Here is a 115,343-nt window from a genome sequence, read left to right as displayed (position 1 = left end):
CGATCGAGCGGGATTCCGTCATTGGAAGCATATCCCCGATCGATAAATTCGACTTATCGATTTTGATTAGAAAGGACGATTAGACATTATATCACGCTTGGTGTTGGTTTGTCCTTGTCGAGATTATGGGCAGGAGGCTCCCATGACTGTTTTTGCGGCAGTGCAGCGATCTCAGGGTGAACCGGTGCCGGCAAGCGTCGAGGCGCGGCGCGCCTGCCGTGACGGTGTGGCCTCGGCCACGACAGCCGGTCTCGCCAACGGGTTCGTCCAGGGCAATCTCGCGATCCTGCCGGAAAAGCTCGCCGGCGCCTTCCACCGGTTCTGCCAGCTCAATCCGAAACCGTGCCCGATCATCGGCATGTCCGATGTCGGCGATCCCCGTATCCCCGCGCTCGGCCTCGACCTCGACATCCGCACCGACGTGCCGCGCTACCGGGTCTGGCGCGACGGCGAGGTGGCCGACGAGCCCACCGACATCACGAAATACTGGCGCGACGATCTCGTCACCTTCGTGCTCGGCTGCTCGTACTCGTTCGAAGAGGCGCTGCTCGATGAGGGACTGCCGATCCGTCATATCGAACGCAATCTGCGTGTGCCAATGTACCGCACCAACATCGCCTGCAGCCCGTCGGGGCCGTTCGCGGGACCCATGGTGGTGTCGATGCGCCCGTTCAAGCCGGCAGATGCGATCCGCGCGGTGCAGATCACCTCGCGCTTCCCGTCGGTGCATGGCGCGCCGGTCCATCTCGGCCATCCGCATGCGATCGGCATCAAGGATATCGCCAAGCCCGACTATGGCGATGCGGTGCCGGTGGCCGACGACGAGATCCCTGTGTTCTGGGCCTGCGGCGTGACCCCGCAATCGGTGATCGCAAGTGCGAAGCTGCCGTTCGCGATCACGCATTCGCCCGGCCTGATGCTGGTGACCGATCTCAGGAACAAGCAGCTCGCTGTGCTCTGAATAGGCAATTCGTGCAATTCATTGAGGCTTTACTGCGCGCTACAAGCATCACATCGATTAAGAACAAAGCTGATCAAGGGGAATTTCGAATGATGATCTCTCGCCGTAACGTATTGCTTGGCGCCTCCGCCGCCGCGCTGGCACCGATCGTGGCCCGCGCGCAAACCTCCGAAGTCGTCATTGGCATCATCTATCCGTTCTCCGGCGGCAGCGCGCAGCAGGGCGTCGATGCGCAGAAGGCCTATGAGACCGCGCTCGACGTCATCAACAAGGACCATGATTTCGACCTGCCGCTCGCGAAGGGCGAGGGCCTGCCGGGCCTCGGCGGCGCCAAGATCCGTCTCGTGTTTGCCGACCACCAGGCCGATCCGCAGAAGGGCCGTGCCGAAGCCGAGCGCCTGATCACGCAGGAGAAGGTCTGCGCCGTGATCGGCACCTATCAGAGCGCGGTCGCGGTCACCGTCAGCCAGATCTGCGAACGCTACGGCGTCCCGTTCCTCTCGGCCGACAATTCCTCGCCGAGCCTGCATCGCCGCGGTTTGAAGTTCTATTTCCGTGCGGCGCCGCATGACGAGATGTACTCGGCCGCGATGTTCGATTTCTACGATGCGATGAAGAAGAAGGGCACCAAGATCGAGACGCTGTCGCTGTTCCACGAGGATACCATCTTCGGCACCGACTCCGGCAACGCCCAGACCAAGATCGCCGGCGAACGCGGCTACAAGATCGTCGCCGATATCAAGTACCGCGCCAATTCGCCGTCGCTGTCGGCCGAGGTGCAGCAGCTGAAAACCGCGAATGCCGACGTGCTGATGCCGTCGAGCTATACGACGGACGGCATCCTGCTGGTCAAGACCATGGCCGAACTCGGCTACAAGCCGAATGCGATCGTCGCCCAGGATGCGGGCTTTTCCGAGAAGGCGCTGTATGACGCGGTCGGCGACAAGCTGGAAGGCGTGATCTCGCGCGGCACCTTCTCGCTCGACCTCGCCACCAAGCGTCCGATGGTCGGCAAGCTCAACGCCATGTTCAAGGAACGTTCGGGCAAGGACTTCAACGATCTCACCTCGCGCCAGTTCATGGGCCTGATCGTGATGGCCGACGCCATCAACCGCGCCAAGTCGACCGATGGCGAGAAGATCCGCGAGGCGCTGGTCGCGACCGACATTCCGGGCGAGCAGACCATCATGCCCTGGAAGCGGGTCAAGTTCGACGACATGGGCCAGAACAACGACGCCGATCCGGTGCTGCTGCAATATGTCGGCGGCAAGTTTGTCACCATCTTCCCGCCGCAGGCCGCGATCGCCGACGCGGTCTGGCCGATGAAATAGGCCGGGATGGCGCAAGGGGCGGGGGGAGCGAGCACTGTGACAGCGAACGAGATCATTCAGCGCACTACGCATTTCGTCATTGCGAGGAGCGAAGCGGCGGCGCAACGCAGTCTTGCTTGCGGGACGATGGCTTGCTCCGCTTCGCCGGCAACGACACGCGATGGCATGGCAGGCGTCGCGAGGCGCCAGCCGTGACCGCCCAAGCCATTATCCAGAGTCTGGCGAGCGGCCTTCTGATGGGGCTGCTCTACGGACTGATCGCCGCCGGCCTCGCCTTGATCTTCGGGCTGATGGACGTCGTGAATTTCGCGCACGGCGAATTCCTGATGATCGCGATGTACGCGACCTTCTTCCTGTTCGCGTTCTTTGCGATCGACCCGTTGCTGTCGGCGCCGCTGGTCGCCGCCGCCTTGTTCGTGTTCGGTGCGGTGGTCTATCTCCTGATCGCCCGCTTCGCCGTGCGGGCGAAGGCCAATGCCGGCATGGTGCAGATCTTCTCGACCTTCGGCCTTGCCATCGTGATGCGGGGTCTGGCGCAGTTCTTCTTCACACCTGATTATCGCAGCGTCACCCACTCCTGGCTCGGCGGCAAGACGATCTCGGTTGCCGGCATCTACCTGCCCGTGCCGCAATTGGTCGGCGCGCTGGTCTCGATCGCGGCCTTCGTTGCGCTCTATTTCTTCATCAACCGCACCGATTTCGGCCGTGCGCTGGAAGCGACGCGCGAGGATGCCGGGGCGGTGGCCCTGGTCGGCATCGACAAGAACCGCGTGTTCGCGCTGGGCTGGGGCCTTGGTGCGGCGCTGGTCGGGCTTGCGGGCGCGATCATGGCGACCTTCTTCTACATCTATCCCGACGTCGGCGCCTCCTTTGCCCTGATCGCCTATGTCACCGTGGCGCTCGGCGGCTTCGGCAGCGTGTTCGGCGCCTTTGCCGGCGGCATCATCGTCGGCCTGGTGGAGGCGAGCACCGCGCTGATCCTGCCGCCGTCGCTGAAATCGGTTGGCATCTACGCCGTCTATCTCCTGGTCGTCTTCATCCGCCCGCGTGGCCTGTTCGGATCGATGTGATGGACACCCACTTCGCCCAACGCCGCAGGCGTGACCTGATCGTGGCGCTTTGCCTGGCGGTGATCGCCGCGATCGTGCCGCTGTTCGTCAAGGACGTCTACGTCCAGAACATCATGGTGCTGACCCTGATGTATGCCGCGCTGTCGCAGAGCTGGAACATATTGTCCGGCTATTGCGGGCAGATCTCGCTCGGGCATGCGCTGTATTTCGGGCTCGGCGCCTACACCACCGCGCTGCTGTTCACCAAGTTCGGCGTGCTGCCGTGGTTCGGCATGCTGGCGGGCGGCGTGATCTCCGCCTTGATCGCGATGGCGCTCGGCTATCCCTGCTTCCGGCTGCGCGGGCATTATTTCGTGATCGCGACCATCGTGATCGCCGAGATCGCGCTGTTGTTGATCCAGAACTGGGATTGGGCGGGTGCCGCGCTCGGCATCACGATTCCGATGCGCGGCGACAGCTGGCTGAAATTCCAGTTCGCCCGATCCAAGCTGCCATATTTCTACTTCGCGCTGGCGCTCGCCTGCGTCGCCTGGTTCGTCACCTGGTGGCTGGAGGACTCCAAATGGGGCTATTGGTGGCGCGCGGTAAAGGACAATCCCGATGCCGCCGAAAGCCTCGGCGTGGTCGTGTTCAATTCCAAGATGGGCGCCGCGGCGGTCTCGGCATTCCTGGTCGCGGTCGGCGGCGGCTTCTACGCCCAGTTCGTCTCCTATATCGATCCTGAAAGCGTGATGGGCTTCCAGTTCTCGCTGCTGATGGCACTGCCCGCGGTGCTCGGCGGCATCGGCACGCTGTGGGGGCCGGTGCTCGGCGCTGTCATCCTGATCCCGCTCACCGAGCTGACGCGCTCGTTCGTCGGCGGTTCGGGGCGAGGCGTCGACCTGATCGTCTACGGCACGCTGATCGTCTTGATCTCGCTGGCGCTGCCGCGCGGCCTGGTCAGCGTGTTCGGCAAGGTCCCTTGGCGCAAGGAAGCCGCACGATGACGGCACTGTTGGAAACCCGCGGCGTCTGGCAACGCTTCGGAGGCCTCGTCGCCAACAGCGATGTCTCGATCTCGGTCGGGCGCGGCGAGATCGTCGGCCTGATCGGCCCGAACGGCGCCGGCAAGTCGACGCTGTTCAATCTGATCGCGGGGGTGCTGCCGCCGACCCAAGGTTCGATCATCTTCGACGGCGAGGACGTCACCCGGCTGCCGGCAGCGGAACGCTGCCAGCGCGGCGTCGGACGCACCTTCCAGGTGGTCAAGAGCTTCGAGACCATGACCGTGATCGACAACGTCATCGTCGGCGCGCTGATCCGCAACACGAAGATGCGTGTTGCGCGGCAGAAAGCCTACGAGGTGCTGGAATTCTGCGGCCTTGCGGCGCGCGCCGAAAAGCTTGCCGCCGACCTCGTCCCGTCGGAGAAGCGCCGGCTCGAGGTCGCGCGTGCGCTGGCGACCGAACCGAAGCTGCTGTTGCTCGACGAGGTCCTCACCGGTCTGACGCCGGTCGAGGCGCAGACCGGCGTCGAACTGGTGCGCAAGGTCCGCGCCACCGGCGTCACTGTGCTGATGGTCGAGCATGTGATGGAGATCGTGATGCCGCTGGTCGACCGCGCCATCGTGCTCAATCTCGGCAAGGTGCTCGTCGAGGGCAAGCCCGCCGAGGTCGTCCGCAATCCAGAGGTCATTTCTGCCTATCTCGGGGATCGTCATGCTGTCGGTGCGTGAAGTCACCACCGCCTATCAGGGCCTGGTCGCGATCTCCTCGGTGTCGATCGACGTCACCAAGGGTGAGATCGTCTGCGTCGCCGGCGCCAACGGTGCGGGCAAGTCGACGCTGCTCAAATCGATCGCTGGCGCCGAGCGGCCGCGCGCAGGGACCGTCACCTTCGACGGCAAGCGCATCGACGGTCAGCCGCAGCACGTCATCACGTCGAGCGGCATCGCCTTCGTGCCGGAAAACCGCCGGCTGTTTCCGCGGCTCTCGGTGCACGACAATCTGCGGCTCGGCAGCTACCTCTATCGCAGCGAGGCCAATCGCGACGCGCCGCTCGATCTGGTGTTCCAGCTGTTCCCGCGGCTCGCCGAGCGGCTCGACCAGCGCGCCGAGACGCTGTCCGGCGGCGAGCAGCAGATGCTCGCGATCGGCCGCGCGCTGATGACGCGGCCGCGGCTTCTGATGCTTGATGAACCGTCGCAGGGCATCATGCCGAAGCTGGTCGACGAGATCTTCCAGGCCGTGAAGCGCATCCGCGACGCCGGCATGACGGTTCTGATCGTCGAGCAGCGCATGGCCGAGTGTTTGGAGATCGCCGACCGCGCCTACATCCTGCAGACCGGCCGCGTGCTGATGCAGGGCACCGCCGCCGAGATCAGCGGCAATCCCGACGTGCGCAAGGCGTATCTGGGATTGTAGCGGAAAAATATCTCCGCGCACTCCGACGTCATCCCCGCGCAAAGGCGAAGCCTTTGTCGCTGGAGGTGCGAGCCTTGCGGCGCAATTGCGCCGCTGGGCGAGCCTCGAAGGATGGCCACAAGTGCGTCCGCGGCTATCCTTCGAGGCGCGCCGAAGAGGCGCGCACCTCAGGATGACGCCGGAATTTGTGGCGCGGTGTTCGGCTCGTAGCCCGGATGAGCGACTTGTCCGCCGTAGCTCGAAGAGCGAAGGCGGAAGCGACATCCGGGGCGTCCCGCATATTGCGGAGCCTGTCATCGGGCGCGCGTTCGCGCGACCCGTTGGCTCATGCGGGCTACGAATCCAGCCCACGCATCCTACTTGCCCTGTTCGACCTTTTCGACTTTGGCCGCGAGGTCGGGCACGCGGCTGACGCGGTAGGTCGCGTTGCTGCAGGTCAGGGTCCAGGCCTCGTTGTCGGGCTTGGAGAGCTTGTCGTCCCGTTCGGCCTTGAGCGGCTTGTCGCAGGCATAGCCCTGCGCGCGCAGCTGGACCGCAAGCAGGTCCTGCAAGGTCTCCTCGGCCTGCGCAGTGGATCCCGCCAGGCCGCCGACGAACAGAGCCGCGAATGCCAAGCCTGTGAACTTCGTCATGACTGTCCTCCGCATGTCTCACCTCTGCTATGTCTAGTCGGTAGATTCCTACACCTGTTGCAGTGACGCGCCTCTTTCCATGAGGGTGAGGGGCGTTCCGTTGTATTCGATCCGTTCGAAGGTCTTCCAGCCCAGCCGCGCATACATCGCTTCGCTGTGCGGGGTGAACAAGTACAGCCGGTCGAATCCCAGTTTGGCGCTTTCATCGATGGCGCGCAGACTCAATGCGGAGGCGATTCCCTGTCCGCGATGTTCCCGGGGCACGTATACCGAGGACAGCCACGGCGTCAGATGCTTGTGGATGATGCTCGCCGCAAGGATGCCGGCCGATCCCAACGGCGTCCCGTCCTCGCTCAATGCAACAATCGCCATCGGCCGCGCGTCTTTCTGGAGCGATCGACGGAGCCTCTCGGTTCGATCTTCGAGCGGGGCCGCCGGCGTGAGGTAGCCGAATTGCGCGTGCTGCCATGCCGCGATCGTTGGCACGAGTGCTGGATGGTCAGCCAGATATTCGATCGTTGCTTTCGGTTGTCCGATCAAATGTTCAATCATGCCCGTGTTCCGGCAACGTCAACCCGAACACCTTGGTCAACTCCTTGACCTGTTCCGGCGACAGATACCGCGGGTTCAGCCCGCGCAGCAGCAGATAAAGCTTTGCGGTTTCTTCCAGCTCCTCGGTTGCGAACACCGCGGCCTCCAGCGTGTCGCCCGACACGACGGGGCCGTGATTGGCGAGCAGCACCGATGAATATTTCCCGGCCAGCCCCCTGATCGCGTCGGCAACGGCGGGATCGCCGGGGCGATAATAGGGCACCAGCGCGGTCTGGCCGCATTTCATCACGTAATAGGCCGTCATCGCCGGCAGTGCGGCGCGCGGGTCGATCTCGGGCAGCATCGAGAGCGCGACCGAATGGGTCGAGTGCAGGTGCACCACGGCGCCGGCGCTCGTGCGGGTCTGGTAGAGCGCGGTGTGCAGCGGCACTTCCTTGTCGGGGCATCGCCGGAGACCAGCCGGCCGTTGCCGTCGAGCCGCGACATTTTCGCCGGATCGAGGAAGCCGAGCGAGGCGTTGGTCGGTGTCACCAGCCAGCCGCCGTCGTCGAGCCGGACGCTGATATTGCCCGAGGAGCCCGGCGTCAGCCCGCGCTCGAACAGCGAGCGGCCGAAGCGGCAAATGTCCTCACGAAGCTTTGTCTCGCTCATCCGGTTTCGCCTGTTCCGGCTCGCTCATGGCGCCATCCGTTTTCCGCTTTGTCTCATGCTTTGGCAGCGCGGCCAAGCCGTGTTAGGCAAGCAGTAACGAGCATGATCCGGAAAACGGCAATCATGCTCTAACAAGTAAAAATTTGAGGATCGCCGCATGTCCAGTTCCGCAACACCACGCGTCGCCGTCATCGGGCTGGGGTCGATGGGATATGGCATGGCGACCTCGCTCAGGCGGGCCGGTCTCGCCGTGACCGGCTGCGACGTCTCGGCCGACGCCGTCGCACGCTTCGTGGTCGATGGCGGCACGGGCGCCGGCTCGCCGGCCGAGGCGGCCAAGGATGCCGATATCGTCGTCAGCGTCGTCGTCAACGCGGCGCAGACCGAGGCCATCCTGTTCGGCAAGGGCGGCGCCGCCGAGACCATGGCCAGGGATGCGGTCTTCATCTCCTCGGCGACCATGGACCCCGATATCGCGCGGCGGCTGGCAAAACAGCTCGAGGCGACCGGCCGGCACTATCTCGATGCCCCGATCTCCGGCGGCGCGCAGCGCGCCGTGCAGGGCGAACTGACCATTCTCGCTTCCGGCAGCGCGGCGGCGTTCGCCAAGGCGCGGCCGGCGCTGGATGCGATGGCGGCCAAGCTCTACGAGCTCGGCGATGCGGCTGGCCAGGGCGCCGCGTTCAAGATGATCAACCAGCTGCTGGCCGGCGTGCACATCGCGGCGGCCTCGGAGGCGATCGCGTTTGCCGCCAAGCAGGGCCTCGACATCCGCAAGGTCTATGAGGTGATCACCGCCTCCGCCGGCAATTCCTGGATGTTCGAGAACCGCATCCCGCACGTGCTCGACGGCGATTATGCGCCGCGCAGCGCGGTGGAGATTTTCGTCAAAGACCTTGGCATCATCCAGGACATGGCGCGCACTGCGCGCTTCCCGGTGCCGGTCTCGGCCGCGGCCTTGCAGATGTTTTTGATGACATCGGCCGCTGGCATGGGCCGTGACGACGATGCGTCGGTGGCGCGGATGTATGCGCAAGTCACCGGCACCAAGCTTCCCGGCGCGAAATAAGAGGAGTTTGCAATGCCCCGTTTTGCCGCCAACCTCACCATGATGTTCAACGAGGTCCCGTTCCTCGACCGCTTCGAGGCGGCGGCGAAAGCGGGCTTCACCGCGGTCGAGTTCCTGTTTCCCTATGACCATCCGGCCGAGGAGGTCGGCAAACGGCTGAAGGCCGCCGGGCTGACGCAGGCGCTGTTCAACCTGCCGCCGGGCGACTGGGCCGCCGGCGAAAAGGGATTTGCGGCGCTGCCGGATCGCTTCGCCGATCTGCAGCAGAGCCTGAAGACCGCGCTGCCCTATGCAGCGGCGACCGGCGTCAAGCGGGTGCATCTGATGGCCGGCATCGCCAGTCGCAGCGATGCCACGGCGGTCGCGGCGTTTCGCAAATCGGTCGCATACGCGGCCGAGTTCTTCGCGCCGCATGGCCTCGACGTCGTGATCGAGCCGATCAATCCGCGCAACGTGCCCGGCTACTTCCTCAACGATTTCATTTTCGCGCGCGACCTGATCAACGAGCTTGGTCTCGCGAACCTGAAGCTGCAGTTCGACATCTATCACTGCCAGATCATCCATGGCGACGTCACGATGCGGCTGCGCGAGATGGTGCCTGTCATCGGCCACATCCAGATCGCCTCGATCCCCTCGCGCAACGAGCCCGACGGCGAGGAGCTGAACTATCCGTTCCTGTTCAATGAGCTCGACCGGCTCGGCTATGGCGGCTTCGTCGGCTGCGAATACAATCCGCGGGCCAAGACCACCGACGGCCTCGCCTGGTTCAAGCCCTACGCCGGAGTGAAGCCGTGACACCAGCAACAAAACTGTCGCTTGGCTGCATCGCCGACGACTACACCGGCGCCTCCGACCTCGCCAACACGCTGACCCGTGCGGGTCTCCGCACGGTGCAGACCATCGGCGTGCCCGCCGACGATCTGGCGCTGCCCGAGGTCGACGCCGTCGTGGTGTCGCTGAAGAGCCGCTCGATCGAGGCCGGCCTCGCCGTGACGCGCTCGCGCGCGGCGGAGAGCTGGCTGCGCGGCCGCGGCGCTTCCCACATCCTGTTCAAGATCTGCTCGACCTTCGATGATGCCGGCAATATCGGCCCGGTGATGGACGCGCTGCGCGCCGATTCCTCTGACAGCATCGTGCTGGTGACTCCGGCGTTCCCGGAGACCGGCCGCACCGTCTACCAGGGCAATCTGTTCGTAGGCTCCGTGCCGCTGAACGAGAGCCCGCTGAAGGATCACCCGCTCAACCCGATGCATGATTCCAATCTGGTGCGTGTGTTGGCGCGCCAGAGCAAGACCAAGGTCGGCCTGGTCGATCTGGCGACGCTGAGCCGCGGCGCTGAGGCGGTGCGCGCCAGGCTGGCCGAGCTCGCGCGCGGCGGCATCGGCGCTGCCATCGTCGACGCGGTGTTCGATCGCGACCTCGAGACCATCGGGCAGGTGGCGCTGGATCATCGCCTGTCGGTCGGCGCCTCCGGCATCGGGCTTGGTCTGGCGCGGGCGCTGGTCGCTGCGGGCAAGGCCAAATCGGACGCCGCGACTGCGATGTCCGAGGCCGCGATCGGCGGCCCGGCCGCCTGCCTCGCCGGCAGTTGCTCGCAGGCGACCCTGCGCCAGATCGCCAACGCCGGGAAGGTGATGCCGGTGCTGCACCTCGACCCCGAGCGGGTGATCGCCGGACGGGAGGAGGCGCAGCGCGCGCTCGCCTGGGCCCGAGACCGGTTCGGCGCCGGGCCGATCCTGATCGCCAGCAGCTCGACCCCCGAGGAGGTGGCAGCTCTGCAATCTCGTCATGGCCGCGATGCAGCCGGACATGCCATCGAGCAGGCGATGGCCGATATCGCGGAGGGGTTGGTGCAGTCGGGAGTGCGCAGGCTGGTGGTCGCCGGTGGTGAAACTTCAGGCGCCGTGGTCGACCGCCTGCGCATCCCGGGATTCCTGGTCGGTGCGGAAATCGCTGCAGGCGTGCCGGTTCTGCGCGCCGTCGGCGCCGGAAATGGCGAGATGGTACTTGCCCTGAAGTCGGGCAATTTCGGCGGGCCTGAGTTCTTCTCGGATGCGCTGGCATTGATGCCCTGATGCGCGCAACGCGCCGCGTGTGGCGGCGGCGAGGGACGTCTCCGTAGTTGAACGGGGAACCAAATTAACCCTGCCGAAGGAGGGGGGCTGGCTTTGATATCCGCGGCGTCCCGCAGCGCCCCCAGCCATTCGATCGGGCCTCGCGAGCCCGATATCCAAGAGACCTCACGATGTTCGCCAAATTCTCGATCCGCGCCAAGATCATTGCCGTGGTTGCGTTCCTGCTTGTCGCGATAACGGGAATGGGCTTGCTCGCGGTCAAGAACATGCGGGCGATCAATGCCAACACCGTCGACATCATGACGAGCTGGCTGCCGAGCGTACGAGCGCTTGGCGACCTGCGCGCCGGCGTCATCACTTACCGCAACGTGATCCGCGAGCACATGCTGGCCGAGACGCTGGAGGAGAAGCTGGCTGCGGAAAAGACCCTGGCAACCGTGGTCGAAGCCAACACGAAGGTCCGCGCGGTCTATGAACCGCTGATCACGTCCCCCGAGGAGCGGGCGCTTTACAATCAGTGGGTCGATAGCTGGACGCGCTACAAGAAGGGTACCGAGCAGGTGATGGAATTGTCGCGCAAGGAAGCCGGCAAGATCCCGCACGAGGCGCATGAGCTGAATGCCAAGACGGTCAACAAGATCGGGCTCGAGGCAGACGAGATCCTGCGCAAGGACATCGACCTTAACAACGCCGGTGCCGACAAGGCGGCGCAGGATGCGGCCAGCAGCTACGATTGGGGCTTCATGCTGCTTGCGATCATCCTGGGTGCCGCCATCGTCGTCGGCGTCGGCGTCAGCTTCCTGATGATCCGCGACGTCTCGGCCGGCATCGCCTCGACCGTGAGCCCGATGCAGGCGCTGGGCCGAGGCGACCTCACCGCCGTCGTGCCGCATCAGGGCGAGAAGACCGAGATCGGGGCCATGGCCGATACGCTGCAGGTGTTCAAGGAAGCCCTGGTCGCCAAGAAGGCGGCCGATGAAGCCGCTTCTGCCGATGCCGAAGCCAAGATCGAGCGCGGCCGCCGGGTCGACACCATCACCCGCAATTTCGAACAGATGATCGGCGAGATCGTGCAGACGGTGTCGTCGGCCTCGACGGAGCTCGAAGCCTCGGCGGGCACGCTGTCGTCGACCGCGCGGCGTTCGCAGGAATTGACCACCTCGGTTGCCGCGGCATCCGAGGAGGCCTCGACCAATGTACAGTCGGTGGCATCCGCGACCGAAGAGCTGTCGTCGTCGGTGACCGAGATCAGCCGTCAGGTGCAGGAATCGGCGCGGATGGCCGGCGACGCCGTCGGTCAGGCGCGCACCACCAACGATCGCGTCAGCGAGCTGTCGAAGGCCGCCGCGCGCATCGGCGACGTCGTCGAATTGATCAACACCATCGCCGGCCAGACCAACCTCCTTGCGCTGAACGCCACCATCGAGGCGGCGCGCGCCGGCGAGGCCGGCCGCGGCTTCGCGGTGGTGGCTTCCGAAGTGAAGGCCCTGGCCGAGCAAACCGCAAAGGCGACCGGCGAGATCGGCCAGCAGATCGCCGGCATCCAGGCTGCGACCCAGGAGTCGGTCGGCGCGATCAAGGAAATTTCGTCGACCATCGAGCGGCTGTCGGAGATCTCGTCCACCATTGCCGCCGCAGTCGAACAGCAGGGCGCGGCGACGCAGGAGATTTCCCGCAACGTGCAGCAGGCGGCGCAGGGCACCCAGCAGGTCTCGGCCAACATCACCGACGTGCAGCACGGCGCCAGCGAAACCGGCTCGGCCTCAAGTCAGGTGCTGTCGGCGGCGCAATCGCTGTCCGGCGACAGCAGCCGTCTCAAGCTCGAGGTCGGCAAGTTCCTCGACGCCGTCCGCGCCGCCTGAACACTGCTTTGGCGCGTCGATCAAAAGCCCGGCCGTGATGGCCGGGCTTTTTTTATCTCCGATTGAAGCTTGCTCCGTCTTTAGCGCATGGATCGACTGCACAGCGACGAAAAGTTGTGTCGGGGCGAACGCTGCAATTATTCAGAGGTGTCCGAGGATTGCGTCGTCCGTAGTCATACTGAAATTCGCGTTAACCTTGTTCTAGCAGGGTGCGTGTAGCGTTTTCAAAAAGCTGCCGGCAGTTCGGTTGAGAACATGCCGTTGTCGCGTTTCCTCCGCCCTTATGCCGCCTTGAGTGGGCCTGCGATCAGGCCCTGCGTCATGTCGATTCGCTTTTTGAAGGCGGAGCGATCGCGAAGCACGTCCGGAATTCCTTAAGTCATTAACAGCATCGGAAGATGAGAGATGTCCTGGCTGGATAATTTCAAGATCGTCGTGAAGGTCGGTCTGATCGTTGGCATTCTCGGCGTCGTCATGATCGGAGAAACCCTGTTTGCGGCGCGCCGCATGAGGGCGATGGACGATGCCAACACCGATGTCGTGACACGCGTTGACAAGTACACGACGCTGGCCACGCGCATGACGCGTCATGCCGAAGCCTATCTTTCCGCGGCGTTTCAGCTCGCCGTGGAAACCACCGACGAAGGCAACGTCAAATATCTCGCCAAGACCAAGTCAAGCGAAAAGGCCTATAAAGCAGGCATGTCGGACGTGCTCAACCACATGCCAGAGAAGGGGACGGCCATCAAACCCATCCTTGCCGGTTTCGAGAAGGCCTTCGTGGTCTGCGATCCCGGGATCGAATACGCGGCGACGACCACCTCTCCCGAAGAGAACATGAAGGCCGCCGCGCGTCTCAAGGCGGAGTGCGTTCCGCTGATGGAAGCCGCGATTACCGACCAGGTCAAACTCGTCGACGATCTGCTGGCGGATGCGCACAGGATATCCGATGCGATGACGGCGGAGGCCGATTCTTCGATCAGTACTGTGCAGATAACGGCTGCAGCCGGTCTCTTGCTGGGCCTCGCGGTCGCGATGTGGATTGGGATCGCGGGAATGTCGCGGCCCATCGCCCGCCTGAAGGCGGCGATGGAGGCGCTCGCTCGCAACGATCTCACCGCCGCTGTCCCGGGCAAGCAGCGTCGCGACGAGATCGGCGAGATGGCCCGCAGCGTCGAGGTGTTCAAGGCGAACGGGCTCGATGTCGAGCGTCTGAAGCGTGAGCAGCAGGAAGCCGACCAGCAGGCCGCCGTGCGGCGCAAGGCCGACATGACGCAACTTGCCGATGGCTTCGAAAGCGCGATCGGCCATATCGTCGAGACGGTGTCGTCCGCTTCGACCGAGCTTGAGGCCTCCGCCAACACCCTGACCGCCACGGCCGAACGCTCGCAACAGCTGGCGACCGTGGTGGCGGCGGCTTCCGGACAAGCGTCCGCCAATGTCCAGTCGGTATCTTCGGCCACCGAAGAGTTGTCGTCATCCGTCAACGAGATCAGCCGGCAGGTCCAGGAATCGGCCCGGATGGCCAACGACGCGGTCGACCAGGCCCGCACCACCAACGATCGGGTCAGCGAGCTGTCGAAGGCCGCCGCCCGCATCGGCGACGTCGTCGAGCTGATCAACACCATCGCCGGCCAGACCAACCTGTTGGCGCTGAACGCCACCATCGAGGCGGCGCGGGCCGGCGATGCCGGCCGCGGCTTCGCAGTCGTGGCGTCCGAGGTGAAGGCGCTGGCCGAGCAGACCGCGAAGGCGACCGGCGAGATCGGGCAGCAGATTTCCGGCATCCAGGCCGCGACGCAGGAGTCGGTCGGTGCGATCAAGGAGATCTCGTCGACCATCGAGCGGCTGTCGGAGATATCCTCGACGATCGCTGCCGCCGTGGAAGAGCAGGGCGCCGCGACCCAAGAGATTTCCCGCAACGTTCTGCAGGCCGCGCAGGGTACCCAGCACGTCTCGGCCAACATCACGGACGTGCAGCGTGGCGCCACCGAGACCGGCTCGGCCTCCTCGCAGGTTCTTTCGGCAGCGCAGTCACTTTCAAGTGACAGCGCGCGCCTCAAGATCGAGGTCGGCAGGTTCCTGGGCACGATACGCGCGGCCTAGCGCACAGGGGGCGATCAGGCGCGCCCATTTCTGGAGCTATGCCAAGGAAGTGAAGGCCAACTGCGTTTCCCGCGTTGGCCTTTTTGCCATGCTTCGGGTAAATCGGCCTTTGCGGAACGGCATTTGGAACGCCGATTCCTCTGCCTGGGCGGGCTCTATTTCGGGAATATCTCTTTTATGATCGCACTGGTCCGTATCGCGCTGAGCCGGCCGTATACTTTCGTCGTGCTCGCGATCCTGCTGCTGATTATCGGACCGCTGGCGGCGCTGCGCACGCCGACCGACATCTTTCCAGATATCCGCATCCCCGTGATCGGCGTGGTGTGGCAGTACACCGGTCTGCCGCCCGACCAGATGTCGGGGCGCATCACGACGCCGTTTCAGCGCGCGCTGACCACGACCGTCAACGACATCGAGCACATCACCGCCAACTCGTATAACGGGTTCGGTATCATCAAGATCTTCTTCCAGCCCAGTGTCGACATCCGCACCGCCAACGCGCAGGTCACCGCGATCTCGCAAACCCTGCTCAAGCAGATGCCGCCGGGCGCGACGCCGCCGCTGATCCTGAACTACAGCGCCTCGACGGTCCCGATCATCCAGGTCGCGCTGTCGGGCGAAGGCCTCACCGAGCAGAACCTCGCCGATATCGGCATCAACCAGCTGCGCACGCCGCTGGTCACGGTGCCCGGCGCCGCGATCCCTTATCCGTTCGGCGGCAAGCAGCGCCAGGTTCAGATCGATCTCAATTCGACGGCGCTGCAGGCCCGCGGCCTGTCGGGCCAGGACGTTGCCAACGCGCTCGCCGCGCAGAACCTGATCACGCCGGTCGGCACCCAGAAGATCGGCAATTTCGAATACACCATCAACCTCAACAACTCGCCGCTCCGGATGGAGGAGCTCGGCGACCTGCCGGTCAAGCAGGTCAACGGCGCAATGGTCTATGTGCGCGACGTCGCCACCGTCCGCGACGGCAACCCGCCGCAGACCAACATCGTTCATGTCGACGGCAACCGTTCGGTGTTGATGATGGTGCTGAAGGCCGGCGCCACCTCGACGCTCGATATCATCTCCGGCATCAAGCAGAAGGTGATCGACGTCAAGGACCAGATGCCCGACGCGCTCAAGATCGGCTTCATCGGCGACCAGTCGGTGTTCGTCCGCGGTGCGATTACCGGCGTCGCCTTCGAGGGCGTGATCGCAGCGCTCCTGACCAGCGTGATGATCCTGCTGTTCCTCGGCAGCTGGCGCTCGACCGTCATCATCGCGGTGTCGATCCCGCTGTCGGTGCTGGGCGCCATCATCATGCTGTCCCTGATCGGCGAGACGCTGAACATCATGACGCTCGGCGGCCTCGCGCTCGCGGTCGGCATCCTGGTCGACGACGCCACGGTGACGATCGAGAACATCAACTACCACCTCGAGCAGGGCAAGCCGGTCGAGCAGTCGATCCTCGACGGCGCCAACCAGATCGTGACGCCGGCCTTCGTCTCGCTGCTCTGTATCTGCATCGTGTTCGTGCCGATGTTCTTTCTGTCAGGCGTGGCGCGCTTCCTGTTCGTACCGATGGCTGAAGCGGTGATGTTCGCGATGATCTGGTCGTTCATCCTGTCGCGCACTCTGGTGCCGACGATGGCGAACTATCTCTTGCAGCCGCATGTGCATCACGAGGGCGCGCCGCCGAAATCGCGCAATCCCCTGGTCTGGTTCCAGCGCGGCTTCGAGGCGCGGTTCGAGCGCATCCGCAGCGGCTATCGCGGCCTGCTCGCAATGGCGCTCGGTCATCGCACGGTGTTCGTGACCGGCTTCCTTGCGGTCGTCGCCGCATCGTTCCTGCTGGTGCCGTTCCTCGGGCGCAATTTCTTCCCGTCGGTCGACGCCGGCAACATCCTGATGCATGTCCGCACCCAGGTCGGCACCCGCGTCGAGGAGACCGCCAACCAGCTCGCCGACATCCAGAAGGCGATCCGCAAGCTGGTCCCCGGCGAGATCGAGACCATGACCGACAACATCGGCATGCCGATCTCCGGCATCAACATGACCTACAACAACACCGGCGTGATCGGTCCGCAGGACGGCGACATCCAGATCCGCCTGAAGGAAGGCCACAAGCCGACCGAGGAGCATGTCCGCACGCTGCGTGAGCAATTGCCGCGGCTGTTCCCGGGCACCAGCTTCGCGTTCCTGCCGGCCGACATCGTCAGCCAGATCCTGAACTTCGGCGCGCCGGCGCCGATCGATTTGCAGATCCGCGGTGCCAATCTCGACGCCAATTTCGCCTATGCCAACAAGCTGCTCGCCAGGATCAAGCGCATCCCCGGCATCGCCGATGCGCGGATCCAGCAGTCGCCGAACAACCCGACCTTCAACATCGATGTCGACCGCACCCGCGCACAATATGTCGGCCTGACCGAACGCGACGTCACCAACTCGCTGGTGGTGAACCTCGCCGGCTCCTCGCAGATCGCGCCGACCTATTACCTCAACCCGGACAACGGCGTGTCGTATTCGATCGTGATGCAGACGCCGCAATACCAGATCGACTCGCTGAGCGCGCTGCAGACGCTGCCGATCACCGCGAGCGGCAACACCCAGGCGCCGATCCTCGGCGGCATCGCCGACATCAAGCGCGCCACCTCGAGCGCGGTGGTCTCGCAATATGACATCCAGTCGCTGGTGCAGATCTACGCGACGACGCAGGGCCGCGATCTCGGCGGCGTCGCCACCGACGTGCGCCAGCTGATATCAGACACCGCCAAGGAAGTGCCGAAGGGCTCCTCGGTGGTGCTGCTCGGCCAGGTGCAGACCATGAACTCGGCCTTCACCGGTCTGCTGTTCGGCCTGCTCGGCGCGGTCGTGCTGATCTACTTCCTGATCGTGGTGAACTTCCAGTCCTGGTCGGACCCGTTCGTGATCATCACGGCGCTGCCCGCAGCACTTGCCGGCATCGTCTGGATGCTGTTCACGACCGAGACCACGCTGTCGGTTCCGGCGCTCACCGGGGCCATCATGTGCATGGGCGTGGCGACCGCCAACAGTGTGCTGGTGATCAGCTTCGCGCGCGAGCGCTATGAGGAGCTCGGCGATCCCGTCGCGGCGGCGCTGGAGGCCGGGTTCGTCCGGTTCCGCCCGGTGCTGATGACCGCGCTCGGCATGGCGCCGATGGCGCTGGGGCTGGGCGAGGGCGGCGAGCAGAATGCGCCGCTGGGCCGGGCCGTGATCGGCGGCCTGATCTTTGCAACCTTCGCGACGCTGATGTTTGTTCCCGTGGTATTCAGTATGGTACACAAGAAGCAAGGCGCCAAAGCCGCCGCCTCATCGGAGATTCCGCATGCCGCCCACTGAACAGCGCCCGCCGGTTTCGCGCCGGAAACTGGGCATCTTCGGCGTGGTGGCGCTGGTCGGCGCCGGCCTGATCGTCGGCACCGGGATCCGTGCCCGCGAGGAGCAGGACTCACGCTTAAAGGAATGGACCGACGACCAGGCCGTTCCGACCGTCGCGGTGGCACTGCCGATCGCCAAGGCGCTCACCCCCACCATCGACCTGCCGGGCCGGCTTGAGGCCTATTCCCGCGCCCCGATCTTCGCCCGGGTTTCCGGCTACCTGAAGACCTGGGACGTCGACATCGGAGCCCGCGTCAAGGCCGGCCAGGTGATTGCCGAAATCGAGGCGCCCGACCTCGACCAGCAATTGCTGCAGGCGCGCGCCGATCTTGCCAGCGCCCAGGCCTCAGCCAAGCTCTCCGAAGCGACGCTGAACCGGCGCAAGACGCTGGTCGCCTCGAACTTCGTCTCCGCCCAGGAGATCGACGAGCGCACCGCCGACCTCTCCAACAAGAACGGTGCGGTCAAGGCCGGTCAGGCCAATGTCGAGCGGCTCGAAGCGCTCGCCGGTTACAAGAAGATCACGGCGCCGTTCGACGGCGTGGTGACCTCGCGCGACACCGACGTCGGCGCGCTGATCAATGCCGGCGGCAACTCGGGCCCGGCGATGTTCACGGTCTCCGACATCACCAAGCTGCGCGTCTACGTCAACGTGCCGCAGAATTACGTCCCGGCGATCAAGATGGGCGCCAAGGCCGCGCTGGTGTTGCCGGATTACCCGAACCGCACCTTCCAGGCGACGGTGGAAGCTTCCTCGCAGGCGGTCGATGTCGCCTCGGGCACGACGCGGATGCAGCTCGGGCTCGACAACTCCTCCGGCGAACTGATGCCGGGCAGCTACGCCAGCGTGAAGCTCAATCTGCAGCGCGACTCCACGCCGCTCAGCATTCCCGCCAGCGCGCTGATCTTCAACAGCAACGGCCTGCGGGTCGCGACCGTCGGCCCTGACGACAAGGTGCTGTTCAAGACCGTGAAGATCGGCCGCGACCTCGGCAAGGAGATCGAGATCGCCTCGAGCCTCGCCCCCGACGACCGCATCATCACCGCCCCGCCGGACGGCCTCGCCGACGGCGACCACGTGCGCGTGACCGGCGCCGGCGCCAAGGGCAAGCCGACCACGGCGTCCGAGAAGCAGGACGCGAAGGGGTAGGGCGTTCGTCGCCCTTACTTCGTCATGCCCGGGCTTGTCCCGGGCATTTTCGTTTTTGGCTGATGCGTAGGCAGCCCTGACCTCGCCCCGCTTGCGGGGAGAGGCGTAGGCCGCCTCCGGCGGCCGTCTCTTAAGAACGCTGAAGCGAAGCTTCAGCTACGTTGCAAGTGAGATGCAATCCCGGTGAGGGGGTACAGGTCTAACTGCGCTCACGTCTCGCGGAGAGAGCCCCTCACCCCAACCCTCTCCCCGCAAGAGCGCAGGGCTGTCCGGGGAAATTCAACCATAGCAGAGTTCCATCTGGTTGAGGGGCGTTCTGCATTTGCGGCGGCTAGGGTTGATTGGCGGAGGCTTGTCGATGCTGGCGAAGGCTCGCCGGGTGAACAGGAACTGGCTGACGAGTTCGGCGAGCCTGAGCGGCAGCATTTTGATGCAGTTGGTCCGCGCGGCAATGCGCAACAGTAGGTAGGCAATCATCGCAGCAAGCACTTGCAGGCGGATTGCATTGTCGTTGGTCCGAGGAACTTGCGGATGTCGAGGTGCTGCTTGATCCAGCGGAACAGCAGTTCGATCTGCCACCGGCTCTTGTAGAGGGCGGCGATCTCGACGGCCGTTCGGGTCGTATCGTTGGTGAGAAGCGTGATCACGCCGCCGTTCTCCCGCCTGACCTTGATGCGCCGCAGCGGTATCGGCAAACGCGAGTCGCCCTTACTGGTGAGCTTCACCTCGTCGTCGACGATGATCCTGAAGCCGCCCCCCTTGCTGTTGCGGATGGTGCGATGCCTGACCGCGCGTAGCCGGATGCTCGTCTTCGGCCGGGTCACGAAGAAAGCCTTGCTATCATTGATCTTCTGCCACCAGTCGAAACGGCAATATCCCTTGTCGAACACGTAGGTTGTGCCGGCCTGGATCGGAGTCTGGCGACCGATCTCGATATCGTTGACGTTGGCAGCCGTCACCTCGACGCACTTCGGGATATCGCCCTTGGGATCGTAGACCACGTGCAGCTTCATGCCGCGGATGCGGCCGTTCCACACCGCCCAGGTGCAAACTTTGCCAAGCGGGATCGGACTGGCGTCGATCAGGCGCACCATCTCCTTGCCTTCGCCCCGCAACTGCCGGCTTGCCATCGCCGACAATCGTGCAAAGGTTTGCGCAAAAATGCTGGACGGGCGGCGGGTATTGGCATCCGACCGCGTCGAGCGGGACAACCTGCCGGTGCCCAGATGATAGTGATGCTGAGGATTGGCGTTGAAGCCGGTCACCACGGCGCGCAGGCTGTTGTTCCCGCTCAACTGCGCATAGATCAGCGCTACCAGGTGATCCCAGCTCTTGAACGACTTGTCGTAGGCATCCCCGTCCAGACGATCCACAGCCGTCTGAAACTGCCGCCGATTGATCGGTTCAAGCAGCCTACTAAAAATGCTATCGCGAAATCGCATGCTCGGCCTTCTGTGTCTCGACAACCAGAAAAGACCGATTTGCCTCGGTTTTGCCGAGCATGCACCGCGACACAGTGAATCATTCCCCGGACAGCCCTGCGCAAGAGCGGGGCGAGGGAGCCTTACACCGCGCCTGCGGCGAGAGTTCCTACCTCACCCGCCATTCCAGCACGCCGTCAGCCGCCGTGACGATGTCGCCGAGCGTGCCGACCGGCGTGCGATCCATATCCTGCAGATACGCCAGGGTCGCGGTATCGCTTGCCGGGATGCGGCCGAGCGTGCGGCGGCCGTCCTCGGTGCGCAGCATGGTGACGCCGTGCTCGACCTCGCCATTGGCGCGATAGATCACGGTGAAGGCCTCGACCTTGCCCTTGCCCGCGGCCTCCGCGGCGAAGTCGGGCACGTCGCGCCTGTTGCGGTCGGCCTCCGCCTGCACGGAGGTGTCCTGCTTGAGTGCGGCCGTCGGCGTCGCGCGCGACAGCACGAAGCCATGATGCTTGGTGACGAAGCCGCCCTGGCCGTAGAGCAGGCCGAGCGTGCCGCCGCTGCGGAGCTTGCGCACCATCGCGCAGGCCGAATGCGTCATGTAGGTGTTGAGCGGCGCGCCGAAGAACGTCAGCCCGCCGGTCACGGTCGGCTGCACGTCGGCTCCGAGGCCCAGCGTGCGGCGCGCCATCTTCGGCACGCAGGGGAAACAGCTATAGAGCTCGATCGCGTCGAACTTCCTGCCGTCGCCGCCGACGAGGTCCATCACCGCCTTCAGCACCGCATTCTGGGCGTGGCTCTCGACGAACTGGTCGCGGATCAGATAGTCGCGCGGCTCTTCCGCCGAGGCGCCGCCGAGCGGATAGATCAGCTTCTCTTCCGGCACGCCTGCGGCGCGCGCTTTCGCAAGGCTGGTCAGGATCAGCGCGCCGCCCATGTTCACCGTCGGGTTCGCCACCATCAGTTTTGTATACGGCCACGCGATCATCCGATTATCAGGCGTTGCGGTGGTAATCTCGTCGCCGGTGAAGCGCTTCTTCAGCCAGGAGTTCGGATTGTCGGCCGCAACCCGCGCATAGGTCGACCACAGGTCGCCGGATTCCTTCAGCGCCTCGCGCGGCGTCTGGCCCCAATGCGCCGAGGTTGCGGACTCATAGAGCGGATAGACCGTGATCGGCCTGAAGACGCCAAGCGCCACGGCCAGCGGCTTCTGGAACGCGGCGCCGCGCTTCGGCTCCTCGACGTCGTGCGCGAACGGCGTCCACGGCAATTCGACGCCGGCGCGCTGCGCCTTGGTCGCGGTCGACTGCGCCTCCGCACCGCACACCGCGGCAACGCTGCATTCGCCGCGCGCGATGCGCTGGGCTGCCTCGTGCAGATAGCGGATCGGGCTCTCGCCGCCGACCGGCCCGTAATAGAGATGCGCCGGCGCAACGCCGAGCCGCTGCGCGAGCTGCTTCTCGGGATCGCGATAGCGCCAGCTCAGGAAGTTGACGACGTCGAGCGACTGCAACTCGGAGAGCAGCTTGGCCCCGCTGTCGGCTTCGGCGCGCTTCAGCGCCTGTTCCAGCAGCGTGAGCGGCTCGAGGCCGGCGGCGATGTCCTTCGGACGATCGACGATCTCGCCGACGCCGACGATGACGGGAATGCGGTCTTCGGGGATAGAGGATGTGGTCATTTCTTCTTGCTTTACTTTCTAGGTCTTCGCCACGCCGTCGCCCTTCGAGGCGCGCAAGGGCGCGCACCTCCAGCGACAACGGCTTCGCCGTTGCGCGGGGGTGACGGCTACGGGGTACGCGTCATCCTGAGGTGCGAGCGTAGCGAGCCTCGAAGTATGGGCCACGTACTCTACTCCGCCACCAGCGCGTTCATGTGCTCGACGGCTTCAACAAAGTCTTCCTTGAACTCCTGCACCACGGCGCCGGCCGACTTAACGCTGTCGATCAGGCCAACGCCCTGGCCGACGAAGTAGGTGACGAGATCGCGCGCCTTCTCGTTGCCGGCCGCGGCGGCGCGGTCGATGGCGTTGAAGGCGTCGCGGCTGATGATGCTTTGCAGCGGCATCGGCAGTGCGCCGGGGCTGTCCGGCGAGCGGTCCCAGGCGTCGGTCCACACCGAGCGGAGCTGCCGCGCCGGCTTGCCGGTGCGGCCCTTGGAGCGGATCGCGTCGCGCGACGACGCCGCGATCATCTTCTCGCGGAAAATCTCCGAGGTCTCCGACTCCACCGTGGCAAGCCACACCGAGCCGGTCCAGGCGCCAGCCGCGCCCATCGCCATGCAGGCCGCCATCTGGCTGCCGGTCATGATGCCGCCGGCGGCGAGCACCGGCACGTCACGGATCTTCCTGACCGCCTTGATCACCTCGGGCACCAGCACCATGGTCGAGACCTCGCCGCAATGGCCGCCGGCCTCGGTGCCCTGTGCGACCAGGATGTCGACGCCGGCCGCGACCTGGCGCAGCGCGTGCTCCTTGGAGCCGACCAGGGCTGCGACCGGCACGCCCTGCTTGCGGCCCATCTCGATCATCGCCTTCGGCGGCACGCCGAGCGCGTTCGCAATCAGCCTGATCGGATGCCGGAACGAGACCTCGAGCAGTTGCAGCGCGGTCTCGGCATCGAACGGCTGCGGCTGGTTGTCGGCGACATTCCGGCTCGTCAGCTCGATGTCGTACTTCTTCAGCAGATTGCGGGTGAAGTCGCGGTGCTCCTGCGAGACGCGCGCCTCCAGGCTCTTCCAGGTGACGTTCTTCTCACCCGCGGTCGAGATGTTTTCCGGGATCAGCACGTCGATGCCATAGGGCTTGCCGTCGACATGCGCATCGATCCACTTCAGCTCCTGCTCCAGCGTGTCCGGCGTATGCGCGGTCGCGCCGAACACGCCGAAGCCGCCGGCGCGGCTGACCGCCGCCACCACGTCGCGGCAATGGCTGAAAGCGAGCAGGGGGAAATCGATTCCCAGCATGTCGCAGATCGGTGATTTCATGGAGCGGTTCTCCCGGCAGCCGTTTTTGTGCTTGTTGGCATCAGGCTTCCGCGACGCTAGCGCATCATGGACGGCTAAGCCAAGCCGGTTTCGGCTACGGCGATCTTGCGTGCAAGCGCTGCTCTGGCCGCATCCCTCGCGGCGCATTCCGCAAGGTAGAAAATGCGAGAGAACGGGGTGGGCAAAGCCAGCTGTGCCCACCATCTAGTGCGGGCATGCACGGCGGTGGCCGCGCCACCTTGGAAAAACGTAAATCGGGAGCCAATGACGTGACTGACACCCCTGCCTACGAGCCGCCGAAAGTCTGGACCTGGAACAAGGAGAGCGGCGGGCGTTTCGCCAGCATCAACCGGCCAATCGCCGGCCCGACCCATGACAAGGAACTGCCGGTCGGCCGCCATCCGCTGCAACTCTACTCGCTGGCGACACCGAACGGCGTGAAGGTCACGGTGATGCTGGAGGAGTTGCTCGCCGCGGGCCACAAGGGCGCGGAATACGACGCCTGGCTGATCAAGATCGACGGCAACCAGTTCGGCAGCGGCTTTGTCGCGGTCAATCCGAACTCGAAGATCCCGGCGCTGATGGACCGCAGCTCTCCGGAGCCGATCAGGGTGTTCGAGTCGGGCTCGATCCTGGTTTATCTGGCGGAAAAGTTCGGCGCGTTCCTGCCGACCGACGCCAAGGCCCGTGCCGAAACCTTCTCCTGGCTGTTCTGGCAGATGGGTGCCGCGCCCTATCTCGGTGGCGGCTTCGGGCATTTCTATGCCTACGCCCCGACCAAGATCGAATACGCCATCGATCGCTTTGCGATGGAGGTGAAGCGCCAGCTCGACGTGCTCGACCGCCGTCTCGCCGACAACGAATATCTCGCGGGCGATGTCTATACTATCGCCGACATGGCGGTTTGGCCGTGGTACGGCGGCCTTGCAAAAGGCCTGCTCTACGGTGGCGGTGAATTCCTCTCGGTGCAGGACTACAAGAACGTGCAGCGCTGGACCGATGCGATCGCGGCGAGGCCTGCGGTGAAGCGCGGCCGCATGGTCAATCGCACCTGGGGTGAGCCGTCGAGCCAGCTGCACGAGCGGCATGAGGCCAGCGATTTCGAGACCAGGACGCAGGACAAGATCGGCGAGCTGGCGGCGTCGTGACATGCCGCATAAATCTGCCCGTCATCATGAGTGTCTGAATCAGATCTGTGGCCGATGAGAACTCGTCATGCCCGGCCTTGTGCCCGCCTTCGCTAAAGCTTCGGCGGGGCTCGCACCAAGCTCGGCGAAGCCTTGGCGTAGCCGGCTGCCGGGCATCCACGTCTTTGCTTCACTGCGGCCTGAAAGACGTGGATGGCCGGGACAAGCCCGGCCATGACGAAGATGGTGGGTAACGCCTTGCTAGCCCACCCGATGCTTCACCCCAGCAAATCGTCGTACTCCGGGTGCTTCTTCATGAAGCCCTGGATGAACTCGCACTTCACGACGAGCTTAATGCCCTGCGCGCGCACCGCGTCCAGCGTGGCGCGAGCGAGCTTTGAGCCGATGCCGCGACCGCCGAGCTCCGGCGGCACCTCGGTATGCACCAGCGTGATCGTATCCGGCGTCTTGCGATAGACCACGAAGGCAGTGGCGCCGTCGACTTTGAGCTCGAACCGGCTCTGCGCCTCGTTGTCGTGGAATGCTTCGCTCATTTATCTTCCTCGGTTATTTTGTCTGCGCGCCCTCGGCCGCGGGAAACACTACGCGGTCGTCGGTGCGGCAATAGCGGTCGGCGAACATGCGGCCGATCGGGTGGTAGCGCTCCATATGCACGCGCATCGCCTCGCGATCCCACAATTCGTCGCGGATGTGGAAGTGGATGCCTTCGCCCATGATCAGCTGGCGGTCGCCGTTGACGTCGATCAGCTTCCAGGTCTTGCACTCCATCGCGAAAGGGGCGTCGGCAAGCCGGGGTACCGCGATCCTGCGCGAGGGCGCGAGCTTGAGGCCGAGATAATCGGGCTCGCCGATCTCGGGCGGGAAGTCGCCGCTCGTCTCGTGCATCGCGCGCGCTAGCGGCTCGTCGGTGAGGTTGACCACGAATTCGGACGTCGCCTGGATGTTGACCAGCGTATCCTTCTCGCGGCCGTCGGGCCGGCGGTTGACCGCGAACATGCAGAGCGGTGGGTCCTCGCAGAACACGTTGAAGAAGGAAAACGGCGCCGCATTGACCACGCCATCCGGCCCGATGCTGGTGACCCAGGCGATCGGCCGCGGCAGCACGAAGGAGGTCAGCACCTTGTAGCGTTCGCGCTGGGTGAGGTCGCTTGGGGAATATTCCATGGGGTGATCCGACAATGTGTAGGGGTTAGCGACCTGTCCGCCGTAGCTCGAAGAGCGAAGGCGGAAGCGTAACCCGCCGCCAGCCGGCAAGAAAGCAAAAGGCGGGTTACGCTTGCGCGCACCCGCCTTGCAAACTTGCTCTCTTGCTTACCTCGCCCCGCTTGCGGGGAGAGGTCGGATTGCGCAGCAATCCGGGTGAGGGGGTACAGGTCTCAACGTTCGGCTCGCTCGCGGAGGCAGCCCCTCACCCCAGCCCTCTCCCCGCGAAGAGCGGGGAGAGGGAGAGGATAGACTACGGCATGCTCAGCTCGTGGCGGCCGACCACCATCCAGTGCACCTCGTCCGGACCGTCGGCGAAGCGCAGATGGCGGACGTCCTGGTACATTTCGCCGAGCGGTGACCACTGCGAGATGCCGGTGGCGCCGTGCATCTGGATCGCCTGGTCGATGATCTTGCAGGTGCGCTCCGGCACCATGGCCTTGACCATGCTGACCCAGATCCGCGCTTCCTTGTTGCCGAGTACGTCCATCGCCTTGGCAGCCTTGAGCACCATCAGCCGCATCGCTTCGATCTCGCAGCGCGCCTGCGCGATGATCTGCAAATTGCCGCCAAGATGAGCGATCTTCTTGCCGAAGGCTTCGCGGGTCAGGCCACGCGACACCATCAGGTCGAGCGCCTTTTCGGCCTTGCCGATCGTGCGCATGCAGTGATGGATGCGGCCCGGGCCGAGGCGAACCTGCGAGATCTCGAAGCCGCGGCCTTCGCCGAGCAGCATGTTCTCCTTCGGCACCCGGCAATTGTTGAAGCGCAGATGCATGTGGCCGCGCGGCGCATGGTCATGTCCGAACACGTGCATCGGGCCCAGGATCTCGACGCCGGGGGTGTCGATCGGGACCAGGATCTGCGACTGCTGCTTGCTTGGCGCGGCGTCCGGATTGGTCTTCACCATCACGATCATGATTTTGCGCGCGGATCGCCGGCACCGGAGATGTAGTACTTCTCGCCGTTGATCACCCACTCGTCGCCGACCAGCTTTGCGGTGGTCGAGATGTTCTTGGCATCGGAGGAGGCGACGTTCGGCTCGGTCATCGCATAGGCCGAGCGGATCTCACCGTTGAGCAGCGGCTTCAGCCACTTCTCCTTCTGCTCCTTGGTGCCGACGCGCTCCAGCACTTCCATGTTGCCGGTGTCGGGCGCGGAGCAGTTCATGGTCTCCGACGCCAGCGGATTCTTCGCAAGCTCGACGGCGATATAGGCATAGTCGAGGTTTTTCAGGCCCTGGCCGGTCTCGTCATCGGGCAGGAAGAAGTTCCACAGCCCTTCCTCCTTGGCCTTGTCCTTGGCCTTCTGCAGTACCGCGAGCTGCTCCGGCGTGAAGCTCCAACGGTCCTTCTTGCCCTCGGCGAGTCGCATGAACTCGACCGACATCGGATCGACGGTCTCACGGATGAACTTCTTGACGTGCTCGTAAAGCGGACGAACCTCGTCCGACATCCTGAGATCGTTGAGTTCTTCGCCAGGGTTGAGATTGTAGGTCGTGGTTCGCGGGATATAGGCGTGTTTCATTATTGGTCCTCCCATCAGCGAGATTTCGCGTTGCGGCCGACAATAGACTTAGGATTTGCGAAGCGCGAGCATGCTTTTCGGCGTGATCCCTGCCGCATCGCGGAATATCGCGACAGCGTTTAAAACGTTGTTTAAACGCCGTCGGTCTCAAGATCGAATTTGGCGGCAGGCGCTCAGACCATCCGGTGCATCGCGCAGATCTTGTTGCCGTCGAGATCGCGCAGATAGGCGAGGTAGAGCTTGACGCCAGAACCCTCCCGCACGCCGGGCGGGTTCTCACAGGGCTTGCCGCCGTTGGCGACGCCGGCCGCATGCCAGGCCTCGACCTGCTCCGGCGAATTGCAGGCAAAGCCGATCGTGCCGCCATTGGCGTGCGTCGCCGGTTCGCCGTTGATCGGTTTGGAAACCATGAAAATGCCGGCCTTGGTGAGGTACATAATGCGGTGACCGTCGACCCGGGCCGGCCGGACATCGAGCGTGGCCAGCAACGCGTCATAGAACGCCTTGGCCTTGTCCAGGTCGTTGGTGCCAACCATCACGTGTGAAAACATCTGAAATATCCTCCCTGCTTGTCCTGGCGCGCCGCAATGCTGCGCGATGTCCCGCACGCCGCGTGCATGCCGGTCGAACGCTAGCAGCAGATTTGCCGCGGCGGAAGCGGCCTCAAGTCGCGCGGTGGGTGGTCTGAAGCAACGCCGTTTCCATTCGTCATTCCCCGGTGCGCAATTGCGCACCTGAGGGCGAGCGAAGCGAGAGCCCGGAATGACGGTGAGGTGAGCACGCTGCTTAGGCTCCCTGATCTTCCCCCGAAAAAATGGACAAGGTTAAGCTGCTTTTAGCTCCATCTCGATCGGACTGACATAGCCGATGGCGGAGTGACGACGAGTTCGATTGTAGAAGCCTTCAATGTAAGCAAAGATATCACGTGTGGCCTCTGCGCGTGTTGCATAGTGAGTGTGGTAGACGAACTCGATTTTGAGCGTGTGAAAGAAGCTCTCCATTGGAGCATTGTCATAGCAGTCGGCCTTGCGGCTCATCGATGCCCTCAAGCCGGCAGATTGCACGACCTTGCGGTATTCCGCCGATGCGTATTGGACGCCGCGATCGGAATGATGGATCAGACCGGCGCCAGGCCGCTGCGCTGAGACGGCCATCCGCAAGGCTGCCAGCGGCAGCTCGGCACGCAAATGATCCGCCATCGCCCAGCCGACGATCCTGCGGCTGTACAAATCCATGACGGTGGCCAGATAGAGCCAACCCTGATCGGTCTCGATGTAGGTGATATCGGCGAGCCAGATCCGGTTCGGCGCAGTGGCGGTGAAGTTGCGCTCGAGCAGGTTCGCCGCGATCGGGAGGTCGTGACGGCTATCGGTCGTCCGCACCCGGCGAGGCCGTGCCATGATGGCCCTGATACCGTGATGGCGCATCAGCCGCTCGATGCGGCCACGGCTCGCCCCGCGGCCCTGGGCCTTCAATTCGACATGGATACGCGGGCTGCCGTAGCGTCCGTTTGTCTCGCGATGGACGCGCTTGATGTCGTCGACAAGCTCACGGTTGGCGACCGATCGCTGGCTCTCCGGCCGGGAGCGCCAAGCATAATAGCCGGCCGGCGAGACACCGAGCACGTCGCACAGGATCGTCACAGGATAGTCGGCGCGGCGATCTTCGATGAAGCGGAATCTCATTTCGGCCCCCCAGCAAAGATCGCGATCGACTTTTTTAAAATGTCGCGCTCCATGCGCAGCCGCTCGTTCTCTCGCTGCAGACGAGCGATCTCCGCCGCGTGGTCCGCCGACGGCAGCGTCGCTTGCGTTGTGGGGCGCCGCGCCGCAGCCGTCGGCTCTCGCCCAGTTCCACGTAGTTCCACCCAGCGCCGCAAAACTGAATCGCGCAGGCCAAGTTCCTTGGCCACCGATCCGATCGAGCGGCCACTCGAAGCGACCAGATCGACCGCTTGCCGCTTATAGTCGTCCGTAAACGACCTACGCTGACGTCCTTCCATCCAACACCTCTCCTGGCTCTTCGAGCCTACTACAGGTGTCCATCAATTCGGAGGAGGTTCACCCTCTCCCCTTGCGGGAGAGGGTGGGGAGAGAGGGGTAGCCCCGGGCGAGCTGATCGATGAGCGCATCGCTCTCGCAACGTGTTCGCTTGCCGCTGTGACAAACTCGGAGAGAGTTCGCCGTGTGGCACTCCTCTCCCTAACCCTCTCCCGCAAGGGGAGAGGGAACCCTTCCGCCAGTGCTTCCCTCACGCGCCAATCACTGAGTTGCCCGACGGCGCAAGCCCCTCGCGCAAAAATATTTCGGTTTATCGGAACGGAAACTCAGTGTATGGTTCGCCCGTCTCACCCGATCGAGGGGCGCTTCGCGGTCGTCACGAACGCGGTGTGGGATGCGGTGGACGCGGAGTGTGTGACTGACGAGAGCACGCGAAGCGGACGGTGAAGTCGTGTGGTCCTGACGCCCTAGTGGCAGGTGTCCCCTTGTAGAACGCGTAGCGTTCTCACGAAGGCGGTGACAAAGAAGCCAAGTCTCGCCGGGGAGAGCACGAAGTAAGCCGTAAACCATCGCGCACGGAAAGCCGGAGTTTCCGGTTACAACTGTGGTCCTACCTCCCGTGCTTTCCATTTGCACGGGACCCATGGGTGCGATCGGCACCCGGCTTTCCCTGCGCCCTCTGCTTGATGAGGGAGCAAGTTAACGCAAGACTCCGACGCTTCAGCGCCGCGAGGATGCGGATGTATGACCCACAAACCGTGCAACACACTCAGTGTCGTCCCGGCGAAGGCCGGGACCCATTATCCCACGCATGTGTTGCTGGGCGACGCTGGAGCCACGATCCCGTTCATAACCAAATGCTGTGGTTATGGGTCCTGGCTTTCGCCAGGACGACAGTTGCGGACGTGGCGGCAGCAACGTCGTCAGAACGCCGTGTACCCGCCATCGATCACAAAACAATCCGCCGTATGATAGGACGATGCCTTGCTCATGATGTAGACGGCGATGCCGCCGAAATCGCTCGGCTCGCCGAAGCGGCGCAGCGGGATGCGCGGCATGACGTTGGCGACGAACTTGTCGTTGGCCATGATGCCCGCGGTCATGTCGCTCTTGATCCAGCCGGGCAGGATCGCGTTCGCGGTGACGCCGTGGCGGGCGAGCTCGACGCCGAGCGCGCGGCACAGCGCGTTCAGCGCGGCCTTGGTGCCGGCATAGTGCTCGTTGCGCGCGGTGCCGAAGAGCGAGGCGAGGCTCGAGGTCGCCACCAGCCGGCCGAATCTGTCGCCCGCCTCGGCGCGCTCGGTCATGTGGCGCGCCGCGGCCTGGAACACATGAAACACGCCGTCGAGATTGGTCGCGAACATTTTTCGCCATTCTTCCTCGGTGCGGTCGATGAAGGAGCGGCGTCCGCCGCCGCCGATGCCGGCATTGGCGAAGCAGCCGTCGACGCGGCCGAAGGTGTCGAGCGTCGCCTTCATCGCGGTCTTGACCGAGCCGGGATCGGTGACGTCGCAGAATTGCGTCGCGACCTTGCCGGGCCCGGCCTTCATCGAAGCCGCCGCGTTGGCGTTCTTCTCCGCATTGCGGCCCCAGATCGCGACGTTGCAGCCGGCGGCGTTCAGCGCCTGCGCGATGCCGAGGCCGATGCCGCCATTGCCGCCGGTGATGACGGCGACGCGGCCGGTGAGATCGAAGATGCCACTCATTGGGGTTTCCATTTGGTTTGGTGCGCGCTAATCACGCGTTCACGGATGGGCTTGCTGCCGACCATGGACAAGCCCGGCACAAAAATCAAATATGGGTCGAAACATCGACCTACCGCGGTACCAACCGCCGAAGCAACGTAAAGAGGAAACCATGCAGTTCAAACACGTCACGCTCGACTTCGACGGATCGGTCGCGATCCTCAAGCTCGACCATAAGGAAGTCATGAACGCGGTCTCGCTCGACATGCTGGGCGGGCTTGCCGAGGCAATGGATGCGATCGACGACAAGCGCGACGAGGTGCGCTGCCTGGTCATCACCGGTGCCGGCCGCGCCTTCTGCACCGGCGCCAATCTGCAGGGCCGCAACACGCAAGCGAAGCCGGGCAAGAGCAACGCCGGCGCCGCGCTGGAGACCGCATTCCATCCCTTCCTGCGCCGATTGCGTAAGCTGCACTGTCCGATCGTGACCGCGGTGAACGGTCCGGCCGCCGGCGCCGGGATGAGTTTTGCATTGATGGGCGATTTGGTGCTGTGCGCGCGCTCGTCGTATTTCCTGCAGGCGTTCCGCCGCATCGGCCTGGTGCCGGATTGCGGCTCGACCTGGCTGCTGCCGCGGCTGATCGGCAAGGCGCGCTCGGTCGAGCTGTCGCTGCTCGGTGAGCGGCTGCCGGCCGAGAAGGCGCTGGAATGGGGCCTCGTCAACCGCGTCTATGACGACGGCGCGCTGATGGAGGAGACCATGAAGCTCGCGCATGAGCTCGCCAACGGCCCGACGGTCGCGCTGTCGCTGATCCGCAAGCTTTACTGGGACAGCCCGGAGAATTCGTTCGAGGAGCAGCTCAATCTGGAATTCGAGTCGCAGCGCATCGCGGGCAGCGCCGAGGATTTCAAGGAAGGCGTCACCGCATTCCTCGAGAAGCGTCCGGCGAAGTTCAAGGGCAAATGATCGAGACCGAGCTCACCCGCTGCGTCGCCTCCTTTCATCCCGGCGCGACCGGCGTCAGTGGCGCCGCAAAGCTCTCCGGCGGCGCCAGCCAGGAGACCTGGACGTTCGACATCGTCCACCCGAGCGGCACGATCGGCGCGATCCTGCGCCGCGCGCCGCCGGGCTATGGTGCGGCGCCGGGCCGTGCCGCCGGCCTCGATGCCGAGGCCACGCTGATGCAGCTTGCGCACGACGCGGGCCTGCCGTCGCCCAAGGTGTTGCATGTGCTGACGCCGGAGGACGGCCTCGGCCGCGGCTTCATCATGGCGCGCGTCGAGGGCGAGACCATCGCGCGGAAAATTTTGCGCGACGAGGAATTTGCCGGGGCGCGGCCGATCCTGGCCCGCCAGCTCGGCAGAGTCATCGCCGGCATTCATGGCCTGCCGCAGGCAAAACTGCCGCAGCTGCGCAGTTTGACGGCGACCAAGGAGATCGAGGATCTCGCCCGCGAATATCACAGCTTCAACTGGCCGCGGCCGGTGTTCGAGCTGGCGCTGCGCTGGTTGCGCGATCACGATCCCGGTCCATCGTCCGAGGTGACGCTGGTGCATGGCGATTTCCGCCATGGCAATCTGATCATCGGTCCCGATGGCGTGCGTGCGGTGCTCGACTGGGAGCTCGCGCACACCGGCGATCCGATGGAGGATCTCGGCTGGATCTGCGTCAACTCGTGGCGCTTCGGTGAGATCGACAAGCCGGTCGGCGGTTTTGGCACACGCGAAGACCTGTTCGCCGGCTATGAAGAAGCCGGCCGCAAGGCAGACCCCGATCGCGTGTTGTTCTGGGAAGTGATGGGCACGCTGCGCTGGGGCGTGATGTGCTGCGGCATGATGCAGCGCTTCCGCTCCGGCCCCGATCATTCGATGGAGCGGGCGATGATTGGACGGCGGGCGTCCGAAACTGAAATTGACCTACTCAGACTGCTAGCGCCGCGAGGCAAGTAAGATGCAGGACGAACCGACACCCACCGAACTGATCAAGGCCGTCGCCGATTTCCTGCGCACCGAGATCGCGCCTGCGATCAAGGGGCACAACAGCTTCAAGCTGCGCGTCGGCATCAACGCTCTCGATCTGGTGACGCGGCAGCTTGCGTTTGCCGAGGCGGGCGATACGACCGAGGCCGCGCGGCTGAAGCAGCTCCTTGGTGCGGATGGTACGGTGATGGAGCTCAACGGCGCGCTGTCGGCGAAGATCGCAAGCGGCGAGGTCGATCTGAACACGCCGGGGCTATCGGAGCATCTCTGGCAGACCACGATGGACAAGCTCGCCGTCGATCAGCCGAACTATGCGTCCTACAAGAGGGAGTTGGGGAATAAGTAACTTTGGGTACGTTCCCCGGACGCTGCGCAGCGCGAAGCGGTGCGCTGCTGATCCGGGGTCCATCAGCCGCAGGTCCCGGCTCTGCGGCGCAGCGTTGTACGCTGCACCGCGTCCGGGACATGAGAGTCTTTTTACCGCCCCAGCCATTTCGGCGGCCGCTTCTCCGAAAACGCCTTCGGTCCCTCGATGTAATCCTGCGAGGTGGCCATCGCCTTCACCGCCGGATACTCGCGCTGCTCGGCGATCGCCTGTTCCAGCGATACTTCGAGACCGCGCTGGATCGCCTGCTTGGAGGCGCGGATCGACATCGGCGAGTTCTTGGCGATGGTCTCGGCCCAGCGCTCGGCGGCAGAAAGCGCCTCGCCCTGCGGCACCACCTCGTTGACGAAGCCAAGCTCGAGGCCTTCCTTGGCGCTGACATGGCGCGCGGTCAGGATCATGCCCATGGCGCGCTTCAGCCCGATCTGCCGTGGCAGCCGGTGCACGCCGCCGGCGAGCGCGGCAAGGCCGACGCGCGGCTCGGGCAGGGCGAAGGTCGCATTCTCGGAGGCGATGATCAGGTCGCAGGCCAGCGCGATCTCAAACCCGCCGCCCATCGCGACGCCGTTGACGGCGGCGATGATCGGCTTGTCGCAGTCGAAGCGGCTGGTGAGGCCGGCGAAGCCGCCCTTGTCCCAGCCGCGCTTGCCGCCGGCGGCCTGCCATTTCAGGTCGTTGCCGGCGCAGAACGCCTTGTCGCCGGCGCCGGTGACGATCGCGACCCACTGCTCGGGATCGGCGGAGAAATCGTCGAACACCTTGTTGAGCTCGAAATGCGCGTCGATATGCAGCGCGTTGTAAACCTCGGGCCGCGACAGCGTCACGATGGTGATGGGACCCTTGCGCGTCACCCTGGAGAATTTCAGATCCATGTTGGCTCCCGTCGATTTTCTGTGGCGAAGAATATGTTGCGTATCCTAACGCCTGCGCGCCGTCCCGTGCCATCCAATTACGCAACGCGACCGCAGGCGCCATCGGCCTGCTTGACTTGGCCTGTCGCTTCTCACCTTAATCGATCCGAACGCGTGTTTGCGATAGCGCCTAGACGCAAAATCAAAATCAACGAATTTTCCGGGAGAGACGACCTTGGATTTCAATCTGCCGGCTGACCTGACAGCCTATCTCGCCGAGCTCGACCGCTTCATCGAACGCGAGATCAAGCCACTGGAAGCGGCTGATGACAACATCCGCTTCTTCGATCATCGCCGCGAATGGGCGCGTACCGATTTCGACAAGGGCGGCCTGCCGCGCCATGAATGGGAGCTGTTGCTGCGCAAGGTCAAGAACTTGGCCGACGCCGCCGGCCATCTGCGCTTCGCTATCCCGAAGCGCTATGGCGGCAAGGACGGCTCCAATCTCTGGATGGCTGTGATCCGCGAACATTTTGCCTCGAAGGGGCTCGGCCTGCACAACGACTTGCAGAACGAACACTCCATCGTCGGCAATCTGCCGATCGTGACCATGCTCGACCGCTATGGAACCGACGAGCAGAAGGCGATGATCGACGGCTCGATCACCGGCAAGTACCGCATCACGTTCGGCCTGACCGAGCCCGAGCACGGCTCCGACGCCACGCATATGGAAACCAGGGCGGTGCAAGCCACGCGCGACAACGTCAAGGGCTGGATCATCAACGGCGAGAAGATGTGGACGACAGGCATGCATGTCGCGACCCATTGCGCGCTGTTTGCCCGTACCTCGGGCAATGACGGCGATGCGCGCGGCATCACCTGCTTCCTGGTGCCGGCGAAATCGGCGGGGGTGAAGGTCGAAGAGTATATGTGGACCTTCAACATGCCGACCGATCATCCCCGCGTCAGCTTCACCGACGTGTTCGTGCCTGAAGATGCGCAGTTCGGCGAGGTCGGTCGCGGCCTGTCGCTGGCGCAATGTTTTGTCCATGAGAACCGGATCCGTCAGGCCGCAAGCTCGCTCGGCGCTGCCGTGTATTGCATCAACGAAAGTGTGAAATATGCGCGCGAGCGAAAACCGTTCGGCAAGGCGCTGGCCGAGAACCAGGCGATCCAGTGGCCGCTGGTCGAGCTTGCGACCCAGGCCGAGATGCTGCGGCTGTTGATCCGCAAGACCGCCTGGGAGATGGATCAGCTGACTCAGGCGCAGGTCGAGCACACGCTGTCGGACCGGGTCTCGATGTGCAACTTCTGGGCAAACCGTCTGTGTTGCGAGGCCGCCGACCGCGCGATGCAGGTGCATGGCGGCATGGGCTATTCGCGCCACAAGCCGTTCGAGCACATCTATCGCCACCACCGCCGTTATCGCATCACCGAAGGCAGCGAGGAGATCCAGAAGCGCAAGGTGGCGGGCTTCCTGTTCGGCTATATGGGAGCCGGCAAGCACTGAGGGATAAACGAGGGAGCGGGTCGACATGGAAGGTGGATGCACCTGCAGAAACGTCCGCTACCGCCTGACCGGCAGGCCGCTGATCGTGCATGCCTGCCACTGCACGTGGTGCCAGCGCGAGACCGGCACCGTGCATGCGCTCAACGCGATGTACGAGGCCGAGCGGGTCGAGCACATCGCGGCCGAGCCCGAGATCGTCGACACGCCGTCGGCGAGCGGCAAGGGGCAGAAGATCGCGCGCTGCCCGATCTGCAAAGTCGCGGTGTGGAGCAATTATCCGGGCTCGGGACCGGCGGTACGCTTCGTCCGCGTCGGCACGCTGGATGATCCGAGCCAGTTCCCGCCCGATGCGCACATCTTCACGTCGTCCAGGCAGCCCTGGGTGACGTTCTCGCCCGGCGCAAAGGTGTTCGCCGAGTATTACGATCGGAAAGCGGTCTGGCCGGAGGAAGCGCAAGAACGCTGGCGCGTCTTGCGGGAGAGGATGAAGAAGGCGTGAGGGGAGCCTCTCTCTCTCTCTCTCTCTCTCCATCGTCGTCCCGGCGAAGGCCGGGACCCATAGCCACGACAGGCTATTGGTTGAACGAGATGTGGCCCCAGCGTCTCACCACCACAAACAACGGTGGTTATGGGTCCCGGCTCGCGCTTCGCTTGGCCGGGACGACAGAGGAGGCTAATTCACCTGCCGGTCCTTGCCCGTCCAATACGGATCACGCAAATTCCGCCGCAGGATCTTGCCCGACGGATTGCGCGGCAGCGCGGCGATGAAGTCGACCGATTTCGGCGTCTTGTAGCCCGCGATCCGCTCGCGGGTGAAGTTGATGATGTCGGTGGCCGTCGCACTCTTGCCCGGCTTCATCACCACCACGGCCTTCACCGCCTCGCCCCATTTGTCGTCGGGGATGCCGATCACGGCGGCTTCGGCCACGTCGGGGTGGTCGCACAGCGCGCTCTCGACCTCGGCCGGATAGATGTTCTCGCCGCCGGAGATGATCATGTCCTTGATGCGGTCGTGGATGTAGAGATAGCCGTCACTGTCCATGTAGCCGGCATCGCCGGTGCGCAGCCAGCCGTCATTGTCGATGGTGCGCGCGGTGGCCTCGGGCAGATTCCAGTAGCCGACCATGTTGGAGCCGGAACGGGTGGCGATCTCGCCGACTTCGCCCGGCGGCAGCGGCTTGCCGTCCGGATCAAGGATCGCAAGCTCGATACCGGGCAGCGCCTTGCCGGCCGAGCGCATCCGCTCGAGCCCCTCGATGTGGTCTTCCGGCGGCAGTGCCACGATGGTGCCGGTGGTCTCGGTCATGCCGTACATCTGCACGAAGCCGCATTTGAAGACCTCGATGCATTCCTTGAGCAGCGCCGCCGGGATAGGCGAGGCGCCATACAGCATGTACTTCAAACGGGAGAAGTCGACCTGCCGCGCGCGCGGCTGCCGCACCACGAACTGCATTGCGGCCGGCACCATGAACAATTTGGTGATGCCGGACTGCTCGAAGAAATCGAGCACCTTGGTCGGGTCGAATTCGCGCGCGATCACGCCACGGGCGCCGTGATAGAGCCCCATCACGCCCCAGCCGGAGCCGCCGATGTGGAAGATCGGCATTGCCACCAGCGAGACGTCGTCGGTGGTCCAGCGGTTCCATTCCGGCTTCTCGGCCTCGTTGCCGCTCTGCACGAGGTTGAGGAAGTTGGCGTGCGACATCATCGCGCCCTTCGGCTTGCCCGTCGTGCCCGAGGTGTAGAGCTGGATCGCGATGTCCGTCGGCTCGAGCGGGACGCGGGGGGTCATCGTCGCTCTGCGCGCCGCGCCAGGCGAGATAGTCGGGCCATTCCGGCGCGCCGCCCTCGGTCGTGATGACGGTGCGAACGCTGGGCAGCTTGTCCCTGATGTTGCGCGCTTGCGTGACGAATTCGGGGCCGACAAACAGGATCGGTGCCTTGCAGTCGTCGACGATGAAGGCGACCTCGGGGCCCGCCAGCCGCCAGTTCACCGGCGCCATCACCACGCCGGCCTTCATCGCGCCCATCAACAGCTCGAAATAGAAGTCGCTGTTCTTGCCGAGATAGGCGATGCGCTCGCCTTTTTTGACGCCCATCGCGATCAGCGCGTTGGCGACACGGTTGGTCTTGATGTCGAATTCGGCGAAGCTGGTTTGCCGTCCCTCGAACTCATAGGCCAGCGCATCGCCGAGACTGCTGGCGCGGTCGCGCACCATGTCGGCAAGGTTGGTCAGTTTCGGCGCAGCGGACATGTTTCCCCCGTGACGACTTGTTTTGGTTGCGCGGAGTGTGGCGGCATCCGGCAGCAAAGACAATACGGGGGAAGTGGCTGCGATGTTTCAACATCGTCGTCCCGGCGGAGGCCGGGACCCATTACCACAAATGCGAGTGTGGTGCGATGCTGGGGCCCCAGCGAGCTCAACGACGCGCAGCGGTGGTTATGGGTCCCTGCTTTCGCAGGGACGACAGTTGAGGTTGAGGCGCGAGCTGTCGCGTCAGCCGCGCGCCGCGCGGTCCTTCTCGTTCTGCGCCTTGATCGACTCGCGCGCCTTGGTCCAGTCATCGTCGCTCCAGTCGCGCAGCTGGTAGAAATTGCCGCCCATCGCGAGCGCCTGGGCGCCGTCCATGGCGATGGTCTCGCCGTTGATCCAGTCGCAGCCGCCGGAGATCAGGAACACCGCGAGGTTCTGCAACTCCTCCATGGTGCCGACGCGGCCCATCGGGTTCATCGCCTTGGTGCGCGCGCCGGCCTCGTCGCCGGGCTTGATACGCTTGCTCATGCCTTCGGTCGGGATCTCGCCGGGCGCGATGGTGTTGAGGCGGATGCCGTGGCGGCCCCATTCGATCGCAAGCGACATGGTCATGGCGTGGATCGCCGACTTGCTCATCGCCGACGGCACCACATAGGGCGAGCCGTTGCGCACCCAGGTCACCGTGATCGACACCACATTGCCGCGATGGCCGCCGGCGATCCAGCGCCGGCCCACCGCGTGCGTGACGTAGAAGGTGCCGTGCATCACGATGTTGGCCACTGCATCAAATCCGCGCGCGGAGAGCTCTTCCGAGCGCGAGATGAAATTGCCGGCGGCGTTGTTGATCAGATCGGTGAGCGGACCGCTGGTGGTCCAGATCGCCTCGATCATCTCGTCGACCGCCATGGCATTGCGGATGTCGACGCCATGGCTGACCACGCGTCCGCCATGCTCGGCCATCAATTCGGTGGCGGTTTCGTCGCAGACGCTCTTGCGGCGGCCGCAGATGTGCACCTCGGCCCCGAGCTGCAGGAACCGCGAGGCCATGGCCTTGCCGAGGCCGGTGCCGCCGCCGGTGACCAGGATGCGCCGCCCGGTAAGAAGCTGATCAGAGAACATCGTTTCCTCCACGGGGGTTGTCAGTTAATTGGTCGATTGACTAAAAGCGGACAACGGCCTTTGTGTAAAGCGCCATCAAGGAACAGCGGAGGAGATTTCAATGCAAGATCGCGTTTCGATATCGATTTCGGACGGTATCGCCGATGTCCGCCTGGTGCGGGCCGACAAGATGAACGCGCTCGATGCCGCGATGTTCGAGGCATTGGTCGCCGCAACCGACCGGCTTTCAAAGGAAAAAGCCGTTCGGGTGGTGGTGCTATCAGGCGAGGGCCGGGCGTTTTGCGCCGGGCTCGACATGGGGCGGTTCGCCGCCATGAAGGACGGCGGTAACGGGGTGCCGGGTGGCGAGAACCGTGACCTCACGATCCGCACCCATGGCAAGGCCAATTTCGCGCAGCAGGCGGTCTGGGGCTGGCGCCAGCTTCCGGTGCCCGTGATCGCCGCGGTTCATGGCGTCGCGTTCGGCGGCGGTTTCCAGCTCGCGCTCGGTGCGGACATGCGCTTCCTTTCGACTGATGCGCGGATGTCGATCATGGAAATCAAATGGGGCCTGGTGCCCGACATGGCGGGCACGCCGATCCTCGCGAGCCTGGTGCGCGACGACATCCTGCGTGAGCTCACCTACACCGGCCGCATCTTCTCGGCGCAGGAAGCGCAGAGCTACGGCCTCGCGACCCGCGTTTGCGACGACCCGCGCGCTGCCGCGCTGGAAGTCGCGCGCGAGATCGCCGGCAAGAGCCCGGATGCCATCCGTGCCGCCAAGCGGATGCTGAACAATCTGTCGGTCGATCCGGCAGCCGCGCTGCTGGCGGAATCCGTCGAGCAGCAGAAGCTGCTCGGCAGCCCGAACCAGACTGAATCCGTGCGCGCCAATCTGGAGAAGCGCGCGCCAAGGTTTGCGGATGCGTGAATCTCTCCGCCGTCATGGCCGGGCAAAAGCGCGAAGCGCGTCTTCGCGCAGATGTCCCGGCCATCTACGTCTTCGTTGCGGCGGTGAACACGTGGATCACCGGGACAAGCCCGGTGATGACGACAACTTCCAGCGTCGCTAACCAACAACGAAGAACAAGAACAACAGATGAGCGAAACGTCCCAACCCTTCCTCGGCATTATCAGCGGCGAGCGCCGGCGCGATCACGCAGGGGTGGCCGAGCGCACTGAGCGCATTGCCAGCGGCCTGAACAAGCTCGGCGTCAAGCCGGGCGACAGCGTCTGCATGCTGATGCGCAACGACATCGCCTTCATCGAGGCCGCCTACGCAGCGATGCGGCTTGGCGCCTATGGCGTGCCGATCAACTGGCACTTCAAGCCGGAGGAGATCAACTACGTGCTGACGGATTCCGGCACGCGCGTCCTGATCGGCCATGCCGACATGTTGCATCCGCTGCGCGGCGCGATCCCGCCTGACGTCACCGTGCTCAGCGTGCCGACGCCGCCGGAAATCCTCGCCAACTACAAGATCAATCCCGATCATCTGACGACGCCGGATTTCGCGATCGATTTCGAAGCCTGGCTCGCCCAGTTCCCGCGCTATGACGGCCCGGTGGTGCCGCAGCCGCAGAACATGATCTACACCTCGGGGACGACAGGCCACCCGAAGGGCGTGCGCCGCTTCGCGCCGACGCCCGAGCAGACCGCCAATGCGGAAGCGATGCGGGGGATGATCTACGGCCTGAAGCCGAGGGCACGCGCGATCCTGCCGGGGCCGTTGTATCATTCCGCGCCGAATTCCTTCGGGCTGCGCTCGGGCAAGCTCGGCGGCGCGCTGGTGCTGATGCCGCGCTTCGACGCGGAGCAATTTTTGGCGCTGATCGAGCGCGAGCGGATCGACACCATCTTCATGGTGCCGACGATGTTCATCCGCCTGATGAAGCTGCCGGAGGAGGTGCGCAGCAAGTACGACATGTCGTCGCTGCGCCACATCATCCACGCCGCGGCGCCGTGCCCTGCCGACGTCAAGCGCGCCATGATCGACTGGTGGGGAGGTGATCTACGAATTCTACGGTTCGACCGAGTCGGGCGCGGTGACGTTTGCAACCTCGGAGGACGCGCTGAAGAAGCCGGGCACGGTCGGAAAGATTTCGCCCGGCGCCGAGCTGCGCTTCATCGGCGACGATGGCCAGGAGGTGGCGCAGGGGCAGATCGGCGAAATCTATTCGCGGATCAAGGGCAATCCCGATTTCACCTATCACAACAAGTCCGAGAAGCGGGCCGAGATCGACCGCGAGGGATTCATCACCTCGGGCGATGTCGGCTATATCGACGCCGACGGCTATGTCTTCATCTGCGACCGCAAGCGCGACATGGTGATCTCAGGCGGCGTCAACATCTACCCGGCGGAGATCGAGGCGGTGCTGCACGCGGTCCCCGGCGTGCACGATTGCGCGGTGTTCGGCATTCCCGATGCCGAGTTCGGCGAGGCGCTGATGGCGGTGGTCGAGCCGCAGCCGGGCGTCACGCTGGACATCGCAGGGGTCCGCGCCCAGCTGAAGACCGCGCTGGCCGACTACAAGGTGCCCAAGCACATCGAGATCCAGACCAACCTGCCGCGGGAGGATTCCGGAAAAATCTTCAAGCGCCGGCTGCGTGACCCGTATTGGGAGCGGGCGGGGCGGAGGATTTAGGAGCACAAACTCGCTGTCGTCCCGGCGAAGGCCGGGACCTATAACCACGGATGCCTCTGCTTGCACGAGCCGTGGCCCCATCGGATGCCAACCTCGGGCATCGGTGGTTATGGGTCCCTGCTTTCGCAGGGACGACGGACAGTGGTGCACCGCCCCCAAGTTCATCTTGCGCTGCGGCAAAAAATGCGCACATTTGGAGCGAGCCCGGCAGCCTCTGGAGTAGCCAGCCATGTCTCCCCAGATCTTGCCTCCCCAGACCATGCCTTCCGAGACCGATCTCCAGGCCAGGCGCGCGGCAGAAGTGCAGGCGCAGGAGGAGGATGCACGGCTCCGGAACGACATCCGCCTGCTCGGCCGCGTCCTCGGCGACACCGTGCGCGACCAGGAGGGGGCCGACGTGTTCGACCTGGTCGAACGCATCCGCCAGACCTCGGTCCGGTTCCATCGCGACGAGGACAAGCTGGCGCGGCGGGAGCTGGAGGGCATCCTCGACGGCATGTCGATCGCCGAGACGCTGCAGATCGTCCGCGCCTTCAGCTATTTCTCCCACCTCGCCAACATCGCCGAGGACCAGAACAACATCCGCCAGATGCGCAGCCGCGGCCCGAGCGGGGCGCCGCGGCCGAGCACGCTGGAGCAGACGCTGGTCCATGCCCGTCAGGCCGGCATCAGCCCGGCCGACCTGCGCGATTTCTTCAGGAGCGCGCTGGTCAGCCCGGTGCTGACGGCGCATCCGACCGAGGTCCGCCGCAAGAGCACGATGGACCGCGAGATGGAGATCGCTGACCTGCTCGACCGCCGCGAGCGGCTGCAGATGACCCCGGAGGAGAGCGAGGCCAGCGACGAGCAGCTCCGCCGCGCGGTCGTGACGCTGTGGCAGACCAATCTCTTGCGCCGGACCAAGCTGACCGTGCTCGACGAGGTCGCCAACGGCCTGTCGTTCTACGACTACACCTTCCTGCAGGAGGTCCCGCGCGTGCATTGCGCGCTGGAGGACCGGCTCAACAAGGAGGGTGGCGAAGCGGGCGAACTCGCCTCGTTCCTCAGGATGGGAAGCTGGATCGGCGGCGATCGCGACGGCAATCCGTTCGTCACCGCCGAGGTGATGCGCGGCACGCTGCGGCTGCAGTCGAGCCGGGTGCTCAGCTTCTATCTCGAGGAGCTGCACGCGCTCGGTGCCGAGCTGTCGCTGGCGGCGTTTCTCGCCGACGTGTCGGACGAACTGCGGACCCTTGCCGAGCGCTCGCCCGACACCTCACCGCATCGCAGCGGCGAGCCTTATCGGCTGGCCGTCTCGGGCATCTATGCGCGGCTCGCGGCCACCGCCAGGAGGCTCGAGGTCGAGACCACGCGGCCGCCGGTTGGCAAGGCCGAACCCTATGCCAGCGTCAAGGAATTCCAGGCCGATCTCGACGTGCTCAATCGCTCGCTGATCGCGAACAATTCCGGCGTGATCGCGCGCGGCCGGCTGCGGCTGTTGCGGCGCGCGGTGGATTGCTTCGGCTTCCATCTGGCGCGGCTCGATATCCGCCAGAACTCGGCGGTGCATGAGCGCACCATCGCCGAGCTGCTCGATACCGCGAATTCCGGCATGTCCTATCTGGCGCTCGGCGAGGACGCCCGCGTCAGCCTGCTGCTCGGCGAGTTGCGCAGCGCGCGGCCGCTCGTCTCGCCCTTCGTCAAATATTCCGAAGAGACCCAAAGCGAGCTCGCCGTGTTCCGTGCCGCGGCGGAGGCCCATGCCAAATTCGGCCCCGAGGTGATCCCCCAGTGCATCATCTCGATGTGCAAGGGCATGTCCGACATGCTCGAGGTCGCGGTGCTTCTGAAGGAGGTGGGGCTGGTCAATCCGTCCGGCCGCAGCGCGATCAACGTCGTGCCGCTGTTCGAGACCATCGAGGATCTACAGGCCTCGAGCGGGATCATGGACCGCATGCTGGTGCTGCACGACTATCGCAAACTGGTCGACAGTCTCGGCAGCGTGCAGGAGGTGATGCTCGGCTATTCCGACAGCAACAAGGATGGCGGCTTCGTCACCTCGGGCTGGGAGCTCTACAAGGCCGAGATCGGACTCGTCGAGGTGTTCGAGCGCCACGGCGTGCGGCTGCGCCTGTTCCACGGCCGCGGCGGCTCGGTCGGCCGCGGCGGCGGCCCGAGCTATGATGCGATCATCGCGCAGCCCGGCGGCGCGGTGAACGGCCAGATCCGCATCACCGAACAGGGCGAGATCATCTCCTCGAAATATTCCAATGCCGAGGTCGGCCGCAGCAATCTGGAAATTCTCGCCGCGGCGACGCTGGAGACCAGCCTGCTGCAGCCGCGGCAGAGCGCGCCGCGTACCGAATATCTCAAGGCGATGGAGCAGCTCTCCGCGCTCGCCTTCAAGGCTTATCGTGGCCTCGTCTATGAAACCGAAGGCTTTGCCGACTATTTCTGGGGCTCCACCGTCATCAGCGAGATCGCGACCTTGAACATCGGCAGCCGTCCGGCCTCGCGCAAGAAGACCCGCGAGATCGAGGACCTGCGTGCCATCCCCTGGGTGTTCTCCTGGGCGCAATGCCGGCTGATGCTGCCGGGTTGGTACGGTTTTGGCGCGGCGGTGGAGACCTGGATCGCGGAGCATCCGGAGCAGGGCATGCCGTTCCTGCAGGAACTCTACCGGGAATGGCCGTTCTTCCGCACGCTGCTGTCCAACATGGACATGGTGCTGGCGAAGAGCTCGATCGCGATCGCCTCGCGTTATGCCGAGCTGGTGCCCGACGTCGCGTTGCGCGAGAAGATCTTCGGCCAGATCCGCCGCGAGTGGCATCTGTCGATCGAGACGCTGCTCGACATCATGGGCCACGACCGGCTGCTGCAAGGCAACCCGCTGCTGGACCGCGGCATCCGCAACCGTTTCCCCTATCTCGATCCGCTCAATCACGTGCAGGTCGAGCTCTTGAAGGAGCATCGCGCGCAGAACCCGGACGAGCAGGTGTTGCGCGGGATTCAGATCACGATCAACGGGATTTCGGCGGGGTTGAGGAATAGCGGCTAGCCACAGTGTCGTCCCGGCCCCCGTGCGCAATCGCGCACTAGGGCCTGTTTGGATTCATCTTGAATTTATCACAGCGGCGGTGAGATTGATCATGGCTTCGAAGCTGATATCTGTTTTGTCGGCTCGCATGGCGATCCGCTTGAATTCCTTGAGCTTGCAGAAGAAATTTTCGATCAGATGTCGCCATTTGTAGATTTCCGCGTCGATGGCGAGAGGTTTTGCGCGCCGCGGGTGCTGGGAGATGACGACCTTGGCGCCGCGTGCGTCGAGGTCGGCAATGATGGCGTTGCTGTCGAACGCCTTGTCGGCGATCATCGCATCGAAGGTCAGCCCTTCGATCAACGGCGGGACGCCGACCGTGTCGAAGCGCTGTCCTGGCAGCAGCACGAAACGCAGGAGATTGCCGAGCGCGTCGGTCAGTGCCAGGATTTTGGTGGTCATTCCGCCTTTCGAGCGGCCGATCGCCTGGTTTTGCGTCCCCCTTTTGCGCCCTGTCCGTGGCGGTGGACTTTGACGATGGTGGCATCAACCATGACGTACTCCATGTCCGGCTCGTCCGAGACCGCATCAAACATGCGCTTCCAGACGCCCGCCTTGGCCCAGTCGCGGAAGCGCGTGTACACGGTTATCCAGTTGCCGAAGGCGCGCGGCAGATCGCGCCACGGACTGCCCGTGCGCGCAATCCACAGCACGGCTTCGACAAACAGCCGGTTGTTATTGCCGCTCCGGCCGGGATCACCCGGCTTGCCAAGACAAAGCGGCTCCATCTTCGCCCATTGGGCATCAGTCAAAACGAATCGGTCCATCCCAAGCTTGAATCACAACCAAGCCAGGATGAGAATCCGGAATCCAAACAGGCCCTAGGCCGGGACGACGGTTAGATCAGCAGTTATGCGCGCCTCTGGTCTCGACATAGACCGCATAGAGCGATTGGCTCGCCGTCATGAACAGGCGGTTGCGCTTCCTGCCGCCGAAGGTGAGGTTGGCGCAGGTCTCCGGCAGCAGGATCTGGCCGATGCGCTGGCCGTCGGGTGCGAACACCTGCACGCCGTCATAGCCCGGGCCGACCCAGCCGGCGCCGACCCAGATGTTGCCGTCGACGTCGACCCGCATGCCGTCCGGGAAGCCCGACTTGCCGTCCAGCGTCATGTCGATCAGCGTGCGTGGGTTGGAGAGCTTGTCGCCGTTGAGGTCGTACTGCCAGACAATGTTCTTGGCGTTCGGATAATGCGTGATGCCGGTGTCGCAGACATAGACCTTCTTGTAGTCGTGGCTGAAGGCGATGCCGTTCGGCTTGAACGGTTCGTCGGCGACCTTGGTGACCTGGCCGGTCGATGCGTCCAAGCGATAGACCGCCTCCTTCTGGTAGGGCTGCTTCGATCCGGTGTTGGCCAGTTGGCCTTCATAGATCGAGATCGCGCCATAGCCGGGATCGGTGAACCAGATCGACTTGTCGTTGGGATGCACGACCATGTCGTTCGGCCCGTTGAGCTGCTTGCCGTTGGCCTGCTCCGCCAATGACGTGACGGTTCCATCGTGCTCGTAGCGCACCAGCCGCGTGCGCTCCGCGGTGATCTGCCGGCCCTCGAAATCGAAGGTCGAGCCGTTGGCTTCGTTCGACGGCTTGTGGAACTGCTCGGAGATGTGACCGTCATCGTCGAGATAGCGCAACTGCCGGTTGGCCGGGATATCGCTCCACACCAGATACTGGCCCTGTGCGTTCCAGGCCGGGCCTTCCGCCCACAGACAGCCGGTGTAGAGCCGCTTGATCGCGGTGTTGCCAACCTTGGCCTTGAAGCGCTTGTCGTCGATCACGACGATATCGGGGTCGGGATAACGCTGCGGCTCCGCGTTGCGGCCGAAGTCGCGCGCGGCAGCATCGGATGCAGCCATCGCAGTTGCAGCAAGCGCGGTTGCGCCGCGCAAAATGGTTCGACGGTCGAACGCCTTCGCGCCGTCGCCCTCGTGTTTCTGAATGTTGCTTGGATTTGCCACGAAAGTCCTCCCAGGTTTTTTGTTATCGGGAGGGCGATCATGCACCCGCAATTCTGGCACAATGCGGGCGCGCTATGATGAAACAACCAAAGAGTGTGTCGCCCCGGCCTCGTGCGTGATTGCGCGCAGAGTTCACCGAGGCGACTTTTTCATAAAACTGTCAGATCGGATCCCAAGATCAGATCAGATCAGTTCAGTTCAGATCGGATCCCAGGTGAAGACGTCGGCCGAGCGGTCGAGCTTGGCGAACGATCCCTTCAGCGCCGGCATGCCGTGTTCGGCAATGGTCTCGGGCGTCCAGCCTTCGCCGCGATGAACCGAGCGCACCGGACGATGCTGGCCGAACAGGAAGATCTCATTCATGCGCACGCCGAAGATCTGCCCGGTGACATCCTTGGCGGCGTCGGAGAGCAGATAGGCGCAGACCGGCGCGATCTTCTCGGGGCCCATCTGCTTGATCTTCTCGACCCGCGCCTTCTCGGCATCGGTCTCGGTCGGGATGGTGCCGATCATGCGGGTCCAGGCGAACGGCGAGACGCAGTTCGAGCGCACGTTGAAGCGGCCCATGTCGAGCGCGATCGACTTCGACAGGCCGACGATGCCGAGCTTGGCGGCGGCGTAGTTGGCCTGGCCGTAATTGCCGATCAGGCCGGAGGTCGAGGTGAAGTGCACGAACGAGCCCGACTCCTGCTCGCGGTAGATGCGCGCTGCGGCGTGGCTGACATAGAACGAGCCCATCAGATGCACCTTGATGACGGCCTCGAAGGCTTCCACGCTTGTGGAAGATCATGTCGCGCAGGATGCCGGCATTGTTGACGACGCCGTCGAGCCGGCCGAAGTGGTCGGTCGCGGTCTTCACGATCTTGCTGGCGGGAATCGCTTCCGCCACCGACTCGAAATTGGCAACAGCCGTTCCACCGCGCTTCTTGATCTCCTCGACCACTTCCTCGGCAGGCGCGGCGCTCGAGCCGCCACCGTCGGCGGCGCCGCCGGGATCGTTGACCACGACCTTGGCGCCCTCAGCCGCGCAGAGCAGCGCGATCTCGCGGCCGATGCCGCGGCCCGCGCCGGTGACGATGATGACTTTATCCTGCAGTGATTTTGCCATGTGGGTTCTCCTTGTTGCTGTCCGTTATTCCGGGATGGTGCGAAGCACCAGACCTCAGATGCGCAATTGCGCATCGGGGAATCTCGAGATTCCGGGTTCGCGCTTTGCGCGCCCCGGAATGACGGGCGTTACTTCTCGTTCGTAAAGATGATCGTGCCTGACGCCGCGAACATGCCGCCGACGCCGTGGCAGACCGAGATCTTCGCGTTCGGCACCTGCGCCGGCGCGATGCCGCGCATCTGCCGCACGCTCTCCTGCAGCGCGTACATGCCGTACATGCCGGAGTGCATGTAGCTCAGCCCGCCGCCATTGGTGTTGAGCGGCAGCTTGCCGCCGGGTCGGGTGTTGCCGTCGGCGATGAACTTGCCGGTTTCCTCATGGAGCATGAAGCCGAGGTCGCCGAGGCCGTAGAGCGGCAGATGCGCGAAGGCGTCGTAGATCATCAGATGGTCGACGTCCTTGTGCGCGATGCCGGCCTCCTTGAAGGCGAGCGGACCCGCCACCTTGAAGGCGCGCGATGAGTCAAACGTCTTCATCTGGCTGACCATCGGCGTTTCCACGCTCTCGCCGGTGCCGAGGATATAGACCGGCTTCTGCGGGAAATCCTTGGCGCGGTCGGCCGAGGTGAGGATCAAGGCGCCGCCGCCGTCGGTGACGAGGCAGCATTGCAGCAGCCGGAACGGATAGGCGATCATCCGTGAGTTCAGCACGTCGGCAACCGTGATCGGGTCCTTCATGGTCGCCCGCGGATTCTTCGCCGCCCATTCGCGCTGCACGACCGCGACCATCGCAAGCTGCTCATGGGTGATGCCGTGCGTTTTCATGAAGCGCAGCACGGGAATCGGAAACATGCTCGGTGGTCCATAGACGCCGAACGGTGACTCGAACTGGCCGTTGAGGCTGTCGGCTGCAGTGAAGCGCGGCTGCTTGCCGATCATCGACTTGCCGCTCTCGGCATGGGTGATCAGCACGATCTTGCAGAGGCCGGCCTCGATCGCCGCCGCGGCGTGGCGGACATGCAGCATGAAGGAGCAGCCGCCGACCGAGGTGCCGTCGACCCAGGTCGGCGTGATGCCGAGATAGTGGGCCATCTGCTGCGGGGTCTCGACCGCGGTGGCGAAGCCGTCGATGTCGGACAGCTTTAGGCCAGCATCCGCGATCGCGTTCAGTGCGGCATCCGCGTGCAGCTGGATCTGCGACATGTTCGGGATGACGCCGAGTTCGGTGGTCTCTGCCGCACCGACGACGGCAACCTGGTTTCTGCGCATCGCGTTACCCCTTCGCCGGACGGAACAAGGGAAGGGTGATCTTGTCGTCGAGTGCCTCGAAGGCGACCTCGAGCGGCATGTCGAGCTCGAGCGCTTCCGGCGTCTGCGGACAATCGATGATGTTGCTCATCAGGCGCGGGCCCTCGTCGAGCTCGACGATAGCGATCGCATAAGGCGGCGTGAAGCCGGGCGCCGCAGGACGATGATTGATGACATAGCTGTAGAGCTTGCCCTTGCCGCTGGCCTTGAAGACCGAGACCTTGCGCGAGGCGCAGGAGGGGCAGAACGGCCGCGGCGGAAAATAGACATTGGCGCAGGCGTCGCAGCGCTGCAGGCGCAGCTCGCCGGCCTTGGTCCCATCCCAGAAATGCTGGGTCTCAGGCGTCGGTTTTGGTTTTGCGCGCGCGGGCTCGGCCATGTCTGATGTTTCCTCCCGAAATCGTTACAGACTTGATGCGCCATTGGACCGAGCCCCGTCAACGGTCCATCCGTGCCCCGCGCAGCGGCCTGTGTTTCGCGCATGCCGCATATTCCGCCGCTCGCACAATTGCTAAGGCCGCGATGCTTGTGTCGCTCCGATCCGGCGCGTAGAAGGGCCGCGGTCCAAGATACGTCAAGGGCACGTTCAAGATACCCGGGAGGAATAATATGATGCTGAGGATCATCGGCGCGGCACTCGCTGCCAGCCTCGCATTCGCCACACAAGCCACGGCCGCCGACGCACCGTCGGAAATCAAGATCGGCACGCTCTACGCGTCCTCCGGACGCTACGCCTCGATCTCGATGCCGGTCTACAGCTCGCTGAAATTGTGGGTCGAGCAGAAGAATGCCGAGGGCGGCGTGTTCGTGAAGGCGTTCGACAAGAAGATCCCGATCAAGCTCGTCTCCTATGACGACCAGAGCAACACCGCGACTGCGTCTACGCTTTATAACCAGCTCGTCACCCAGGATAAGGTCGATCTCCTGGTCGCCGATTCCGGATCGGTGTTGACGGCGCCCGCGGTTGCGATCGCGCGCGATCACAAGATGTTCCTGTTCGACCAGACCGGCACCGGCGCGAGCTTCTTCTCCAAGGACAATCCCTACATCGCGCTGATGGCCGATCCGGTGTCGACCGTCTGGCCGAAGCCGGTCGCTGACTTCATCAGCCAGGACGGCCCTGGCCTCGGCATCAAGAAGGTCGCGATCCTCTACGCCACCAACGAATTCACCGGCACCCAGGCCAACGCGTTCCGCAAGTTCGTCAAGGATTCCGGCGCGCCGATCGAGATCGTCTACGACCAGGGCGTTCCGACCGAGACCACCAACTACAACGTGATCATCAACAACATCAGCAAGACCAATCCCGACGCGGTGATCCATTTCGGCTATGCGCCGAACGACATCGCTTTCCTGCGCAACGTCCAGGACGTCGGCACCAAGTTCAAGATGCTGTTCGCGATCTATGCCGGTCTCGAGACCGAGCTGCTCGAGAAGAACGTCGGCGCCAAGGGGCTGGAGCACATCTGGACCTATGTGCCGCCGTCCGAGCTGGATTATCCCGTCAATTTCGGGATGACCATGAAGGATTTCCGCGACGCCTGGCTGAAGAAGTACAACGACGGCAAGATGGAGTTCGGCTTCAACGCGGTGGCCGGCTACACCACCGCGCTGGTGGTCGAGAAGACGCTGTCGGTTGCGACCAGCCTCGATCAGATGGAGCTGCGTCGCGCCGTGTTCTCGCTCAGCGGCCAGCTCAAGACGCTGGACGGCACCTTCGCGCTGGACGAGACCGGCGGCCAGATCGGCGAGCTGACGCCGCTCGGCCAGCTCACGGTCGACGAGCACGATCACATCAAGTTCGTCTCGATCTATCCGCACGAGACCGCCAACGGCAAGCCGATCTATCCGGCGCCGTGATGCGATTTTCGGCGGCAGGCGTAACCTTCGGCGGCGAGCGGTAGCATGACCTATGCGCTCGTTGCCGGCGTGCTGTTCGGGCTGTATTTCAGCCTGGTCGGCATCGGCCTCAATCTCGTGTTCGGCGTCATGCGCATCGTCAATCTTGCGCATGGCGACATCCTGATGCTGGGCGCCTTCATCGCGCTCGGCGTGGTCGGCATCGCCGGCATCGATCCGCTGTTCGCGGTGCCGCTGGCCTTCGTGGTGTTCGTGCTGGCGGGCGTGCTGCTGTACTGGGTGCTGGTGCCGCGGCTGCAGGGCTCGGCCAATCCGGAAATGCTGTCGATCATCCTGTTCTTCGGCTTGTCGCAGGTGATCGAGGCCGTCACCACGATCTTCGCCGGCACCAGCGAGCGGTCGATCCAGAGCCGGCTGCTCGGCACCGTGTTCACGACCATCAAGGTGAAGTGGTTCGGCGGCAAGGCCGGCGGGGCAGGGCCGATCCAGATCTTCGGCCAGGGTTTTCCCGCGCCCTGGGTGATCGCGGCCTGCACCAGCCTGATCGCGATCGCGCTGGTCTATCTCTATCTCTACCACACAAGGCTCGGCACCCTGACGCGCGCGGTGATGTCGCGCCGCGACGAGGCGCTGGCGACCGGCATCGACGTCGATCGCGTCTCGGCGGCGGCGTTCGGCATCGGGCTCGGCATCGCCGCTGTCGCCGGCGTGTTCGCGCCCTTCATGTTCGGCTCGGTGACGCCGGCCTTCGGCGCCGATGCGACGGTGACGTCGTTTGCGATCGTCGTGCTCGGCTCGCTCGGCAATCCGCTCGGCACCGCGCTCGGCGGTGTCGTCTATGGCCTCTGCTACATGCTGGTGCAGACCTATCTCAGTTCCTGGGCCGACCTGTTGCCCTATGTGTTGCTGATCGTGATCCTGTTGTTGCGCCCGAGCGGTCTGCTCGGAAGGCGGGTGCGCGTTGCCTAGCGTATCGAAGCACCTGCTGTTCATCCTGGCGCCGCTGGTCGTGGTGTTCGCACTGCTGCCCGGCGTCTATCAAAACCATCTCTTGCTGTTCAACTTCGTGATCTTCCTGATCCTCGCGCAGGGCGTGAACATCATCTATGGCTTCACCGGCTATCTGCCGTTCGGCTATGTCGGCTTCTTCGGCGCCGGCGCCTACGGCTTTGCCATCATGGTGATGCACCTGCAGACGCCGGCGCCGTTGGCGGTGGTGGTCGGCGGCCTCGTTGCGGTGGCGCTCGGCCTGTTGCTGACACCGCTGCTGCGGCTGTCGGGCGCCTATTTTGCGATCGCCAATCTCGCGGCCTCGCTCGCGGTGCTGCACTTCGTCGCCAACCCGGCGCTGGAGGGGATCACCAAGGGCCCGTATGGCGTGTCGCTGACCGGCACGTTCAACCCGACCCACGCCTATTACGCCGCCGTCGTGGTGATGGCGCTGACCGTCGGTGCCGTCATCTATCTGAAGAACTCGCCGTTCGGGCTTGCGCTGCAGGCCGTGCGCGAGGATGCGGTGTCGGCCTCGATGGCCGGCGTCAACATCATCAAGATGCGGGTGATTGCCTGGCTCGCCTCGGCGCTGGTCGCCGGCCTCGCCGGCGGCATCTACGCCTGGTACGTCTCGGTGTTTTATCCCGACAACGTGTTCTCCGGCGAGTTCAGCATCTTCGCGATCGTGTTCGCGCTGTTCGGCGGCGTCGCCACCATCACCGGACCGATCGTCGGGGTGCTTATCCTCTACGGCATCTACAACCTGATCGGGTTCACGACGCCGCAATATTTCCAGCTGATCTATGGCCTGTTGATCATGGGACTGGTGCTGTTCCTGCCCGCAGGGCTGGTGTCGCTGGCAACGCGCAGGGGGTGGCATGTCCCCTGAGAAAACCCCCATTCTCAAGGTCTCCAAGCTGGTCAAGCGCTTCGGCGGTTTCCACGCGCTCGACGGCTTGAGCTTCCATGTCGTGCCGGGCGAGATCCTCGGGCTGGTCGGCCCCAATGGTTCGGGCAAGACCACGGCGATCAACGTGATCTCCGGCCTCTATGCGCCCGATGGCGGTGAGGTCGTGTTCGACGGCACGTCCTCTGGCGGCGTCGCCTCGCACAGACTGGTTCATCGCGGCATCAACCGCACCTTCCAGGTGCCAAAGCCGTTCCTGTCGCTCACGGTGCGCGAGAACATCCAGGTGGCGCTGGCCTATGGCGGTGCGACCGGCGCGCCGTCGATCCCCGAGCTGCTCGAGGATTTCAGGCTGAAGGAGGTCGCCGACCGCCCCGCCGCCGATCTCAACAGCGCGCAGCAGAAGATGCTGGATCTGACCCGCGCGCTCGCCACGCGGCCCCGGCTGCTGCTGCTCGATGAGCTCGCCGCCGGCCTCAACCCGGCCGAGCTCGACTGGATCGCCGGCCGCATCAAGGCGCTGGCCGCAACCGGCATGGCTGTTATCGTGGTCGAGCACCTGATGGGCTTCATCGAGCAGATCACCGACCGCGTCATCGTGCTCAATGCGGGCAAGGAGATCTTCGAAGGCACGCTTGCGACCGCGGTGCGCGAGCCGCAGGTGATCGAGGTATTTCTGGGAGGCGAGCATGCCCACTGATGCAGCGCCGCTTCTGGACGCCAAAGGCGTCGATGCCGGCTACGGCACCATGCAGGTCTTGTGGGGCGTCGATCTCGACGTCCGCCCCGGCGAGACCGTGCTGCTGCTTGGCGCCAATGGCGCCGGCAAGACCACCTTCCTGAAATCGCTGGTCGGCCTGATCGAGGCCCGCAGCGGCCATATCAGGCTCGGCGGCGAGGACATCACCAAAATGCGATCTTCGGACCGCATGAAGCGCGGCATGACCTACATGTCGGAGCTTGCGGTGTTTCCCGATCTGTCGATCGAGGAGAACATCCGGGTCGGCGCGCAGGCGCTGGGTCATGCCAATCCAGGCGGGCGGGTCGACGAACTCTACGGCCTGTTTCCGGTGCTGCGCGACAAGCGCCGCGACCCGGCCTCCAGCCTGTCCGGCGGCCAGCGCAAGATGCTGGGCATCGCCAAGGCGCTGTCGGCCGAGCCGAAGCTGCTTGTCATGGACGAGCCCTCGGCTGGGCTGTCGCCGCTGTTCGTCGAGGAGGTGCTCCGCGCCTTGTCGAGCCTGCAGGGCCGCGGATTGGCACTCTTGATCGCCGAGCAAAATATCGGTTTCCTTGAGATTGCCACCCGCGTATTCGTGCTGGAAGGCGGGCGCATCAGTTTCTCCGGCACGGTTGCCGAGATGAGCGGCAATGAAGACCTGCACCGCGCCTACTTCGGGTTGAAGTGATCCGGATCGGCGCGGGCTATTCGGGCGACAACAAGGTCCAACCGTGAAGTGAAAACCATGCCCAAGAATCCGACACTCGCCTCCCTTGCCGCCGATCTCGAAAGCGGTGCGACCTCCGCCCGCAAGCTGGTCGAGCAATGCATCGCCAGGATTGCCGATCCGGCAGGCGAGGGCCAGCGCACCTTCATCCATGTCGACCGCGACGCGGGGCTGGAAGCCGCCGACGCCATGGACCGGCTGCGCAAGGCCAACGCCGCGCCGTCGCCGTTTGCCGGCATTCCGGTCTCGATCAAGGACCTGTTCGACGTCAAGGGGCAGGTGACGCGCGCCGGCTCCCGGGCGCTGGAGGATTCCGCACCGGCGGATGCCGATGCGCCAGTGGTGGCGCGGCTCAAGCGCGCCGGCTTCATCGTGATCGGCCGCACCAACATGACCGAGTTCGCCTATTCCGGCATCGGCATCAATCCGCATTACGGCACGCCGAAAAGCGCCTGGAACCGTAGTGTCGGCCATGTGCCCGGTGGCTCGTCCTCAGGCGCGGCGGTCTCGATCGCCGACGGCATGGCGTTCGGCGCGCTTGGCACCGACACCGGCGGCTCCTGCCGGATTCCCGCGGCCTTCAATGGCATTGTCGGCTACAAGCCGACGCAGCGCCGGATTCCGCTCGACGGCGGCGTGCCGCTGTCGTTCACCTTGGATAGCTATGGCCCGCTGGCCAATTCAGTCGCCTGCTGCGCCGCGCTCGATGCCGTGCTGGCCGATCAGCCGGTGACGCCGCTGACGCCGCGCCCGGTCAAGGGTATGCGGCTCGCGGTGCCGACCACCGTTGCACTCGACGACCTCGATGATGCCGTCGCAAAAACCTTCGAGCGTGCGCTGGCCGCGCTGTCGCGCGCCGGCGCGCTGATCGAGCGGATCGAGGTCCCTGAACTGCTCGACGTCGGCGTCATGAACGCCAAGGGCGGCTTTGCCGCCGCCGAGAGCTATGCCTGGCACCGCTTCCTGCTCGCCAGCAAGGGCGACGTCTACGATCCCCGCGTCGCCGTGCGCATCCAGCGCGGCGAGGGCTTTCCGGCCGCCGACTATATCGATCTGCTCAATGCGCGGCGCTCTTTCATCGCCCGCACCGAACAGCGCATCGCGCCCTATGACGCGATGGTGCTGCCGACCACGGCGAACCTGCCGCCGACGATTGCCAGCCTCGCCGATGACAAGGCATTCGGCACCGAGAACCTGCGCGCGCTGCGCAACTGCACGCTGATCAATGTGCTCGACGGCTGCGCCATCTCGCTGCCCGCGCATCGCGAGGGCGAGGCCCCGGTTGGCCTGATGCTCGCGGCCGCGGGCGGTTCGGATCGCCGCATCTTCGAGCTTGCGGCCGGAATGGAGACCGTCATCCGTGTTTGATCTCACCTTCAATGTCGACGACAAGGGCGTCGCGACGCCGCTGACGCTCGAAATCAAGCAGGCCGTGATCGCCGGCTGGACCGGCCGCGATCCGGTGGCGCGCGACAAGCACATTGCGGAGCTCGAGGCGCTCGGCATCGCACGGCCCGCGACCACGCCGATCTATTACCGCTGCTCGGCGCGCCGGCTCACCTTTGCCGACACCATCGAGGTCTGCGGCGAGGAGTCGAGCGGTGAGGTCGAGTTCGTGCTGATCGGCTGGCAGGGCCGTATCTTCGTTGGCTGCGGCTCCGACCATACCGACCGCAAGGTCGAGAGCTACAGCGTCACCGTCTCGAAGCAGATGTGCGACAAGCCGATGGCGTCTGAACTCTGGGAGCTCGAGGACGTCATCGGCCATTGGGACCAGCTGGTGCTCCGCGCCTGGGCCACAATCGGCGGCCAGCGCGTGCTCTACCAGGAGGGCACGCTCGATCACATGCTGCCGGTCAAGGACCTGATCGCCCGCGGCTTCGACAAAGGCGCGCTGCCCGACGGCTGCGCCATGTTCGGTGGCACCTTCGCGGCCAAGGGCGGCATCCGCCCGGCCAGCCGCTTCGAGTTCGAGCTGGAAGACCCGGTGCTGAAGCGGAAGATCGGCCACGGCTACGACGTGGTGACGCTGCCGGTACGGGGCTGATCTCAGAGCGCTTGCTGCTGCATCGTCTTGACGGGAGGCGGGTCGCGGAATGCCAATGGCCGTTCTCGCGCGGCCATGGCCTCGGCATCGCTGATGATGCCCGTGTGTTGCATTCGAGCGATGACGAGGTTTCGCCGATCGAGCGCGATGTCTCTCCGCCGATTAAGCAGCGCTGGCATTCGCGGCAGAGCAACGATAAACGCGATCTCGTCAACAGCTAGCGGGCCAAGTGGTCTCCCGAAATAGGCCAGTGACGCGGAGCCGACGCCATAATTGCCGCGACCGAAATAACTTTCGTTCAAGTAGATTTCGAGGATTCTGTCGCGTGACAGGGTTCGTGCGACGCGCTGCATGAGCACGATAGTGGCAATGTGCATGTCGATCCCACGGCAACAGTCGGTGGAAAAGGACATCAGGCAACGCGTGACGGATTGTATTATGCCCGACGGTGGTCCTTTGCCTCCGTTTGCGGCGGCATGTGCGATGCCGATGATTGGACTTAGCGACCGCGCTTCGTAGAAGTCTGGTTGCTCATAGGCAATCGCGGCTTTGCGAAGCAGCGGTGGTATGTCGGCGAGGGAGATGTAGGTCCGATCCGGGGCAGCCGTGCAGGCGGGGCCCGTCGTCGATATCGAGGCAAGCCCATCCTCGCTCGGGAGCCCCAGAGCGTACTCGTAGTGCCACACGAGCCAGCCCGCGAAAAGCAGCAGTCCGATACCGACCAGCGAGACTGCCGACAGGATCAATTTTGCGGCAACGATGACAAATTTTCGCATCGATGATCGGTCGATCCCACAGGTCGGTCTGTCCGTAGCCAATCTGGTGCTGGAACAAGTCGAAATTTGGCCGGTTTGCGTGAAGGAAGAAGGAATGAGGGCGGCTCGCCGGAAATCGGGTGGCGTGAGCCCCGATCATGGGCGAGACTCCACCTCATGACAGCAACCGCCAAAACCATCACCCGCCCAGCCACCGGCATTCCTGCCCGCGTCGACGGGCTCGACTGGGACCAGATCACAGCCGATCTCGACGGGCAGGGATGCGCCGTCCTCAATAGCCAGCTGACGCCGCAGGAATGCGATGTCATCGCCGCGCTCTATCCCGACGACAGCCGGTTCCGCAGCAGGATCGTGATGGGCCGCCACGGTTTTGGCCGCGGCGAGTACAAATACTTCTCCTATCCGCTGCCGGACCTGATCGCGGAGCTGCGGCCGGCGCTGTATGCGCGGCTGACCGCCACGGCCAATCGCTGGAACGAGACGATGGGGATCGATATCAGCTATCCGACATCGCACGCGGCGTTCCTGAAGCGCTGCCATGATGCCGGGCAGACGCGGCCGACGCCGCTGCTGCTGCAATATGGCGAGGGCGACTACAATTGCCTGCATCAGGATCTCTATGGCGAACACGTGTTTCCGATCCAGGTCGCGATCCTGCTGTCGGAGCCGGGGCGCGATTTCACCGGCGGCGAATTCGTGCTGACCGAGCAGCGGCCGCGGATGCAGTCCCGGCCCGAAGTGGTGCCGCTCACCAAGGGCGATGCTGTGGCCTTTGCCGTGCATCACCGTCCGGTGCAGGGGACGCGCGGGCCGTATCGTGTCAATCTGCGCCATGGCGTCAGCCGTATCAGGTCCGGCCATCGCCATACCGTTGGCGTGATCTTCCACGACGCAAAGTGAGTGCGCAGAAGCTTGGCTGCTGATCTGTTCGAGACCATTGGTGATGCACGGCCGCCGCGCGAGACGATCGCGGACGGCGCGGTGCTGTTGCGCGGCTTTGTCCGGCCGTTCGAGGTCGAGCTGATCCCGGCATTGCGCGTCATCGTCAAGCAGGCGCCGTTCCGCCATCTGATCACGCCGGGCGGCCACCGGATGTCGGTCGCGATGACCAATTGCGGCAACCTCGGCTGGGTATCCGACGCAAGCGGCTATCGCTATGATCCGATCGATCCCGACACCGGACAACCCTGGCCGGCGATGCCGGAGGTGTTGCGCAGGCTCGCTGCCGACGCAGCTGATGAGGCCGGCTTCACCGGCTTTGCGCCGGAGGCCTGCCTGATCAATCGCTACGTCCCCGGCGCAAAGCTGTCGCTACATCAGGACAAGGACGAGCTCGACTACGCGGCACCGATCGTCTCGATCTCGCTCGGGCTGCCGGCGATCTTCCTGTTCGGCGGCCTGAAGCGCAGCGACACGCCGCGCCGCTACCGGCTTGAACATGGCGATGTTGCGGTGTGGGGCGGACCGTCACGGTTATTTTATCACGGCGTCGCAGCGCTCGCTGATGGCGAGCACAGCGTGCTCGGCCGCCAGCGCATCAATTTGACCTTCCGCAAGGTGGCTAAAGCGCGATGAGATTGGGTTGCATCGTCATCGCGCTTTAGCTCTTTGTTTGAGCATGATCTCCGCGCAAACGCGTTCCGCGTTTGTCGCGAGGGAAAACCGCTTCGCACTTTTCCGGATCATGCTCTAGCTCCCCCTCCCGCAAATCGGAGAGCTGGTCTAAACTCCTGATATGACCACCAAGGCCGACCGCGCCGTCAACCGCACCGGCGTCTATCTCGCCGTGCTGCAGCTCGTCTTCACGCTGGGCTGGACCACATACCTGATCTATCTGCCAAAGCTGTGCGCCGAAGTCGGCATTGCGCCGACGACCGTCATCCTGATCCTGATGATGGACCAGGGCATCTTCACCATCACCGACACGGCGATGGGCATGGCTGCCGACAGGATTTCCAGGCTGGTCGGCCGCCTCGGCGTGTTCGTCGGCATCCTGGCCGCGATCTCCTGCGCCGCCTTCATCGCGCTGCCGTATGTGGCCGGCACCGGGCCGGGCGCGAAGGTCTGGCTGATCGCGCTGATCGTGATCTGGGCAGTCACGTCATCGGCGTTGCGCGCGCCGCCGCTGACGCTGCTCGGCAAGTATCGCGCCGAGCCGTCGGTCCCGTTCCTCGCCGCGCTGGCGATGCTGGGCTATGGCATCGCCGGTGCGGTGTCGCCCTATCTCGCCGTTGTGCTGCGCGATCACGATGCGCGTCTGCCGTTCGTGTTGTCCGGTGCGGTGCTGCTGCTGACCGCGCTGGCGTTCTCAGGGATCGAGCGCCGCATCGCCGAGGAGGCGCAGCCGGAGCGGCTTGCGCCACCGGCCAAGCGGCTCGGGGCGGTGCCGATGTTCCTGATCGCGTCGATGGTGCTGCTTTCGCTCGGCTATCAACTGCACTTCAATATCAACAGCGCCCCGTTCTACCTGCGCTTCGCCACGGCGGATAATCTGCAATGGCTAATGCCGGTGTTCTGGATCGGCTTCAACATCGCGATGTTTCCGGCGAGCATCGTCGTCAGGCATCGCGGCGGCCTGATCGTGATGGGTGCGGCGGGGCTGCTCGGCGCATTCGCCATCATTGCCGCGGAGATTGCCGGAAGCCTCAACGCCCTGATCGTGGCGCAGTTCCTGGCGGGGGCTGCCTGGGGCTGCATGCTGATGAGCGCGGTGTCGGCAGCCCTTGCGATCGGGGAGACCGGCGCGGAAGGCAAGGTCACCGGCCTCGTGTTCTCGGCGCTGGCGCTTGCCACCTTTGCGCGGATGGCGGCAGTCGCCGGCGGCCTGCAGAAGATTCCGGACTATGCGCCGCTGGTGCACTGGGCGCCGGTCGCCTGCTGGTCGGTCGCCGGCGCCGGCCTGCTCGTGATCGCCGCGTCGCGGCTGCAACGCGGCGTCAAGCAAACTTGATTAGCATCGTCATTCCGGGGCGCGAAGCGAACCCGGAATCTCGAGATTTCCGGGTTCGATGCTTCGCATCGCCCCGGAATGACGAGCGTTTGGCTTAGTTATTCCGCGCCGGATGGATAAACGCCCAGGGCGAAACCTCGGAATCGGTCGGCACTTCCACCGAGATCACATAGGGCCCGCCGTCGGCCAGCGCCTTCTCCAGCACCGGGCGGAAGTGATCGGGCGAGGTGACGCGCGCGGCGCCGACGCCGAAGGATTCCGCGAGCTTGACGAAATCGGGATTGACCAAATCGGACGCGACGACGCGGCCGTCGAAGCGCTCGCGCTGGTCGCGGCGGACATTGCCATAGGCGTTGTTGTTGAACACCAAGGTCACCACGCCGATCCTGAACTGCACGGCGGTGGCGAGCTCCTGCACGCCGAACATGAAGCCGCCGTCGCCGGTGATCGCGACCACCGGCTTGTTCGGGTTGGCGACCTTGGCGCCGAGCGCGGTCGGGAAGCCCGAGCCGAGCGTGCCCTGATAGCCCGAGGTGACGAAAGTCCGCGGCTCGTAGATCGGAAAGCCGTACCAGGAGGCGAAGCCGACCTGCGACAGCTCGTCGGTGACGATCGCGTTTGCCGGCAGCACCTCACGCAGGATCTTCAGATAGGCCATCTGCGGCTGGACGCGCTGGATCTCATGCTCGGTGGCAGCGGTGGCCTCGCGGATTGCCGTGCGGCGGCCTGAGGTCTTGCTGTAGCCGGCCTTGCGGACCGCGGCGACGAGATCGGCGGTGCCGGCCTTGGCGTCCGCGATCACGCCGGCGTCAGCGGGCCAGCGGCGCAGCTCGACCGGATCGATGTCGATCCGCACGCATTTCAGGCCGGCCGGCTGATAGGGCCAACGCGACATCGTCGGCAGCTCCATGCGGGTGCCGATGCCGATCATCAGGTCGGTCTTCGGCCACAGTTTGTAGGCCGAAGCCATCGTGAGTCCGAGCTCATGCGCGTTGGAGACGATGCCGCGGCCGCTGCGGAACGCGACCACCGGCGCGTCGATCATCTCGGCGAGCTCGAGGATTTCCTCGCGCGCCTCGATGGCGCCGCTGCCGACGAAGATCATCGGCGCCTTGCTGCCGGCGATCAGATCGGCGGCCGCCTTGATACGGTCCGGATCGGGCTGCGGCGCCGGCAGCGGGTCGAACGGCTTGACGGCCGCGACCTGGGTGCGTTGGGTGAACACGTCCCAGGGCATTTCCAGCGAGGCCGGGCCGCGCCGGCCCGACAGCATCTCCTGGAACGCACGCGACACCATCGCGGGCGCGTTGTCGGGGTATTCGATCCTGTCAGCCCATTTCACGAAGCTGCGCAGCGTTGCGAGTTGGTCCGGCATCTCGTGAAGATGGCCGCGGCCTTTGCCCAGGAATTGCGTCGGCACCTGTCCGGTCAGGCACAGCACCGGCTCGTTGCAGCCGAAGGCGGTGAGCAGCGCCGCCGAGGCGTTGAGCACGCCGGGGCCGGGCACCACGCTGAACACGCCGGGCTTGCCACTGGAGCGGGCGTAGCCGAACGCCATGTAGCCGCAGGCCTGCTCGTGCCGGGCGCCGATCACCTTGAGCTGCGCCTGGTGGAACGCATCGAACAGGCCATAGATCTGGGCGCCGGGCAGGCCGAACACGGTGTCGACGCCGTGGGCGACGAGGCCGTTGACGATCGCTTCGCCGCCGGATGTTGAGGTCATGGCACTGTCCACTTGCTTCTCGGGTTAGATCGCTTCGTCGACGACGCCGTTGCGCAAAATGCCGACGCCTTCAGCCTCGACCTCGACGACGTCACCGGGCCTCAGATAGCGCGGCGGATCGAACCGTGCACCTGCGCCGGTTGGCGTCCCCGTGACGATGATGTCGCCGGGAACCAGCGTCGTGAAGGTCGAGATGTAGTTGATGAGGTAGCGGAAGCCGAAGATCAAGCGCGAGGTGCGGTCGTCCTGCCTGACTTCGCCGTTGACCCGCGTGGTCAGGCGGATATCGGCGATCTGCGCTTCGCCGGTATAGGGCACGATCCACGGGCCGAGACTACCGGTGGAATCGAAGTTCTTGCCCTGGGTGACGTTGAATTTGGCGTGGCGCACCCAGTCGCGGATGGTGCCTTCATTGCACAGCGTGATCGCGGCGATGTGATCGAGCGCGGCGCTCTCGGCAATGTGCCGGCCGGCCTTGCCGACCACGAGCACCAACTCGCCTTCATAGTCGAGCTGCGGCGAGATGCGGGGGCGCACCACCGGCGTGTTGTGGCCGACGAAGGAGCGCGGCACCCGCAGGAACATGCTGGGATATTTCGGCGCGTCCGAGCCGTCCTTGTACTCTGCGTTGCGGTCCGGATAGTTGACGCCGATGCAGATGATCTTGTCCGGCGCCGGGATCGGCGGCTGCCAGGCGACTGCGTCCAGCGCATGGTCGGGCGCGCGCTTGGCGGCGTCCTCCACGAGCTTCGTCAGCGCGCCGGCGGCGATCGCCTCGCGCAGGGTCGGATAGTCCTTGGCGAAGCGTGACGAGAGGTCGACGATGCCGGTGTCGGTGACGGCGCCATACTTGGTAGCGCCGTTGACGGAGTAAGTGGCGAGGCGAGGAGCTGACATCGGAAATCCCTCAATCCGCAACCAGCACGTCGGCGACGAAGCGCGGCTCGCGCACGGTTTGCCCTGCGAAGGTCGAGCCCTCCTCGAACCAGGAGCGCGGCGCCGGCGCGCCCCACAGCGTCTGGCGGCGCGGATCGCGTAGCGACCAGCGCAGCGGCTCATGGTCATGATCGCCGGTGAAATAGTCGCTGGTGTAGAGCTCGATGCGGTGGCCATCGGGATCGCGGATATACAGGAAGAACGCGTTGGAGATGCCGTGCCGGCCCGGGCCGCGCTCGATATTCGCAAGGAAGCCGGAGGAGGCCATCACGTCGCAGAGATGCACGATGTTCATCGCGGTCGGTACCCAATAGGCGATGTGGTGCAGGCGCGGTCCCTTGCCGTTGGTGATGGCGAAGTCGTGGACGTTGCCCTTGCGATGCATCCAGGCGGCTGCGATGCGGCCATTGTCGCCGTCCTCCTCGGCATATTCGGTGAGGCGGAAGCCGAGCCGCGCGTAGAAATCGACAGTGTCCTGCACTTCGGCGGCGAACACGTTGAAATGGTCGAGCCGCTGCGGATGGCAGCCCTTGTAGAGATCGTAGCGCCGCAAGAGATGCGGGCGCTTCTCCATCGTGGCATAGAGTTCGATCTGGAAGCCGAACGGATCGGTGAATTGCAGGGTGCGGCCCTGGAACGGCTGGTCGACGAAAGCATAGGCAACGCCATTTTCGGAGAAGAAGGCGGCCGCCTTGTCGAGATCGCCGTCATTACCGACCTTGAAGCCGAGCCGGTTGCAGGCGGCCTTCGGCGCCTTGCGCAGCACCACCGAGTGATGCTGGTGCTCCTCGCTGGCGCGCAGATACACCGCCTTGTTGTCGCGATCCTCGATATGGAGGCCAACTGTGTTCGAATAGAAAGTGGCGCTCTTCTCCAGGTCCGTGACGTCGAGCACGGCATGGCTGCAGCGGATGATGTTGAACGGCGGGTCGAAGATGTGTTGCGGAACGGGCATGGTGTTTCCTCAATTTTGTTCGTCATTCCGGGGCGGTCCGCAGGACCGAACCTCAGATGCGCGATTGCGCATCGGGGAATCTCGAGGTTCCGGGTTCGCTTCGCGCCCCGGAACGACGTGCAATCAAATTCCCAGTTTCTGAATCTTGTGCGTCCCGCGGGCGAGCGAGACGTGCTTAGTTTCCATGTAGAAGTCGAACGAGTAATCGCCGCCGTCGCGGCCGATGCCTGATGATTTCATTCCGCCGAACGGGGTCGGCAGATGGCGGACGTTTTCCGAGTTGAGCCAGATCATGCCGGCTTCCAGCGCATCCGCCACGCGCAACGCGCGGCCCATGTCGCCGGTCCAGACATAGCCGGTCAGGCCGTATTGCACGCCGTTGGCGATTTCGATGGCGTCAGCCTCGTCCTTGAACGAGATCACGGTCAGGAACGGGCCGAACACCTCTTCCTGCGCGACGCGCATGGTCGGGTTGGCGCCGGTCACCAGCGTCGGCTGCACATAGGGTCCGCCGCCGGGGCCGTCATGCGGCTTGCCGCCGACCGCGATCGTGGCGCCGTCCTTCTTTGCGACGTCGAAATAGCTGCAGACCTTGGCCAGATGCCGCTCATGGATCAGCGGCCCGATCTCGGTTGCGGGATCGAGGGGATGGCCGACCTTGAGTGCCTTGACGCGCGCGGTCAGCTTCTCGATGAACTTGTCGGCGATGCTCTGCTGGACGAGGAGTCGGCTCGACGACGTGCAGCGCTCGCCGTTGAGCGAGTAGATCATGAAAACGACGGCATCGAGCGCGCGGTCGAGATCGGCGTCGTCGAACACGATCACCGGATTCTTGCCGCCGAGCTCGAAATGCACGCGCTTCAGGGTCGGGGCACCCTGCGCCATGATCGCCGAGCCCGTCGTGCTCTCGCCGACAAAGCCGATCGCCTTGATGGCGGGGTGTTCGGTCAGCGCCTTGCCGGCCTCTTCGCCGAAACCGTGCACGGTGTTGAGCACGCCGTCGGGGAGGCCGGCCTGTTTTGCAAGTTTCACCAGCAGGTCGGCCGTGACCGGCGACCATTCCGCCGGCTTGTGCACCACGGTGCAGCCGGCGGCAAGCGCAGGTGCGATCTTCCAGGTCGAGAGCATGAACGGCGTGTTCCACGGCGTGATCACGCCGACCGGACCGATCGGTACGCGGGTCGAGATGTTCCAGTGTTCGTCCGACGGCGTGTTGAGGCCGTCGCGCGCCTCAGTGCATTTGTCGGCGAAGAAGCGGAAATTCTCCGCGGCGCGGATCGCGGCCTTGGCCATGAAGCGGTGCGCCTGACCGGTGTCGATGCATTCGAGCACGGCGATGTCGTCGGCGCGCTCCTCGATCGCGTCGGCGACGCGATGCAGCAGCTTGCGGCGCTGCGCCGCCGGCATGTCGCGCCAGGCCTTGAACGCCTTGGAAGCAGCGGTCGCGGCGCGGTCGATATCCTCGGCATTGCCGCGCGCGACGGTTGCCAGCACGGTGCCGTCGATCGGCGATTTCGTCTCAAAAGTCTGGCCGGAGGCGGCCGGGACGACCTTGCCGTCGATCACATTGCCGATGCCCTCTGCCTTCAACTTGGCGAGCAGGGGGCCGGCGCGATCGCGATTGGCCTGGAATACGTCGGCGGCGGATTTCGAGGTGGCTTTATCCATTGACCGTCTCCACCTTCAGTGCCTCGTGGATGTTGTTGCGTTTCCAGCTGGTTTCCTTGTCGTTGATCTGCATGTCGAACGACAAGGCGAATTTGCTCTTTGCAAATACCGGATCAAGATGCGCCGACAGCGCCTTGAAGATGTGCTCGCCGGCCTTCTTGCGGGTGGCGAGGTCGCGGCCTTCGCCAAGCCGCAGTACCATGTCGAGGAAGCCGTAATTCGCGCGACCGTCGGCGATCGCGTAATGCTCGCATCTGACGGCGCGGACGCGGATGCCGCCGAGCGGGAAGATGCCGGTCTCGACCGCAGCCTTGCGGACCAGTTCGACTGTTACGCCGATGTCGACGAGGCCGTCGAGGTTGGCGGAATATTCAAGCGTGAAATGCGGCATGCAGCGCTCCTGCTGAGTGCGTCAGGCGAAGTAGCAGCTCACGGAACCGTTCGGTCCGTAATCGGCCTGAATGGTGTCACCCTTGCGGGTCTCGATCGGGCGGATGAAGGAGCCTGCCAGCACGACCTGTCCGGCCTCCAGCGCCAGCCCGTTCGGGGCGATCTTATTGGCGAGCCACGCCACCGCGGTCGCCGGATGATTCAACACGCCGGCGGCGAGTCCGGTTTCCTCGAGCTGGCCATTTCGGTAGCAGAGCGCGCCGATCCAGCGCAGATCGGTTTCCAGCGGACGGATCGGCCGGCCGCCGAGCACGATGCCGGCATTGGCGGCGTTGTCGGCGATGGTGTCGAAGATTTTTCGTGTTGCCTTGGTCTCGGGGTCGACGCGTTCGACCCGTGTATCCAGGATTTCCAGTGCCGGCACCACGAAGTCGGTGGCGTTGAGCACGTCGAACAGCGTGCAGTTCGGCCCAGCCAGGCGATGCTTTATCACGAAGGCGAGCTCGGCCTCGACGCGGGTTGCGATGAAGCGGTCGGTCGGCACCAAGCCGCCATCGGCAAAGAACATGTCGTCGAGCAGGATGCCGGAATCGGGCTCGTCGATATTGAGCGCGCTTTGCATCGCCTTCGACGTCAGGCCGATCTTGTGGCCCTTGACGACGCGGCCCTGCGCCACCTTCATCTCGACCCAGGCCTTCTGAATCGCGTAGGCCTCTTCGAGGGTGATACGGGGGTATTCCAGCGACAGCTGGCGGATTTGCTTGCGGGTCTTTTCCGCAGTGTCGAGCCGTTCGGCGGCAGCGCGGATATCGTCCTTGGAGAGGGCCATGCGTGATACACAAAAGTGGATGCTGGGGAGATGATTAACATGTTAAGTGAATTCCCGAAAACTGAATCGGGGCATGCTGCAACGCAAAAGATCGTTGTGGTGGATTGAGCGATGGCGCGAAAAAATAACGACACGCGGTCGGGGCAGGGTGATGAAGGATCGCCGCGCCGCACGCCGATGCGCGAGTTTTCGCGCTCGCTGCCGATGTCGCTGCTCCGCGCCCGCGAAGCGGTGATGCGGCAATTCCGTCCGTCGCTGCGCAATCACGGGCTGACCGAGCAGCAATGGCGGATCCTGCGTGCGCTCACCGCGGTCGACGAGATCGAGGTCACCGAGCTCGCCCGCATGGCGTTTCTGCTCGGCCCGAGCCTGTCGCGCATCCTGCGCGATCTCGAGGCGCGCCAGTTGATCGAGCGCAAGGCGGCGGCGACAGACGCGCGACGTGCGGTGGTTTCGATCTCCGCCAAGGGGTTGAAGCTGATCGAGGCGGTGGCGCCGACCTCGGAGGTGATCTACGCCGCCATCACCAGGCGCTATGGCGCGCGCAAGCTCGCGGAACTGCAGGAGATGCTGGGCGCGTTGGAAGCCAGCCTTGCCGGAATGAGCTCCACGGATGATGTCGAGCTCGATGCGGACGAGTAGCCGGCAATTTGCGCGAGGGCGCGCAGCAGTGCCGGTCAGGCCATGTAGGGAACGCGCGAAATCACGTTGATGGCACGGAATTCGGCGATCCAGCCGGCGACCTTCGAGTGGGACCACTCGATATGCCGGCGCAGGGTCGCGGCCGCCGCATCGCCGTCGCGGGCGCGCAAGGCTTCAATGATCACCAGATGCTCGTCCATGAAGGAATCGATCTGCGGCGCGGTCAGGGCGACCTGAATGTGCTTGCCGATCACGAAAGCGCAGTGGGTGCGCTTGAGGGCTTCGAGCATCTCGCGGTTGACGCCGTAACCGAGGCACTGGATATGGAGGTCACCCTCGATCTCGTCGAGTTCGCCGACGCCGACGCGGTCGCGATATTGGATGCCCTCGCGCAGCCGCTCGGCCATCCGGTCGAGCAGCGCCGCCGGTATCTTTGCGGCAGCGGATTTCAGCAGCAGCGGTTCCAGCGTCGCGCGCATCTCGAAGATGTCGCGAACGCGGTCCTCGTCCAGCGGCACCACGTACCAGTGGGCCTTGGCGCCTTTCTCCAGGATTCCGATCGCCTGCGCGCGTAGCAGCAGGTTGCGCGCAACCGTGCGCCCGACCCGGAAATGCCGCGCCAGTGCGAGCTCGCTGACGCGGAAGCGTCCGAACAGCGACCGGTAGATGATCTCGCGTTCGAGCTTGTAATAGAGGGCGTCCCAGGCGTCGCTGCGCACCGCCTCGACCGGCCCGTCGGTCAGCCCCAGCATCTCCGGCGTGATCGGGACGCGACGCGGTTCGACCTGGCGCTTGCCGGCGATGACGCCGCGGCCGTCGAACCGGCGCACCAGGCCGATAAGCTCCAACTGCTCGAAGGCCTGCCGCACCGGGGAGCGGCTGGAGCCGAACATGGTCGCAATCGCCGATTCGGAGAGAACCGTGCCGGGCGGCACGTCACCGGTCCGGATACGCTTGGCCAATGCGGCCTTGATCAGCGCATAGGCCGGTTGTTTCCGTCTGGTCTGCGATTTCGCTCTTGGCATCGACATGGATGGGTGCTCGGCCGCCACACTAACACGTGATCGCGTCGCGGTCGCTCGCAACAGGCATTTACGCACCGCCTGTGCCGAACTTTTGACTATTGCGTGCAATGTACAATCATGGTTAGCTGGCCCATACGCTTGGATTTGATGGTCGCCGTTGCACGTCGGGTGCGCTGCAGCGGCGCTGATGTTTGTTCGTCACGCTGCGATTGCTGTGGACAGGGCAACGAGTCTACGCGTCCAGCTCGTCTCAACGCAGCCGACAAGCAAGTTCGGCGCAATACAGGGAGGATTGAATGAAACTGACGAGGCGTGAGTTTTCCGCCGGTTTGGCGGCAGGTCTCGCTGCTCCCGCGCTGATGCGGAGCGCTTGGGCGCAAGGCGCGACCATCAAGATCGGCATGTGCGTGCCGGTGACCGGACCGGCCGCGGAGCAGGGGCTGTGGGCGCAGAACGGCGCCAAGCTGGCGCTGGCCGCGGTCAACAAGGCCGGTGGCGTGCTCGGCAAGCAGGTCGAACTCGTCATCGAGGACGACCAGACCACCAATCCGGGCATCGTGCTGGCCTTCTCCAAGCTCGCCGCGCAATCCGACATCGTCGCCTTCCTCGGCTCGATCCGCTCGACCCAAGTGCAGGCGATGGCGCCCGACGTGATCAAGGTCGGCAAGCCGGTGATGATCGGCGGCACCAATCCCGACCTTACCCATTCCGGCAATCCGTGGCTGTTCCGCTTCCGTCCGAATGACAATTATTCCGGCCGCGTGATCGCCGATTTCGGCGTCAACACGCTGGGCAAGAAGAAATGGGCGATCGTCCATTCCACCGATGCCTTCGGCACCGCGGGCGGCAAGGCGCTGTCAGAAGCGCTGACCAAGCTCGGCGCGCCGCCGGTGCTCGACCAGGGCTATGCCAACCAGAGCCAGGACTTCACCCCTGTGGTGCTGGCGGTGAAGCAGTCCGGCGCAGATGTGCTCGGCACCTACTTCACCTTCGAGAACGACCTCGGCATCTTTGCCCGGCAGCTGCGTCAGCTCGGCGTCAACATCCCCTGGGTCGGCTCGCCCTCGGTGGTGGCGGTCTCCTCGACCAAGCTCGCCGGCCCCGCGCTGTTCGGTACCTTCGGGGTCGCCGACTTCGCCGAAGACTCAAGCGACGCCGCAAAGACGTTCGGCAAGGCCTATCGCGATGCCTACAAGACCGCGCCCGACAATCAGAGCGCCTGGCCATACGACGCGATCACCATCCTGTCGGCGGCGATCAACAAGGCGGGCTCGACCGATTCGAACAAGATCCGCGACGCCATCCTGGCGACGCAGAAATTCGCCGGTGCCGAAGGCGAGTACAATTTCGACAAGAACGGCGACGGCCTGCACGGCTACAACGTCGTGAAGAACGAGAAGGGCACGATCGTCTACGACAAGCACATCGACTTCAACGATTGATTGCGGATCGGCCTCGCCGTTGAACCCGGCGAGGCCGCTTCCCCCGCGCACACTGTTCTGATCGGGCGCTGTCATGGATCTGGTCCTACAACTTCTGTTCACGGGCATCGGCATCGGCGCGGTCTACGCGCTGGTCGCGCTCGGCTTCGTGCTGATCTTCCGCGCCACCAATGTGGTGAACTTCGCGCAAGGCGAATTCTCGATGGTCGCCGCCTATCTGATGGTGGTGTTCTCGGTCGATCTCGGCTGGCCTTACTGGCTGTCGTTTCTGATCGCGCTCGCCGGCATGGCGCTGTTCGGCGTCATCTTCAATCTCGGCGTCTACTATCCGCTGCGCCACCGCACCTATCTGCCTGTCATCATCGCCACCATCGGCGCCTCGATCCTGCTGTCGAACTCGGTGCTCGCGATCTACGGCCCGCAGCCGCAGGTGCTGCAGGGCTGGTTCGATACGCCCGGCATCCAGCTCGGCCCGGTCTATCTGGACAGCCAGTACCTGTTGATCATCGGCGTCACCATCCTGCTGGTGCTGTTCAATTTCTGGTTCTTCGAGAAGACGCTGCTCGGCAAGAAGCTGCAGGCGACCTCGTAGGACAAGGAGATGGCCTCGCTGCTCGGCATTTCCGTCTCCACCATGATCATGATCACCTTCATCTATTCGGCTGTGCTCGGCGGTCTCGCCGGCATCCTGGTGGCGCCCGTGCTGTTCGTCTCGATCCAGATGGGCTCGACGATTGCGCTGAAGGCGTTTGCCGCGACCATCATCGGCGGCTTCGGCGACGTCGCCGGCGCCATCGTCGGCGGGCTTGCGCTCGGCGTCATCGAGACCTTCGGCGCGGCCTACATCTCGGTGCCGTACAAGGACGGCTTTGCCTTCCTGGTGCTGATCGCCTTCCTGGTGTTCCGACCGCAGGGCATCTTCGGCGAACGTGTCGCGGAGAAAGCATGAGCGCCAGCGACAACATGATCCCGGCGCCGGCCGTGCGCTCCAAGCCGCTGATCGTCCGTCATCTGCCGTATTTCGTCGGCGCTGCAGTGCTGGTGGCGCTGGCTGCCGGCATGCGGTTCGATGGCTACATCCTCAACATCCTGCTGCAGGCCACGACCTTCTCGATCGCGGTGTTCGGGCTTTCGGTCGTGCTCGGCCTGTGCGGCCAGATCAACCTGGCGCAGGCCGCATTCTTCGGCTTCGGCGCTTATGCGGTCGGTCTCGGGACCGCCGACCTGCATTTGAACTTCTGGCTCTGCCTGGTTGCGGCCTGCGTCATCACGCCGGTGGCGGGCGCGTTCCTCGGCATGTCGACGCTGAGGCTGGGCGGGCATTACTTGGCCATGGTGACGATCTCGTTCCAACAGATCGTGACGCTGGTGATGATCAATGCCATCGGCCTGACCCACGGGCCGGACGGCGTCGCCAATATTCGCCGGCCCGAACTGTTCCAGTCGTCGCAGAGCTATCTCGCCTTCTGCGTCGCGATGCTCGCGATCGTCGGCTATCTGGTCTGGCATCTGCCTGACACCAAGCTCGGCCGCGCCATGCGCGCGGTGCGCGACAATGAGCTCGCGGCTGGCGTCAACGGCATCGACGTGTTCCGCACCAAGATCTACGCGTTCGGGCTCTGCGCGCTGCTCGGCGGTCTGGCCGGCGGCCTGTTCGCCGGCGGCTTTGCCTATGTCAGCCCGGATCAGTTCTCGTTCGCGGAATCGATCGTGTTCCTGACCATGTCGCTGCTCGGCGGCGTGGCCTCGCCGATCGGCTCGGTGATCGGCACCGGGCTGTTGATCCTGATCCCGGAATGGCTGCGCTTCCTGAAGAGCGTGCCGGGACTTTATCTGGCGATCTACGGCCTGTCGGTGATCCTGATCATCCGCTTCATGCCCGACGGCATCTGGGGCTTTGTGTCTGATGCATTCACGCGCTTGCGGGCGCATGCCAAGGCGCCGCCGGCTGCGGCTGCCTTGCAGCTCAGGCCGGCGACCACCGGCGGCGACATCGTGCTCGAAGTGACCGGGCTCTCGAAGCATTTCGGCGGCCTGAAAGCGGTCGACGGCGTCGACATCGCGGTGAAGCGCGGCGGCGTGCATGCGCTGATCGGACCCAACGGCTCCGGCAAGACCACGACGCTGAACGTGTTGTCCGGCCTCTACAAGGCAACTGCCGGCAAGATCGTGCTCGACGGCACCGACATCACCAATATGGCGCCGCATCAGCGCACGGCGGCGGGTCTCGGCCGCACCTTCCAGAACATCCGCCTGTTCCGCTCGATGACGGCGCTGGAGAATGTCGAGATCGGCGCCGAGCGGCCCGGCAACACCATGATCGGGAAGGGCGAGGACGCGTTGACCGAGCGCGCGATGGAGGCGCTGACCTTTGTCGGCCTCGGCAATCGCGCCAACGAGCTGATCTCGAGTTTCTCCTACGGCCACCAGCGCCTGATCGAGATCGCGCGGGCGCTGGCGTCGAACCCGACGCTGCTGCTGCTCGACGAGCCGGCCGCCGGCCTCAACTCGACCGAGAAGCTCGAGCTGCATGAGCTATTGAAGCGGATCGCAGCGCAAGGCCTCACCATCCTGATCATCGATCACGACATGACGCTGGTCTCGGAAGCCGCCCAGCACATCTCCGTGCTGAACTTCGGACGCCGCATCGCGGACGGCGAGTCCATGGCGGTGCTGCGCCATCCCGACGTCGTCTCCGCCTATCTCGGAAGCGAATGATGCCGCTGCTCGAAATCCGCAATCTCGTGGTCCGCTACGGCGAGATCGAGGCGCTGCGCGGCGTCACCATCGCCGTGGAGCAGGGGCAGGTGGTCACGCTGCTCGGCGCCAACGGCGCCGGCAAGTCGACCACGCTGCGTGCGATCTCAGGCCTCGCCAAGCCCGCCTCCGGCGACATCATGTTCGACGGTCACTCGATCGCCGGCCTCGGGCCGGAGGCGATCGTGCGGCTCGGCATCTCGCATGTGCCGGAAGGTCGCCGCGTGTTCCCGGGCCTCACCGTGAAAGAGAACATCATGCTCGGCGCGTCGAACCGGAAGGTATCGGCGTCGCAGATCTCGCGCGAGGCCGACGCGATGTTCGACCTGTTTCCGGACATCCGTGCCTTTTCCAACGCGCTCGGCTGGACATTGTCCGGCGGCCAGCTGCAGATGGTCGCGGTGGCGCGCGGCCTGATGGCCAAGCCGCGATTGTTGCTACTGGACGAGCCCTCGCTCGGGCTGGCGCCTGTCATCGTGCAGGCGGTGTTCCGCATCATTTCGCAGATCAGGAAGGACACCACGGTCTTGCTCGTCGAGCAAAATGCGCGCATGGGACTTTCGGTCGCCGATCACGGTTTTGTCCTCGAGACCGGGCGGATCGTGCTGGGCGGCAAGCCTGACGAATTGTGGGGCAACGAAGCCATCGCCGCGGCCTATCTCGGCGGCCACGCCAAAACCCACGCCTAACAACGCACCGTGCTTTATCAAGCGAGCTAGTCTTTCATGGTCACCATCAAGGTCGATAACCTCATCAACTTCGTCTCCGAGGTGTTTTCCCATTCGGAGTCCGCTCCGGACGAGGCGAAGCGCATCGCGACCTACCTGACGACGGCAAACCTCACCGGCCACGACAGCCACGGCGTGATCCGCGTGCCGGTCTATGTCAGGTGGAAGAAGATGGGCTCGATCGTGCCGAACCAGACCCCCGAGGTCGTGGTCGACACGCCGTCGCTCGCGGTGGTCGACGGCAAGTTCGGCTATGGCCAGACCGTCACGCCGATTGCGGTCAAGCTCGGCATCGAAAAGTGCAAGAAGGCAGGCCTTGCTGCAGTCGCGCTGCGCAACTCCGGCCATCTCGGCCGCGTCGGCGACTGGGCCGAAATGGCCGCCGCCGAAGGTCTCGTCTCGATCCATTTCGTGACTGCGGCCGGCTCGCTGCTGGTCGCGCCTTACGGTGGCGTCGAGAAGCGGCTGTCGACCGCGCCATATTGCGTCGGCATTCCGCGCGAGGGCCAGGATCCGATCGTGCTCGATTTCGCCACCTCCGTTGTTGCGGAAGGCAAGGTGCTGGTGGCAAGCCGCGGCGGCAAGAAGCTGCCACATGGCGCGCTGGTCGATGCCGACGGCACGCTGAGCGAAGATCCGCACGTGCTATATGGCCCGTACACACCGGACGGGCCGCGCGACCACACCAAGGGAACCGGCGCGATCCGCGCCTTCGGCGATCACAAGGGCTCGGGCCTTGCCTTCATCTGCGAGCTGCTCGGTGGCGCGCTGACCGGCACCGGCGCGACGTCGTCGGACCGGCGCTTCGCCAACGGCATGATGGCGTTCTACATCGATCCCAAGGTGATCGACACCAGCAACTTCTTCGACGGCGAGATCACCCGCTACACCGATTTCATCCGCGCCACCAAGCCGATCGCGGGTACAGAGTCCGTGCTGGTTCCGGGCGATCCCGAGCGGAAAACCCGTGCCGACCGCACCAAAAACGGCATCCCCTTGCCTGACGACACCTGGGCGGCGATAGTGAACACCGCGCGCGAAGTCGGCGTCAGCGAAGTCTCGATCCAGCGGGCGACCAGCTGAGGTCCGCCCTCCAAGAAACCTGAAGAAACACAAAGGAAACGTGATCAATGGCAAACAAGGTCAAGCAGGTCTGGGCATCGGGCAAGGCGGTGGTGAACGCGTGGCTCGCGATCCCCTCCGGGTTTTCGGCCGAAGTAATCGCGCAATGCGGCTTCGACAGCGTCACCGTCGACATGCAGCACGGCGTGCAGGATTATCTGTCGATGGTGCAGTGCTTCCAGTCGATGCATGCACATCCGGTGACGCCGATGGTCCGCGTGCCCTGGAACGAGCCGAGCATCATCGGCAAGGTGCTGGACGGCGGCGCCTATGGCGTGATCTGCCCGATGGTCAACACGCCGCAGGAAGCCAAGAACCTCGTCTCTTATGCGAAGTATCCGCCGAAGGGCGTGCGCTCCAATGGCCCGATCCGCGCCGGCATGTATGGTTCCGCCGGCACCTATCAGCAGACGGCGAATGACGAGATCGTGCTGCTGCCGATGATGGAGACCAAGACCGCCGTCGAGAACATGGAAGCGATCCTCGATGTCGAAGGCATCGACGGCGTCTATATCGGCCCGTCCGATCTCGGCTTCTCCTATGGTCTGGTGCCGAAGCTCGATCGCGACGAGCCCGAGATCCTCAAGATCTACGAGAAGATCATCAAGGAATGCGGCAAGCGTGGCCTCAACCCCGGCATCCACTGCTCCGGCGCCGATGGCGCAGTGCGCGCGATCAACATGGGCTTCAAGCTCGTGACGCTGTCGAACGAAGTCGGCCTGATGCAGACCTACGCCAAGATGCAGGTCAACGCGACCCGCGAGAAGTCCGGCGGCAAAGCCTGATTGTCACTTCTCCCTCGCCCCGCTCTTGCGGGGAGAGGGTTGGGGTGAGGAGCCTCTATCCGGCGAGCACCATCGTTGGAATTGACATTGTGCCTTGCCCCTCACCCGGATCGCTGACGCGATCCGACCTCTCCCCGCAAAAGGGCGGAGAGAGCTGAAGAACTCCGAAGGAGAACTCCCATGGCCTCGGCACAAGTGATCCGCCTGCACGCCGACGACAGCGTCCTGATCGCACGCGCGAGCCTGCCGCCGGGGCTCGAGGTGGCCGACGGTGTCACCACGGTCGACCGCATTCCGGCCGGCCACAAGGTCGCGATCAAGCCGATCGCGTCAGGTGAGCCGATCAGGCGCTACGGCCAGATCATCGGCTTTGCGACGCAGCCGATCGCACCCGGCCAGCACGTGCATACGCAGAACTGCGGCATGGGCGACTTCGCCAAGGACTATGCCTATGGCGTCGACGTCAAGCCGGTGCCGAATTTCGATCTGCCGGCGACCTTCGAGGGCATTCGCCGTGCCGACGGCCGCGTCGCCACCCGCAACTATATCGGCATCCTCACCTCGGTGAATTGCAGCGCCCATGTCGCCGGCATCGTCGCCGACATGTTCAAGAAGAATCCGTTCACCGGCGACAACCCGCTCGCCGATTTCCCGAATGTCGATGGCGTCGTCGCGCTGACCCACAAGACCGGTTGCGGCATGACCCAGGACGAGCCCCTGGCGCTGCTCCGCCGCACGCTCGGCGGCTATGCGCGGCACGTCAATTTCTCCAACGTCATCGTGCTCGGCCTCGGCTGCGAGGTGAACCAGATCGGCGGGTTGATGCAGGAGCAGAAGCTCGCCGGCCGGCTGCGCGCGATGGACATCCAGGAGGTCGGCGGCACGCGCAAGACCGTGGAAGCCGGCGTTGCCTTCGTGAAGGAAGCACTCACCGATGCCAACAAGGTCAAGCGCGAGGCGGTGCCGGCGAGTGAGCTCACCGTAGCGCTGCAATGCGGCGGCTCGGATGGTTACTCCGGTGTGTCGGCCAATCCGGCGCTCGGCGCCGCGAGCGATCTGCTGGTCCGTCACGGCGGCACCGTGATCCTCTCGGAAACGCCCGAGACCTACGGCGCCGAGCATCTGTTGACCCGCCGCGCCGTCAGCCGCGAGGTCGGCGAGAAGCTGGTCGGCCTGATGCGCTGGTGGGAGGAATACACCCAGCGCGAGGGTGCCGAGATGAATGCCAATCCGAGCCCGGGCAACAAGGCCGGCGGCCTCACCACGATCCTTGAGAAGTCGCTCGGCGCGATGGCGAAGGCCGGCAGCACCAACCTCGTCGACGTGCTGCACTATGCCGAGCCCGTTACCAAGAAGGGTTTTGTGTTCATGGACACGCCCGGTTACGACCCGGTCGCCGCGACCGGGCAGGTCGCCGGTGGCGCCAACCTCGTCTGTTTCACCACCGGCCGCGGCAGCGTGTTCGGCTGCAAGCCCGCGCCGTCGATCAAGCTTGCGACCAACACGCCGATGTACAAGCGGATGGAAGACGACATGGACGTCAATTGCGGCACCATCCTCGACGGCGAGGAGAGCGTGCAGGAATGCGGCCAGCGCATCTTCGACCTCATCCTCAAGACCGCCTCGGGCCAGCCGACCAAGAGCGAGAGTTTTGATTTCGGCGGCGCCGAGTTCGCGCCCTGGGTACTCGGCGCGACGATGTAGGCGCGGAGGACACATGCGCGGGCGTCGGTTCGGAACAATTGGATGCCTCGCATTTCTGGCCGCCTTGAGTGTTGGCGTCGGTTCGGCTGACGCCGCAAACATTGTGGCGCTTGGCGCGAGCAACACCTACGGAAAGGGCGTGGCGCGCAACCAGGCCTATCCCGCGCAGCTCGAAGCGATCTTGCGGGCGAAGGGATTGAACGTCCGTGTCGTGAACGCCGGCATCAATGGCGACACCACGGAAGGGATGCTGCAACGCCTGGACCGGGCCGTCCCGAACGGCACCAGTGCGGTTATCTTGCAGCCGGGCGGCAATGATCGGCGCAAGGGCAGCCCTGACCGGACAGCCGATATTCAAAGTCGCCTCAGTGCCCGTGGCATCGCGGTGATCATGCTCTCCAACGGGATGTTGAGCGGTCTCCCCCATCAGCCCGACGGCCAGCATTTGACCCCCGAGGGCTATCATATGCTCGCCCAGTCGCTGGCTTCGCAGGTGTCGGGGGCGATCGGCCGCTAGCCGGTGAGGGTCTCCGGCCGCGCCAATTGCTGACATCGGGACAACGCGCGGATATTTCCTGGGCAATCGCTGCCCGTTGTTAGTGCTTGATGTCGACCGGCAGCAGTGTTCTGCTCAAAAAAGCTGCTGGAGTCCTCGGTCCGTGTCGATCTTCGTCGCACTGCATCACGTCACGCACTACAAATACGACCGGCCGATCGATCTCGGGCCCCAGACCATTCGGCTCCGGCCCGCGCCGCATACCCGCACGCCGATCCTGAGCTACTCACTCAAGGTCACGCCCGCCAATCACTTCGTGAACTGGCAGCAGGATCCGCAGGGCAACTGGCTGGCGCGCTACGTCTTTCCGGAGAAGACAACCGAGCTCAAGGTCGAGGTCGACTTCACCGCCCAGATGACGGTGGTCAATCCGTTCGACTTCTTCGTCGAGCCCTATGCCAGCAGCTTTCCGTTCGAATACGACAGCGATCTCAAGATCGAGCTCGCGCCCTATCTGGAAACGGACGAGCCCGGGCCGTTGCTCGCCGCTTACCTGAAGGACATTCCGCGCAACGCCGACAGCACGGTCAATTTCCTGGTCGAGCTGAACGCGCAGCTGCAGAAGAAAATCAGCTACGTCATCCGGATGGAGGCCGGCATCCAGACGCCCGAGGAGACGCTTGCCGCCGGCTCCGGCTCCTGCCGCGATTCGGCGTGGCTCTTCATCCAGGCGCTGCGCCATCTCGGGCTCGCCGCGCGTTTCGTCTCCGGCTATCTCATCCAGATCCGGCCGGACATCGATCCGATCGAAGGGCCGCGCGAGGTCGAGAGCGATTTCACCGACCTGCACGCCTGGGCCGAAGTCTATCTGCCGGGCGCGGGCTGGATCGGCTTCGACGTCACCTCCGGCATGCTGACAGGCGAGGGGCACATTCCGGTCTGTGCCACGCCGCACTACCGCTCGGCCGCGCCGGTGACCGGCACCGCAGGCTTCGCCAATACCGAGTTCGGCTTCGAGATGACCGTCAAGCGGATCCGCGAGGCGCCGCGGATCACGAGGCCGTTTTCGGATGATTCCTGGGCGCGGCTCGACCGGCTCGGCGAGGAGGTCGATGCCGACCTGACGAAGGACGATGTGCGGCTGACCATGGGCGGCGAGCCGACTTTTGTTTCGGTCGACGATCTGGAATCTCCGGAGTGGAACGTCGCCGCGGTTGGCCCGACCAAGCGCGCACTCGCCGACGAATTGATCCGTAAGCTGCGCACCCGGTTCGCGCCCGGCGGCCTGCTGCATTACGGCCAGGGCAAATGGTATCCCGGCGAAAGCCTGCCGCGCTGGGCGTTCGGCCTCTATTGGCGCAAGGACGGCAAGCCGATCTGGAACAATGCCGACCTGATCGCTTCAGTCGAAAATCCGCGCAAAGCTGAGATCGCAGACGCAGAGCGCTTCGCAATCGGCATCGCCGCGCGGCTTGGCCTGAAGGCGGACTACGTCATGCCGGCCTTTGAGGACACTGCGTTCTGGCTCGAGCGCGAGGCAGGCCTGCCGGCCAATGTGAGCCCGGCCAACTCCAAATTGGCCGATCCGGAAGAGCGCGCACGGATCGCGCGGGTGTTTGACGAGGGGCTGACGTCACCGAAGGGCTTTGCGCTGCCGATCCAGCGCTGGTCTCCGCTCGGCGACCGCGTGCCGGCGCGCTGGCGTAGCGAGCGCTGGAAGATCCGGCGCAGCCATTTGTTCCTCTTTCCGGGCGATTCCCCCCTGGGCTTGCGCCTTCCGATCGGCTCGCTCGAACTCGTCCCGCCCGATGATTTTCCCTTTGTCGTCGAGCAGGACCCGATGGCACCACGCGATGCACTGGGGGAGATCGATCCGGAGCTGAAGCAGGCACTCAAGGACATTGAAGAGCCGCTGCCGGTGCGCACCGCGATGTCGATCGAGGTGCGCGACGGCGTGCTGTGCGCCTTCATGCCGCCGGTCGAGAAGGTCGAGGATTATCTCGAGCTGATCGCCGCGATCGAAGCCGCCGCCGAGGAACTGCAACTGCAAGTCCACGTCGAGGGCTACGCACCGCCGTTCGATCCGCGCATCGAGGTGATCAAGGTGACGCCGGACCCCGGCGTGATCGAGATCAACGTGCAGCCGGCGCAAAGCTGGCGCGAGGCTGTCGATATCACCCTCGGCCTTTATGAGGATTCCGCGAAGACGCGGCTAGGGGCCAACCGTTTCCTGATCGATGGCCGTCACACCGGCACCGGCGGCGGCAACCAAATCGTGGTCGGCGGCAGCAAGCCTGAGGACTCGCCGTTCCTGCGCCGGCCCGATCTGCTGAAGAGCCTCGTGCTGTACTGGCAGCGGCATCCGTCGCTGTCCTATTTGTTCTCCGGCATGTTCATCGGCCCGACCAGTCAGGCGCCGCGCATCGACGAGGCGCGGCATGATGGGCTCTATGAGCTCGAGATCGCGCTGTCGCACGTGCCGCCGGCGGGCATGGACGCGCCGCTGTGGCTGGTCGACCGGCTGTTCCGGCATATCCTGGTCGATATCACCGGCAACACCCATCGCGCGGAAATCTGCATCGACAAGCTCTACTCGCCCGACGGCCCGACCGGCCGGCTCGGCCTGGTCGAATTCCGCGCGCTTGAAATGCCGCCCGATCCGCGGATGTCGCTGGCGCAGCAGCTTCTGATCCGCGCGCTGATCGCCAAGCTGTGGCGCGAGCCGCAGCAGGGCAAATTCGTGCGCTGGGGCACCGCGCTGCATGACCGCTTCATGCTGCCGCATTTTCTCTGGGAGGATTTCCTCGGCGTACTCGCCGAGCTCAAGCAGTCCGGCTACGACGTCGAGCCGGAATGGTATCAGGCCCAGCTCGAATTCCGTTTCCCCGCCTTCGGTCGCGTCCATCACGGCGGCGTCGGCCTGGAGTTGCGGCAGGCGCTCGAGCCCTGGCACGTGCTGGGCGAGGAGGGCACCGCGGGCGGCACCGTGCGTTACGTCGATTCCTCGGTCGAGCGGCTGCAGGTGAAGGCGACCGGATTCGTCGAGGGCCGCCACGTCATCACCTGCAATGGAAGGCGGATGCCGATGACCGAGACCGGCCGCGCCGGCGAGGCGGTCGCCGGCGTCCGCTTCAAGGCCTGGCAGCCGGCCTCCGGGCTGCATCCGACCATTCCCGTGCACGCGCCGCTGACGTTTGATCTGATCGATACCTGGAACGGCCGCTCGCTCGGCGGCTGCGTCTATCACGTCGCCCACCCCGGCGGCCGCAACTATGAGACCAAGCCGGTCAATTCCTACGAGGCCGAGGCGCGGCGGCTGGCGCGCTTCCAGGATTATGGCCATACCCCCGGCAGGATCGAGACACCGTCGGAAGAGCGCACAATTGAGTTTCCCTTGACCCTCGACTTGCGGTCGCCGCTCCTGCACTAATTGTGTCAAGGGGAAGTGGAATGACCGCATCGGGTGGGCAAGGCAGCAGTCAGGAGAGCAGGGCCCGTCCCGGTCAGCGCCGGATGGCGCAGTGGACCCGCGACTATGTCCGGCTGCCCGGCATTCCCGACGAATATATTGCCGAGAACGGCGCACCGCGGCCGGTCTGGGCCCGCTTCTTCGACGCCTTTGCCGCGCTGTCGCCGGCCGATATCGAGCGCCGCTTTGCCTCCGCCGACCGTCATCTGCGCGAGGCCGGCGTCACCTATCGCGCGCCCGGCGACACTTCCGACCGGATCTGGCCGCTCAGTCATCTGCCGCTGATCATCGACGCGGCCGACTGGCGGCAGCTCGCCGCCGGCGTCGCGCAACGCGCACAGCTTCTGGAAATGGTGCTGCGGGATCTCTACGGCGAGGGCCGCCTCGTCGCCGATGGCGCGATTCCTGCGGCGGCGATCGCCGGCAGCAGCGAGTATCTGCGCGCGGTCAGCGGCGTCAAGCCGCCGGGTGGCCGCTATCTGCATCTTTATGCCGCCGACATCGGCCGCGGGCCTGACGGCCGCTGGTGGGTGCTCGGCGATCGCACCCAGGCGCCGTCGGGCGCCGGCTATGCGCTGGAAAACCGCCTGGTGCTGTCGCGCGCCTTTTCCAATCTCTACAAGTCGATGAATGTCGAGCGCGTCGCGCCGTTCTTCGAGGCCTTCCGCGATTCGCTTCGCGCCAGCGCCGACCGCGACGAACCGCGGATCGGCCTGCTGACGCCGGGCGCCTTCAGCGAGACCTATTTCGAGCATGCCACGCTCGCGCGCTATCTCGGCTTCCTGCTGGTCGAGGGTGACGATCTCGCGGTCTCCGGCGACCGCATCCACATCCGCACCGTCGCCGGGCTGAAGCGGCTCGACGTGCTGCTGCGCCGGGTCGATTCCAACATGCTCGATCCGCTCGAGCTCGACGCGTCCTCCTATCTCGGTGTGCCCGGCCTCGTCGAGGTCCTGCGCAAGGGCGGTGTCGTGGTCGCCAACACGCCGGGCTCGGGCGTGCTGGAAGCGCGGGCGCTGCTCGGCTTCCTGCCCAATCTCTGCCGCCGTCTGCTCTCCGAAGACCTGATGATGCCGCACATCGCGACCTGGTGGTGCGGCCAGAAGTCCGCCCGCGAAGAGGTGCTGTCGCGGCTCGACGAGTTCGCGATCGAGGGCGCCTATGGCCGCGGCGTTCCGGATTTTCCCGGCCACGGGCCGGTGCTCCCCGGCGAATTGTCGGCGGCGGACCGCGATCGCCTGAAGGACGCGATCAGCCATCGCGGCATCGACTATGCCGGCCAGGAACTGGTGCGGCTGTCGACCACGCCGGTGTGGGAAAACGGCCGCATCGCGCCGCGCCCGTTCGTGCTGCGGGTGTTCGCGGCGGCGACGCCGAACGGCTGGACCGTGTTGCCCGGCGGCTTCTGCCGGATTGCCGATCGGGCGGATGCGCGCGCGGTGTCGATGGGCGATGGCGCGGTGTCCGCCGACGTCTGGGTGGTCTCCGACAAGGCGGTCGACACCGTGCGTATCCGCCGCATTGCCGGCGTGCTGCCGAGCCGCGCCGCCGACAATCTGTTCTGGCTCGGCCGCTATCTGGAGCGTGCCGAGGCCACCATCCGGCTGATCCGCGCGCTGTGCACGCCGCTGCGCGATCCCGCGCGAGCGAATTCGACCGGCGCCGCGCCGGCGATGCATTCGACCGAGCGCATCCAGCGCATGCTGGTCGCCTGGGGCGCGGCCTCGCAGACCGCGCGCGCCAATCCCGCCAAGGTCGCGCTCGAGGCGTTGCAGAACGAGGAGAAGTTCGGCTCGGCGCTGTCGCTGGTGCGATCGGCGCAACGCACCGCGACCTCGCTCCGCGAGCGGCTGTCGCCGGATGCCTGGCAGGTCATCACCGAGATGGCCGAGCGGCTCGCGATCGAGGTGCATGACGACGACGGCGTCGTCAGCGCCGCCGAGCTGACCTTGCAGGAGCTCGCAAGCTTCGCCGGCCTCGCGCAGGAGAACATGAACCGCGCCGCCGGCTGGCGCTTCCTCGAGATGGGCCGCCGCGCCGAGCGCGCCATCAACACCACGCGCTTTGCCCGCCAGTTCGCCTATGACGAAGCCGGCGACGAGGATCTCGACGTCCTGCTCACGCTGGTCGACTGCCAGATCACCTACCGCTTGCGCTATCTGGTGCAGCCGCTGCTCACGCCGGTGCGGGATCTCGCGGTGCTCGACCCCTACAACCCGCGCTCGGTCGCATTCCAGGTCGCCGCGCTGAACGAGCATATCGCGGCGCTGCCGAGCCTGAAGGAGCACGGCCTGATCGAGCGGCCGCAGCGGCTCGCAGTCGCCGTGGAGGCGATGTTGACGACGGCGGAAGCGGCCAGCCTCGACGTCAAGACGCTGTTCGCGCTGGAGCAGGACCTGCTCAACATCGCCGATGCGGTCGGGCTGCATTATTTCCCGCATGGACCGAACGCCAGCCGGCCGGAGAAGCTCACGGGGCTGGCGTGATCTACGACATCCGTCACGTCACGACCTACAGCTATGAGACCCAGGTCAGCTTCGCGCGCTGCTCGCTGCGGCTGGAGCCGGTCAGCGGCGACGGGCAACAGCTGATCTCGCATTCGGTCGATATCCGCCCCAAGCCCGCGGAGCGCACCGTGCGGCGCGACTTCTTCGGCACGCTGACCGAAAGCGTCCTGATCGAGGCCGCGCATCGCAGCCTTCGCATCGATTCCCGCTCGCGGGTCTCGGTGGCGCGGCAGCCGCCGGCGCGTGGCGCCGCGAGCCCGCCCTGGGAGAGCGTGCGCGATCACGCGTTCGAAGGGGTGAGCCTCGGTGCGGCCTCGCCGGTCGGCTACGTCTTTGCCAGCGCGCTGGTGCCGGTGCTGCGGCCGGTGACGGCCTACGCCTCCGCGAGCTTCTTGCCCGGTGGCGGCATCCTCGCCGGCGCGGCCGACCTGATGCGCCGCATCCGCAGCGACTTCAAATACGATCCCAAGGCGACCGTGATCTCGACACCGCTTCGCGACGTGTTCGAGAAGCGCCATGGCGTCTGCCAGGATTTTGCCCATGTGATGATCGCAGGCCTGCGCGGCCTCGGCCTGCCCGCGGCCTATGTCTCAGGCTATCTGCGCACCATTCCGCCGCCGGGCCAGCCGCGGCTGCAGGGCGCGGACGCAACCCATGCCTGGGTGTCGGTCTGGTGCGGCAGCGAGCTCGGCTGGGTCGGGTTCGATCCGACCAACGATCTCATGGTCGCCAACGACCACATTATTCTCGCCATCGGCCGCGACTTCGCCGACGTCTCGCCGGTCGACGGCGTCATCGTCGGCGCGCGCAAGCAAAAGCTCAGCGTCGCGGTCGACGTGCTGCCGGTGGAGTGAGCGGGGGGCGGTCGCGCGTTCGACCGCGCTAGAGCCTTTTCCGTTCCGATGGAATCGGAACGGGGCTCTAGATTCTTGTTTTGACGCGTTTTCTTAACGCGAACCGGTATCCACTTCGCTCGAAAACGCTCTAGCGTGATCTCGATCAGGCGACGTGCCGCTTGCCCGATTTATCCCACCCGATGGGACTGACGACGACGCGGTCGCGGCCTTCATGCTTGGCCTGATAGAGCGCGAGGTCCGCGGCCTTGAGCAGATCGCGCGATGTGCGCTCGTGATCAGGGACGAGGCAAGACAATCCGATGCTGACGGTCGGTAACTCATGCTCGGATTCGCGCGCAGCCGTCAGCTTTGCGCGAATCTTTTCGGCAACTTCCAATGCGCCCGCCTTGCCGATGCCAGGCAGCAGCACCGAGAACTCCTCACCGCCATAACGCGCGCCGAGATCGGTTGCGCGCTTTGTGCTGGCTGCGATGCAGCGCCCCACGGTGGCGAGCACGGCGTCGCCGGCCTGATGTCCGTAGGTGTCGTTGAACGCCTTGAAATGATCGACGTCGATCATCAGAAGCGAGACCGGCGCCTTTGCGCGCATGCCGCGACGCCATTCGACGTCAAGGGTATCGTCGAGGCGGCGGCGGTTGGCGAGACCGGTCAGTGCATCGGTGCTCGCGAGGTGTGCGAGCCGGTCTTCCGCGGCGGCGCGTCGTTTGAGCGCGGCCAGCAGATAGAACATCAGGATGATCGCGAAGCCGCCGAGCGCGGCCACCACGCCGCCGATCAGCCACAGCTGCTGCCACCAGTCGGCATAGATGCCGTCGAGTGAGAGACCCTCGGCGATGATCAGGCGGCGGTGTCCGACCTCCTGAAAGATATAGAGCCGGTTGACATGGTCGACGACCGATTTCGTCATGTAGGAGCCGGACTGCCGTGCCGGATACTGTTTGAAGACCAGGGAGTCTTGATGCTTTGCCCGATCTTGCTGATGTCGAACGGTGCCCGCATCACCATGACGCCATCAGTGTTGAACAACGCCATGCTATCGCCGGCGCCGAAATTCAGTTTGCGAAACAGATTGTGGAAATAGCTGAGCCGCATGCTGCCGGCGACCACGCCGGCGAAAGACCCGTCGTCATTGCTGATGCGGCGGCTCAGGCTGATCAAATATTCGCCGTCCGAAGTGACCCACGGAGGACTGATGAACAGTCCGCTGTCCGCTCGCGTCCGATGTGCCCGGAAGAAGTCCCGATCTGCGAAATTTGCGGCCCGCGGCGTCAATGTTCTGGAATCGCGCGTGACGTCTCCTGCTGCATTCAGCACGAGGATCGAGCCGAGATCCTTGGCCGTGGCGGCGCGGTCGAACAGCACGACCTGGCGAAGCTCGGGACTGATCTTGCCGAGCTCCGGCAGCTTGACGCCGTCGGCGACAGCCTGCAGTGAGAGATCATAGAGCTCGATGGTGCGGTCGATCTCGCTGGCGATGGAGGCGATGAGGTTGGTCGCGCCTTCCTTCGCATGCCGGTAGTCCTTGTCCGCCATCTCCCAGAGAATGGCGGCGCAGATCCCCGAAAAGCACAGGATGAGGCCTATTCCGAGCGCGAGCAGCCGTTTGGTCGGCACCGCCTTCGGCTTTTGTACAAGCCCGTTCATTGCTCGCTTCCACTTCCCCGCGCCCCCGCGCTCCGGGACTTTTTATAGGGGGATCAAATTGAGAAAGGCGGCCTGAAGCGTGTGTAATTTGGGCCCGTGCGTTGGGAGAGTCTTTACCATCCAGATTGGCCAGGATCTGCCGCACGGTCTCGGCGCATCCCTGATTCGTTCAGGTTCCGGTCCGCCACAGGTCTAGGCGGCGTCGCTGCGCAGGTTGCGGAAGAACTGCTCGACCTCGCGCGACAGCGTCTCGGCGGTTGTGGTCAGATCGTTCGATGCCGCGAGCACCGATTCCGCCGCCTTGCTGGTCTGGTCCATGTCGTCGCGGAGCGAGCCGACGTTGGTCACCAGGGTTTCATTGCCCTGGGCGGCCATGTGCGCATTGGCGGAGATTTCGCGCGTGGCGGCGTCCTGCTGGTCGATCGCGCTTGCGATGTTGGCGGTGACGTTGCTGATCTCGCGCACCGCCTGGCCGATCTCGCGCACGGCGGCCACCGAGTTGCGGGTCGAAGCCTGGATCAGGCCGACATTCTCGCTGATCTCGGCCGTTGCCTTCGCGGTCTGCCCGGCCAGCGCCTTGACCTCGTGCGCGACGACGGCGAAGCCGCGGCCGGCATCGCCGGCGCGGGCCGCCTCGATGGTGGCGTTCAGCGCGAGCAGGTTGGTCTGCTCGGCGATCGCCTGGATCAGGTTCAGCACGCCGTCGATGCGCTGGGTGGTGGCGGCAAGCCCCTCGATCTCGGTGATCGAGCGGTCGGTGCGCGCACCAGCCTGATCGACCGCGCCGGACGACTGCTTGACCTGACGGTCGATCTCCTCGACCGAGGCGGAGAGTTCTTCGGCCGCGCCCGCCACCGCGGCAACGTTGCTCGAGGCCTGTTCGGTCGCGCGTGCCGCCGCCGCCGCGCGGCCGCTGGCGCCTGCCGCGACGTTTGCGATGGTCTGCGCAGTGTCGCGCATCGTGGTTGCGTTGTCGTGCACCGCGCGGAGCACCGATCCGATGGTGCTGCGGAACGTCTCGAGCGACGTCTCGATATGCCGGCCGCGTGCATCGCGCGCCTCGGAGTCCTGCGCGACCTGGGCGTTCAGGCTGCGGTTGCGGTCCATCGCCTCCTGGAAGACCTTGATGGCGCCGGCCAGCGCGCCGATCTCGTCGCGGCGGCCGACATGCGGCACTTCAACATGGTCGGCGCCCTCGGCGACACGCTTGATGGTCGTGGTGATCTGCGACAGCGGGCGGGCCACCGAGCGGGCGATGATCAGCACGCCCAGCACGACCACGATCAGGGCCGCCGCGCCGAGCCCGGTCAGCAGCAGCGCCATTGCGCGGTTGGTGTCGGTCTGCTGCGCCAGCTTCTTGCTGCGCTCGGCGTAGACCTTGGAAAGCGCCTCGAGATCCTTGTTCAGCGCTGTGCGCACGTTGCGGTTGGCGTCGTTGTCGCCCCATTCACGCCCGGCTGCGGCGCCGATCTCGATGCCGCGGCGAACCAGCTCCTTGCGAAACTCGACGAACTGCTCGATGCGCTGCTTGAACACCGCGAACTGGCTGGCGTCGTCGGCCTGCACCAGGGTTTCCCAGTTCTTCACCACGCCGAGGATGCGCTCGTTGAACGCCAGAAGCCCGTCGCCGTATTTCTTCACCGCCGCCGGATCGGTCGACATGTAGATGCCGCGGGATTCCATCACCACGGCATAGACCAGCGAATTGACCCGCTCGACATTGAGCGCGGCACGGCTGGCGAGGTCGACGGCCTCGGTCAGCTCGGCGTTGCGCCGCGCGTTGTAGTCGGACAGCACGGTGATGGCCGCGATCAGCGCAAACGTCGAGTACAGCCTGGCAGCAAGCGAGAATCGGGATGCCATTGGAGGCCCGGATGTGGAGACGGGAGATGTGATGGGGGCGGGCATTGCGGGCACTCCAAGAGGCCGGGGAGCACCTTCGGCCGATTAAAGCTTATGCAAAACCTTCATGGACAATTTCTTAACGCGTGCGTTTTTTGTGGCCGCAACCCTTAAAATCTCTAAATAATACCAATGTCTTATAAGGCGTTCTGAGTCCGCCGGGGGCCGGCGGCTTGCCGCGGCGACGATGATGCGCCGCCATCACCATCAACACCTCCGGCGCGGAGGGCGAAGCTGGTGGCACGACTTTCGCAAAGAGGTGCTAGCCCGTCCTATTCGTGAGAGTGCTTTTTTTAGTCCGATTGATGTGGCCGCACATCTGCTCTGACGAGGCGCGCGGGATTGCCTTCGGCTTTTCACCGCCTGACCGACCGGTACTTTGCAACGCGCTTGAGGTGTAGGTTGGGCGAACGGGGGGCGGACGCCCCGCCGGTCAAGGACCGAGAGGCCGCAGCGCGCCTGGCAAGCCGCGGATCAGGTCGGCTTCGGGACATGCCGCGGCAAACGCAAGGCGAATGCGGCTCGTGGTCTCGACGACACGGGCAGCGAGTTTCAAGAGACGAAGACGCAGCGTCGCGAACTCGGCTGTGGCCAATTCCCGGGCTTTGGGAATCGCGTCGCGCACGGTCAGCATCAGCCAATAAGCGGCGGTGTGGAGAACGAGGCGGACTTGATTGGCGAGCGCCGAACGGCAGCTGGTGCGATCGGAGGCGAGCTGTGTCTTATGCAGCTTGATCAGATTCTCGGCTTGGCCGCGCGCGCAATACAGGCTGTCGTAGATCCACTCGGCCGAGCCGACATCGAGGCTGGTGACGACGAAACGGATGTCGAGGCCGAGCATCGTCGCCTCAATACGGGCGACGGTACGCCGTTCGCGATCCCAGGACTTGGCCTTGTGGCGCGTCTCGGTATAGCCACGCAGAACCGGCAGGTTCTCGATGGCGCGTCGCGTGCGGATGTCGTCGGCGGCCTCGTCGAGTTTTCTGGCGAGCGGCTTGGTGCCGGACAGACCGAAGATGTAGTCGATGCCGTTGGTCTCGCACCACGCCATTGCCTCCGGCCGGGCATAGTGCCCGTCGCCACGGAACGTAATTCGCGTGTTGTGCCACCGCGTCCGGATATGCCGTATCAGGCGGCGCAGATGGGCACGCACCTCGACGCCGCCCGGCGTCTTGCCGGGCCGCAACACGACCGCCACGGGCCGGCTCTTCTCCGTGTCGTAGACGTGGATCGGCAGGAAGCAGCGTTCGTCATAATGAGCGTTGAACAGCGAGAGCTGCTGATGGCCGTGGACGACATCGCAGGTATCATCGATGTCGAGCGTGACGGATGCCGGCTCGCGCGGGTAGCTATCCATCCATGCGTCGACCAAAGTGTAGGTCAGTCGGATCACGTCGCGCAGGCGCGGAGCATTCTCCAGCCGCGACAGCGTCGGTTGGGAACACAGATCGCGACCCGTGTCCGGCAGCCGTCCGCAGGCCAGCTTGAATGCGGGATCGGACCGCAGATGATCGAGGTCGTCGGCGTCCTCGTAGCCGCAGCAGATCGCGAACATGCGCGCGCGGAACATATCGACAAGGCTGTGCACGACCCGCGTCGGATCGCGCCGATCCGGGAACACCCGGGCCAAATTGTCGGCCAAGCCGAGACGCCGCTCGGCCATCGCCAGAAGCATCACGCCCCCGTTCGAGGTCAGCCGACCGCCATCGAAGGCAGCTGTGACTTTCTTGGCGTGAACGGCTGGAAACGAGAAGGGCAGAATCGTATCATCGGTCATGGCGGGCCTGGCGTTCGCGGTTGAGGTGATGGGGTTGGCTTTGCAACCGAATCCTACGCCGCATCAGCGCTTTACACCACGCTCGCCAGCCTCTCAGGCGCACTCTGACGAATAAGACGGGCTAGGCTATGCCGTCCCCAGCCCGCGACGCGAACTCCCCATGCTCTATCGTCACACAATCGATGCCACCAACTATGCATTCGACGATCTGCGCATCCTGCTTGCCAAGGCCTCGCCGCCGCGTTCCGGCGACCGATTGGCCGGCATTGCGGCCGACAGTGCGGAGGAGATGATCGCCGCGCGGCTTGCGCTTGCCAACGTTCCGCTCAAGCAATTCCTCGATGAGCCTGTGATCCCCTATGAGGACGACGAAGTCACCCGGTTGATCCTCGACAGCCACGACGTGGCCGGCTTCCTGCCGGTGTCGTCGCTCACCGTCGGCGGCTTCCGCGACTGGCTGCTGTCGGATGCCGCCACCCGTGATTTGATCAAGAAGATCTCGCGCGGCATCACGCCGGAGATGGTGGCGGCGGTGTCGAAGCTGATGCGCAACCAGGACCTGATCCTGGTCGCGAAGAAATGCGAGGTGACGACCCGCTTCCGCAACACCATCGGTTTGCGCGGGCGAATGAGCACGCGGCTGCAGCCGAACCATCCGTTCGACGACGCCAGGGGCATCACCGCCTCGATCCTGGACGGCCTGCTGCTGGGATCGGGCGATGCCTGCATCGGCATCAATCCGGCGAGCGACGATCCGAATGTCATCGGCACCCTGCTGCGGCTCTTGGACGACATCATCACGCGGCTGGAGATTCCGACGCAGGGTTGCGTGCTGACCCATGTCACGACCACGCTCGGATTGATCGGGCAGGGGCTGCCGGTCGATCTCGTATTCCAGTCGATCGCCGGCACCGAGGCAGCCAACCGCAGCTTCGGCGTCGACCTGTCGCTGCTGCGGGAGGCCCGCGAAGCCGGGCTGTCGCTGCGCCGCGGCACGGTCGGCGAAAATGTGATGTATTTCGAGACCGGGCAGGGCTCGGCGCTGTCGGCCAACGCCCATCACCAGGTCGACCAGCAAACCTGCGAGGCACGGGCCTATGCGGTGGCGCGCGCGTTCGATCCACTGCTCGTCAACAGCGTGGTCGGCTTCATCGGTCCCGAATACCTCTACGACGGCAAGGAAATCATCCGCGCCGGGCTCGAGGATCATTTCTGCGGCAAGCTGCTCGGCCTGCCGCTCGGCATCGACGTCTGCTACACCAACCACGCCGAGGCCGATCAGGACGACATGGACAATCTCCTGACGCTGCTGGCGGCCGCCGGTGTGAACTTCATCATGGGCGTGCCGGGCGCGGATGACGTTATGCTGAACTATCAGTCGACATCGTTTCACGATGCGCTCTACATCCGCGACCTGTTCGGCCTGAGGCGGGCGCCCGAATTCGACGATTGGCTGCTGCGCGCAGGCCTTGCCGGGCCGGACTTTCGCCTCGTTGCCGATGCGGAGCGGCTGCCCGATCTCGCTGCCAGGCTCTTGACCTGAGGGGATAGCGCAATTCTGCAGAGCAACTATCTCGGCAGTGTGACGTTGGTAAGTGCCACAATGTTGAAGAATTTCTGGCCCAGCGTTCCGCGCTATGGTTAGATTTGAGGGTGCTTCGGGGTCATTCGATGAGAGCTGAGGGCATAAAGACAGCACGGCGTATCCTCTGCGTCTTTCCGCGCTATACGTCGTCGTTCGGGACCTTCGAGCACTCCTATCCCCTCACGGAGGGCGTCAAGGCGTTCATGCCGCCGCAGGGACTGCTGCTGATCGCGGCATACCTCCCCGAGAGCTGGCTGGTCCGCTTCGTCGACGAGAACCTGCGGCCGGCGACGGCGGAGGACTTCGAGTGGGCAGAAGCCGTATTCGTCAGCGGTATGCACATCCAGCGCCAGCAGATGAACGACATCTGCCATCGCGCGCATGACTATGACCTGGCGGTCGCGATCGGTGGCCCGTCGGTCAGTGCCTGTCCGGACTACTATCCCTCATTCGACTACCTTCATGTCGGCGAACTCGGTGACGCGACCAACGAACTGATCAAGCGCCTCGCGGAGGACACCAGCCGTCCTGCCGAGCAGGTGGTGCTCAAGACCCTCGATCGCCTGCCGATGACGGAATTCCCGCTGCCGGCCTACGAGCTCGCCGAAACCAAGAAGTACTTTCTCGGCAGCATCCAGTTCTCCTCGGGCTGCCCCTATCAGTGCGAGTTCTGCGATATCCCCGGGCTCTATGGCCGCAATCCGCGCCTGAAATCGCCGCAGCAGATCATCGCCGAGCTCGACAAGCTGCGCGCCTGCGGCGCGACCGACACCGTCTATTTCGTCGACGACAATTTCATCGGCAACCGCAAGGCTGCCAGCGAATTGCTGCCGCATCTGATCGAGTGGCAGAAGCGGACCGGCTATGTCACCCGGCTGGCCTGCGAGGCGACGCTCAACATCGCCAAGCGGCCCGAGATCCTGGAGAAGATGCGCGAAGCCTTCTTCGTGACGATCTTCGTCGGCATCGAGACGCCGGATCCTGACGCGCTGAAGGCGATGCACAAGGATCAGAACATGATGGTTCCGATCCTGGAGGGCGTGCGCACCATCAATTCCTTCGGCATGGAAGTCGTCTCCGGCATCATCATGGGGCTCGACACCGACAAGCCGCAGACCGGTGATGCGCTGCTCTCCTTCGTCGAGGAGTCCCGGATTCCGCTCCTGACCATCAACCTGCTGCAGGCGCTGCCGAAGACGCCGCTGTGGGATCGCCTCGAAAAAGCGGGACGGCTGATCGATGACGACAGCCGCGACTCCAACGTGCAATTCCTGCTGCCTTACGAGGACGTGGTCAGTTCCTGGCGCAAATGCATGGAGCTCGCCTACGAGCCCGAGACGCTGTTTAGGCGCTACCAGCATCAATGCGACTACACCTATGCCAACCGCATCAAGGTGCCGGTCAGCCCGGAGATGAAGAGCTGGGCCAACATCCGGCGCGGCCTGATCATGCTGCGCAACATCTTCTGGAAGGTCGGCGTGCTCGGCGACTACAAGCGCGTGTTCTGGAAGTTTGCGCTCGGCCGGCTCAAGCGCGGCGACATCGAGGGGCTGATCTCGGCGACCCTGGTGGCACATCACTTGATCACGTTTGCGCGTGCAGCCTCCAGCGGCCGGCAGAACGCCTCGAACTACTCGCTCCGGCTGCGCGAGGCTTCCGTTCCCGCCGAATAGCAGCATGACAACACCGCCGGCGCCATCGTCCCCTTCGCCAATGCCCGCTTCGCTTGCCGATCTGCGCGAGCTCACGCCGGCGCGCGTCGGTCTCGGCCGGTCCGGGGCCAGCCTGCCGACCAGTGCGCTGCTCGCATTCACGCTCGATCACGCCCGCGCCCGCGATGCCGTCCACGCGGCGTTCGATCTCGGCGGGATTGCCGCCGGTCTTGCCGGCCTCGGCATCACGCCGCTCGAAGTGTCGAGCCAGGCGCGCAGCCGGCGCGACTATCTGCGCCGGCCCGATCTCGGGCGCATGCTGGATTCCGCATCGAGGCGGTCGCTCGAGAGCAGCGGCGTCACCGCGTGCCCCTGTGCCATCGTGATCGGTGACGGCCTGTCGCCGACCGCGGTCAATGTGCACGCCGTCGAATTGATCCGGCATCTCGTGCCGCGGCTTAAGGCCGACGGGATCGACGCCGGCGCGGTGATCGCAGCATCGGGCGCGCGGGTCGCGCTGGGGGACGAGATCGGCACGATCCTCGGCGCGCGCATGCTTGTGATGCTGATCGGCGAACGGCCCGGCCTGTCGGCGCCGGACAGCCTTGGCGCCTATCTCACCTTCGCGCCGCGAATCGGCCTCACCGATGCCGACCGCAACTGCATCTCCAACATCCATCGCGCCGGGCTGAGTTATGCGGAAGCCGCATTCAGGATCTCCTGGCTTGTGCGCGAGGGCCTGGCACGCCAGATCACGGGGATCGCGTTGAAAGATGAAAGCGGCGCAGGATCGTCCAAGAATGCGCTACCGGGGTGTGGCAAATCAGATACTTGACGGCGGTTTTCGGCAGTTCCCGGCCACTTTAACGTGTCTCTCGCGCTTGCGAGCAAGGGGGCGGACCTGTAAAACCGCGCCGGTCAATATTTGCGTGTTTTCAAGGACTAGCGCCGATCAGTCGCGCTCGCGAGCCTCATTCGCGCCCTATAACCCAAGCTAGGAGCTTGTCTGGATAGTCGCTGTTCAAATCTGGTCGGGTCTGATTCAACATTGGGCGATGAGCAAGTATTTTCGGCCTTGGAACATCGATCAGACGCTGCTTCTGCCGCCGAATGTGCAGGACTTCGTGCCGAAAGGCCATGTCTCGCGGTTTATGGTTGATCTGGTGCGGGAGAGCCTCGATCTCAGGGAGATCATGGGCAGCTATGTGAGCGGGCTTGGGCAGCCGCCGTTTGATCCGCGGATGATGGTGGCGCTGCTGCTGCATAGCTATGCGAGTGGGCTGTATTCGTCGCGTCGGATTGCCAAGGCCTGCCGGGAGCGGAACGATTTTGTGATGATCGTGGCGCTGGATGCGCCGGATTTTCGGACGATCAGCGACTTTCGCAAGCGACATTTGAAGGCGCTCGGCGCGCTATTCGTGCAGGTTCTGAAGTTGTGCGAGACGGCCGGGCTGGTCAAGCTCGGTCATGTCGCGCTGGATGGTACGAAGATCAAGGCGAACGCGTCGAAACACAAGGCGATGAGTTATGAGCGCATGAAGAAGCGCGAGGCGGAATTGAAGGCCGAGGTCGCTCGCATGCTGGCGGCCGCCGAGGCGGCGGATGCCTCGGAGGATGAGACTTTCGGCAACAGCGACGAACTGCCGGACTGGACCGTCGACAAGCAGAAACGGCTGGCGAAGATCCAGCAAGCGATGGCGGCGCTGGAAGCGGACGCCAAACTGGCGGCGGAGGAAGAGCGCCGCATCGAGGCCGAAAAGGAACAGCAGCGCCAGGCCGAAGGCCGCAAGAAGCCGGGCAAACCGGCGGCGCTGCCATCGGAGGAACCCAATCCCAAGGCGCAACGCAACTTCACCGATCCGGAAAGCCGCATCATGAAGTCGAAGGATGGCTTCGTTCAGGCCTATAATGCCCAGGCGGCCGTCGATGCACATGCCCAGATCATTGTCGCGCAAGAACTGACCCAGCACGGCAGCGATCAGGGCCAGTTGGTGCCCCTGATCGAGGCCATCGAGAGCAATCTTGGCCGCAAGCCGCGGCAGGCCTCAGCGGATTCCGGCTACTGCAGCGAAGCCAATCTCGAAGCGCTCGACACACGCAGCATCGATGGCTATGTCGCGCCCGGACGCGCCAAGCACCCGACAGTAGCGAACGGAAAAGTCGGCGGCCCGCTGACACAGGCCATGCGAAAGAAGATCGACGATGGCGGCTTCGAAACACCCTACCGATTGCGAAAGCAAGTGGTGGAGCCGGTGTTCGGGCAGATCAAACAGGCAAGAGGCTTCCGCCAGTTCCTGTTGCGGGGCATCGAGAAAGTGCGCGCCGAGTGGACAATGATCTGCACCGTCCATAACCTCCTCAAGCTGTTCAACCTCGCAAACGCAGCCTGAGCCTGCTACTCTACAACAAATGCCCGTCACGAAAACATATCTGGACGGGCTCCTAGCCCGTCCTATTCGTGAGAGTGCTTTTTTTAGTCCGATTGATGTGGCCGCACATCTGCTCTGACGAGGCGCGCGGGATTGCCTTCGGCTTTTCACCGCCTGACCGACCCGTACTTTGCAACGCGCTTGAGGTGTAGGTTGGGCGAACGGGGGGCGGACGCCCCGCCGGTCAAGGACCGAGAGGCAGCAGCGCGCCTGGCAAGCCGCGGATCAGGTCGGCTTCGGGACATGCCGCGGCAAACGCAAGGCGAATGCGGCTCGTGGTCTCGACGACACGGGCAGCGAGTTTCAAGAGACGAAGACGCAGCGTCGCGAACTCGGCTGTGGCCAATTCCCGGGCTTTGGGAATCGCGTCGCGCACGGTCAGCATCAGCCAATAAGCGGCGGTGTGGAGAACGAGGCGGACTTGATTGGCGAGCGCCGAACGGCAGCTGGTGCGATCGGAGGCGAGCTGTGTCTTATGCAGCTTGATCAGATTCTCGGCTTGGCCGCGCGCGCAATACAGGCTGTCGTAGATCCACTCGGCCGAGCCGACATCGAGGCTGGTGACGACGAAACGGATGTCGAGGCCGAGCATCGTCGCCTCAATACGGGCGACGGTACGCCGTTCGCGATCCCAGGACTTGGCCTTGTGGCGCGTCTCGGTATAGCCACGCAGAACCGGCAGGTTCTCGATGGCGCGTCGCGTGCGGATGTCGTCGGCGGCCTCGTCGAGTTTTCTGGCGAGCGGCTTGGTGCCGGACAGACCGAAGATGTAGTCGATGCCGTTGGTCTCGCACCACGCCATTGCCTCCGGCCGGGCATAGTGCCCGTCGCCACGGAACGTAATTCGCGTGTTGTGCCACCGCGTCCGGATATGCCGTATCAGGCGGCGCAGATGGGCACGCACCTCGACGCCGCCCGGCGTCTTGCCGGGCCGCAACACGACCGCCACGGGCCGGCTCTTCTCCGTGTCGTAGACGTGGATCGGCAGGAAGCAGCGTTCGTCATAATGAGCGTTGAACAGCGAGAGCTGCTGATGGCCGTGGACGACATCGCAGGTATCATCGATGTCGAGCGTGACGGATGCCGGCTCGCGCGGGTAGCTATCCATCCATGCGTCGACCAAAGTGTAGGTCAGTCGGATCACGTCGCGCAGGCGCGGAGCATTCTCCAGCCGCGACAGCGTCGGTTGGGAACACAGATCGCGACCCGTGTCCGGCAGCCGTCCGCAGGCCAGCTTGAATGCGGGATCGGACCGCAGATGATCGAGGTCGTCGGCGTCCTCGTAGCCGCAGCAGATCGCGAACATGCGCGCGCGGAACATATCGACAAGGCTGTGCACGACCCGCGTCGGATCGCGCCGATCCGGGAACACCCGGGCCAAATTGTCGGCCAAGCCGAGACGCCGCTCGGCCATCGCCAGAAGCATCACGCCCCCGTTCGAGGTCAGCCGACCGCCATCGAAGGCAGCTGTGACTTTCTTGGCGTGAACGGCTGGAAACGAGAAGGGCAGAATCGTATCATCGGTCATGGCGGGCCTGGCGTTCGCGGTTGAGGTGATGGGGTTGGCTTTGCAACCGAATCCTACGCCGCATCAGCGCTTTACACCACGCTCGCCAGCCTCTCAGGCGCACTCTGACGAATAAGACGGGCTAGACAGATCGCGCCGCTTCAGAACTGGACAGGGCATGCTCGAAAAGAATTCCGAAAGTCGGGTCCACGTCGAGAAGATCGAGGAGCCGCGGCCGGGGACTAGCATCGCATTCGGGTTGGAGCGTATCGGCCTGATCGCGATCAAGGCGCCGGTCCTGTCTGTCATCATTCTGCTGGCGCTGATGGTCGCGGCCGTTTTCGGCATCGAGCGCATCAAGATCGACGACTCGCTCAGCCAGTTGTTCCGTTCCAATTCCAAGGACTACAAGCAGTACGAAGCGGTCACCAAACGCTTCCCGGCAACCGAGTTCGACGTGCTGGTCGTGGTCGAGGGCAAGACGCTCCTCGCGCGCGAGAACCTCGAAAAGATCCGCGACATGGTCACCGACCTGCAGCTGGTCGAGGGCGTGCGCGGCCTGGTCTCGCTTTTTTCGGCGCGCCAGGCGCCCGAGCCTGGCAAATTGCCGGCCGCCCTGTTCCCGTCCGAGCTGCCGCAAGGCGCCGCCTACGACAAATTCGTCGAGACCGTCAAATCCAACGAGATCATTCGCGGCAAGCTGCTGTCCGAGGATGGAACGCTCGCACTGATCGTGTTGTCGCTCGAGCCTGAGGTTGTCGGCAGCAACAAGCTCTCCAAGGTCGTCGCGGACATGAGAAAGATCATGGCCGATGATCTCAGCGGTAGCGGGCTCAACGCCCAGCTCTCCGGCGTTCCGGTCATGCAGCTCGAAATCCGCAACGCGGTCAAGCGCGACGGGCTGACCTACAATATCCTCGGCATTCTGGCTGGCTGCATCATCGCCATCATCTTCTTCCGCAAGATATCGTTCATGGTGATCGCCGCGTTCCCGCCGATCATTGCGATCCTGCTCGCGCTCGGCGGCCTCGGCTGGGCCGGCTTCAATCTCAACATGTTCCTGAACGTGATGACGCCGCTCATCATGGTGATCAGCTTCTCCGACTCGATGCAGCTGACGTTTGCGGCACGCGACCGCCTGATCGCCGGCCAGGACAAGTACACCGCGTTCAAGAACGCGGTGATGGTGGTCGGTCCGGCTTGCGTGCTTACTCATGGCACCGCCGGCATCTCGTTCATCGCGCTGCAATTCTCGAATTCCGAACTGATCCGCAAATTCGGCGAGGCCGGGCTCGCAGCTACCATCATCGCACTGATCGCGGTGCTCTCGCTGGTGCCTGCGTTCGGAGTGCTTCTGGTACGCAACGAAAAAGTGTTCGCGGTCAAATTCCAGGGCGCCGACGCCGGTGTCCAGGCGCTGCGCAATTTCTGCTACTGGATCGCGGTGCGCATGGTGGGCCGTCCCGGGCTGTTCAGCCTGCTCGCGCTGATCGTCGTCGGCGGCCTCGGCATCATCTACGCCAATCTCGAACCGCGCTACCGGCTCGCCGATCAGGTGCCGGACAAGCGGCAGGCGGTGGCGGCGTCAAGCCGGCTCGACGCCAAGCTGACCGGCGCCAATCCGGTCGATGTGCTGATCGAATTCCCCAAGGGCCAATCGCTGTACTCGCCGGAGACCTTGAAGACGATCGCCGACGTCCACGCGATGGTCGAAACTGCGGCGGGCGTCGGCAACGTCTGGTCGCTGGAAACTTTGCGGCGCTGGCTCGCCGAAAAGGCAGGCAGCAATGACGTCGCGACGCTGAAGGAATATGTCGGCGTGATTCCCGAGCATCTGGTGCGCCGCTTCATCTCGGCGGATCAGGATGCGGTCGTGGTGTCGGGCCGGGTCCCGGATCTTGACTCGAGCGAGCTGCTTCCGGTGGTGAACAAGCTTGATAGCTCGCTGGACAAGGTGCGCGCCGAGCATCCCGGTTACGAGATAGCAGTCACCGGCCTGTCGGTGATCGCCGCGCGCAACAGCGCCAACATGATCGAAAAATTGAACCGTGGCCTGACCGTCGAATTTCTGCTGGTGGCGGTTTTCATCGGGCTGGCATTCCGTTCGGTCGTGGTGATGTTCTCCTGCATCCTGCCCGGCATCTTCCCTGTGGTGCTGTCAGGCACCGTGCTGTGGCTGCTCGGGGAGGGGCTGCAATTCGCCAGCGTGGTGGCATTGACGGTGTCGTTCGGCCTCGGCCTCAGCGCCACCATCCACTTCCTCAACCGGTTGCGGCTCGAGACCAAGCCGGGGGTCACGCCGGAACTTGCGGTGGAGCGCGCCACCGTGCTGGTCGGCCCCGCACTGATCCTCACTACGGTGGTGCTGGCCTGCGGCCTCGTCGTCACCGTGTTCTCCGACCTGCCGTCGCTCCGCCTGTTCGGCTGGCTCAGCGCGTTCTCGATGGTCGCAGCGCTGGTCGCGGACCTCTTCATCCTGCGGCCGACCTCGATGTTCCTGATCAACCTGTCGCAGAAGCTCCGCGGCAAGGGCGGGCAACCGGCGCCGATCGAAAAGGCCTGATCGGCCGATAAAAAAAGGCCCGGTTCCGAAGTGGTCGGAACCGGGCCATTTTTGTTCGCCGGAGAAATCTGTCGGGGAGCGTCAGCTCTTCGTCATCGTGATCGAGACGCCGCGGATCTCACCCTTGGAGTCGATCTGTACGACCTGCTTGGAGCCGTTGGTCTGCAGGTTCAGGTTTGCGGCAAAGCCGGACGCCTCGACGAACACGTCGATCCGCCCGCCGCCGGCGGTGCCCTGCAAATTGCCGAAGATATTGCGGCTGGCCTCGCTCCAATTGCCGGAGATCCGGTCGCCCTGGCTGGTGACGTCGCTGGAAAGGTCGAACTTGTAGCTGTCGCTCGCGCAATGCAGGCTCTGCTTCAGGCTCAGGCCCGAGGGCGCGACCTTGTAATCCGCCTTGCAACGAATGCGTTCGGTGGTGCCGTTGGACAACGCCACCGTGCCGGTTCCGCTCCAGGAGCCGGCAAAACCGGCGAACGGGCCGCTGGCCTGGGCATGGACTGCGGAGGCGGACAGCATGAGTGCGGCGCCGACGCCCACAGCCCTGAGAGCCTGCCCGGAAAGGCTGGAACCAAACAGTGTCATTGTGAATTTTCCCATCAAAATCAGCGCTTCCTTCGCAAGAAAGCGTCTCGCCGCATCGAAAGTTTAGTGTCACCGAAGAATGTTAGGTTCAAACGACAGAACGGCGTGCGCGACGCCGATATTGTCATCGAACAGAATCAGAAGCCTCCGGCTCGTGTGGCATCTAGCTACGCGCAAGCGCGATCCGCAATTGCCAAACGCGACAAAGTGATGGCACAAATCGTCGTTTGGAATCAATAGTTTATGCGGGGGTTTACAGCGCCGCAAATTTAGCCGCATTTAACAGTGCTTGTCGTTAATCCGTTGCCGCGTTACGTGGCGTCTGCAATCCCCAAAATCCGTCCCGGCCATGCCGAACCGCTTTTCGGGAACAGATTTTCTGCTGTCGGAAATGAAGGAATACGATGCGTAAATTTCTCCTGGCACTTGCCCTGTTGTCGATCCCGCTCTCATCCGGCGCCTCCGCCCAGCAGCAGCAGCGCGGTACGCCCGACGAGCAGAAGGCCTGCACGCGCGACGTGCAGCGTCACTGCCGCTCCGTGATCGATCAGGGCGATTTCACCATTCTCGCCTGCCTGCAGCAGAACCGCACCAAGATCAGCGCGGCCTGCGACCAGGTGCTGAAGACCCACGGCCAATAAGGCCCTCAAGGCCGCTTGAGGTCTCTTGGACCGCCGCAAGGCCCGTGAACGGCATTCCTGCCGGCCACGGGCCGGATATGCTGGCGGTCACAGATAGCATTGGTTTTGGTGGCGTATTCCCCTATATGGGGCTCGCAAATCCCCGCATGCGCCTGACCATTCGCGCCTGCGTCGTGCCATGACCAGTGTAGCCCAAATTTCCCATGACCACCGCGAGCGACCTGCGATCCGGAAAGACCCACCGCGACGAGAATTTCCCAGTCGCGTCGTGGATCATTCATCCGCGGCATCGCGGCCTGATCCTGGCCTTCTATAACTTCGTCCGCACCGCCGACGATATCGCCGATCACGCGACGCTGCCGGCCGAGGAGAAGCTGCGCTACCTCGACCTCATGGAGGCCGAGCTGCTCGGCAATGGCGATACCCAGAGGGAGGCGGTCAATCTGCGCCGGGCGCTTGCCGAGCGCGGAATGCCGCCGCGGCATGCGCTCGACGTGCTGGTGGCGTTTCGCCTCGATGTCACCAAGCTGCGCTACGAAAACTGGGATGATGTGATCGACTATTGCCGCTACTCGGCGATGCCGGTCGGGCGATTCATGCTCGACGTGCACGGCGAGGACATCTCGACCTGGGCGGCATCGGACGCGCTCTGCGCCGGCCTGCAGATCAACAATCACCTGCAGGACTGCGGCAAGGACTACAGGAATCTGAACCGCGTCTACCTGCCGCGCGATGCGCTGGCCGCGGCGGGCGCGACCGTCGAGATGCTCGGCGAGGCGAAATCACCGCCGGCCTTGCTCGGATGCCTGCAGGCGCTCGCGGTGCGCACCGCGGCGCTGCTCGACGAGAGCAAGTCGCTCGCCGCCGAGGTGAAGGACTTCAGGCTCGGGCTCGAGATCTCGGTGATCCAGGCGTTCGCCGACAAGATCGTCAACCTGCTGAAGGTGCGCGATCCGCTCAGCGAGCGCGTGCATCTCGGCCCGGTCGAACTGCTGCTGCAGAGCCTTGGCGGCGTCGCTGGCGAGACCGCCCGGCGCGCGATCGGACGGCGTGCGGTCTCAAGGACGGCGGCGGGCGCATGAGTGTCGAGGCGGCGGCCAACGCAAATTACGGAAGCACCGCATCGGGCAGCTCGTTCTATGCCGCGATGCGCGTCCTGCCGCGCGCGCAGCGCGAGGCGATGTTCCAGATCTACAGCTTCTGCCGGCAGGTCGACGACATCGCCGATTCCGACGGCCCGCGGCCGGAGCGGCTGGCCGCGCTGCAGCAGTGGCGCGACGACATCGACGCGCTCTATGCGGGGCATCCGCCGGAGCGGCTGAAGGATTACGTGGCCTCGGTGAAGACCTTCGGGCTCAAGCGCGAGGATTTCGTCGCGATCGTCGACGGCATGGAGATGGACGTGCCGCAGGATATCCGCGCGCCGGATCTCGCGATGCTCGACCTGTATTGCGATCGCGTTGCGAGCGCGGTCGGCCGGCTGTCGGTGCGCGTGTTCGGCCTGCCCGAGGACGACGGCATCGAGCTCGCTTATCACCTCGGCCGCGCGCTGCAGCTCACCAACATCCTGCGCGACATCGACGAGGATGCCGGCCTCGGCCGCCTCTATCTGCCGCGCGAATGGCTCTGGCACGCCGGCATCACCAATAACGATCCGGCCCGCGTCACCGCCGACCGCGCGCTGCCGAAAGTGTGCGCGCCGCTCGCCGAGCGCGCCAAGATGCATTTCCAGAAGTCCGACGAGATCATGAAGCGCAATTCGCGCCGCGCGGTGCGCGCGCCGCGCATCATGTCGAAGTACTACCGCGCGATCCTCGATCTCCTGATCGCGCGCGGCTTCACTGCCCCGCGTGCGCCGGTGCGTGTGTCCAAGGCGGCCAAGATCGGCATTCTTCTTCGTTACGCGATCATCTGATGCAAAAGACAGTTCATATCATCGGCGCCGGCATTTCCGGCCTCTCCGCGGCCATGCGGCTTGCCAATGGCGGCTACAAAGTGTGCGTCCACGAGGCGACGCAGCAGGCCGGTGGCCGCTGCCGTTCCTATTTCGACGCCGCTACCAATCTGACTATCGACAACGGCAACCATCTCTTGCTGTCGGGCAACCGCCATGCGTTGAGCTACGCACGCTCGATCGGCACCGAGGCCGGTCTCGTGGGACCCGCGCGCGCGCAGTTTCCGTTCGTCGATCTTGCCGGCGGCCAGCGCTGGCAGCTCGACCTTGGCGACTCCCGCTTGCCGCTGTGGGTGTTCGACGAGGCGCGCCGCGTCCCGGACACTACCCTGCGCGATTATCTCGCATTGGCGCCGCTGGCCTGGGCCGGCACCGGGGCGCTGGTCGGCAACACCATTCCCTGCAAGGGCACGCTGTATGACCGCCTGGTGCAGCCGCTGCTGCTGGCTGCGCTGAACGTCGATCCGCCGGAGGGCTCGGCCGGGCTTGCCGGCGCCATCGTGCGCGAGACGCTGCTCGCGGGCGGGCAGGCCTGCCGTCCGCTGATCGCTCGCGATGGCCTGAGCTCGGTCCTGATCGAGCCGGCCGTGAAGCTGCTGCAGGAGCGGGGCAACAGGGTCCAGTTCAGTCACGAATTGCGCGCACTCGTCATGTCGAGTGATCGCGTCGGCGAGCTCGACTTCGGCGGCGGCGACAGGATCGCGCTGGCGGCCGGCGATGCCGTCGTGCTGGCGGTGCCGCCGCGCGCTGCGGCCACGCTGCTGCCCGGCCTGAAAACGCCGACCAAATTCCGCGCCATCGTGAACGCGCACTTCCGCATCGATCCGCCGCGCGATGCCGCGCCCATTCTTGGCGTGGTCGGCGGGCTCGTGGAATGGCTGTTCGCCTTCCCGCAACGGCTGTCGGTGACGATCAGCAATGGCGATCGCCTGGTCGACATGCCGCGCGAGGAGCTCGCGCAGGCGATCTGGCGGGATATCTGCAAGGCATCGGGCGTGTCCGGTGACCTGCCGCCCTGGCAGATCGTGCGCGAGCGCCGCGCTACATTCGAGGCGACGCCGGAGCAGAATGCCCTGCGTCCCGGGCCTGCGACGGCGCAAAGAAACCTGTTCCTTGCCGGCGACTGGACTGCTACCGGGTTGCCGGCAACCATCGAGGGATCGGTGCGGTCGGGGGATCGCGCCGCCGATCTGGTTTTGGCCAGGCGCTAGCCCGTCCTATTCGTGAGAGTGCGTTTTTTTAGTCCGATTGATGTGGCCGCACATCTGCTCTGACGAGGCGCGCGGGATTGCCTTCGGCTTTTCACCGCCTGACCGACCCGTACTTTGCAACGCGCTTGAGGTGTAGGTTGGGCGAACGGGGGGCGGACGCCCCGCCGGTCAAGGACCGAGCGGCAGCAGCGCGCCTGGCAAGCCGCGGATCAGGTCGGCTTCGGGACAGGCCGCGGCAAACGCAAGGCGAATGCGGCTCGTGGTCTCGACGACACGGGCAGCGAGTTTCAAGAGACGAAGACGCAGCGTCGCGAACTCGGCTGTGGCCAATTCCCGGGCTTTGGGAATCGCGTCGCGCACGGTCAGCATCAGCCAATAAGCGGCGGTGTGGAGAACGAGGCGGACTTGATTGGCGAGCGCCGAACGGCAGCTGGTGCGATCGGAGGCGAGCTGTGTCTTATGCAGCTTGATCAGATTCTCGGCTTGGCCGCGCGCGCAATACAGGCTGTCGTAGATCCACTCGGCCGAGCCGACATCGAGGCTGGTGACGACGAAACGGATGTCGAGGCCGAGCATCGTCGCCTCAATACGGGCGACGGTACGCCGTTCGCGATCCCAGGACTTGGCCTTGTGGCGCGTCTCGGTATAGCCACGCAGAACCGGCAGGTTCTCGATGGCGCGTCGCGTGCGGATGTCGTCGGCGGCCTCGTCGAGTTTTCTGGCGAGCGGCTTGGTGCCGGACAGACCGAAGATGTAGTCGATGCCGTTGGTCTCGCACCACGCCATTGCCTCCGGCCGAGCATAGTGCGCCCGTCGCCACGGAACGTAATTCGCGTGTTGTGCCACCGCGTCCGGATATGCCGTATCAGGCGGCGCAGATGGGCACGCACCTCGACGCCGCCCGGCGTCTTGCCGGGCCGCAGCACGACCGCCACGGGCCGGCTCTTCTCCGTGTCGTAGACGTGGATCGGCAGGAAGCAGCGTTCGTCATAATGAGCGTTGAACAGCGAGAGCTGCTGATGGCCGTGGACGACATCGCAGGTATCATCGATGTCGAGCGTGACGGATGCCGGCTCGCGCGGGTAGCTATCCATCCATGCGTCGACCAAAGTGTAGGTCAGTCGGATCACGTCGCGCAGGCGCGGAGCATTCTCCAGCCGCGACAGCGTCGGTTGGGAACACAGATCGCGACCCGTGTCCGGCAGCCGTCCGCAGGCCAGCTTGAATGCGGGATCGGACCGCAGATGATCGAGGTCGTCGGCGTCCTCGTAGCCGCAGCAGATCGCGAACATGCGCGCGCGGAACATATCGACAAGGCTGTGCACGACCCGCGTCGGATCGCGCCGATCCGGGAACACCCGGGCCAAATTGTCGGCCAAGCCGAGACGCCGCTCGGCCATCGCCAGAAGCATCACGCCCCCGTTCGAGGTCAGCCGACCGCCATCGAAGGCAGCTGTGACTTTCTTGGCGTGAACGGCTGGAAACGAGAAGGGCAGAATCGTATCATCGGTCATGGCGGGCCTGGCGTTCGCGGTTGAGGTGATGGGGTTGGCTTTGCAACCGAATCCTACGCCGCATCAGCGCTTTACACCACGCTCGCCAGCCTCTCAGGCGCACTCTGACGAATAAGACGGGTTAGCCCGTCCTATTCGTGAGAGTGCGTTTTTTTAGTCCGATTGATGTGGCCGCACATCTGCTCTGACGAGGCGCGCGGGATTGCCTTCGGCTTTTCACCGCCTGACGACCCGTACTTTGCAACGCGCTTGAGGGATGGGTTGGGCGAACGGGGGGCGGACGCCCCGCCGGTCAAGGACCGAGCGGCAGCAGCGCGCCTGGCAAGCCGCGGATCAGGTCGGCTTCGGGACATGCCGCGGCAAACGCAAGGCGAATGCGGCTCGTGGTCTCGACGACACGGGCAGCGAGTTTCAAGAGACGAAGACGCAGCGTCGCGAACTCGGCTGTGGCCAATTCCCGGGCTTTGGGAATCGCGTCGCGCACGGTCAGCATCAGCCAATAAGCGGCGGTGTGGAGAACGAGGCGGACTTGATTGGCGAGCGCCGAACGGCAGCTGGTGCGATCGGAGGCGAGCTGTGTCTTATGCAGCTTGATCAGATTCTCGGCTTGGCCGCGCGCGCAATACAGGCTGTCGTAGATCCACTCGGCCGAGCCGACATCGAGGCTGGTGACGACGAAACGGATGTCGAGGCCGAGCATCGTCGCCTCAATACGGGCGACGGTACGCCGTTCGCGATCCCAGGACTTGGCCTTGTGGCGCGTCTCGGTATAGCCACGCAGAACCGGCAGGTTCTCGATGGCGCGTCGCGTGCGGATGTCGTCGGCGGCCTCGTCGACTTTTCTGGCGAGCGGCTTGGTGCCGGACAGACCGAAGATGTAGTCGATGCCGTTGGTCTCGCACCACGTCATGGCCTCCGGCCGAGCATAGTGCCCGTCGCCACGGAACGTAATTCGCGTGTTGTGCCACCGCGTCCGGATATGCCGTATCAGGCGGCGCAGATGGGCACGCACCTCGACGCCGCCCGGCGTCTTGCCGGGCCGCAGCACGACCGCCACGGGCCGGCTCTTCTCCGTGTCGTAGACGTGGATCGGCAGGAAGCAGCGTTCGTCATAATGAGCGTTGAACAGCGAGAGCTGCTGATGGCCGTGGACGACATCGCAGGTATCATCGATGTCGAGCGTGACGGATGCCGGCTCGCGCGGGTAGCTATCCATCCATGCGTCGACCAAAGTGTAGGTCAGTCGGATCACGTCGCGCAGGCGCGGAGCATTCTCCAGCCGCGACAGCGTCGGTTGGGAACACAGATCGCGACCCGTGTCCGGCAGCCGTCCGCAGGCCAGCTTGAATGCGGGATCGGACCGCAGATGATCGAGGTCGTCGGCGTCCTCGTAGCCGCAGCAGATCGCGAACATGCGCGCGCGGAACATATCGACAAGGCTGTGCACGACCCGCGTCGGATCGCGCCGATCCGGGAACACCCGGGCCAAATTGTCGGCCAAGCCGAGACGCCGCTCGGCCATCGCCAGAAGCATCACGCCCCCGTTCGAGGTCAGCCGACCGCCATCGAAGGCAGCTGTGACTTTCTTGGCGTGAACGGCTGGAAACGAGAAGGGCAGAATCGTATCATCGGTCATGGCGGGCCTGGTGTTCGCGGCTGAAGGTGATGGGGTTGGCTTTGCAACCGAATCCTACGCCGCATCAGCGCTTTACACCACGCTCGCCAGCCTCTCAGGCGCACTCTGACGAATAAGACGGGTTAGCACGCTGGGGGAAGCGATGGGCGCCGACAAGGTTCTGTTGCCAATTTTCGTTGTCTACGCATTGGGCTGCATCTTCACGATCGGCGCCTTCTACCGCGATCGCGAGCGCTCGATCGGCGTCAAGCAGATCATTTGCACCCTCATCTGGCCGATCTGGTGGCCGGTCGCGAACGGTTTCGGGCCGATGCTCGATGCCATCGATAATGCCGTGACGGCGACGGATGGCAGGAAGAGCATCTCGTTTGCGCTGGGGCTTTTCGCTGCCGGTCATTGCCTGTCGAGCAGTTGGGGCGATTGCGGCGGCGCTGTTGCCTGCAGCGGAGTGCTTTTGAAGAGCACCGCGATGTTCTTTCCACCGCTGAACTTCGTCTATGTGACCTGGCTGGTTACGCAATTCGCGTAGCGACGCGCGCCTGCCTGCGTTGCAAGCCTCGATCACCTTCATCCGTCAAGGCTTTCCAGCCCCCAAAAAGGTTGCGCCCACCCTTTGGGGGAAGGGTGGGCGCGCGCGAACCGGTCTGGGACGGGGAGGGGTGGGGATGTGACCGGGTCGCGAACTCGAAATTCCTGTTCTGCTCAGCGCGAGCTTGCCGTTGAGACTGCCGGGCGGTTGTCGCCGAGCGAGACCCACACATTGGGGTCGCTCTGCGATTGCCGCTTGACGAAGCGGTAGCCGGTCTCCGTCCAGGCGACGATGCTCTCGTTCTGGTTATCGAGCACGAACTCGCCCTTGTCGGTCTTCACCGTCAGCACCGCGTGGCCTTCGCCCTTCTTGTCGCGGACAACCGTGATCAACAGCGCCTCGCGCGGCCAGCCGGCATCCATCAGCATCTTGCGCTTCAGGAGCACGTAGTCCTCGCAGTCGCCGTAACCGTCGGATGGCAACGACCATTTCTCGATCACGCCCCAATGATCCATGTCGGTCATCGGCTTGATTGACTCATTGACCCACTTGTTGACCCGCACCAGGTCGCGCCAGGCGGTCTGCGACAACACGATGTCGCGTGGTTGCGTCGCGCTGCCGCGGCATTCGCCCGGATTGTCGGCGCAGAATTCGACCCAGCCGATCGGCGAACGCGCGACGTCACCCAGGCTGGCGTAGACCACGTCGCCGGCCTTGGCCGACACGCACGTCGCAAACAGGATGGCGGCAACTGCCAAACCTTTCCCCTGTCCCCTGAACCCAAACATTGTGGCCCCCGTTCTTCTTGTTGGGACCACGTTTCGCACAAAGCTTTTTCGCCGCCGCTAAGTACGCAAAGTAGATTTGACGCGAATACTCGTAAAATCCGCCGCTAATTCGATCTATACTTGAATCGAATTCGCATAAAATTTGAAACAACTGCAATTGATTCAAATTTTATGCATTAACTCGGCGCGCGCTGCGCCTGTGCGGTTTGTTGCGCCAAACGCGCCGGCCGTTAACCGCCGATTTCACCAGCCCAAACGCGGCGAAGGCGGCCACCGGTACACCGGAGGCCGCCTTCGCGGGCTGAAAACGGGGGGCTTGAGCGGCTTTTCGCTTTACCTCGCGGTAACGCTCTCTTCGAGCGTTTCCGCGGACTGCTCGTGGACGAACTCGAGCGCGAAGCCTTCCTCGAGATTTCGCACCACGCGGGACTGCACCTTGCCGAGCATCACGAGCGACTTCAGCGGCGGACGGTTCTCCGCGGCAATCGCGGCACCGGACAACGAAAGGTCGATGATGCGGCAGGTCATCCGCGTGCCGTCTTCCTGGGTGAGCAGGGCGATCGGGTTGCGCGGCACGATACGGTCGTGGCGGCGATCCTCGGGCAGATTGAGGATATCGCGGTTGGCGAGCCAGGTGAGCTGGGCGGCGAGCTTGTCGCGCTTGCGCGCGGTGGCGCCGATCGTCATCGCAAAGCCGTTGTCGATGATACGGGTGATGCGGCCTTCGACCCGGCCGATATGGTCGAGATAGGCGATCACGCGGTCGCCGACATTGCCGATGCCCGGCGCCAGCAGCGCGAGGCCACCCGGGGACATGTTGATAATCTGGCAGGGAAACTCGCGCCGGTCGGGCAGCATGTAGCGGCCGAGCAGGTGCACCTTGACGCGCTGGAAGCGCCGCCGCTCCTCGGCTACGGGGACGACGGTAGTTTTCTTCTGTGCAAACGACATCACAACAAACCCGGCCGCCGTCCATTCGGAGCCCCGATGACCCTAAGGCTGATAGGGTTAACGGGGCGTTACGGTTGTGGCAGGGAACCCGGACACGGAGCGAGAGAGTTTCACGCGCGCCGTGCCCGAGGACTTAGGCGCGTTCATGCGCCGCGTCAGCTTCGCCGAACCATCGTGCCATGGCTTGAGCGGCGTCCTCGAGGTCAGCGGCAGCGTTGGTGGCCCAGGCGACGAAGCCATCGGGGCGCACCAGCACCGCGCGCAAGCCCAGTCGATCCCGGGCGTCGCTTGCGACATAGGTGATCCGCTTGCTCCAGCGAACTGCAACGGCCTGCAGGGAAGCGCACGCGTCAAAGTCGAGCAGCAGTCCGCGCCCATTCCTGAGCCACTCGCCGAGCCTGCTCCCGCAGGCGAGCTCGAAGTCGGGCGCGCTGCGGCCGACCAGCGGATGGCTGTCGCCAAGATCGTAGCGCAGCGAAACACCCCACACGCGCTCGGCAAAGTAGGTCGTGCCGTCGGGCGTCTCGATCAGATCGCGGATGATGGCTTCGAGCGCGCGCGAACTCCGGCTCGGCCGCATCAGCGCGACCTGGGCGCGCGACCAGTCGAGAATCTGCGCGCCCACCGGATGCCGCTCATTGAAATAGCTGTCGAGCAGATCGGCCGGCGCGTCGCCGCGGATCGTGGCGGCGAGCTTCCAGCCGAGATTCATCGCATCGCCAAGCCCGAGGTTGAGGCCTTGGCCGCCGAGCGGCGAATGGATGTGCGCTGCGTCGCCGGCGAGCAGCACGCGCCCGCTTCGGTAAGCCGTCGCCTGACAGGCGCGATCGGTCCAGGTGGTGGCAAGCCGGAGCGCAGTCAAGGTGACGTCGGTGCCGGAGACATGACGCAACACCGCCTCCACATGCTCAAGCGTGATCTCCTGGGTGCGGTGGAAGGCGCCGCCGTCGAATTCGACCATCGCGATCGTGCCGGGCCGTGCGTAGGTGTACATGCCCGTCGGCGTGTAGTGGCGGCCCGCGCGGAGTCTTTCCGGATCGGCGATCGCGACCTCGACCGAATAGCCGGTGAATTCGGGATCGGTGCCGACGAATGCGAAGCCGCCGGCCTTGCGCACCGCGCTGCGGCCGCCGTCACAACCGACCAGCCAGCGTCCGTCGAAGATCTCGCCACTGGCGCGAATGGTCACGCCGTCGTTCGACTGTTCGAGCGCCTCGACGGCCAGGCCGCGCCTGATCTCTACCCCCATCGCGGTTGCGCGAGCGGCGAGCGCGGATTCGAGCGACTCCATATCGACCGCCATGCTGGTGCTGGCCGGACCCGGCAGGCGAAACGGCCACGCCGAGCTGTCGATCTTGTCGTGGTAAAACTGGATGCCCGCGAAATGGCCGGCCGGGCGGCGCGGCTGTTGCATCCGGTGCGCTTCATTCGATGCGTTGCTGTCCGCGTCAACCTTCGCACGCTGCGGCGGCGCGATGTCGTCCAGCATCCCGCGGCGATAGAAGGCTTCGATGGTGGGCGCCGACAGGCCGCGCATGCCGAACGGCAGCCGCTTCAACGGCGAGCGCGCCTCCGCGGCCTGCTCCAGCACCAGCACCGAGAGCTCCGCGAGCCGCAGCTCACAGGCAAGAAGCAGGCCGACGGGGCCGGCGCCGGCGATCACGACATCATGGGGAAGGGGGTGACCGTTGTGCATGAACTGCTCCTTTGTCGATGTTCGACCGGAGCGGTTCGTCGGGTTGAGAACCACACGGACGAACAATGGACGCTTCGATGGCGTCCGGTGTTCGTCGTGGGAATCTCATGCACGAGGCAGAAGACCAGAGCTTTCGTTTTCGAAGGGACTTCGTTTTCGAGAGGACTTGGGCTTACCAAACCAAGTCTGCCTTTTCCGACACGGGCAATATAGCGGCATGGCGATCGATCTGCAACTGGCGTGCGGACCAATACACGGCCGCTATGTCCCGGCGACCGCGTCAGCTGTGCCCAGGTCGTCGACGCGGCGCGCGCCCGGGCGCGGCGCAAGATTGTCCGGTGTCTTGATGTTGCTCGCCAGTCCTGCGGCCTCGAACGTCTTGATCAGCCACCAGCCGAGATCGATCTGACCCGGCAGCAGCCCGAGCTTCGCGGAGCTCGGATACGCATGGTGGTTGTTGTGCCAGCTTTCGCCCATGCTGATCAGCCCGGCGATGCCGATATTGTAGCCCTGGGCCGCGACGCCTTCGATGATCCAGGTCTGTCCGCCCTTGCGATGCGAGTAATGACCGATCAGCCAATGACCGGTGACGCAGACGGCGACGCGGACGCAGATGCCCCAGACCAGCCAGCTCCATGAGCCGATCGCAAGAAACAGCAGCGCCCAGGGCAGTTGCTGCCACATCCAGGTTCGCTCGACCAAGACATAGAAGCGATCATTGGCGAGCCGCGGCTCGAGCTGGAAGACCGGCGGGTGTTTCAGCACCAGCGTGCAATGCAGCTGCCACCAGGCATCGCGCCAGAAGCCGGCGCGGTGGCAGGAGTAGTCGTGACACGCGGCCTGGCGCTGCGCCCAGTCGCGGAAATCATGCAGCCGTACCATGCCGTAGGGGCCGGCCATGCCGACCAGCGTGCCGAGATAGACGCAGAGCCGTTCGAGCCACAGCGGGCAGTCGAAGCTCGCATGGATCAGGCGGCGGTGCATGCCGACCGAATGCCCGAAGCACAGGGTGATCGCGCTGGTCACGATGAACAGCGCGAATGCGCTCCACGAAAACGTCATTGGTCCAAACATGACCGCAACTGCGGTCATGGTGCCGAGCCACAGCGATTTCGCGGGCGCCCATCGCACGTGCCCGTCCAGCGGGTCGGTGCTGCTATCCGCGAGAATTCGTTCGGAGCCGGGCTGCAGCTTCATTCCATCACCTGAGGTTGTGTCGCAGGTTGCGGTGAAGCGATCGTCGCTGTCAATTGGCCGCGCACGTCCGTCATGTCGCAGCCGGCATTGGCATGTCCGGCGGCTTCACCTGGCCTGTCGTGATTTAGTCAGCTCACGGGGCGGAGACGTTCGATCATGCGACTGAGACTGTGGTTTGCGCTCCTTGCAGCCGTCCGGCGTCGATACTCCCGCTCGAGATCGCCTCGCCTTGGAAATCCGGGGCCCGTGAAGCGGCTCAGTTGCTGCTGAGGTTTGTCCTGACGATCTGCGTCAACTGCTCATACCCTGTCCTTGTCAGGTGCAGCAGGTCTTCGCGGTAGTTGGCACAGGGCGTGCTGTTCTGGCAGGCGATCGCCGACGCATCGAGAACGCGGTACTTCTGCACCGACTTCTCTCGCGACGAGAGCGATGCGTTGACGGCTGAAATGTTTTCCTTTGCGCCCGTCATATTCGGGCCGCGCGGCAAGATGAGAATCTGGACCAGATGGGCCTTTGGCCAAATCCGGCTGATGCGGTCAAACAGATGGTCAAAGGCAAGCCGGACGCCGCACGGCTTGTCCAGGTAGATGTTGTTCGTGCCAAGCAGCAGGATCACGGACTGAGGTTGGATGCGCTTGAGCTGTTGTTCGAATGAGGTCAGTAGCCACAGCGTATTCTGGATGCGATCTCGACCGACCCCGAGATTCAGGACGGGATGTCCCGCAGCGAGCGAGGAAGCGAGGTCTTCCGGCCAGGCTTCGACCAGCGAGTCGCCAAGCATCACGATCGAAGCCTGGGCAGGCAGCGAGCTGACGTTCTTCAGATCGCGCCGAAGCGCATTTGCGGAGTCGGGGATCGTCGGCGTCGACGCGATCTGCTGGTCCGCCTCATCGCATGCGGGTCCGCTCAATGGCGCGGCACTCACTGATGAGATCGTGGCCATTGCAACGATTGACAATGCAAGCGGGATGGTTCGAAGTCGAAGTCTGAGCATATGCTGACAGCCGTTGGGGAGTGGGAATGACGACTAGGATCGCGATTTTGGGTCAATCCAACAGCATTCTCAAGGAAGGTTTCTTCAACAAATTTTTAGATCGTCATCAGCCGGTTGAAGTGGTGTCGATGGGACGCGTCGGCGCGAGCCCATCGCTGCTTGGCCCCTATTTTGCTGGCCGCTCGTTCTTTCGGAACGCGGAATTTTGCATCATTGACATGTGCGCGATCGATTACTCGCTGCTGTCGGCCGGTGCGATCGGGCTTTACGACGTGGTGAAATGGATCGAATGGATCGGGCACAGCGCCAAGAAGAATGGATGCGAGCCGATCTTCGTCTGCATCCCGGTCAGCACCGTGGAGCTATCCAAGCATTTGATCTCGAACTGCATCTCGGTGTTTGAACGAAACGAATGGTTCTATCTGGATGTGCGCGATTGCATCACCCACCTTCTTGAAGACGGAACCAGACGTCCGGAAAGCCTCTACAAGGATCCGAGCCATCCAGGCGTGGAACTTTCGGAACTCATCGCCGACAGCCTGAAGGAACTGATCAGCGCAATTCGCGCGATGCCGATGATCGAGGTGGACAGGATGTTCCCGATCGCCCGGTTCGAGGTGATCAACCTGCAGGATCGGCTTGCGGCTCCCCCCGCAAATTACAAGACATCCCTGATCGAATTCAGAGGCGTGCGTCTTGAACGCGGGAAAACCTATGAGCTGAATGTCGGAAGCATGAGCGCATTGAGTGGCATGCTGCTCAATTCCGCGGCGTGCAAGGGCGTTCTTGAAATCGAGGGCGACAGGAAATTCTACAAGAACCTGCGGCTGCGGGCTTACCATCCAACGAATTTTGAGGCGCGCTTGGTTCCGATCTGCAAGCCGCTCCGGGACGGAGAGGGCGCGATTGCGTTGACGGTTGCCGATGGCGCCCCAATTGAGAGCGACACGACCTTTCACAGCGTCAAGACGCCGGAAGACGATCTGGGCTTCGTCGAGGTCTCGGAAATCATCGTGGAAAGGGGCTATGACCTCTTCACTTACAGGTCGAGGCGCCCGGCAAATGGGCACATGACCCGTTGGACGCCCAAAAGCGCAAACAAGCTCGCGCAGGTTATTTGGGAATGATGACTGGGTTGTGTCTGACAGAGCGGCTCGACAGGTTGTCGGGCCGCACCGTCATCTGATCTCGACGCCGATTGATCGCGGCGTTCACTGCCTATTCAACAGTCAACGCCTTCAGGACTTTCCTGTTCGCCGCGCGGACCCCGAGCTGCAGGGGCGGCTGAAACGACCCGCTTGGCGGCACGAACACAAAGGCATGGTGCCCGTCACCCTTGTTGAGCTTGAGAAGATCATTGCGGAACTGATCGGCCACGACTTCGGCAACGTGGTCGCCGTTGAAGTAGATATCGATCTTCACCCGCTTGTCGGGGTGCTGGTTGTAAAGGGCCCAGCCGGCGATCCTGTTTTCGTTGAAGGCGTCGACATGGCCGGTGATCTCGCCCGAGAGGCTCTCGATGCCGGCCTCGATCACGTCGAGGTCGCTCCTGTAGATCGATCGCGTCACATCGAAGCTGAAATGCTCGGTATCGACGCATTGCTCCAGCAAGCCCTGCCGATGCTCCTTCATCCGTTCGAGCGTGTCCAGTTCGCCCAACTTGACGTACATGCCAACGATACCTTCGATACCCGGATTCATCGTGCCTTTTCCCGCGATGCTGCAAGCCTCCGCTTTAGGCTGCCGCTTTAAGCTGCCTTCATGACATCCCGATCGTCCTGACCTAAAGTCGGCACGGCCGAACCCGGCCCAACGACAAGGACAGGGAGGACGAACCGATGGAGCAGATCCGCGTCTGCACGCATGAGGGGCCGGGCGCCAAGCCGGTGATCCGCACCGTGCCATGGCCTGATGTCAGCAAAAAGGCGGCTCTGATCAAGGTCGGCGCCTGCGGCGTCTGCGGCACCGACCTGCATATCCTGAAGGGGCACTGGCCGAAGCCGCTGCCATGGCCGTTTACGCTCGGCCATGAGCTCGGCGGCGTGATCGTCGAATGCGGCCCGGAGTTTTCAGAGGACTTCATGAGCAAGCCGCTGCAGGTCGGATCGAAGGTGATGATCCCGCCCTTGATGCCGTGCGGCCGCTGCTATTACTGCATTCACTACCCGCAAAGCGCCAACAAGT

90 protein-coding genes and 9 pseudogenes (2 of these 99 cut by a window edge) are annotated in these 115,343 nt (G+C 64.3%); 56 read left to right on the top strand and 43 right to left on the bottom strand.

Translation table 11 applies throughout. The features are described from left to right. Positions 1–22 carry the start of a LysR family transcriptional regulator gene (locus tag HAP54_RS44690; RefSeq protein ID WP_166297789.1) on the bottom strand. 896 nt of this gene lie to the left of the window's left edge, so 22 of the gene's 918 nt are visible here — the first part of the coding sequence; the start codon lies at positions 20–22; its stop codon lies beyond the left edge, outside the window. A gap of 120 nt (positions 23–142) precedes the next feature. Here HAP54_RS44690 and HAP54_RS44685 point away from each other — a divergent pair, with 120 nt between their 5' ends. From HAP54_RS44685 to HAP54_RS44660, 6 genes are all read left to right on the top strand, one after another. Beyond that, complete coding sequence (locus tag HAP54_RS44685) at positions 143–961, top strand: putative hydro-lyase (RefSeq protein ID WP_057017644.1); 819 nt, start codon at positions 143–145, stop codon at positions 959–961. A gap of 89 nt (positions 962–1,050) precedes the next feature. Continuing rightward, positions 1,051–2,292, top strand: a complete 1,242-nt coding sequence (locus tag HAP54_RS44680; protein ID WP_166297788.1) for an ABC transporter substrate-binding protein — start codon at positions 1,051–1,053, stop codon at positions 2,290–2,292. A gap of 191 nt (positions 2,293–2,483) precedes the next feature. Continuing rightward, entirely contained in the window at positions 2,484–3,362 is an 879-nt protein-coding gene (locus tag HAP54_RS44675; RefSeq protein WP_166297787.1) for a branched-chain amino acid ABC transporter permease, read from the top strand. Next, the gene (locus HAP54_RS44670) at positions 3,362–4,348 is read left to right on the top strand and encodes a branched-chain amino acid ABC transporter permease (RefSeq protein ID WP_166297786.1); all 987 of its coding nucleotides are present in this window, start codon (positions 3,362–3,364) and stop codon (positions 4,346–4,348) included. Before HAP54_RS44675 ends, HAP54_RS44670 begins: the two co-directional genes overlap by 1 nt. Further along, on the top strand, positions 4,345–5,076 hold the full coding sequence (locus HAP54_RS44665) for an ABC transporter ATP-binding protein (protein WP_166203615.1): 732 nt from the start codon (positions 4,345–4,347) through the stop codon (positions 5,074–5,076). Before HAP54_RS44670 ends, HAP54_RS44665 begins: the two co-directional genes overlap by 4 nt. Further along, positions 5,060–5,764, top strand: a complete 705-nt coding sequence (locus tag HAP54_RS44660; RefSeq protein ID WP_166297785.1) for an ABC transporter ATP-binding protein — start codon at positions 5,060–5,062, stop codon at positions 5,762–5,764. The genes HAP54_RS44665 and HAP54_RS44660 overlap by 17 nt, the downstream gene beginning before the upstream one ends. 356 nt (positions 5,765–6,120) lie before the next feature. Here HAP54_RS44660 and HAP54_RS44655 read toward each other — a convergent pair whose 3' ends face one another. The 3 genes and pseudogenes from HAP54_RS44655 to HAP54_RS44645 all read right to left on the bottom strand — a co-directional run bounded on the left by HAP54_RS44655 (position 6,121) and on the right by HAP54_RS44645 (position 7,599). Further along, positions 6,121–6,396, bottom strand: a complete 276-nt coding sequence (locus tag HAP54_RS44655) for a hypothetical protein (RefSeq protein WP_166297784.1) — start codon at positions 6,394–6,396, stop codon at positions 6,121–6,123. Positions 6,397–6,444: 48 nt separating this feature from the next. Then, positions 6,445–6,948 (bottom strand): GNAT family N-acetyltransferase, encoded by a 504-nt coding sequence (locus tag HAP54_RS44650; RefSeq protein WP_166297783.1) that lies wholly within the window; start codon positions 6,946–6,948, stop codon positions 6,445–6,447. Next, positions 6,941–7,599 (bottom strand): annotated as a pseudogene (locus HAP54_RS44645) (aldolase). Before HAP54_RS44645 ends, HAP54_RS44650 begins: the two are co-directional and overlap by 8 nt. A gap of 157 nt (positions 7,600–7,756) precedes the next feature. Here HAP54_RS44645 and ltnD point away from each other — a divergent pair. The 7 genes from ltnD to HAP54_RS44610 all read left to right on the top strand — a co-directional run bounded on the left by ltnD (position 7,757) and on the right by HAP54_RS44610 (position 19,245). After that, complete coding sequence (gene ltnD, locus HAP54_RS44640; protein WP_166297782.1) at positions 7,757–8,668, top strand: L-threonate dehydrogenase; 912 nt, start codon at positions 7,757–7,759, stop codon at positions 8,666–8,668. A 12-nt stretch (positions 8,669–8,680) separates the two neighbouring features. Continuing rightward, positions 8,681–9,463 carry a 2-oxo-tetronate isomerase gene (gene otnI / locus HAP54_RS44635; RefSeq protein ID WP_166297781.1) on the top strand — a complete coding sequence of 261 codons (783 nt, stop codon included), beginning with the start codon at positions 8,681–8,683 and terminating at the stop codon, positions 9,461–9,463. Beyond that, the gene (gene otnK, locus HAP54_RS44630) at positions 9,460–10,743 is read left to right on the top strand and encodes a 3-oxo-tetronate kinase (protein WP_166297780.1); all 1,284 of its coding nucleotides are present in this window, start codon (positions 9,460–9,462) and stop codon (positions 10,741–10,743) included. The genes otnI and otnK overlap by 4 nt, the downstream gene beginning before the upstream one ends. 170 nt (positions 10,744–10,913) lie before the next feature. Beyond that, complete coding sequence (locus HAP54_RS44625; RefSeq protein ID WP_166297779.1) at positions 10,914–12,605, top strand: methyl-accepting chemotaxis protein; 1,692 nt, start codon at positions 10,914–10,916, stop codon at positions 12,603–12,605. Positions 12,606–13,010: 405 nt separating this feature from the next. After that, a complete protein-coding gene (locus tag HAP54_RS44620) occupies positions 13,011–14,711 on the top strand; it encodes a methyl-accepting chemotaxis protein (RefSeq protein WP_166297778.1) in 1,701 nt (566 codons plus the stop codon). 177 nt (positions 14,712–14,888) lie between these two features. Continuing rightward, complete coding sequence (locus HAP54_RS44615) at positions 14,889–18,056, top strand: efflux RND transporter permease subunit (protein WP_166297777.1); 3,168 nt, start codon at positions 14,889–14,891, stop codon at positions 18,054–18,056. After that, on the top strand, positions 18,043–19,245 hold the full coding sequence (locus tag HAP54_RS44610) for an efflux RND transporter periplasmic adaptor subunit (protein WP_166297776.1): 1,203 nt from the start codon (positions 18,043–18,045) through the stop codon (positions 19,243–19,245). The genes HAP54_RS44615 and HAP54_RS44610 overlap by 14 nt, the downstream gene beginning before the upstream one ends. A 279-nt stretch (positions 19,246–19,524) precedes the next feature. On the opposite strand, the pseudogene HAP54_RS44605 reads toward HAP54_RS44610, so the two are convergent. From HAP54_RS44605 to HAP54_RS44595, 3 genes and pseudogenes are all read right to left on the bottom strand, one after another. Beyond that, positions 19,525–20,687: pseudogene (locus HAP54_RS44605) on the bottom strand (IS4 family transposase). A gap of 148 nt (positions 20,688–20,835) precedes the next feature. Beyond that, on the bottom strand, positions 20,836–22,350 hold the full coding sequence (locus HAP54_RS44600; RefSeq protein ID WP_166297775.1) for an acetyl-CoA acetyltransferase: 1,515 nt from the start codon (positions 22,348–22,350) through the stop codon (positions 20,836–20,838). Positions 22,351–22,520: 170 nt separating this feature from the next. Then, on the bottom strand, positions 22,521–23,654 hold the full coding sequence (locus HAP54_RS44595) for a nitronate monooxygenase (RefSeq protein WP_166297774.1): 1,134 nt from the start codon (positions 23,652–23,654) through the stop codon (positions 22,521–22,523). Between the two features lie 269 nt (positions 23,655–23,923). On the opposite strand from HAP54_RS44595, the gene yghU reads away from it, so the two are divergent. Beyond that, positions 23,924–24,802, top strand: coding sequence for a glutathione-dependent disulfide-bond oxidoreductase (yghU, locus tag HAP54_RS44590; RefSeq protein ID WP_166297773.1), 879 nt, complete (start codon positions 23,924–23,926; stop codon positions 24,800–24,802). Between the two features lie 257 nt (positions 24,803–25,059). On the opposite strand, the gene HAP54_RS44585 is transcribed toward yghU, so the two are convergent. From HAP54_RS44585 to HAP54_RS44560, 6 genes and pseudogenes are all read right to left on the bottom strand, one after another. Continuing rightward, on the bottom strand, positions 25,060–25,335 hold the full coding sequence (locus HAP54_RS44585) for a GNAT family N-acetyltransferase (RefSeq protein ID WP_166297772.1): 276 nt from the start codon (positions 25,333–25,335) through the stop codon (positions 25,060–25,062). Between the two features lie 13 nt (positions 25,336–25,348). Beyond that, on the bottom strand, positions 25,349–25,966 hold the full coding sequence (locus tag HAP54_RS44580) for a flavin reductase family protein (protein WP_166297771.1): 618 nt from the start codon (positions 25,964–25,966) through the stop codon (positions 25,349–25,351). Positions 25,967–26,258: 292 nt separating this feature from the next. Further along, a pseudogene (locus tag HAP54_RS44575) lies at positions 26,259–27,535 on the bottom strand (acyl-CoA dehydrogenase family protein). A 170-nt stretch (positions 27,536–27,705) separates the two neighbouring features. Then, a complete protein-coding gene (locus HAP54_RS44570) occupies positions 27,706–28,083 on the bottom strand; it encodes a VOC family protein (protein ID WP_166215295.1) in 378 nt (125 codons plus the stop codon). 273 nt (positions 28,084–28,356) lie between these two features. Then, a protein-coding gene (locus HAP54_RS44565; RefSeq protein WP_224741512.1) for an IS3 family transposase occupies positions 28,357–29,534 on the bottom strand; the annotation gives its coding sequence in 2 pieces (ribosomal slippage) (positions 28,357–29,237 and positions 29,237–29,534; 1,179 coding nt in all). A 921-nt stretch (positions 29,535–30,455) separates the two neighbouring features. After that, positions 30,456–31,238 (bottom strand): SDR family NAD(P)-dependent oxidoreductase, encoded by a 783-nt coding sequence (locus tag HAP54_RS44560; protein ID WP_029083964.1) that lies wholly within the window; start codon positions 31,236–31,238, stop codon positions 30,456–30,458. Between the two features lie 151 nt (positions 31,239–31,389). On the opposite strand from HAP54_RS44560, the gene HAP54_RS44555 reads away from it, so the two are divergent. From HAP54_RS44555 to HAP54_RS44545, 3 genes are read left to right on the top strand one after another with little or no spacing between them, the layout of a single operon-like run. After that, on the top strand, positions 31,390–32,184 hold the full coding sequence (locus HAP54_RS44555) for an enoyl-CoA hydratase/isomerase (protein ID WP_166297770.1): 795 nt from the start codon (positions 31,390–31,392) through the stop codon (positions 32,182–32,184). Further along, on the top strand, positions 32,181–33,167 hold the full coding sequence (locus tag HAP54_RS44550; protein ID WP_166297769.1) for a phosphotransferase family protein: 987 nt from the start codon (positions 32,181–32,183) through the stop codon (positions 33,165–33,167). The genes HAP54_RS44555 and HAP54_RS44550 overlap by 4 nt, the downstream gene beginning before the upstream one ends. A 1-nt stretch (position 33,168) precedes the next feature. Continuing rightward, a complete protein-coding gene (locus tag HAP54_RS44545) occupies positions 33,169–33,543 on the top strand; it encodes a DUF6285 domain-containing protein (protein ID WP_166297768.1) in 375 nt (124 codons plus the stop codon). 131 nt (positions 33,544–33,674) lie between these two features. Here the strand turns inward: HAP54_RS44545 and HAP54_RS44540 are convergent, their stop codons facing one another. Continuing rightward, positions 33,675–34,454: an enoyl-CoA hydratase-related protein gene (locus HAP54_RS44540; protein WP_166297767.1), complete on the bottom strand. Its 780-nt coding sequence runs from the start codon at positions 34,452–34,454 to the stop codon at positions 33,675–33,677. 214 nt (positions 34,455–34,668) lie between these two features. Between HAP54_RS44540 and HAP54_RS44535 the strand changes: the two genes are divergently transcribed. Both HAP54_RS44535 and HAP54_RS44530 read left to right on the top strand, forming a co-directional pair. Beyond that, a complete protein-coding gene (locus HAP54_RS44535; protein WP_029083969.1) occupies positions 34,669–35,943 on the top strand; it encodes an acyl-CoA dehydrogenase family protein in 1,275 nt (424 codons plus the stop codon). A 25-nt stretch (positions 35,944–35,968) separates the two neighbouring features. After that, a complete protein-coding gene (locus HAP54_RS44530; protein ID WP_166297766.1) occupies positions 35,969–36,442 on the top strand; it encodes a GFA family protein in 474 nt (157 codons plus the stop codon). Between the two features lie 174 nt (positions 36,443–36,616). On the opposite strand, the pseudogene HAP54_RS44525 reads toward HAP54_RS44530, so the two are convergent. Next, positions 36,617–38,162 (bottom strand): annotated as a pseudogene (locus tag HAP54_RS44525) (fatty acid--CoA ligase). A 279-nt stretch (positions 38,163–38,441) separates the two neighbouring features. Then, complete coding sequence (locus tag HAP54_RS44520) at positions 38,442–39,317, bottom strand: SDR family oxidoreductase (RefSeq protein WP_166297765.1); 876 nt, start codon at positions 39,315–39,317, stop codon at positions 38,442–38,444. A gap of 100 nt (positions 39,318–39,417) precedes the next feature. Between HAP54_RS44520 and HAP54_RS44515 the strand changes: the two genes are divergently transcribed. The 3 genes and pseudogenes from HAP54_RS44515 (at position 39,418) to ppc (ending at position 44,978) form a co-directional block, all read left to right on the top strand. After that, the gene (locus HAP54_RS44515) at positions 39,418–40,227 is read left to right on the top strand and encodes a crotonase/enoyl-CoA hydratase family protein (protein WP_166297764.1); all 810 of its coding nucleotides are present in this window, start codon (positions 39,418–39,420) and stop codon (positions 40,225–40,227) included. 168 nt (positions 40,228–40,395) lie between these two features. After that, positions 40,396–41,941, top strand: a pseudogene (locus HAP54_RS44510) (acyl-CoA synthetase). Positions 41,942–42,185: 244 nt separating this feature from the next. Beyond that, the gene (gene ppc / locus HAP54_RS44505) at positions 42,186–44,978 is read left to right on the top strand and encodes a phosphoenolpyruvate carboxylase (protein WP_166307056.1); all 2,793 of its coding nucleotides are present in this window, start codon (positions 42,186–42,188) and stop codon (positions 44,976–44,978) included. Between the two features lie 54 nt (positions 44,979–45,032). On the opposite strand, the pseudogene HAP54_RS44500 reads toward ppc, so the two are convergent. The 5 genes and pseudogenes from HAP54_RS44500 to HAP54_RS44480 all read right to left on the bottom strand — a co-directional run bounded on the left by HAP54_RS44500 (position 45,033) and on the right by HAP54_RS44480 (position 49,767). Further along, a pseudogene (locus HAP54_RS44500) lies at positions 45,033–45,745 on the bottom strand (IS5 family transposase). A gap of 115 nt (positions 45,746–45,860) precedes the next feature. Then, complete coding sequence (locus HAP54_RS44495; protein WP_176422101.1) at positions 45,861–46,973, bottom strand: SMP-30/gluconolactonase/LRE family protein; 1,113 nt, start codon at positions 46,971–46,973, stop codon at positions 45,861–45,863. A gap of 198 nt (positions 46,974–47,171) precedes the next feature. Next, positions 47,172–48,081, bottom strand: a pseudogene (locus tag HAP54_RS44490) (SDR family oxidoreductase). 128 nt (positions 48,082–48,209) lie between these two features. Beyond that, complete coding sequence (locus HAP54_RS44485; protein ID WP_166297763.1) at positions 48,210–49,349, bottom strand: thiolase C-terminal domain-containing protein; 1,140 nt, start codon at positions 49,347–49,349, stop codon at positions 48,210–48,212. A 4-nt stretch (positions 49,350–49,353) separates the two neighbouring features. Beyond that, the gene (locus tag HAP54_RS44480; protein WP_029083979.1) at positions 49,354–49,767 is read right to left on the bottom strand and encodes a Zn-ribbon domain-containing OB-fold protein; all 414 of its coding nucleotides are present in this window, start codon (positions 49,765–49,767) and stop codon (positions 49,354–49,356) included. Positions 49,768–49,997: 230 nt separating this feature from the next. On the opposite strand from HAP54_RS44480, the gene HAP54_RS44475 reads away from it, so the two are divergent. From HAP54_RS44475 to HAP54_RS44445, 7 genes are read left to right on the top strand one after another with little or no spacing between them, the layout of a single operon-like run. Next, on the top strand, positions 49,998–51,248 hold the full coding sequence (locus HAP54_RS44475; RefSeq protein WP_338698324.1) for an amino acid ABC transporter substrate-binding protein: 1,251 nt from the start codon (positions 49,998–50,000) through the stop codon (positions 51,246–51,248). Positions 51,249–51,293: 45 nt separating this feature from the next. After that, entirely contained in the window at positions 51,294–52,217 is a 924-nt protein-coding gene (locus HAP54_RS44470) for a branched-chain amino acid ABC transporter permease (RefSeq protein WP_166297761.1), read from the top strand. Beyond that, entirely contained in the window at positions 52,210–53,130 is a 921-nt protein-coding gene (locus HAP54_RS44465; RefSeq protein WP_166297760.1) for a branched-chain amino acid ABC transporter permease, read from the top strand. Before HAP54_RS44470 ends, HAP54_RS44465 begins: the two co-directional genes overlap by 8 nt. Beyond that, the gene (locus HAP54_RS44460) at positions 53,120–53,848 is read left to right on the top strand and encodes an ABC transporter ATP-binding protein (RefSeq protein WP_166297759.1); all 729 of its coding nucleotides are present in this window, start codon (positions 53,120–53,122) and stop codon (positions 53,846–53,848) included. The genes HAP54_RS44465 and HAP54_RS44460 overlap by 11 nt, the downstream gene beginning before the upstream one ends. Next, a complete protein-coding gene (locus HAP54_RS44455; protein WP_166297758.1) occupies positions 53,838–54,557 on the top strand; it encodes an ABC transporter ATP-binding protein in 720 nt (239 codons plus the stop codon). Before HAP54_RS44460 ends, HAP54_RS44455 begins: the two co-directional genes overlap by 11 nt. A gap of 57 nt (positions 54,558–54,614) precedes the next feature. Next, on the top strand, positions 54,615–55,964 hold the full coding sequence (locus tag HAP54_RS44450; protein ID WP_166297757.1) for an amidase: 1,350 nt from the start codon (positions 54,615–54,617) through the stop codon (positions 55,962–55,964). Continuing rightward, positions 55,957–56,643 carry a DUF2848 domain-containing protein gene (locus tag HAP54_RS44445; RefSeq protein WP_166297756.1) on the top strand — a complete coding sequence of 229 codons (687 nt, stop codon included), beginning with the start codon at positions 55,957–55,959 and terminating at the stop codon, positions 56,641–56,643. The genes HAP54_RS44450 and HAP54_RS44445 overlap by 8 nt, the downstream gene beginning before the upstream one ends. Positions 56,644–56,645: 2 nt before the next feature. Here HAP54_RS44445 and HAP54_RS44440 read toward each other — a convergent pair whose 3' ends face one another. Then, positions 56,646–57,419, bottom strand: coding sequence for a transglycosylase domain-containing protein (locus HAP54_RS44440; RefSeq protein ID WP_166297755.1), 774 nt, complete (start codon positions 57,417–57,419; stop codon positions 56,646–56,648). A 156-nt stretch (positions 57,420–57,575) separates the two neighbouring features. Here HAP54_RS44440 and HAP54_RS44435 point away from each other — a divergent pair, with 156 nt between their 5' ends. The 3 genes from HAP54_RS44435 to HAP54_RS44425 all read left to right on the top strand — a co-directional run bounded on the left by HAP54_RS44435 (position 57,576) and on the right by HAP54_RS44425 (position 60,369). Continuing rightward, positions 57,576–58,319 (top strand): 2OG-Fe(II) oxygenase, encoded by a 744-nt coding sequence (locus tag HAP54_RS44435; protein WP_166297754.1) that lies wholly within the window; start codon positions 57,576–57,578, stop codon positions 58,317–58,319. A gap of 12 nt (positions 58,320–58,331) precedes the next feature. Next, entirely contained in the window at positions 58,332–58,994 is a 663-nt protein-coding gene (gene alkB / locus HAP54_RS44430) for a DNA oxidative demethylase AlkB (RefSeq protein ID WP_166307050.1), read from the top strand. A 160-nt stretch (positions 58,995–59,154) separates the two neighbouring features. After that, positions 59,155–60,369, top strand: a complete 1,215-nt coding sequence (locus HAP54_RS44425) for an MFS transporter (RefSeq protein WP_166297753.1) — start codon at positions 59,155–59,157, stop codon at positions 60,367–60,369. Between the two features lie 94 nt (positions 60,370–60,463). On the opposite strand, the gene HAP54_RS44420 is transcribed toward HAP54_RS44425, so the two are convergent. From HAP54_RS44420 to hpaH, 6 genes are all read right to left on the bottom strand, one after another. Then, a complete protein-coding gene (locus HAP54_RS44420; RefSeq protein WP_166297752.1) occupies positions 60,464–62,092 on the bottom strand; it encodes a thiamine pyrophosphate-dependent enzyme in 1,629 nt (542 codons plus the stop codon). A gap of 24 nt (positions 62,093–62,116) precedes the next feature. Then, complete coding sequence (locus tag HAP54_RS44415; protein WP_166297751.1) at positions 62,117–62,989, bottom strand: fumarylacetoacetate hydrolase family protein; 873 nt, start codon at positions 62,987–62,989, stop codon at positions 62,117–62,119. A gap of 10 nt (positions 62,990–62,999) precedes the next feature. Further along, positions 63,000–63,983 carry a 3,4-dihydroxyphenylacetate 2,3-dioxygenase gene (gene hpaD, locus HAP54_RS44410; RefSeq protein WP_166297750.1) on the bottom strand — a complete coding sequence of 328 codons (984 nt, stop codon included), beginning with the start codon at positions 63,981–63,983 and terminating at the stop codon, positions 63,000–63,002. A gap of 123 nt (positions 63,984–64,106) precedes the next feature. Next, on the bottom strand, positions 64,107–65,651 hold the full coding sequence (gene hpaE, locus HAP54_RS44405) for a 5-carboxymethyl-2-hydroxymuconate semialdehyde dehydrogenase (protein ID WP_166297749.1): 1,545 nt from the start codon (positions 65,649–65,651) through the stop codon (positions 64,107–64,109). Beyond that, positions 65,644–66,042: a 5-carboxymethyl-2-hydroxymuconate Delta-isomerase gene (locus HAP54_RS44400; RefSeq protein ID WP_166297748.1), complete on the bottom strand. Its 399-nt coding sequence runs from the start codon at positions 66,040–66,042 to the stop codon at positions 65,644–65,646. Before HAP54_RS44400 ends, hpaE begins: the two co-directional genes overlap by 8 nt. A gap of 21 nt (positions 66,043–66,063) precedes the next feature. Further along, entirely contained in the window at positions 66,064–66,870 is an 807-nt protein-coding gene (hpaH, locus tag HAP54_RS44395; protein WP_166297747.1) for a 2-oxo-hept-4-ene-1,7-dioate hydratase, read from the bottom strand. A gap of 111 nt (positions 66,871–66,981) precedes the next feature. Here hpaH and hpaR point away from each other — a divergent pair, with 111 nt between their 5' ends. Beyond that, positions 66,982–67,512 carry a homoprotocatechuate degradation operon regulator HpaR gene (hpaR, locus tag HAP54_RS44390; protein WP_166297746.1) on the top strand — a complete coding sequence of 177 codons (531 nt, stop codon included), beginning with the start codon at positions 66,982–66,984 and terminating at the stop codon, positions 67,510–67,512. A gap of 35 nt (positions 67,513–67,547) precedes the next feature. Here the strand turns inward: hpaR and HAP54_RS44385 are convergent, their stop codons facing one another. Next, entirely contained in the window at positions 67,548–68,564 is a 1,017-nt protein-coding gene (locus HAP54_RS44385; protein ID WP_224741513.1) for a GntR family transcriptional regulator, read from the bottom strand. A gap of 269 nt (positions 68,565–68,833) precedes the next feature. Between HAP54_RS44385 and HAP54_RS44380 the strand changes: the two genes are divergently transcribed. The 11 genes and pseudogenes from HAP54_RS44380 (at position 68,834) to HAP54_RS44330 (ending at position 84,401) form a co-directional block, all read left to right on the top strand. After that, positions 68,834–69,979, top strand: coding sequence for an ABC transporter substrate-binding protein (locus HAP54_RS44380; RefSeq protein WP_166297745.1), 1,146 nt, complete (start codon positions 68,834–68,836; stop codon positions 69,977–69,979). A 73-nt stretch (positions 69,980–70,052) separates the two neighbouring features. Continuing rightward, a pseudogene (locus HAP54_RS44375) lies at positions 70,053–70,928 on the top strand (branched-chain amino acid ABC transporter permease). Then, positions 70,925–72,697: an ABC transporter permease subunit gene (locus HAP54_RS44370; protein ID WP_166297744.1), complete on the top strand. Its 1,773-nt coding sequence runs from the start codon at positions 70,925–70,927 to the stop codon at positions 72,695–72,697. Before HAP54_RS44375 ends, HAP54_RS44370 begins: the two are co-directional and overlap by 4 nt. Continuing rightward, complete coding sequence (locus HAP54_RS44365; protein WP_026192494.1) at positions 72,697–73,425, top strand: ABC transporter ATP-binding protein; 729 nt, start codon at positions 72,697–72,699, stop codon at positions 73,423–73,425. The genes HAP54_RS44370 and HAP54_RS44365 overlap by 1 nt, the downstream gene beginning before the upstream one ends. Before the next feature lie 36 nt (positions 73,426–73,461). Then, positions 73,462–74,547, top strand: a complete 1,086-nt coding sequence (locus tag HAP54_RS44360; RefSeq protein ID WP_166297743.1) for a malate/lactate/ureidoglycolate dehydrogenase — start codon at positions 73,462–73,464, stop codon at positions 74,545–74,547. 47 nt (positions 74,548–74,594) lie between these two features. Further along, positions 74,595–75,371, top strand: a complete 777-nt coding sequence (locus HAP54_RS44355; protein ID WP_166297742.1) for an HpcH/HpaI aldolase family protein — start codon at positions 74,595–74,597, stop codon at positions 75,369–75,371. A 180-nt stretch (positions 75,372–75,551) separates the two neighbouring features. Continuing rightward, positions 75,552–77,075 carry a UxaA family hydrolase gene (locus tag HAP54_RS44350; protein WP_166297741.1) on the top strand — a complete coding sequence of 508 codons (1,524 nt, stop codon included), beginning with the start codon at positions 75,552–75,554 and terminating at the stop codon, positions 77,073–77,075. Positions 77,076–77,088: 13 nt separating this feature from the next. Continuing rightward, entirely contained in the window at positions 77,089–77,592 is a 504-nt protein-coding gene (locus HAP54_RS44345; protein WP_248114355.1) for a GDSL-type esterase/lipase family protein, read from the top strand. Between the two features lie 142 nt (positions 77,593–77,734). Beyond that, on the top strand, positions 77,735–81,001 hold the full coding sequence (locus HAP54_RS44340) for a DUF2126 domain-containing protein (protein ID WP_166297740.1): 3,267 nt from the start codon (positions 77,735–77,737) through the stop codon (positions 80,999–81,001). A gap of 20 nt (positions 81,002–81,021) precedes the next feature. After that, the gene (locus HAP54_RS44335; protein WP_166297738.1) at positions 81,022–83,526 is read left to right on the top strand and encodes a circularly permuted type 2 ATP-grasp protein; all 2,505 of its coding nucleotides are present in this window, start codon (positions 81,022–81,024) and stop codon (positions 83,524–83,526) included. After that, complete coding sequence (locus HAP54_RS44330; RefSeq protein ID WP_166297736.1) at positions 83,523–84,401, top strand: transglutaminase family protein; 879 nt, start codon at positions 83,523–83,525, stop codon at positions 84,399–84,401. Before HAP54_RS44335 ends, HAP54_RS44330 begins: the two co-directional genes overlap by 4 nt. Positions 84,402–84,546: 145 nt before the next feature. Here the strand turns inward: HAP54_RS44330 and HAP54_RS44325 are convergent, their stop codons facing one another. The 4 genes from HAP54_RS44325 to HAP54_RS44310 form a co-directional block, all read right to left on the bottom strand. Beyond that, positions 84,547–85,311, bottom strand: coding sequence for a GGDEF domain-containing protein (locus tag HAP54_RS44325; RefSeq protein ID WP_224741514.1), 765 nt, complete (start codon positions 85,309–85,311; stop codon positions 84,547–84,549). After that, positions 85,308–86,048: a PDC sensor domain-containing protein gene (locus tag HAP54_RS44320; RefSeq protein WP_224741515.1), complete on the bottom strand. Its 741-nt coding sequence runs from the start codon at positions 86,046–86,048 to the stop codon at positions 85,308–85,310. Before HAP54_RS44320 ends, HAP54_RS44325 begins: the two co-directional genes overlap by 4 nt. 192 nt (positions 86,049–86,240) lie before the next feature. Then, complete coding sequence (locus HAP54_RS44315) at positions 86,241–87,944, bottom strand: methyl-accepting chemotaxis protein (RefSeq protein WP_414646239.1); 1,704 nt, start codon at positions 87,942–87,944, stop codon at positions 86,241–86,243. Positions 87,945–88,383: 439 nt separating this feature from the next. Next, a complete protein-coding gene (locus tag HAP54_RS44310) occupies positions 88,384–89,727 on the bottom strand; it encodes an IS1380-like element ISBdi2 family transposase (RefSeq protein WP_166297732.1) in 1,344 nt (447 codons plus the stop codon). A gap of 160 nt (positions 89,728–89,887) precedes the next feature. On the opposite strand from HAP54_RS44310, the gene HAP54_RS44305 reads away from it, so the two are divergent. The 4 genes from HAP54_RS44305 to HAP54_RS44290 all read left to right on the top strand — a co-directional run bounded on the left by HAP54_RS44305 (position 89,888) and on the right by HAP54_RS44290 (position 95,354). Then, positions 89,888–91,270, top strand: coding sequence for an ethanolamine ammonia-lyase subunit EutB (locus tag HAP54_RS44305; protein WP_166297730.1), 1,383 nt, complete (start codon positions 89,888–89,890; stop codon positions 91,268–91,270). Positions 91,271–91,398: 128 nt separating this feature from the next. Beyond that, entirely contained in the window at positions 91,399–92,985 is a 1,587-nt protein-coding gene (locus HAP54_RS44300) for a B12-binding domain-containing radical SAM protein (protein ID WP_166297728.1), read from the top strand. Between the two features lie 4 nt (positions 92,986–92,989). After that, on the top strand, positions 92,990–93,799 hold the full coding sequence (eutC, locus tag HAP54_RS44295; RefSeq protein WP_166297726.1) for an ethanolamine ammonia-lyase subunit EutC: 810 nt from the start codon (positions 92,990–92,992) through the stop codon (positions 93,797–93,799). Between the two features lie 220 nt (positions 93,800–94,019). Then, the gene (locus HAP54_RS44290; protein WP_166202952.1) at positions 94,020–95,354 is read left to right on the top strand and encodes an IS1182 family transposase; all 1,335 of its coding nucleotides are present in this window, start codon (positions 94,020–94,022) and stop codon (positions 95,352–95,354) included. Between the two features lie 223 nt (positions 95,355–95,577). Here the strand turns inward: HAP54_RS44290 and HAP54_RS44285 are convergent, their stop codons facing one another. Further along, complete coding sequence (locus HAP54_RS44285) at positions 95,578–96,921, bottom strand: IS1380-like element ISBdi2 family transposase (RefSeq protein WP_166204320.1); 1,344 nt, start codon at positions 96,919–96,921, stop codon at positions 95,578–95,580. A gap of 157 nt (positions 96,922–97,078) precedes the next feature. Between HAP54_RS44285 and HAP54_RS44280 the strand changes: the two genes are divergently transcribed. Beyond that, entirely contained in the window at positions 97,079–99,463 is a 2,385-nt protein-coding gene (locus tag HAP54_RS44280) for an efflux RND transporter permease subunit (RefSeq protein WP_166297724.1), read from the top strand. 81 nt (positions 99,464–99,544) lie between these two features. On the opposite strand, the gene HAP54_RS44275 is transcribed toward HAP54_RS44280, so the two are convergent. Further along, positions 99,545–100,048 carry a hypothetical protein gene (locus HAP54_RS44275; RefSeq protein WP_029082143.1) on the bottom strand — a complete coding sequence of 168 codons (504 nt, stop codon included), beginning with the start codon at positions 100,046–100,048 and terminating at the stop codon, positions 99,545–99,547. 404 nt (positions 100,049–100,452) lie between these two features. Here HAP54_RS44275 and HAP54_RS44270 point away from each other — a divergent pair, with 404 nt between their 5' ends. The 4 genes from HAP54_RS44270 to hpnE all read left to right on the top strand — a co-directional run bounded on the left by HAP54_RS44270 (position 100,453) and on the right by hpnE (position 103,854). Continuing rightward, positions 100,453–100,689: a hypothetical protein gene (locus tag HAP54_RS44270; protein ID WP_166297722.1), complete on the top strand. Its 237-nt coding sequence runs from the start codon at positions 100,453–100,455 to the stop codon at positions 100,687–100,689. A 203-nt stretch (positions 100,690–100,892) separates the two neighbouring features. Beyond that, positions 100,893–101,771 (top strand): squalene synthase HpnC, encoded by an 879-nt coding sequence (gene hpnC, locus HAP54_RS44265; protein WP_166297720.1) that lies wholly within the window; start codon positions 100,893–100,895, stop codon positions 101,769–101,771. Next, positions 101,768–102,604, top strand: coding sequence for a presqualene diphosphate synthase HpnD (hpnD, locus tag HAP54_RS44260; RefSeq protein ID WP_029082140.1), 837 nt, complete (start codon positions 101,768–101,770; stop codon positions 102,602–102,604). The genes hpnC and hpnD overlap by 4 nt, the downstream gene beginning before the upstream one ends. After that, positions 102,604–103,854 carry a hydroxysqualene dehydroxylase HpnE gene (hpnE, locus tag HAP54_RS44255; RefSeq protein WP_166297718.1) on the top strand — a complete coding sequence of 417 codons (1,251 nt, stop codon included), beginning with the start codon at positions 102,604–102,606 and terminating at the stop codon, positions 103,852–103,854. The genes hpnD and hpnE overlap by 1 nt, the downstream gene beginning before the upstream one ends. A 168-nt stretch (positions 103,855–104,022) precedes the next feature. Here hpnE and HAP54_RS44250 read toward each other — a convergent pair. Both HAP54_RS44250 and HAP54_RS44245 read right to left on the bottom strand, forming a co-directional pair. Then, positions 104,023–105,368 (bottom strand): annotated as a pseudogene (locus HAP54_RS44250) (IS1380-like element ISBdi2 family transposase). A 292-nt stretch (positions 105,369–105,660) separates the two neighbouring features. Then, the gene (locus HAP54_RS44245; RefSeq protein WP_166296351.1) at positions 105,661–107,004 is read right to left on the bottom strand and encodes an IS1380-like element ISBdi2 family transposase; all 1,344 of its coding nucleotides are present in this window, start codon (positions 107,002–107,004) and stop codon (positions 105,661–105,663) included. Between the two features lie 142 nt (positions 107,005–107,146). On the opposite strand from HAP54_RS44245, the gene HAP54_RS44240 reads away from it, so the two are divergent. Further along, positions 107,147–107,533, top strand: coding sequence for a hypothetical protein (locus HAP54_RS44240; protein ID WP_176422102.1), 387 nt, complete (start codon positions 107,147–107,149; stop codon positions 107,531–107,533). 173 nt (positions 107,534–107,706) lie between these two features. Here HAP54_RS44240 and HAP54_RS44235 read toward each other — a convergent pair whose 3' ends face one another. From HAP54_RS44235 to HAP54_RS44215, 5 genes are all read right to left on the bottom strand, one after another. Beyond that, the gene (locus HAP54_RS44235; RefSeq protein ID WP_166297714.1) at positions 107,707–108,321 is read right to left on the bottom strand and encodes a transglutaminase-like cysteine peptidase; all 615 of its coding nucleotides are present in this window, start codon (positions 108,319–108,321) and stop codon (positions 107,707–107,709) included. Positions 108,322–108,654: 333 nt separating this feature from the next. Further along, positions 108,655–109,272: a PilZ domain-containing protein gene (locus HAP54_RS44230; protein WP_029081516.1), complete on the bottom strand. Its 618-nt coding sequence runs from the start codon at positions 109,270–109,272 to the stop codon at positions 108,655–108,657. 133 nt (positions 109,273–109,405) lie between these two features. Next, positions 109,406–110,968, bottom strand: a complete 1,563-nt coding sequence (locus tag HAP54_RS44225) for an FAD-dependent monooxygenase (protein ID WP_166307043.1) — start codon at positions 110,966–110,968, stop codon at positions 109,406–109,408. Positions 110,969–111,229: 261 nt separating this feature from the next. After that, entirely contained in the window at positions 111,230–112,165 is a 936-nt protein-coding gene (locus HAP54_RS44220) for an acyl-CoA desaturase (RefSeq protein ID WP_166297712.1), read from the bottom strand. 256 nt (positions 112,166–112,421) lie between these two features. Beyond that, positions 112,422–113,108, bottom strand: coding sequence for an SGNH/GDSL hydrolase family protein (locus tag HAP54_RS44215; protein WP_166297710.1), 687 nt, complete (start codon positions 113,106–113,108; stop codon positions 112,422–112,424). 77 nt (positions 113,109–113,185) lie between these two features. Between HAP54_RS44215 and HAP54_RS44210 the strand changes: the two genes are divergently transcribed. Continuing rightward, positions 113,186–114,286, top strand: coding sequence for a hypothetical protein (locus HAP54_RS44210; RefSeq protein ID WP_166297708.1), 1,101 nt, complete (start codon positions 113,186–113,188; stop codon positions 114,284–114,286). Between the two features lie 91 nt (positions 114,287–114,377). Here the strand turns inward: HAP54_RS44210 and HAP54_RS44205 are convergent, their stop codons facing one another. Further along, positions 114,378–114,830 carry a hypothetical protein gene (locus HAP54_RS44205; protein WP_166297706.1) on the bottom strand — a complete coding sequence of 151 codons (453 nt, stop codon included), beginning with the start codon at positions 114,828–114,830 and terminating at the stop codon, positions 114,378–114,380. Between the two features lie 167 nt (positions 114,831–114,997). Between HAP54_RS44205 and HAP54_RS44200 the strand changes: the two genes are divergently transcribed. Continuing rightward, positions 114,998–115,343 carry the start of a zinc-binding dehydrogenase gene (locus HAP54_RS44200; protein ID WP_166297704.1) on the top strand. 806 nt of this gene lie beyond the right edge of the window, so 346 of the gene's 1,152 nt are visible here — the first part of the coding sequence; its start codon is at positions 114,998–115,000; its stop codon lies beyond the right edge, outside the window.

This window comes from Bradyrhizobium sp. 2S1, from assembly GCF_011516625.5.
GTDB classification, from domain to species: Bacteria; Pseudomonadota; Alphaproteobacteria; order Rhizobiales; family Xanthobacteraceae; genus Bradyrhizobium; species Bradyrhizobium septentrionale.
Note: the sequence above shows the minus strand (reverse complement) of the source record. Positions and strands in the feature narration are given on the sequence as shown.

Excerpts from the sequence above, each read along its gene's own strand:
- HAP54_RS44685 (WP_057017644.1), top strand. The coding sequence starts at position 143 with ATGACTGTTTTTGCGGCAGTGCAGCGATCTCAGGGTGAACCGGTGCCG.
- HAP54_RS44680 (WP_166297788.1), top strand. The coding sequence starts at position 1,051 with ATGATGATCTCTCGCCGTAACGTATTGCTTGGCGCCTCCGCCGCCGCG.
- HAP54_RS44670 (WP_166297786.1), top strand. The coding sequence starts at position 3,362 with ATGGACACCCACTTCGCCCAACGCCGCAGGCGTGACCTGATCGTGGCG.
- HAP54_RS44665 (WP_166203615.1), top strand. The coding sequence starts at position 4,345 with ATGACGGCACTGTTGGAAACCCGCGGCGTCTGGCAACGCTTCGGAGGC.
- HAP54_RS44660 (WP_166297785.1), top strand. The coding sequence starts at position 5,060 with ATGCTGTCGGTGCGTGAAGTCACCACCGCCTATCAGGGCCTGGTCGCG.
- HAP54_RS44655 (WP_166297784.1), bottom strand. The coding sequence starts at position 6,396 with ATGACGAAGTTCACAGGCTTGGCATTCGCGGCTCTGTTCGTCGGCGGC.
- HAP54_RS44650 (WP_166297783.1), bottom strand. The coding sequence starts at position 6,948 with ATGATTGAACATTTGATCGGACAACCGAAAGCAACGATCGAATATCTG.
- ltnD (WP_166297782.1), top strand. The coding sequence starts at position 7,757 with ATGTCCAGTTCCGCAACACCACGCGTCGCCGTCATCGGGCTGGGGTCG.
- otnI (WP_166297781.1), top strand. The coding sequence starts at position 8,681 with ATGCCCCGTTTTGCCGCCAACCTCACCATGATGTTCAACGAGGTCCCG.
- HAP54_RS44625 (WP_166297779.1), top strand. The coding sequence starts at position 10,914 with ATGTTCGCCAAATTCTCGATCCGCGCCAAGATCATTGCCGTGGTTGCG.
- HAP54_RS44620 (WP_166297778.1), top strand. The coding sequence starts at position 13,011 with ATGTCCTGGCTGGATAATTTCAAGATCGTCGTGAAGGTCGGTCTGATC.
- HAP54_RS44615 (WP_166297777.1), top strand. The coding sequence starts at position 14,889 with ATGATCGCACTGGTCCGTATCGCGCTGAGCCGGCCGTATACTTTCGTC.
- HAP54_RS44610 (WP_166297776.1), top strand. The coding sequence starts at position 18,043 with ATGCCGCCCACTGAACAGCGCCCGCCGGTTTCGCGCCGGAAACTGGGC.
- HAP54_RS44600 (WP_166297775.1), bottom strand. The coding sequence starts at position 22,350 with ATGACCACATCCTCTATCCCCGAAGACCGCATTCCCGTCATCGTCGGC.
- HAP54_RS44595 (WP_166297774.1), bottom strand. The coding sequence starts at position 23,654 with ATGAAATCACCGATCTGCGACATGCTGGGAATCGATTTCCCCCTGCTC.
- HAP54_RS44585 (WP_166297772.1), bottom strand. The coding sequence starts at position 25,335 with ATGAGCGAAGCATTCCACGACAACGAGGCGCAGAGCCGGTTCGAGCTC.
- HAP54_RS44580 (WP_166297771.1), bottom strand. The coding sequence starts at position 25,966 with ATGGAATATTCCCCAAGCGACCTCACCCAGCGCGAACGCTACAAGGTG.
- HAP54_RS44570 (WP_166215295.1), bottom strand. The coding sequence starts at position 28,083 with ATGTTTTCACACGTGATGGTTGGCACCAACGACCTGGACAAGGCCAAG.
- HAP54_RS44560 (WP_029083964.1), bottom strand. The coding sequence starts at position 31,238 with ATGAGTGGCATCTTCGATCTCACCGGCCGCGTCGCCGTCATCACCGGC.
- HAP54_RS44555 (WP_166297770.1), top strand. The coding sequence starts at position 31,390 with ATGCAGTTCAAACACGTCACGCTCGACTTCGACGGATCGGTCGCGATC.
- HAP54_RS44550 (WP_166297769.1), top strand. The coding sequence starts at position 32,181 with ATGATCGAGACCGAGCTCACCCGCTGCGTCGCCTCCTTTCATCCCGGC.
- HAP54_RS44545 (WP_166297768.1), top strand. The coding sequence starts at position 33,169 with ATGCAGGACGAACCGACACCCACCGAACTGATCAAGGCCGTCGCCGAT.
- HAP54_RS44540 (WP_166297767.1), bottom strand. The coding sequence starts at position 34,454 with ATGGATCTGAAATTCTCCAGGGTGACGCGCAAGGGTCCCATCACCATC.
- HAP54_RS44530 (WP_166297766.1), top strand. The coding sequence starts at position 35,969 with ATGGAAGGTGGATGCACCTGCAGAAACGTCCGCTACCGCCTGACCGGC.
- HAP54_RS44520 (WP_166297765.1), bottom strand. The coding sequence starts at position 39,317 with ATGTTCTCTGATCAGCTTCTTACCGGGCGGCGCATCCTGGTCACCGGC.
- HAP54_RS44515 (WP_166297764.1), top strand. The coding sequence starts at position 39,418 with ATGCAAGATCGCGTTTCGATATCGATTTCGGACGGTATCGCCGATGTC.
- HAP54_RS44485 (WP_166297763.1), bottom strand. The coding sequence starts at position 49,349 with ATGCGCAGAAACCAGGTTGCCGTCGTCGGTGCGGCAGAGACCACCGAA.
- HAP54_RS44480 (WP_029083979.1), bottom strand. The coding sequence starts at position 49,767 with ATGGCCGAGCCCGCGCGCGCAAAACCAAAACCGACGCCTGAGACCCAG.
- HAP54_RS44475 (WP_338698324.1), top strand. The coding sequence starts at position 49,998 with ATGATGCTGAGGATCATCGGCGCGGCACTCGCTGCCAGCCTCGCATTC.
- HAP54_RS44470 (WP_166297761.1), top strand. The coding sequence starts at position 51,294 with ATGACCTATGCGCTCGTTGCCGGCGTGCTGTTCGGGCTGTATTTCAGC.
- HAP54_RS44460 (WP_166297759.1), top strand. The coding sequence starts at position 53,120 with ATGTCCCCTGAGAAAACCCCCATTCTCAAGGTCTCCAAGCTGGTCAAG.
- HAP54_RS44455 (WP_166297758.1), top strand. The coding sequence starts at position 53,838 with ATGCCCACTGATGCAGCGCCGCTTCTGGACGCCAAAGGCGTCGATGCC.
- HAP54_RS44450 (WP_166297757.1), top strand. The coding sequence starts at position 54,615 with ATGCCCAAGAATCCGACACTCGCCTCCCTTGCCGCCGATCTCGAAAGC.
- HAP54_RS44440 (WP_166297755.1), bottom strand. The coding sequence starts at position 57,419 with ATGCGAAAATTTGTCATCGTTGCCGCAAAATTGATCCTGTCGGCAGTC.
- HAP54_RS44435 (WP_166297754.1), top strand. The coding sequence starts at position 57,576 with ATGACAGCAACCGCCAAAACCATCACCCGCCCAGCCACCGGCATTCCT.
- HAP54_RS44425 (WP_166297753.1), top strand. The coding sequence starts at position 59,155 with ATGACCACCAAGGCCGACCGCGCCGTCAACCGCACCGGCGTCTATCTC.
- HAP54_RS44420 (WP_166297752.1), bottom strand. The coding sequence starts at position 62,092 with ATGACCTCAACATCCGGCGGCGAAGCGATCGTCAACGGCCTCGTCGCC.
- HAP54_RS44415 (WP_166297751.1), bottom strand. The coding sequence starts at position 62,989 with ATGTCAGCTCCTCGCCTCGCCACTTACTCCGTCAACGGCGCTACCAAG.
- hpaD (WP_166297750.1), bottom strand. The coding sequence starts at position 63,983 with ATGCCCGTTCCGCAACACATCTTCGACCCGCCGTTCAACATCATCCGC.
- hpaE (WP_166297749.1), bottom strand. The coding sequence starts at position 65,651 with ATGGATAAAGCCACCTCGAAATCCGCCGCCGACGTATTCCAGGCCAAT.
- HAP54_RS44400 (WP_166297748.1), bottom strand. The coding sequence starts at position 66,042 with ATGCCGCATTTCACGCTTGAATATTCCGCCAACCTCGACGGCCTCGTC.
- hpaH (WP_166297747.1), bottom strand. The coding sequence starts at position 66,870 with ATGGCCCTCTCCAAGGACGATATCCGCGCTGCCGCCGAACGGCTCGAC.
- hpaR (WP_166297746.1), top strand. The coding sequence starts at position 66,982 with ATGGCGCGAAAAAATAACGACACGCGGTCGGGGCAGGGTGATGAAGGA.
- HAP54_RS44380 (WP_166297745.1), top strand. The coding sequence starts at position 68,834 with ATGAAACTGACGAGGCGTGAGTTTTCCGCCGGTTTGGCGGCAGGTCTC.
- HAP54_RS44370 (WP_166297744.1), top strand. The coding sequence starts at position 70,925 with ATGAGCGCCAGCGACAACATGATCCCGGCGCCGGCCGTGCGCTCCAAG.
- HAP54_RS44365 (WP_026192494.1), top strand. The coding sequence starts at position 72,697 with ATGCCGCTGCTCGAAATCCGCAATCTCGTGGTCCGCTACGGCGAGATC.
- HAP54_RS44360 (WP_166297743.1), top strand. The coding sequence starts at position 73,462 with ATGGTCACCATCAAGGTCGATAACCTCATCAACTTCGTCTCCGAGGTG.
- HAP54_RS44355 (WP_166297742.1), top strand. The coding sequence starts at position 74,595 with ATGGCAAACAAGGTCAAGCAGGTCTGGGCATCGGGCAAGGCGGTGGTG.
- HAP54_RS44350 (WP_166297741.1), top strand. The coding sequence starts at position 75,552 with ATGGCCTCGGCACAAGTGATCCGCCTGCACGCCGACGACAGCGTCCTG.
- HAP54_RS44345 (WP_248114355.1), top strand. The coding sequence starts at position 77,089 with ATGCGCGGGCGTCGGTTCGGAACAATTGGATGCCTCGCATTTCTGGCC.
- HAP54_RS44335 (WP_166297738.1), top strand. The coding sequence starts at position 81,022 with ATGACCGCATCGGGTGGGCAAGGCAGCAGTCAGGAGAGCAGGGCCCGT.
- HAP54_RS44325 (WP_224741514.1), bottom strand. The coding sequence starts at position 85,311 with ATGACGAAATCGGTCGTCGACCATGTCAACCGGCTCTATATCTTTCAG.
- HAP54_RS44320 (WP_224741515.1), bottom strand. The coding sequence starts at position 86,048 with ATGAACGGGCTTGTACAAAAGCCGAAGGCGGTGCCGACCAAACGGCTG.
- HAP54_RS44310 (WP_166297732.1), bottom strand. The coding sequence starts at position 89,727 with ATGACCGATGATACGATTCTGCCCTTCTCGTTTCCAGCCGTTCACGCC.
- HAP54_RS44305 (WP_166297730.1), top strand. The coding sequence starts at position 89,888 with ATGCTCTATCGTCACACAATCGATGCCACCAACTATGCATTCGACGAT.
- HAP54_RS44300 (WP_166297728.1), top strand. The coding sequence starts at position 91,399 with ATGAGAGCTGAGGGCATAAAGACAGCACGGCGTATCCTCTGCGTCTTT.
- eutC (WP_166297726.1), top strand. The coding sequence starts at position 92,990 with ATGACAACACCGCCGGCGCCATCGTCCCCTTCGCCAATGCCCGCTTCG.
- HAP54_RS44290 (WP_166202952.1), top strand. The coding sequence starts at position 94,020 with ATGAGCAAGTATTTTCGGCCTTGGAACATCGATCAGACGCTGCTTCTG.
- HAP54_RS44285 (WP_166204320.1), bottom strand. The coding sequence starts at position 96,921 with ATGACCGATGATACGATTCTGCCCTTCTCGTTTCCAGCCGTTCACGCC.
- HAP54_RS44280 (WP_166297724.1), top strand. The coding sequence starts at position 97,079 with ATGCTCGAAAAGAATTCCGAAAGTCGGGTCCACGTCGAGAAGATCGAG.
- HAP54_RS44275 (WP_029082143.1), bottom strand. The coding sequence starts at position 100,048 with ATGACACTGTTTGGTTCCAGCCTTTCCGGGCAGGCTCTCAGGGCTGTG.
- HAP54_RS44270 (WP_166297722.1), top strand. The coding sequence starts at position 100,453 with ATGCGTAAATTTCTCCTGGCACTTGCCCTGTTGTCGATCCCGCTCTCA.
- hpnC (WP_166297720.1), top strand. The coding sequence starts at position 100,893 with ATGACCACCGCGAGCGACCTGCGATCCGGAAAGACCCACCGCGACGAG.
- hpnD (WP_029082140.1), top strand. The coding sequence starts at position 101,768 with ATGAGTGTCGAGGCGGCGGCCAACGCAAATTACGGAAGCACCGCATCG.
- hpnE (WP_166297718.1), top strand. The coding sequence starts at position 102,604 with ATGCAAAAGACAGTTCATATCATCGGCGCCGGCATTTCCGGCCTCTCC.
- HAP54_RS44245 (WP_166296351.1), bottom strand. The coding sequence starts at position 107,004 with ATGACCGATGATACGATTCTGCCCTTCTCGTTTCCAGCCGTTCACGCC.
- HAP54_RS44240 (WP_176422102.1), top strand. The coding sequence starts at position 107,147 with ATGGGCGCCGACAAGGTTCTGTTGCCAATTTTCGTTGTCTACGCATTG.
- HAP54_RS44235 (WP_166297714.1), bottom strand. The coding sequence starts at position 108,321 with ATGTTTGGGTTCAGGGGACAGGGGAAAGGTTTGGCAGTTGCCGCCATC.
- HAP54_RS44230 (WP_029081516.1), bottom strand. The coding sequence starts at position 109,272 with ATGTCGTTTGCACAGAAGAAAACTACCGTCGTCCCCGTAGCCGAGGAG.
- HAP54_RS44225 (WP_166307043.1), bottom strand. The coding sequence starts at position 110,968 with ATGCACAACGGTCACCCCCTTCCCCATGATGTCGTGATCGCCGGCGCC.
- HAP54_RS44220 (WP_166297712.1), bottom strand. The coding sequence starts at position 112,165 with ATGAAGCTGCAGCCCGGCTCCGAACGAATTCTCGCGGATAGCAGCACC.
- HAP54_RS44215 (WP_166297710.1), bottom strand. The coding sequence starts at position 113,108 with ATGGCCACGATCTCATCAGTGAGTGCCGCGCCATTGAGCGGACCCGCA.
- HAP54_RS44210 (WP_166297708.1), top strand. The coding sequence starts at position 113,186 with ATGACGACTAGGATCGCGATTTTGGGTCAATCCAACAGCATTCTCAAG.
- HAP54_RS44205 (WP_166297706.1), bottom strand. The coding sequence starts at position 114,830 with ATGTACGTCAAGTTGGGCGAACTGGACACGCTCGAACGGATGAAGGAG.